This window comes from uncultured Microbacterium sp., from assembly GCF_963528945.1.
Classification (GTDB): Bacteria; Actinomycetota; Actinomycetes; order Actinomycetales; family Microbacteriaceae; genus Microbacterium.
The window spans coordinates 1-115,343 of the sequence record NZ_CAURWX010000001.1 but is presented as its reverse complement, the minus strand read 5'-3'; the positions used below and the strand labels follow the sequence as shown (position 1 = coordinate 115,343).

96 protein-coding genes, 3 tRNA genes and 2 pseudogenes (1 of these 101 running past the window's edge) are annotated in these 115,343 nt (G+C 68.0%); 31 read left to right on the top strand and 70 right to left on the bottom strand.

What is annotated here, in order from left to right; all coding sequences use genetic code 11:
* On the top strand, positions 1-1,054 hold the 3' portion of the coding sequence (locus RWS82_RS00505) for a PepSY-associated TM helix domain-containing protein (RefSeq protein ID WP_314645738.1). The gene continues 341 nt to the left of window position 1, outside the view; 1,054 of the gene's 1,395 nt are visible here — the last part of the coding sequence; its start codon lies beyond the left edge, outside the window; its stop codon occupies positions 1,052-1,054.
* Between the two features lie 69 nt (positions 1,055-1,123).
* On the opposite strand, the gene RWS82_RS00500 is transcribed toward RWS82_RS00505, so the two are convergent.
* The 3 genes from RWS82_RS00500 to RWS82_RS00490 all read right to left on the bottom strand — a co-directional run bounded on the left by RWS82_RS00500 (position 1,124) and on the right by RWS82_RS00490 (position 3,962).
* Positions 1,124-1,459: a DUF4333 domain-containing protein gene (locus RWS82_RS00500; protein WP_314645735.1), complete on the bottom strand. Its 336-nt coding sequence runs from the start codon at positions 1,457-1,459 to the stop codon at positions 1,124-1,126.
* A 102-nt stretch (positions 1,460-1,561) separates the two neighbouring features.
* On the bottom strand, positions 1,562-2,845 hold the full coding sequence (locus RWS82_RS00495; RefSeq protein ID WP_314645732.1) for a hemolysin family protein: 1,284 nt from the start codon (positions 2,843-2,845) through the stop codon (positions 1,562-1,564).
* Positions 2,846-2,951: 106 nt separating this feature from the next.
* A complete protein-coding gene (locus RWS82_RS00490; RefSeq protein WP_314645729.1) occupies positions 2,952-3,962 on the bottom strand; it encodes a TerC family protein in 1,011 nt (336 codons plus the stop codon).
* A gap of 202 nt (positions 3,963-4,164) precedes the next feature.
* Here RWS82_RS00490 and RWS82_RS00485 point away from each other — a divergent pair, with 202 nt between their 5' ends.
* Entirely contained in the window at positions 4,165-4,854 is a 690-nt protein-coding gene (locus tag RWS82_RS00485) for a nucleotidyltransferase domain-containing protein (RefSeq protein WP_314645727.1), read from the top strand.
* Positions 4,855-4,876: 22 nt separating this feature from the next.
* Here RWS82_RS00485 and RWS82_RS00480 read toward each other — a convergent pair whose 3' ends face one another.
* The 6 genes from RWS82_RS00480 to RWS82_RS00455 form a co-directional block, all read right to left on the bottom strand.
* Positions 4,877-6,541 (bottom strand): RecQ family ATP-dependent DNA helicase, encoded by a 1,665-nt coding sequence (locus RWS82_RS00480; protein WP_314645725.1) that lies wholly within the window; start codon positions 6,539-6,541, stop codon positions 4,877-4,879.
* Positions 6,538-6,660 carry a hypothetical protein gene (locus tag RWS82_RS00475; protein WP_314645722.1) on the bottom strand — a complete coding sequence of 41 codons (123 nt, stop codon included), beginning with the start codon at positions 6,658-6,660 and terminating at the stop codon, positions 6,538-6,540. The genes RWS82_RS00480 and RWS82_RS00475 overlap by 4 nt, the downstream gene beginning before the upstream one ends.
* The gene (locus RWS82_RS00470) at positions 6,657-8,234 is read right to left on the bottom strand and encodes a SulP family inorganic anion transporter (RefSeq protein WP_314645718.1); all 1,578 of its coding nucleotides are present in this window, start codon (positions 8,232-8,234) and stop codon (positions 6,657-6,659) included. The genes RWS82_RS00475 and RWS82_RS00470 overlap by 4 nt, the downstream gene beginning before the upstream one ends.
* Positions 8,235-8,415: 181 nt before the next feature.
* Complete coding sequence (locus tag RWS82_RS00465) at positions 8,416-9,285, bottom strand: hypothetical protein (RefSeq protein WP_314645716.1); 870 nt, start codon at positions 9,283-9,285, stop codon at positions 8,416-8,418.
* 105 nt (positions 9,286-9,390) lie between these two features.
* The gene (locus RWS82_RS00460) at positions 9,391-9,993 is read right to left on the bottom strand and encodes a class I SAM-dependent methyltransferase (protein WP_314645713.1); all 603 of its coding nucleotides are present in this window, start codon (positions 9,991-9,993) and stop codon (positions 9,391-9,393) included.
* Positions 9,993-10,625, bottom strand: a complete 633-nt coding sequence (locus RWS82_RS00455) for a VanZ family protein (RefSeq protein WP_314645711.1) — start codon at positions 10,623-10,625, stop codon at positions 9,993-9,995. The genes RWS82_RS00460 and RWS82_RS00455 overlap by 1 nt, the downstream gene beginning before the upstream one ends.
* Positions 10,626-10,853: 228 nt before the next feature.
* Between RWS82_RS00455 and RWS82_RS00450 the strand changes: the two genes are divergently transcribed.
* The 5 genes from RWS82_RS00450 (at position 10,854) to RWS82_RS00430 (ending at position 15,381) form a co-directional block, all read left to right on the top strand.
* The gene (locus RWS82_RS00450; protein ID WP_400190045.1) at positions 10,854-12,338 is read left to right on the top strand and encodes an MFS transporter; all 1,485 of its coding nucleotides are present in this window, start codon (positions 10,854-10,856) and stop codon (positions 12,336-12,338) included.
* A gap of 7 nt (positions 12,339-12,345) precedes the next feature.
* Entirely contained in the window at positions 12,346-13,404 is a 1,059-nt protein-coding gene (locus tag RWS82_RS00445) for a magnesium and cobalt transport protein CorA (protein WP_314645710.1), read from the top strand.
* A 66-nt stretch (positions 13,405-13,470) separates the two neighbouring features.
* The gene (locus RWS82_RS00440) at positions 13,471-13,881 is read left to right on the top strand and encodes a VOC family protein (RefSeq protein WP_314645709.1); all 411 of its coding nucleotides are present in this window, start codon (positions 13,471-13,473) and stop codon (positions 13,879-13,881) included.
* Entirely contained in the window at positions 13,878-14,165 is a 288-nt protein-coding gene (locus tag RWS82_RS00435) for a helix-turn-helix domain-containing protein (RefSeq protein WP_314645707.1), read from the top strand. Before RWS82_RS00440 ends, RWS82_RS00435 begins: the two co-directional genes overlap by 4 nt.
* 43 nt (positions 14,166-14,208) lie before the next feature.
* Positions 14,209-15,381 carry a DUF4232 domain-containing protein gene (locus RWS82_RS00430; RefSeq protein ID WP_314645704.1) on the top strand — a complete coding sequence of 391 codons (1,173 nt, stop codon included), beginning with the start codon at positions 14,209-14,211 and terminating at the stop codon, positions 15,379-15,381.
* Positions 15,382-15,486: 105 nt separating this feature from the next.
* On the opposite strand, the gene RWS82_RS00425 is transcribed toward RWS82_RS00430, so the two are convergent.
* Together RWS82_RS00425 and RWS82_RS00420 are read right to left on the bottom strand one after the other, a co-directional pair.
* Positions 15,487-15,840 (bottom strand): hypothetical protein, encoded by a 354-nt coding sequence (locus RWS82_RS00425; protein ID WP_314645700.1) that lies wholly within the window; start codon positions 15,838-15,840, stop codon positions 15,487-15,489.
* Between the two features lie 212 nt (positions 15,841-16,052).
* On the bottom strand, positions 16,053-16,970 hold the full coding sequence (locus RWS82_RS00420) for an alpha/beta fold hydrolase (protein ID WP_314648133.1): 918 nt from the start codon (positions 16,968-16,970) through the stop codon (positions 16,053-16,055).
* Between the two features lie 126 nt (positions 16,971-17,096).
* Between RWS82_RS00420 and RWS82_RS00415 the strand changes: the two genes are divergently transcribed.
* Positions 17,097-17,531: a hypothetical protein gene (locus RWS82_RS00415; RefSeq protein WP_314645698.1), complete on the top strand. Its 435-nt coding sequence runs from the start codon at positions 17,097-17,099 to the stop codon at positions 17,529-17,531.
* Between the two features lie 19 nt (positions 17,532-17,550).
* Here the strand turns inward: RWS82_RS00415 and RWS82_RS00410 are convergent, their stop codons facing one another.
* Together RWS82_RS00410 and RWS82_RS00405 are read right to left on the bottom strand one after the other, a co-directional pair.
* Complete coding sequence (locus tag RWS82_RS00410) at positions 17,551-18,306, bottom strand: ABC transporter permease (RefSeq protein WP_314645697.1); 756 nt, start codon at positions 18,304-18,306, stop codon at positions 17,551-17,553.
* Between the two features lies 1 nt (position 18,307).
* A complete protein-coding gene (locus tag RWS82_RS00405; RefSeq protein ID WP_314645695.1) occupies positions 18,308-19,231 on the bottom strand; it encodes an ATP-binding cassette domain-containing protein in 924 nt (307 codons plus the stop codon).
* 78 nt (positions 19,232-19,309) lie between these two features.
* Here RWS82_RS00405 and RWS82_RS00400 point away from each other — a divergent pair, with 78 nt between their 5' ends.
* Positions 19,310-19,969: a TetR/AcrR family transcriptional regulator gene (locus tag RWS82_RS00400; RefSeq protein WP_314645691.1), complete on the top strand. Its 660-nt coding sequence runs from the start codon at positions 19,310-19,312 to the stop codon at positions 19,967-19,969.
* On the top strand, positions 19,966-20,505 hold the full coding sequence (locus RWS82_RS00395; protein ID WP_314645688.1) for a hypothetical protein: 540 nt from the start codon (positions 19,966-19,968) through the stop codon (positions 20,503-20,505). Before RWS82_RS00400 ends, RWS82_RS00395 begins: the two co-directional genes overlap by 4 nt.
* A 219-nt stretch (positions 20,506-20,724) precedes the next feature.
* Here RWS82_RS00395 and RWS82_RS00390 read toward each other — a convergent pair whose 3' ends face one another.
* From RWS82_RS00390 to RWS82_RS00380, 3 genes are read right to left on the bottom strand one after another with little or no spacing between them, the layout of a single operon-like run.
* Positions 20,725-23,139: an AAA family ATPase gene (locus tag RWS82_RS00390; RefSeq protein ID WP_314645684.1), complete on the bottom strand. Its 2,415-nt coding sequence runs from the start codon at positions 23,137-23,139 to the stop codon at positions 20,725-20,727.
* Positions 23,132-23,704 carry a hypothetical protein gene (locus RWS82_RS00385; RefSeq protein ID WP_314645682.1) on the bottom strand — a complete coding sequence of 191 codons (573 nt, stop codon included), beginning with the start codon at positions 23,702-23,704 and terminating at the stop codon, positions 23,132-23,134. Before RWS82_RS00385 ends, RWS82_RS00390 begins: the two co-directional genes overlap by 8 nt.
* Positions 23,704-25,464: an SIR2 family protein gene (locus RWS82_RS00380; protein WP_314645681.1), complete on the bottom strand. Its 1,761-nt coding sequence runs from the start codon at positions 25,462-25,464 to the stop codon at positions 23,704-23,706. The genes RWS82_RS00385 and RWS82_RS00380 overlap by 1 nt, the downstream gene beginning before the upstream one ends.
* Positions 25,465-25,923: 459 nt before the next feature.
* On the opposite strand from RWS82_RS00380, the gene RWS82_RS00375 reads away from it, so the two are divergent.
* On the top strand, positions 25,924-26,745 hold the full coding sequence (locus tag RWS82_RS00375; protein ID WP_314645680.1) for a TIGR02391 family protein: 822 nt from the start codon (positions 25,924-25,926) through the stop codon (positions 26,743-26,745).
* Positions 26,746-26,829: 84 nt separating this feature from the next.
* Here the strand turns inward: RWS82_RS00375 and RWS82_RS00370 are convergent, their stop codons facing one another.
* Positions 26,830-28,014: a hypothetical protein gene (locus tag RWS82_RS00370; protein ID WP_314645679.1), complete on the bottom strand. Its 1,185-nt coding sequence runs from the start codon at positions 28,012-28,014 to the stop codon at positions 26,830-26,832.
* Between the two features lie 188 nt (positions 28,015-28,202).
* Entirely contained in the window at positions 28,203-28,838 is a 636-nt protein-coding gene (locus RWS82_RS00365) for a hypothetical protein (RefSeq protein WP_314645678.1), read from the bottom strand.
* A gap of 863 nt (positions 28,839-29,701) precedes the next feature.
* On the opposite strand from RWS82_RS00365, the gene RWS82_RS00360 reads away from it, so the two are divergent.
* On the top strand, positions 29,702-30,178 hold the full coding sequence (locus RWS82_RS00360; RefSeq protein ID WP_314645677.1) for a hypothetical protein: 477 nt from the start codon (positions 29,702-29,704) through the stop codon (positions 30,176-30,178).
* A gap of 69 nt (positions 30,179-30,247) precedes the next feature.
* Here the strand turns inward: RWS82_RS00360 and RWS82_RS00355 are convergent, their stop codons facing one another.
* Both RWS82_RS00355 and RWS82_RS00350 read right to left on the bottom strand, forming a co-directional pair.
* Positions 30,248-33,655: a Swt1 family HEPN domain-containing protein gene (locus RWS82_RS00355; RefSeq protein WP_314645676.1), complete on the bottom strand. Its 3,408-nt coding sequence runs from the start codon at positions 33,653-33,655 to the stop codon at positions 30,248-30,250.
* A 34-nt stretch (positions 33,656-33,689) separates the two neighbouring features.
* The gene (locus RWS82_RS00350) at positions 33,690-36,509 is read right to left on the bottom strand and encodes a DUF1156 domain-containing protein (protein WP_314645674.1); all 2,820 of its coding nucleotides are present in this window, start codon (positions 36,507-36,509) and stop codon (positions 33,690-33,692) included.
* A gap of 160 nt (positions 36,510-36,669) precedes the next feature.
* On the opposite strand from RWS82_RS00350, the gene RWS82_RS00345 reads away from it, so the two are divergent.
* Positions 36,670-37,041: a hypothetical protein gene (locus RWS82_RS00345; RefSeq protein WP_314645673.1), complete on the top strand. Its 372-nt coding sequence runs from the start codon at positions 36,670-36,672 to the stop codon at positions 37,039-37,041.
* Between the two features lie 116 nt (positions 37,042-37,157).
* On the opposite strand, the gene RWS82_RS00340 is transcribed toward RWS82_RS00345, so the two are convergent.
* On the bottom strand, positions 37,158-40,589 hold the full coding sequence (locus RWS82_RS00340; RefSeq protein WP_314645671.1) for a helicase-related protein: 3,432 nt from the start codon (positions 40,587-40,589) through the stop codon (positions 37,158-37,160).
* A 48-nt stretch (positions 40,590-40,637) separates the two neighbouring features.
* A complete protein-coding gene (locus RWS82_RS00335; RefSeq protein WP_314645670.1) occupies positions 40,638-43,301 on the bottom strand; it encodes a DEAD/DEAH box helicase in 2,664 nt (887 codons plus the stop codon).
* Between the two features lie 226 nt (positions 43,302-43,527).
* Here RWS82_RS00335 and RWS82_RS00330 point away from each other — a divergent pair, with 226 nt between their 5' ends.
* Positions 43,528-43,839 (top strand): hypothetical protein, encoded by a 312-nt coding sequence (locus RWS82_RS00330; RefSeq protein ID WP_314645666.1) that lies wholly within the window; start codon positions 43,528-43,530, stop codon positions 43,837-43,839.
* A 508-nt stretch (positions 43,840-44,347) separates the two neighbouring features.
* On the opposite strand, the gene RWS82_RS00325 is transcribed toward RWS82_RS00330, so the two are convergent.
* The 4 genes from RWS82_RS00325 to RWS82_RS00310 are packed head-to-tail and all read right to left on the bottom strand — an operon-like array spanning position 44,348 to position 49,045.
* Entirely contained in the window at positions 44,348-45,274 is a 927-nt protein-coding gene (locus tag RWS82_RS00325) for a TniQ family protein (protein ID WP_314645664.1), read from the bottom strand.
* 11 nt (positions 45,275-45,285) lie between these two features.
* Positions 45,286-46,275, bottom strand: coding sequence for an ATP-binding protein (locus RWS82_RS00320; RefSeq protein WP_314645663.1), 990 nt, complete (start codon positions 46,273-46,275; stop codon positions 45,286-45,288).
* Entirely contained in the window at positions 46,275-48,254 is a 1,980-nt protein-coding gene (locus tag RWS82_RS00315; protein ID WP_314645661.1) for a DDE-type integrase/transposase/recombinase, read from the bottom strand. Before RWS82_RS00315 ends, RWS82_RS00320 begins: the two co-directional genes overlap by 1 nt.
* Positions 48,255-48,304: 50 nt before the next feature.
* The gene (locus tag RWS82_RS00310) at positions 48,305-49,045 is read right to left on the bottom strand and encodes a TnsA-like heteromeric transposase endonuclease subunit (protein WP_314645658.1); all 741 of its coding nucleotides are present in this window, start codon (positions 49,043-49,045) and stop codon (positions 48,305-48,307) included.
* A 398-nt stretch (positions 49,046-49,443) separates the two neighbouring features.
* On the opposite strand from RWS82_RS00310, the gene RWS82_RS00305 reads away from it, so the two are divergent.
* From RWS82_RS00305 to hrpB, 3 genes are all read left to right on the top strand, one after another.
* A complete protein-coding gene (locus RWS82_RS00305) occupies positions 49,444-49,872 on the top strand; it encodes a MarR family transcriptional regulator (protein ID WP_314645656.1) in 429 nt (142 codons plus the stop codon).
* A 115-nt stretch (positions 49,873-49,987) separates the two neighbouring features.
* Complete coding sequence (locus RWS82_RS00300) at positions 49,988-51,619, top strand: SPFH domain-containing protein (protein ID WP_314645655.1); 1,632 nt, start codon at positions 49,988-49,990, stop codon at positions 51,617-51,619.
* Between the two features lie 215 nt (positions 51,620-51,834).
* Positions 51,835-54,387, top strand: a complete 2,553-nt coding sequence (gene hrpB, locus RWS82_RS00295) for an ATP-dependent helicase HrpB (RefSeq protein WP_314645654.1) — start codon at positions 51,835-51,837, stop codon at positions 54,385-54,387.
* Between the two features lie 34 nt (positions 54,388-54,421).
* On the opposite strand, the gene RWS82_RS00290 is transcribed toward hrpB, so the two are convergent.
* From RWS82_RS00290 to RWS82_RS00280, 3 genes are all read right to left on the bottom strand, one after another.
* On the bottom strand, positions 54,422-55,156 hold the full coding sequence (locus tag RWS82_RS00290) for an ABC transporter permease (protein ID WP_314645653.1): 735 nt from the start codon (positions 55,154-55,156) through the stop codon (positions 54,422-54,424).
* Positions 55,153-55,956, bottom strand: coding sequence for an ABC transporter ATP-binding protein (locus RWS82_RS00285; protein ID WP_314645650.1), 804 nt, complete (start codon positions 55,954-55,956; stop codon positions 55,153-55,155). The genes RWS82_RS00290 and RWS82_RS00285 overlap by 4 nt, the downstream gene beginning before the upstream one ends.
* A gap of 81 nt (positions 55,957-56,037) precedes the next feature.
* Positions 56,038-57,534 (bottom strand): L-serine ammonia-lyase, iron-sulfur-dependent, subunit alpha, encoded by a 1,497-nt coding sequence (locus RWS82_RS00280; protein WP_314645647.1) that lies wholly within the window; start codon positions 57,532-57,534, stop codon positions 56,038-56,040.
* Positions 57,535-57,684: 150 nt separating this feature from the next.
* On the opposite strand from RWS82_RS00280, the gene RWS82_RS00275 reads away from it, so the two are divergent.
* A complete protein-coding gene (locus RWS82_RS00275; protein WP_314645644.1) occupies positions 57,685-58,023 on the top strand; it encodes a hypothetical protein in 339 nt (112 codons plus the stop codon).
* 158 nt (positions 58,024-58,181) lie between these two features.
* Here RWS82_RS00275 and RWS82_RS00270 read toward each other — a convergent pair.
* Positions 58,182-59,911 (bottom strand): annotated as a pseudogene (locus RWS82_RS00270) (L-aspartate oxidase).
* Between the two features lie 77 nt (positions 59,912-59,988).
* On the opposite strand from RWS82_RS00270, the gene RWS82_RS00265 reads away from it, so the two are divergent.
* Positions 59,989-60,924 (top strand): LysR family transcriptional regulator, encoded by a 936-nt coding sequence (locus RWS82_RS00265; protein ID WP_314645641.1) that lies wholly within the window; start codon positions 59,989-59,991, stop codon positions 60,922-60,924.
* Positions 60,925-60,954: 30 nt separating this feature from the next.
* Here RWS82_RS00265 and RWS82_RS00260 read toward each other — a convergent pair whose 3' ends face one another.
* The 17 genes and pseudogenes from RWS82_RS00260 to RWS82_RS00180 all read right to left on the bottom strand — a co-directional run bounded on the left by RWS82_RS00260 (position 60,955) and on the right by RWS82_RS00180 (position 77,205).
* Complete coding sequence (locus tag RWS82_RS00260; protein WP_314645638.1) at positions 60,955-61,404, bottom strand: hypothetical protein; 450 nt, start codon at positions 61,402-61,404, stop codon at positions 60,955-60,957.
* 26 nt (positions 61,405-61,430) lie between these two features.
* The gene (locus RWS82_RS00255; RefSeq protein ID WP_314645636.1) at positions 61,431-61,922 is read right to left on the bottom strand and encodes a hypothetical protein; all 492 of its coding nucleotides are present in this window, start codon (positions 61,920-61,922) and stop codon (positions 61,431-61,433) included.
* Complete coding sequence (locus RWS82_RS00250) at positions 61,912-62,913, bottom strand: hypothetical protein (RefSeq protein ID WP_314645633.1); 1,002 nt, start codon at positions 62,911-62,913, stop codon at positions 61,912-61,914. The genes RWS82_RS00255 and RWS82_RS00250 overlap by 11 nt, the downstream gene beginning before the upstream one ends.
* A gap of 62 nt (positions 62,914-62,975) precedes the next feature.
* Complete coding sequence (locus tag RWS82_RS00245; protein ID WP_314645632.1) at positions 62,976-63,206, bottom strand: hypothetical protein; 231 nt, start codon at positions 63,204-63,206, stop codon at positions 62,976-62,978.
* Positions 63,207-63,258: 52 nt separating this feature from the next.
* Positions 63,259-63,516, bottom strand: coding sequence for a hypothetical protein (locus RWS82_RS00240; protein ID WP_314645631.1), 258 nt, complete (start codon positions 63,514-63,516; stop codon positions 63,259-63,261).
* Positions 63,516-63,761, bottom strand: coding sequence for a hypothetical protein (locus tag RWS82_RS00235; protein WP_314645630.1), 246 nt, complete (start codon positions 63,759-63,761; stop codon positions 63,516-63,518). The genes RWS82_RS00240 and RWS82_RS00235 overlap by 1 nt, the downstream gene beginning before the upstream one ends.
* Before the next feature lie 596 nt (positions 63,762-64,357).
* Entirely contained in the window at positions 64,358-64,873 is a 516-nt protein-coding gene (locus RWS82_RS00230; RefSeq protein WP_314645628.1) for a hypothetical protein, read from the bottom strand.
* A 240-nt stretch (positions 64,874-65,113) separates the two neighbouring features.
* Positions 65,114-65,578 carry a hypothetical protein gene (locus RWS82_RS00225; RefSeq protein WP_314645625.1) on the bottom strand — a complete coding sequence of 155 codons (465 nt, stop codon included), beginning with the start codon at positions 65,576-65,578 and terminating at the stop codon, positions 65,114-65,116.
* A 43-nt stretch (positions 65,579-65,621) separates the two neighbouring features.
* Positions 65,622-66,098: pseudogene (locus RWS82_RS00220) on the bottom strand (DUF2247 family protein); the annotation flags it as partial.
* 227 nt (positions 66,099-66,325) lie between these two features.
* Positions 66,326-66,520 (bottom strand): hypothetical protein, encoded by a 195-nt coding sequence (locus RWS82_RS00215; protein WP_314645623.1) that lies wholly within the window; start codon positions 66,518-66,520, stop codon positions 66,326-66,328.
* A gap of 214 nt (positions 66,521-66,734) precedes the next feature.
* Positions 66,735-67,061 carry a hypothetical protein gene (locus tag RWS82_RS00210; RefSeq protein ID WP_314645622.1) on the bottom strand — a complete coding sequence of 109 codons (327 nt, stop codon included), beginning with the start codon at positions 67,059-67,061 and terminating at the stop codon, positions 66,735-66,737.
* Between the two features lie 357 nt (positions 67,062-67,418).
* Positions 67,419-67,979 (bottom strand): barstar family protein, encoded by a 561-nt coding sequence (locus RWS82_RS00205; RefSeq protein WP_314645621.1) that lies wholly within the window; start codon positions 67,977-67,979, stop codon positions 67,419-67,421.
* A gap of 8 nt (positions 67,980-67,987) precedes the next feature.
* Positions 67,988-68,602, bottom strand: coding sequence for a hypothetical protein (locus RWS82_RS00200; protein WP_314645618.1), 615 nt, complete (start codon positions 68,600-68,602; stop codon positions 67,988-67,990).
* 3 nt (positions 68,603-68,605) lie between these two features.
* Entirely contained in the window at positions 68,606-75,079 is a 6,474-nt protein-coding gene (locus RWS82_RS00195) for an RHS repeat-associated core domain-containing protein (protein WP_314645615.1), read from the bottom strand.
* Positions 75,079-75,942, bottom strand: a complete 864-nt coding sequence (locus RWS82_RS00190) for a hypothetical protein (RefSeq protein WP_314645612.1) — start codon at positions 75,940-75,942, stop codon at positions 75,079-75,081. Before RWS82_RS00190 ends, RWS82_RS00195 begins: the two co-directional genes overlap by 1 nt.
* 536 nt (positions 75,943-76,478) lie before the next feature.
* Positions 76,479-76,554: transfer RNA gene (locus RWS82_RS00185), tRNA-Arg, on the bottom strand.
* 66 nt (positions 76,555-76,620) lie between these two features.
* On the bottom strand, positions 76,621-77,205 hold the full coding sequence (locus RWS82_RS00180; RefSeq protein WP_314645609.1) for an asparagine synthase: 585 nt from the start codon (positions 77,203-77,205) through the stop codon (positions 76,621-76,623).
* 109 nt (positions 77,206-77,314) lie between these two features.
* Between RWS82_RS00180 and RWS82_RS00175 the strand changes: the two genes are divergently transcribed.
* Positions 77,315-78,172 (top strand): SDR family oxidoreductase, encoded by an 858-nt coding sequence (locus RWS82_RS00175; RefSeq protein WP_314645607.1) that lies wholly within the window; start codon positions 77,315-77,317, stop codon positions 78,170-78,172.
* Between the two features lie 15 nt (positions 78,173-78,187).
* Here the strand turns inward: RWS82_RS00175 and RWS82_RS00170 are convergent, their stop codons facing one another.
* From RWS82_RS00170 to RWS82_RS00105, 14 genes are all read right to left on the bottom strand, one after another.
* Positions 78,188-79,051: a hypothetical protein gene (locus tag RWS82_RS00170; RefSeq protein ID WP_314645604.1), complete on the bottom strand. Its 864-nt coding sequence runs from the start codon at positions 79,049-79,051 to the stop codon at positions 78,188-78,190.
* Positions 79,051-79,281, bottom strand: coding sequence for a hypothetical protein (locus RWS82_RS00165; RefSeq protein WP_314645601.1), 231 nt, complete (start codon positions 79,279-79,281; stop codon positions 79,051-79,053). The genes RWS82_RS00170 and RWS82_RS00165 overlap by 1 nt, the downstream gene beginning before the upstream one ends.
* Before the next feature lie 171 nt (positions 79,282-79,452).
* A complete protein-coding gene (locus RWS82_RS00160; RefSeq protein ID WP_314645598.1) occupies positions 79,453-80,109 on the bottom strand; it encodes a GntR family transcriptional regulator in 657 nt (218 codons plus the stop codon).
* A 111-nt stretch (positions 80,110-80,220) separates the two neighbouring features.
* Positions 80,221-80,862: an NAD(P)-binding domain-containing protein gene (locus RWS82_RS00155; protein WP_314645596.1), complete on the bottom strand. Its 642-nt coding sequence runs from the start codon at positions 80,860-80,862 to the stop codon at positions 80,221-80,223.
* Positions 80,863-80,908: 46 nt separating this feature from the next.
* Positions 80,909-81,352 (bottom strand): Fe-S cluster assembly sulfur transfer protein SufU, encoded by a 444-nt coding sequence (gene sufU, locus RWS82_RS00150; RefSeq protein WP_314645594.1) that lies wholly within the window; start codon positions 81,350-81,352, stop codon positions 80,909-80,911.
* Positions 81,349-82,656, bottom strand: a complete 1,308-nt coding sequence (locus tag RWS82_RS00145) for a cysteine desulfurase (protein WP_314645592.1) — start codon at positions 82,654-82,656, stop codon at positions 81,349-81,351. Before RWS82_RS00145 ends, sufU begins: the two co-directional genes overlap by 4 nt.
* Before the next feature lie 15 nt (positions 82,657-82,671).
* Positions 82,672-84,453 carry a malto-oligosyltrehalose trehalohydrolase gene (treZ, locus tag RWS82_RS00140; protein WP_314645591.1) on the bottom strand — a complete coding sequence of 594 codons (1,782 nt, stop codon included), beginning with the start codon at positions 84,451-84,453 and terminating at the stop codon, positions 82,672-82,674.
* Positions 84,450-86,798, bottom strand: a complete 2,349-nt coding sequence (gene treY, locus RWS82_RS00135) for a malto-oligosyltrehalose synthase (protein ID WP_314645589.1) — start codon at positions 86,796-86,798, stop codon at positions 84,450-84,452. The genes treZ and treY overlap by 4 nt, the downstream gene beginning before the upstream one ends.
* A complete protein-coding gene (glgX, locus tag RWS82_RS00130) occupies positions 86,795-89,083 on the bottom strand; it encodes a glycogen debranching protein GlgX (protein ID WP_314645586.1) in 2,289 nt (762 codons plus the stop codon). Before glgX ends, treY begins: the two co-directional genes overlap by 4 nt.
* Positions 89,080-89,424, bottom strand: a complete 345-nt coding sequence (locus tag RWS82_RS00125) for a hypothetical protein (protein ID WP_314645583.1) — start codon at positions 89,422-89,424, stop codon at positions 89,080-89,082. Before RWS82_RS00125 ends, glgX begins: the two co-directional genes overlap by 4 nt.
* 115 nt (positions 89,425-89,539) lie before the next feature.
* Entirely contained in the window at positions 89,540-90,160 is a 621-nt protein-coding gene (locus RWS82_RS00120; RefSeq protein WP_314645579.1) for a GyrI-like domain-containing protein, read from the bottom strand.
* A gap of 60 nt (positions 90,161-90,220) precedes the next feature.
* Complete coding sequence (locus RWS82_RS00115) at positions 90,221-91,294, bottom strand: DUF6892 domain-containing protein (protein ID WP_314645577.1); 1,074 nt, start codon at positions 91,292-91,294, stop codon at positions 90,221-90,223.
* A 121-nt stretch (positions 91,295-91,415) separates the two neighbouring features.
* Positions 91,416-91,504, bottom strand: a tRNA-Ser gene (locus RWS82_RS00110).
* A gap of 59 nt (positions 91,505-91,563) precedes the next feature.
* Positions 91,564-92,583, bottom strand: coding sequence for a LacI family DNA-binding transcriptional regulator (locus tag RWS82_RS00105; RefSeq protein WP_314648132.1), 1,020 nt, complete (start codon positions 92,581-92,583; stop codon positions 91,564-91,566).
* 151 nt (positions 92,584-92,734) lie between these two features.
* On the opposite strand from RWS82_RS00105, the gene RWS82_RS00100 reads away from it, so the two are divergent.
* Genes RWS82_RS00100 through RWS82_RS00065 form a run of 8 tightly spaced genes read left to right on the top strand, consistent with a single transcriptional unit; the run spans position 92,735 to position 102,488 of the window.
* Entirely contained in the window at positions 92,735-94,252 is a 1,518-nt protein-coding gene (locus tag RWS82_RS00100; RefSeq protein ID WP_314645576.1) for a sugar ABC transporter ATP-binding protein, read from the top strand.
* The gene (locus tag RWS82_RS00095) at positions 94,249-95,268 is read left to right on the top strand and encodes an ABC transporter permease (RefSeq protein WP_314645575.1); all 1,020 of its coding nucleotides are present in this window, start codon (positions 94,249-94,251) and stop codon (positions 95,266-95,268) included. The genes RWS82_RS00100 and RWS82_RS00095 overlap by 4 nt, the downstream gene beginning before the upstream one ends.
* Positions 95,265-96,320 (top strand): ABC transporter permease, encoded by a 1,056-nt coding sequence (locus tag RWS82_RS00090; protein WP_314645573.1) that lies wholly within the window; start codon positions 95,265-95,267, stop codon positions 96,318-96,320. Before RWS82_RS00095 ends, RWS82_RS00090 begins: the two co-directional genes overlap by 4 nt.
* Before the next feature lie 49 nt (positions 96,321-96,369).
* On the top strand, positions 96,370-97,407 hold the full coding sequence (gene rhaS, locus RWS82_RS00085; RefSeq protein ID WP_314645572.1) for a rhamnose ABC transporter substrate-binding protein: 1,038 nt from the start codon (positions 96,370-96,372) through the stop codon (positions 97,405-97,407).
* Between the two features lie 54 nt (positions 97,408-97,461).
* On the top strand, positions 97,462-97,839 hold the full coding sequence (locus RWS82_RS00080) for an L-rhamnose mutarotase (RefSeq protein WP_314645571.1): 378 nt from the start codon (positions 97,462-97,464) through the stop codon (positions 97,837-97,839).
* Complete coding sequence (gene rhaI / locus RWS82_RS00075; RefSeq protein WP_314645569.1) at positions 97,836-99,002, top strand: L-rhamnose isomerase; 1,167 nt, start codon at positions 97,836-97,838, stop codon at positions 99,000-99,002. The genes RWS82_RS00080 and rhaI overlap by 4 nt, the downstream gene beginning before the upstream one ends.
* Positions 99,003-99,042: 40 nt before the next feature.
* Positions 99,043-101,079 (top strand): bifunctional aldolase/short-chain dehydrogenase, encoded by a 2,037-nt coding sequence (locus RWS82_RS00070; protein ID WP_314645566.1) that lies wholly within the window; start codon positions 99,043-99,045, stop codon positions 101,077-101,079.
* Positions 101,076-102,488: a rhamnulokinase family protein gene (locus RWS82_RS00065; RefSeq protein WP_314645563.1), complete on the top strand. Its 1,413-nt coding sequence runs from the start codon at positions 101,076-101,078 to the stop codon at positions 102,486-102,488. Before RWS82_RS00070 ends, RWS82_RS00065 begins: the two co-directional genes overlap by 4 nt.
* Before the next feature lie 78 nt (positions 102,489-102,566).
* Here RWS82_RS00065 and RWS82_RS00060 read toward each other — a convergent pair whose 3' ends face one another.
* The 4 genes from RWS82_RS00060 to serS all read right to left on the bottom strand — a co-directional run bounded on the left by RWS82_RS00060 (position 102,567) and on the right by serS (position 106,139).
* Entirely contained in the window at positions 102,567-103,850 is a 1,284-nt protein-coding gene (locus RWS82_RS00060; RefSeq protein ID WP_314645560.1) for an LCP family protein, read from the bottom strand.
* Between the two features lie 48 nt (positions 103,851-103,898).
* Positions 103,899-103,983 (bottom strand) — tRNA-Ser (locus RWS82_RS00055).
* 42 nt (positions 103,984-104,025) lie between these two features.
* Positions 104,026-104,847, bottom strand: coding sequence for an HAD family hydrolase (locus tag RWS82_RS00050; RefSeq protein WP_314645558.1), 822 nt, complete (start codon positions 104,845-104,847; stop codon positions 104,026-104,028).
* Positions 104,844-106,139 (bottom strand): serine--tRNA ligase, encoded by a 1,296-nt coding sequence (gene serS, locus RWS82_RS00045; protein ID WP_314645555.1) that lies wholly within the window; start codon positions 106,137-106,139, stop codon positions 104,844-104,846. Before serS ends, RWS82_RS00050 begins: the two co-directional genes overlap by 4 nt.
* Positions 106,140-106,249: 110 nt before the next feature.
* Here serS and RWS82_RS00040 point away from each other — a divergent pair, with 110 nt between their 5' ends.
* Complete coding sequence (locus RWS82_RS00040; protein ID WP_314645552.1) at positions 106,250-107,248, top strand: diacylglycerol kinase family protein; 999 nt, start codon at positions 106,250-106,252, stop codon at positions 107,246-107,248.
* 21 nt (positions 107,249-107,269) lie between these two features.
* On the opposite strand, the gene RWS82_RS00035 is transcribed toward RWS82_RS00040, so the two are convergent.
* The 3 genes from RWS82_RS00035 to RWS82_RS00025 all read right to left on the bottom strand — a co-directional run bounded on the left by RWS82_RS00035 (position 107,270) and on the right by RWS82_RS00025 (position 109,788).
* A complete protein-coding gene (locus RWS82_RS00035; protein ID WP_314645549.1) occupies positions 107,270-108,001 on the bottom strand; it encodes a hypothetical protein in 732 nt (243 codons plus the stop codon).
* 58 nt (positions 108,002-108,059) lie between these two features.
* Positions 108,060-109,520 carry a cardiolipin synthase gene (cls, locus tag RWS82_RS00030; protein WP_314645546.1) on the bottom strand — a complete coding sequence of 487 codons (1,461 nt, stop codon included), beginning with the start codon at positions 109,518-109,520 and terminating at the stop codon, positions 108,060-108,062.
* Between the two features lie 94 nt (positions 109,521-109,614).
* A complete protein-coding gene (locus RWS82_RS00025; protein WP_314645543.1) occupies positions 109,615-109,788 on the bottom strand; it encodes a hypothetical protein in 174 nt (57 codons plus the stop codon).
* Between the two features lie 114 nt (positions 109,789-109,902).
* Between RWS82_RS00025 and RWS82_RS00020 the strand changes: the two genes are divergently transcribed.
* Positions 109,903-111,027: a DUF4192 domain-containing protein gene (locus RWS82_RS00020; RefSeq protein WP_314645541.1), complete on the top strand. Its 1,125-nt coding sequence runs from the start codon at positions 109,903-109,905 to the stop codon at positions 111,025-111,027.
* Here the strand turns inward: RWS82_RS00020 and lysS are convergent.
* Positions 111,020-112,573, bottom strand: a complete 1,554-nt coding sequence (gene lysS / locus RWS82_RS00015; protein WP_314645539.1) for a lysine--tRNA ligase — start codon at positions 112,571-112,573, stop codon at positions 111,020-111,022. The two genes, RWS82_RS00020 and lysS, sit on opposite strands and share 8 nt — an antisense overlap.
* Positions 112,574-112,652: 79 nt before the next feature.
* Between lysS and RWS82_RS00010 the strand changes: the two genes are divergently transcribed.
* Complete coding sequence (locus RWS82_RS00010; protein WP_314645537.1) at positions 112,653-114,461, top strand: DUF2207 family protein; 1,809 nt, start codon at positions 112,653-112,655, stop codon at positions 114,459-114,461.
* A 34-nt stretch (positions 114,462-114,495) separates the two neighbouring features.
* Here the strand turns inward: RWS82_RS00010 and RWS82_RS00005 are convergent, their stop codons facing one another.
* On the bottom strand, positions 114,496-115,314 hold the full coding sequence (locus RWS82_RS00005; protein WP_400190063.1) for a DUF2520 domain-containing protein: 819 nt from the start codon (positions 115,312-115,314) through the stop codon (positions 114,496-114,498).
* Positions 115,315-115,343: the final 29 nt, after the last annotated feature.

The window sequence follows — 115,343 nt, the reverse complement described above, 5'->3', positions numbered from 1 at the left end:
GGGCTCGGGCGAGATCCGCGGAGACCTCACGGTGTACGGCACGAGCGGCGCCCTGCCTCTGCGCACCTGGATCGACCAGCTGCACCGCACGCTGCACCTCGGCGAGGTCGGCCGCGTCTACAGCGAGCTCGCCGCGTCGTGGCTCGGCATCGTGGTGCTCGCAGGCGTGGCACTGTGGGTCGTTCGCGTGCGGCAGGCACGAGCGAAGCGCGATCTGCTGCTCCCGAACCGCCGGCACCGCGGGTACCGGGGCCTCTTCGGATGGCACGCGTCGGTCGGCGTGTGGGTGGCGATCGGGGCGCTGTTCCTCGCGGCGACCGGCATCACCTGGTCTCAGTACGCCGGGACGAACGTCCCGCAGCTGCGCGCGGCGCTGGGCGGGGCGACGCCCGTGCTCGACACGTCGCTCGATACCAGCGGGGGTGGGAGCGGCGGGCAGGTCGATGAGCACGCGGGGCATCACGGCCCGGCATCCGCGCCGACCGGAGCAGCCAACCCCGCGACGTTCGATGCGGTGCTCGCGATCGCCCAACGCACGAACGTGAACACCGGACGGGTGGAGATCACGCCGCCCGCGCAACGCGGGGCGGCGTGGACGGTGGGCGAGATCCAGACGAGCTTCCCGACCGAGGTCGATCAGGTCGCCATCGACGGCACCGCACTGCAGGTGGTCGACCGGGTCGACTTCGCCGACTTCCCCCTCGCGGCGAAGCTCGCGCGGTGGGGCGTCGACCTGCACATGGGGTCGATGTTCGGCCTCGTGAACCAGCTCGTGCTGTTCCTGCTGGCGATCGCGATCGGCGCGATGGTCGTGCTCGGCTACGCGATGTGGGCGAAGCGTCGACCTCCGCGGTCTGCTCGTCGGTTCGGCGGGGCCCCGCCGCCGCGCGGAGCTCTGCGCGGCGCGCCGTGGTGGGGCGTGCTCGCCGTCGTCGTCATCGGCGCGGGCATCGCTCTGCTGCTGCCGCTCGTGGGGTGGACGCTCGTCGCGTTCGTCGTCGTCGACACGGTCGCGGGACTCCTCTCCCGGACGCGAGCAGATTCGACGGCGTAGCGGCCGCCGGGCACCCGTGGGCGCGACCCGCGGGTGCCGCCGCCGACGCTCCCGGAGACCGGCCGCGGGTTAAGAGGTCGCGTCGTTCGGGGTGTCGGCGACCTGCACCGACACGGTCACGTTCGTGCCGTCGACCTTCGAGAGCGTCACATCGGTGTCGAACTCCGAGCCGGTCGACGGATCGGTGAGCAGGCAGTCGACGACCGAGCCCTGCTCCAGGGGGATGCTGTCGTCGCCGCAGTCGATCTCGGGTCGCTGCCCGACCTCGGCCTCGAGGGCATCTTCGGCGAGACTCGCGATCTCGTTCGGAGAGGCGGTGGCCGAGGCCGAGAACGAGCAGCCGGTCAGACCCGCGGCGAGCAGCCCGGCGGCGGCGGTGAGCAGGGCGAGGCGAGAAGTGCGCATGGTGGTGTCCCCCGAGGTCGATGTCCGCTCAGCGTAGCGAGCCGCCCCTCCCGGCGGCGACCGTCGGTCGTCGCGGAGAGGGGCGGCTCAGCGCACAGCAGATCAGCCGATCGGCACCTCGTCGTCGGCGCGCGGCGTCACCCGCACGCGGGCGATGCGGCGTCGATCGAGCTCGGCGACCTGGAGCGTCGCGCCCGGCACGTCGATCGTGTCGCCGACCACGGCGAGGCGCCCCAGCTGCTCGGTCACGAACCCGGCGATGGTGTCACTCGATCCGCGGGGCAGCTCGAGGCCGGTGGCCTCCTCGAAGTCCTGCAGGTTCAGACGTCCGTCGAGAGCCCCGCCCGGAGCATCCGTCTCCGCCGCGTCGTACTCGTCGAAGATCTCACCGACGACCTCTTCGACCAGGTCCTCCAGCGTGACGAGCCCGTCGGTTCCGCCGTACTCGTCGACGACGACGGCGATGTGGTGACCGTCGGCGCGCATGCGCGTGAGGGTCGGCAGCACGCGCGCGGTGGAGGGGATGTACGGGATCTCCCGGATGAGCGCCTGCACGGGACGCTCGGGGTCGGCCCCCGCCGCCTCGAACAGGTCGCGCACGTGCACGAAACCGGTGATGTCGTCGATCGACTTGTCCGACACCGGGTACCGCGAGAAGGGCAGATCGCGCACCTGCGCCACCGCCTCGGCGACCGTCGCCGTCTCGTCGAGCGCCACGACCTCGGGTCGCGGGCGCATCACCTCGCTGATCTGTCGTCCGCGCAGCGAGAGCACATCGTCGAGAATGCGCCGCTCGTCGTCGGGGAGGCCCTGGTGCGACGCGACGATGTCGCGCACCTCCTCGTCGCTGAGCTCCTCCCCCGTCTTGTCCGGGTCGCCGCCGAGCACGCGCACGAGCGCGTTGGTCGACACCGAGAGCAGCCAGATGACGGGGCGCATGACGACCGCGAAGCCGCTAAGCGCCGGGGCGACGGCGTACGCGAACTGCGCGTTCCGCTGGATCGCGAGGCGCTTGGGCACGAGCTCGCCGAGCACGAGCGACAGGTACGCGATGACGAGCGTCAGCGCGACGGTCGCGATGGTGAGCGAGATCGCCGGATCCACGCCCCACGACTCGAAGAGCGGGGCGACCGACGGAGCGATCGAGGTCGCGCCGTACGCGGCCGAGGCGAACCCGGCCACGGTCACGCCGATCTGCACCGCAGAGAGGAAGGTGTTGGGGTTGCGGGCGAGCGCGGCGACCTTGGCACCGCGCCTGCCGCGCAGACCGAGGGCGTTGATCTGGCTCTCGCGGAGGGTGACCAGGGCCATCTCCGTCGCGGCGAAGACGCCGCCGATGAGCACGAACGCGATGACGAGGGCGATGTTCCAGAGCAGGCCGTCCATCAGCGGGTCACCTGCTCGGTGCGGGGGTGGGCGCCCGGCGTGGCCCGGGCGCTCGTACTGTCAGAGTCCGAAGAGTCAGAACAGTGGGCGTTCAAGGAGTGCTCCCTTACTTGGTGGTGGTGTCGGTGGAGTCGGTGACGGAGGGGACGGATGCCGGGTCGCGGCGCGTCTTGACGAGGCTGGCGATCGTGGCGACCGCGATGGTCGCAGCGATGAAGAGCAGCGAGAACCAGATCGGGATCTCGGGGGCCCACAGCACCGGCTCCCCGCCGTTGATGAACGGCAGCTCGTTGACGTGCAGGGCGTGGAAGACGAGCTTGACGCCGATGAACGCGAGGATGACCGCGAGGCCCTGCGCCAGGTAGACGAGGCGCTCGAGCAGACCGCCGATGAGGAAGTAGAGCTGACGCAGACCCATCAGCGCGAACGCGTTCGCCGTGAAGACGATGTAGGCCTCATCGGTGAGGCCGTAGATCGCGGGGATCGAGTCGACGGCGAAGACGAGGTCGATGAAGCCGATCGCGATGATCGTGAGCAGCATCGGGGTGACGAAGCGCTTGCCGTTCTTGACGACCGTGAGCTTGTCTTCGTTGTACTCGTCGCTGACCGGCAGGTGACGGCGCACGAAGCGCATGAAGCGGCCGTTGGCGGGGTCGCTCTCGTGGTCGCTGAACGCCTGGCGCCAAGCGAGCACGAGCAGCAGCGCACCGAAGAGGTAGAAGATCCAGGAGAAGTTCTCGATGAGGGTGGCGCCGACGGCGATGAAGATGCCGCGCAGGATCAGCGCGATGACGATGCCGATCATCAGCACCTTCTGCTGGTACTTCTTCGGCACCGCGAACCCGGTCATCACGATGAGGAAGACGAACAGGTTGTCGATCGACAGCGCCTTCTCGGTGAGGTAGCCGGCGAAGTACTCACCGCCGTACGTCCACCCGGAGACGAGACCGATGCCCACGCCGAAGATGAGGGCGAGGCTGATGTAGAAGATCGACCAGCGGGCGGATTCGCCGATGGTCGGTTCGTGCGGGGTGCGCACGTGCGCGAAGAACTCGTACACGAAGAACGCGATCGTGACGGCGATCGTGATGATCCAGATGAGGGGGGTGACGTCCAACGGAGGCTCCAGACTCGGCGTATGCGGCAGCAGAGCCAAAGTCTTCTCCATTCCCGATCGGGAACCGGTGGGCCGGGATGCGACTGCATCCGTAATGACGAAACCACCGTGGCGGAGTACTCCCCTTGGTAAGTCCAGTGTAATGCATGCGACCGGATGCTTTTCTGAACAACGCCCCCGAGCGTCGGTAGGCTCGCGTTCCATGGACTTCGTGCCGCTCGTGGAGCGCTTCGTGACCCACCGTTTCCCGGGAGCCGAGGTCGTGATCGTGGCCGGCAGCACGGCGCGCGGAACGCGCACTCCGACCAGCGACATCGATCTGCTGCTCCTCGGCGACGAGCTGTTCGAGGCCGGGCGCGACAGTCTCGCGGCGACCTACCGGTTCGAGGGCGAGGTGTTCGAGGTCTTCGCGTACACGCATCAGGGCTTCGCGACGTGGGCGGAGCGAGGCCTGGCGCAGTATCGACCCGTCATCGTGCAGATGCTCCTCGACGGTCTGACCGTGCGCGGCGGGGCTGAGCGCGAGCGGTACCGCACCCTGTGGGAACCCGTGTATCGCCGTGGCCCCGAGCTCGATGACGCGGAGCGGCGGTTGCGGCGCTATGTTCTCACCGATGTGCTCGACGACTTCATCGACGCATCAGATCCGCTGGAGAAGCACGTCCTGGCATCCCTGCTCTTCGAACGCACGGCGGAGCTGATCCTTCTGACGAACGGACGATGGGTCGGCGCAGGCAAGTATCTTCCACGGAGGCTCCGAGAGTTCGACGCCGAGCGGGCGGATGCCCTCACCGCTCCCCTGCTCGCCCACGATCACACGGCGCTCGCCGCCCGGGTCGCGCACGAGCTCGAGCGCGCCGGTGGCCGCCTGCAGGAGGGCTTCGAGCGCTGACATCCGGACTCGTGCCCGCGGGCTAGTCCCCGGCGACCTGCAGGACCCCGCGGTCTACGGCCTCGCGTGCGACGACCTTGTAACCCTGGTCTTCGAAGAACACGGTGACGCGGTCGGACTCGGTACTCACGACCGTGCCCGCACCCCATGCCTCGTGGTCCACCGCGGCATCGGCGACCAGGCCGTCCTCCGGCGCGTCGGCGACGGCATCGCCCTCGCTCACCCGCGCGCCGGCGTCGGTGGATCCAGCGTCGCAACGGTCGCACGCGCCGCACGACTCCGGCGACTCGACGCCGAAGTAGTCGAGCAACGCGACGCGACGGCACCGCGTCGCCTCGGCGTACCCGCGCATCACGACGATGCGACTCTCGCGGATGCGCTGCTGGGCGTCTTCATGATCGCGCACGGCCTGGGCGACCTCCTTCGGGCGCCTCCCGTCGACCGCCGAGAAGCCACGCGAGGTCGCCTCCGCCGCACCGACGTCGACGAGGGCCCCGAGAATGCGCGTGGCTCGGCGCGACGAGAGGCTCGACGCCTCGGCGAGCGCCGTCGCGCGCATCGGGGCCGTCGACTTTGCGAGCGCCTTCCACACCGCCGTGATCTCGGCGGGCTTGGCGTGCCCGGCGGCGAAGAACGACCGCAGGGCGAAGTCCTCCGGGCGGTAGTGCAGCACTGCCCGCGCCGGCTCGCCGTCGCGCGCCGCGCGTCCGATCTCCTGCGCGTACGCGTCGAGCGACTCCGTGACGTCGGCGTGCACCACGAGCCGCACGTCGGGCTTGTCGATCCCCATGCCGAACGCCGACGTCGCGACGACCACGTCGAGCTCGCCGTCGAGCCATGCGTGATGCACGGCGTCGCGGGCTTTCGCGTTCATCCCGCCGTGATACGCCGCCGACCGCCGACCGCGTTCGGCGAGAGCCTCGGCGTAGGCATCCGTCTCCTTGCGCGTCGCGACGTACAGCAGCGCCGGGCCGGACTCGTCTGCCACCTCGTCGAGCACCGCCGAGCGCTTCTCGCCGTCGCTCTCGTGGCGACGCACGGCGAGGTGGATCTCTGGTCGGTCCATGCCGCGGATCTCGAGGTGTGGGTCGCGCATGCCGAGCTTCTCGATGATGTCGGTGCGCACGGGCGACGACGCGGTCGCGGTCAGCGCGAGGATCGGCGGATGCCCCAACCCTTCCGCGACTTCACCGAGTCGGGCGTAGTCGGGCCGGAAGTCGTGCCCCCAGGCCGAGACGCAGTGGGCCTCGTCGACCACGAGCAGCCGCACGTCGGCCCGCGTCAGGCGCTCGACCATCTCGGGTCGGGCCAGCTGCTCGGGTGCGAGGAACGCGTAGACGGGTTCGCCGCTCTCGATCGCGTCCCACGCGGCGCGCTCGTCTTTCGCGGAGGTCCGCGAGTTGAGGGCGACCGCGGCCGGCGCATCCGGTGCCTCGTCGATCGACAGCACCTGGTCGCGCTGCAGGGCGAGCAGGGGCGAGATCACGACGGTCACCCCGCCCAGCTCGAGACCGGCGATCTGATACACCGCCGACTTGCCCGCACCGGTCGGGAAGACCACCAGGGTGTCGCGCCCGCCCACGACGGCGCTGATGGCCTCGGCCTGCCCGGGCAGGAGCGAGTCCCAGCCGAAGGCGTCGCGGGCGGCACGCCGGGCATCGGCGAGGGAGGGGGCGGTGGTGCTCACGGGTGGGGAGTCCTTCCGGATCGGCGGAAGTCTCCACCGAACACCACGACGCCGCCGAGCACGACGGTCTTGACGCGCCGGATGCTGCGACGATACGGGTCGTCGCGGCATCCGCTCATCCGCCGAGCGTGCCGGTGAGGCGTCCGTGCAGAGCGGCGGCCACGCCGTCGAGCCCGTGCAGTTCGACGGTCGTGCCGAGGCGCTCGTACTTGGTGACCACGGCGTCGAGCGCGGCGACGGTCGACGCATCCCAGACGTGCGACCGGCTGAGGTCGATGACCACGTGCCCGGGGTCGGCGGAGTACGAGAACTGGGTCGTGAGGTCGTTGCTCGAGGCGAAGAACAACTCGCCCTCGACGACGTACCGGACGACCCCCGGCGAGGCGTCCCCGCCGTCGCCCGCCCCGTCGCCCGCATCGTCGGCTGCAGTGTCGGCTGCGGTGTCGGCCGCGGGCTCGATGCGGGTGACGGTGACCACGTGGGCCACCCGTCGCGCGAACATCACCATGGCGGCGAGCACTCCCAGCACGACGCCGATCGCGAGGTTGTGCGTCCAGACGGTCGCGACGACCGTGATCAGCATGACCGCGGTCTCGCTCTTCGGCATGCGTCGCAGCGTGGCGGGGCGGATGCTGTGCCAGTCGAACGTGCCGACGCACACCAGCACCATCACGGCCACAAGCGCCGCCATGGGGATCACGGCCACGACATCGCCGAGGGCGAGCACGAGCACGAGGAGGAACACCCCGGCGAGGAAGGTCGAGATGCGGGTGCGGGCGCCCGACGCCTTGACGTTGATCATGGTCTGGCCGATCATCGCGCAGCCGCCCATGCCGCCGAACGCGCCGGAGAGCACGTTCGCGACACCCTGCCCCCATGCTTCGCGCGTCTTGGGAGAGTGCGTGTCGGTGATGTCGTCGACGAGCTTCGCGGTCATCAGCGATTCGAGCAGACCGACCGCGGCCATGGCGAGGGCGTAGGGGCCGATGATGCCGAGCGTCTCGAGCGTGAGCGGCACCTGCGGGAGGAACAGCTCGGGCAGGCTCTGCGGCAGCTCGCCCTGATCGCCGACGTTCGGCACGTTCCACCCGAAGACGAGCACGGCGGCGGTCAGCAGCACGATCGTGACGAGAGGCGCCGGCACGACCTTGGTGAGGCGCGGCATGAGCAGCATGATCGCGAGCCCGGCGGCCACCAGCGGGTAGACGAGCCACGGCACGTCGATGAGCTGCGGCATCTGCGCGATGAAGATCAGGATGGCGAGCGCGTTGACGAAGCCGACCATCACCGATCGCGGGATGAAGCGCATGAGCCGGGCGACGCCGAGCACCGCCAGCACGATCTGCAGCACTCCGGCGAGCATCACCGTGGCGATGAAGTAGTCCATGCCGTACTCGCGGGCGACGGGAGCGATCACGAGCGCCACCGCTCCCGTCGCGGCGGAGATCATCGCGGGGCGACCACCGAGGAAGGCGATGGTGACCGCCATGACGAACGACGAGAAGAGCCCGACGCGCGGATCGACACCCGCGATGATCGAGAACGCGATGGCCTCGGGGATGAGGGCCAGGGCGACGACGAGTCCGGCGAGCACCTCGCGGGTGAGCAGCCGAGGATTGCGGAGCGCCTGAGCGACGGTGGGTTCGATGCGCGAGCGCGATGCACGTGCGCAGGCCGGGGTGACCGCGGTCATCTCGCCTCCTGGGCGGCGGGCGCCTCGCTCGCGGGCGCATGCGGGCGCCAGCGAACGCCGAGGCGAAGAAAAAGGGGAAGAGGTGCCGATCGGCATCCATTCCCCACCCTAACGGCGCGCCACCGTGCCGCCGTCCCCTCCCGGCCCGGCCGCACCGAGGTGCGACCGGGCGGGGAATCCGTCAGCGACCGAGGCCCACCCGGTCGACCTTGCGGTGGTAGCGCATGCCGGCGAGACCGCCGAGGATCGCGCCGAGCAGTGTCACGACCGCCGCTCCGAGCGCGGTCAGGATGCCGGTGACCGTCGCGGTCTCGGCAGTGACCGGGATGCGCGGGAAACTGTCGAGGTTGCCGAGGATGTCCCACTGCGCGCCGGCGATCGCCGTGACGATGGCGACGACGATCGCGACGATGATCGCCCACAGCCACACCGCGATGCCCTGCTTCGCACCACTGAATCGCGCCATGCGGCCGGCGACGTATCCGCCGGCGTAGTAGGAGATGAAGAGCACGAGGGCGATGACGATGATCGCGACGATCCCTCCGGCGCCCATCGCGGCGTCGGCCGCCTCGTCGGGCGTCGTACCCGTGTTCGCGCCGACCGCAGCGCCGATCGCCGTGACCAGGGCCGTGAGCAGCACGGTCAGCCCCATCGCGGTCAGCCAGCCGAAGAACGCCGAACCGAACTTGAAGCCGCCGAACTCCGCCTTCTCGCGAGCGTGCACGTCGTCGCGCAGGCTCGTGGCGTCGTGCCGGCCGCGCGGGTTCGTGTCGTCATGACGGTCGCCGTCGTGCACCGTGTCATGGTCGACATGCGTGGTCTCGTGCCGCGCGGTGGGGACATCGTCACGGCGGTCGTCGTGCCCGCGCTCGTCGTGCAGACGGTCCTCGCGGGCCTGCGCCTCGCGGGCCCGCGCCGCGGCGAGGTCCTGTTCGGTGCTGCGCCGTGCGGCCGCGGGGTCGCTGGTCATGGGCGGGAGGTCGGCGTCACGCGCCGGAGCATCCACGTCTCGGGAAGGTCGGGGCTCGGGGGTGCGGTTGATGTCGCTCATGCCGTGACCATAGGCACCCCGCCGATCGCTCGCGCACACGGTTGCGCATCGCGGATGAGGCGCGTACCGTGCTGGGAACCACGGCCTCCCGCGTTCGACCGAGGGTCAGCAGCCGTCGCCGCGCCGCTCGGCGATGATCGCACCGACCGGCCGGGCACCGGGCTCCTCCCGCACGTGCACCTCGATCACGTCGAAGCCCGCCGCGTCGAGCAGTGCGCGCAGCGGCGCCACGGGCCACCGGTACGCCCGGGTGACGGCGTGCTCGAACGGCTCGACGGCGGGTCCGGAGAAGAATCCGAGGGCCAGAAGACCGCCGGGCCGGAGCACGCGGCGGAACTCCGCGAGGGGCGCGCCGATCGTCTCGGGTGCGTGGTGGATCGTCGAGAACCACGAGAGCACGCCGCCGTACGACGCATCCGGTTCGTCGAGGTCGTCGATGCTCCCCTGGTCGAAACGCACGCCCGGGAAGCGGCGCCGCGCGTGATCGACGAAGGCCGGCACGAGGTCGATCCCGCGCACCTCCACACCGAGCGACGCCAGGTGAGCGGTCCAGTGTCCGGGGCCGCATCCGGCGTCGAGCACGGGGTCCGACACCTGCCGCGCCCACCACTCGACGAGGTCGCGATCGGACGGATGCACCGCCGCCATCGAGCCGAGCACCTCGGCGTACTCGACGGCTCGTGCCGTATAGGCGGCGGTCGTGGTCATCAGACGAGCGTATCCACGGGGGCGCCGATCTCGGACCGGTCGCCCGCGTCGGTGCGTCCTTCGCGGGTGCCGGCCCAGCGGAAGCGGTCGATGAGACGGGCGAGCGCCGGAACCCGGTTCGCTGCGACGAAGAGCCCGTAGCCGATCGCCCCGCCCGCGACGTTGGACAGGAAGTCGTTCACGTCGGAGATGTGCCCGCCCGCGAAGAAGAGGTCGGCGACGAACTGCGCCAGCTCGATCGCCAGGCTCGCAGCGGCCGCGGTGAGCACGACCCGCGCCCACGTGGGCCGCGCGAGCAGCAGCGGGATGAGCATCCCGAGCGGCAGGAACACTGCGATGTTCATCAGGGCGTCGTCGATCTCGTAGTCGGCGAACGGCACGAGGGCCACGGCCGGCTGCCATGGCTCGCCGCTGTCGGGGGCGTTCAGGAAGATCGGGAACACGGTGTTCGCGACGACGCCCGCCGCATAGATCGACAGCGCGAGCGCGACGGCCGCGCGGGGCAGCGAGAAGCGCCCGCGGATGTGCAGGCGGCCAAGCAGCAGCAGGAACAGCAGCAGCCCGAGCGGCGCGACGATCGGCAGCACGGGCAGGGCGCCGAAGGGGTTGTCCATGCGGAGTTCTCCAGACATCGTGCCGCCCGAGGGCGGCGGCGGAGCATCCGCCTCATCCGTCCAGTGTTCCGCCGACGCGCCGCCCGCCGCGTCCGTCGGGAGGATGACATCGGATGCCGTCGCCCTCGTGAAGGGGGAACTCTAGAACCGCCGCGAGTTGCGGGTCAACCAGATGCGATCCATTCACACGGAGGAGTAAGACAGATGAGGCTGCGGGCGGTGTGAGGCCCGCGAGAAGGAGGACCCGTGTCTGCATCCGATTCCCGCGTGAAGGAGGTCCGGTCGCTCGTCCCCGCGCGGATGGACCGGCTGCCGTGGTCGCGCTTCCACTGGATGATCGTCGTCGGCCTCGGATTCTCGTGGATCCTCGACGGTCTCGAAGTGCAGATCGTCGCCGCCAACGGGTACGCATCGACCCTCGGCATGGGTCCGGCCGAGGTCGGCCTCGCCGGCACCTGCTACCTGCTCGGTCAGGTCTTCGGCGCACTGGTGTTCGGCCGCCTCACCGACCGCCTCGGACGCAAGAACCTCTTCCTCATCTCCCTCGCGATCTACCTCGTGGGATCGGCGGTCGCGGGCTTCGCGTTCGCCCCCTGGTTCTTCTACATCTGGCGGTTCGTGGCCGGCGCGGGCATCGGCGGCGAGTACGCGGCCATCAACTCGGCGATCGATGAGATCATCCCCGCGCGGTACCGCGGACGCGTCGACATCGCCATCAACGGCACCTACTGGGGCGGAGCGGCGCTCGGCGCCGTGGCCAACCTCTTCTTCCTCAACACCGACATCCTCCCGGAGGACATCGGCTGGCGACTCAGCTTCTTCGTCGGACCGGTGCTCGGTGTGCTCATCATCTGGCTGCGTCGCCACATCCCCGAGAGCCCGCGCTGGCAGATGACGCACGGCCGCGAGGAGCAGGCCGAGCGCAACGTCGACGAGATCGAGGAGCGCATCCGCAAGGAGGGCAAGACGATCCCCGACGTCGACGAGACGAAGGCGATCACCGTGAAGGAGTACGGTCGCGTGCCGTTCCTCACCATCGCCAAGGTGCTCTTCCGCACCTACCCGCGACGCACGCTCGTCGGCATCACGATGATGGTGACCCAGTCGTTCCTCTACAACGCGATCTTCTTCACCTACGCGCTGGTGCTCGAGAACTTCTACGACACCCCGCCGGCGTCGGCCTCGCAGTACTTCATCATCTTCGCCGTCGGAAACCTGGCCGGAGCGCTGCTTCTGGGTCACTTCTTCGACACGTGGGGGCGCCGGCGGATGCTGTTCGCCACCTACACCCTCGCCGGATCCATCCTGCTCGTGAGCGCGTTCCTCTTCAACGCGGGCGTGCTCAACGCCGCCACGCACACGGCGTTCTGGTGCGCGTCGTTCTTCTTCGCCTCGGCCGGAGCATCCGCCGCGTACCTGACCGTGAGCGAGATCTTCCCGCTCGAACTGCGCAGCCAGGTCATCTCGTACGTGTTCTCGATCGGTCAGCTCGTCGGCGCCATCGCCCCGGTGCTCTACGGGTCGCTGATCGGCGCGAGCGCCGAGACGGGCGACCGCGGTCCGCTGTTCTGGGGCTACGTGCTCGGGTCGGCGATCATGATCTTCGGTGGTGTGATCTGCGGCATCTTCGGGGTGAGCGCGGCGGGGAAGTCGCTGGAGGACATCGCCGATCCCCTGTCGCTCGTCGAGCAGGCGAAGGAGGGCGTCACGCCCGACGCGAAGAAGGGATGATGGGCGCATGACGGTCATCGACAACGCCATCTACGTGGCGGGGCACCGCACGGGCGACCCGCAGACGCTCGACGAGACGTTCGAGCTGCTCCACGAGCGGCAGGGCATGGCCTGGATCGGCCTCTACCGCCCGGAGCCGGACGAGATCCATGCGGTCGCTCGGGAGTTCGGCCTGCATCCGCTCGCCGTGGAGGACGCCCTGAAGGGGCATCAACGAGCGAAGCTGGAACGCTTCGGCGACACGCTCTTCGTGGTGCTGCGACCGGCGCGGTACATCGACAGCAGCGAGACGGTCGAGTTCGGCGAGGTGCACCTGTTCATCGGGCCGCAGTTCGTCGTGACCGTGCGGCACGCCGAGAACCCCGACGTCGCCCGCGTCCGTGCGCGCCTCGAAGCGAATCCGACGCTGCTCGGACGAGGGCCGGTCGCCGTGCTGTACGCGGTGCTCGACGAGGTCGTCGACGGGTACGCGCCCGTGGTGGCGGGGCTCGAGAACGACATCGACGAGATCGAGGATCAGCTGTTCGCCGGCGACCCCGCGGTGGCGCGGCGCATCTACGAGTTGCTCGGCGAGGTGATCTCGTTTCAGCGCGCCACGCGTCCGCTGCGCGACATGCTGGAGAGCCTGCAGGAGGGGGCGGGCGAGCACGGCGTCGATGTGGAGCTGCGGCACTCGGTGCGCGACGTGCTCGACCACGTCATCCGGGTGAGCGAGCGCGCCGACGGGTTCCGCGCTCTGCTCGAGAATGCGCTGACGGTGCATGCCACTCTCGTGACGCAGCGTCAGAACGACGAGATGCGTCAGCTCTCCGAGGCGAGCCTCGCGCAGAACGAGGAGACGAGGAAGCTCTCCGAGACGGGGCTGGCCCAGAACGAGCAGGTCAAGAAGATCTCGTCGTGGGCCGCGATCCTGTTCGCGCCCACGCTGATCGGCACGATCTACGGCATGAACTTCCGGCACATGCCCGAGCTCGACTGGCCGCTCGGTTACCCGCTGGCGCTGCTCGGCATGCTCGTCGGCGGCGTCGTGCTCTACACGATCTTCAAGGCGAAGAAGTGGCTGTAGCGCGTCTCGTCTGCGCGGCCGCAGGGGGGCCTTGACGTCGCACTTGTATTTTGCAAGTATCGGCTCATGGCCCTCTTCCTCACCTGCCCCGTCGAGAGCGTCGAGCGCTCGACCGCCTTCTACACCGCCCTCGGCTGGACGCTCAACACCGAGATGTCGGACCACAACGTGTCGTGCTTCGCGATCGCACCCGAGCAGTACGTCATGCTCGGCAGCCGCGAGATGTATGCGAGCGTCGGCGGCACCGAAGATCTGATCGGCGGGCCGGACACCCCGTCGAAGATCACCGTGTCGTTCGACCTCGGCAGCCGCGAGGCGGTGGACGACCTCGTCGCGCGAGCCGAGAGCGCCGGCGGCCGTGTCGGCGATACCGACGACTACCCGTTCATGTATCAGCGGCAGTTCGACGATCCGGACGGTTACCACTACTCCCCCTTCTGGATGAAGCCCGAGGCAGACGACGCCAACGACGCGTGAGCGACCTGGCGCGCGCGCTCGAGGTCGTCGGCGCCCGCTGGGCCCTGCTCATCGTCGAGCAGTTGCTCGACGGCCCGCAGCGGTACGGCGACCTGCAACGCGCCCTGGGGGCGCCCACGAACATGCTCGCCACGCGTCTGCGGGAGCTGGAGGAGGCGGGCGTGCTGACGCGGCTCCCCCTGCACCACAACACGCGCGCCTATGCGCTGACCGACCGCGGCCTCGCGCTGCGCACGGCGATCGAATCGCTCGGCCGCTGGGGCGCGGGCGCGCCGGACGGATAGGGTCGAACCGTCCCCGATCGGGGGCATGATCCGGGGGGATGCGATGAAGCGTGGTCTGATCGGCGGAGCGGTGCTCGCCTTCCTGTGGTTCCTGTGCGTATGGATCCCGTACGGGCTGTCGCTGGCGGGCGGGAGCCTGGCGACGCTCGCGCAGCTGATTCCGTCACCCATGGGTCGGGGGGTGCTCGGGAGCCCGCTCGGATGGGCCGTCGTCGTGCAGGTGCTGACGGTGGCCGCGCTGGTCGCCGGATTCGCCGCTCTGGCCGCCGTCCTCGGGCGGCGCGGCGGAGCGTTCGCGGCGGGATGGCTGGCGGGCGTGCTGACGACGTTCGCCATCGGCGCGTCCATCGATGTCGGCAGCTTCGTGACATGGGTGGGCTCGTTCGGCATCCGCGGTGCCGCCGGCACCATGGGTGCGGCCGCGATGACGACGTGGTGGGGCGTGCTCGTGGGGTGGGTTCCCGCTCTCGTGAGCGCACGGTCGGTCGCGCGCCGCCGGACGGATGCTGCGCTCCCGAGTCGGGGAGCGGATGCTCCGCCGCCGGACGACCCCCTCGAAAGGGAGGTTCACCCATCGCCGCCGCGCGCACGCACGTTGGTCGCGGCTGTCGCGGCTCTCGCGCTGATCGCCCTGCCGTTCGCCATGGAGGCCGGGCACGCCGCCACGCAGCAGCAGCTGCGCGAGGATCAGGCGGCGGAAACGCCGGCGGACCCCGATGGCGCGGCCGCTCCCGACCCCTCGGCCGAGGGCGAGCCCGTGCCCACCGCCGCGGCGTCCGACGGCGCCGTTCCCGACGACGCCTGCACCGCGGCGAACACGACGATCCTGGCGCCCGCGCCCGACGGGGCCACCGGCCACCGCGGTCAAGCGCTGTCGCTCGTGAACGTGTCGGACGAACCGTGCGTCGTCGAGGGGTACCCCGACGTCGCGTACGGCGACCAGAACGACCACCGCCTCGACGTGACCGTCGAGCACGGCGGCTCCTTCATGGCTGCAGACCCCGGCCCCGCCCCGCTCACGCTGCAGCCCGGCGATGCGGCCTCGGCCGTCATCGGCTGGGACGCGAACTCGGTGCACGGCCAGCTCGCCGCCCGCTCGGTGTGGATCGCTGTGCGGCCCGGCGAGGAGCGGCTGTCCTGGGCCATGCCCCTCGACATCATCGGCGGCGCGACCGTGTCGGTCACCGCCTGGCACGTTCCGACTCCGGCAGGCTGACCCGCACCCACGCCGGCAGGAGCGGGATGAATCGACTCGCGGCGACCCGCCGGGACGCTCACGGCGTGGAGCACATCCGAAATCTGCCGCGCCACTCTGTGGCGCTCAAGAATCCGCCTGAATGTGTTCGGGAAGCCATCGGACACCGTCGTTGCTTGCAGTAATCCGGCTATCCGGGTCCGTTTCCAACTCTTCCATCAAGGGCACGAGGATGTTCCATAGCGTCCAATCCTCCGGGGTCGGTAGCGGTCGATCGACCCCGCCTTCGAGCGGCTGGGGTAAGGCCGCTCGATAGCCGTATTTTGCGCCATCAGTACGAGTGACCTCGACAATGAGGAAGCCGTCCACGATCTCAGTGCCGGTCAGGACAAATCCTTCCGGCACGAGGGGGGTCTCCTTTTCGGCCCATACCTGCTGCACCGCATCGACGAAGTCGTGCGTGTGGAGTTCTCTGCTCACTATCGCCTCCCTTGACGCCCAACGTGGACCCCCCATTGTGAACGGACCGGTGGACCTGGGCAACATGCTGTCGCACCGATGAGTTCGGCCGGGCCATGGCGCCTCCGCGCCGCACCGGTCCTGGGCCATGCCCCTCGACATCATCGGCGGCGCGACCGTGTCGGTCACCGCCTGGCACGTGCCGGTTCCGGCGGGGTGACGAGGAAGAAGGTTCACCCCCGCATATCCATCGACATCCGGCGCACCGCCTCGCGGAGTTCCCGGACCATCGTCGGGCCCCCGTGCCCCTCGTCCAGGATTGGGATGAGCCGACTCGCAGACCATGCACGGTGCAGATCGAACGGCACGGACATGCTGGAGCTGAGGTCCCTGCGACCATGGACGAGGACGCCAGGGATCGCGGCCAGCCGATCGATGCCCTGCAGGATGCCTGCAGCGCCCAGAAAGGCGTCGTGGCTCCAGTAATGGAGGATGAGCGTGGCGAGCTCGATTCGCGTGCGCGGGTCGTCCCACCGGCGATCGGGCGAGAAGTTCGGGTCGAGTGATCCGTGCGTGTTCTCCCAGCGCCCCCAGGCCTGCGCCGCGCGGTCGCGAACCGCCTCATCGTCGCTCGTGATGGCGCGGTAGAGGGCGTCGACCACGCGCTCCGCAGGGCGGGGCTCGGCCACCCTCTCGAGCTGCTCCCACTCCTCGGGGAAGACGCGGCGGAGATCGCGTGTGATCCACTCGACCTCCGCGTGGCTGGTCGTCGTGACGGCGCCCAGCGCGAGCCCGCTCACCCTCCCGGGATGAGCCTCCGCGTATGCCAGCGCGAGGGTCGCTCCCCAGGAGAGCCCGACGACCAACCACCGCTCGACCCCCGCCTGCTCCCGCAGGGCTTCGATGTCTTCGATCTGCGTCTGGGTGGTATTGCTTTGCAAGGATGAGAGGTCGTCGGCGACCGACGGGGTGCTCCGGCCGCATCCGCGTTGATCGAATGCCACGACTCTGTTGATCGACGGATCGAAGAGGGTGTGATGGAAATCGGAGATTCCGGATCCCGGCCCGCCATGGAGGAAGAGAGCCGGGACGGCACCGTTTCCGAACTGCTCCCACGAGAGACGGACTCCTCCTGGGCGATCGAGAAGCATCCGTTCGGCCGGTGTGGTCACTCTTCGAACGTAGCGGGGGTCGCCCGAGCGGGAAATCCCTTCCCGACGAGGTCGCGGTCGCCCGCGTCGCCGTTCCGCGCGGTGAGCGGGTTAGGGTCGAGAATCATGCACGGTGGCTACCTCGACGTCGAAGACCAGCTCCTCTCGCATCCGAACATCACGCGTCGGGCGCTGGGCGCGTGGGGAGCGACGCTGTCGATCTGGGGGGATTCCACCCTGACGTGGAAGATGCGCGACACGGGCTCGTCGCTCAACCGCATCTGGAACCGCCACTGGAACACGCCACCCGAACACCACGGATGGCTGTTCGAGCAGTTAAGAGCCGGGAACCTCGACGCGCTCTACCAACTCGGCCCCGGCACTGGCGTCAATCTCGGCGAGCTGTACGTGGCCCTCTACCACTGCCCGGATGACGGCGTCGGCTACCTCGTCATGACGACGCGCACCGGCAAGCGACTCGGACGCGACACCGGCTGGCGGCCGATCGAGCTGCGCGGCGAGCGCCTCGACTACGCGGTCTCGCGCTTCTCGTTCTTCTGACGCGCGTCACCGGAGAGTCTCAGGCGTCGCGGGTCTTCAAAACCAGGTGGGCAGCCAGCGTCGTCCAGAGGGTGAAGACCGCCATGACCGCGAGTCCGGCGACCGGCGGAAGCGGGCCGCCGGGGCCGGTCGTGTAGGAGGCCTGGCCCGCTGTGGTCGGCCAGTAGGTTCCCGCGAACTCCCCGACGATGCCCGGAAGACCAGGGGCGAGGGCGGGGACGAGCAGCGCGACGGTGACGATGATGCCGAGGGCACCCGAGGCGCTGCGGGTGATCAGGCCGAACGCGAGTCCGAGAACGGCGCAGAGCACGAGGTACCCGACGGCGCAGAGCATCGCACGCACCGTGTCGGGGTCGGTGAGGGGGGCCGTGGGCAGACCGGCGGCAGCGAGGGCCGCCTGGCTCGCGGCGAAACTGCCGGTCACCGCCACGACCGCGGTGGCGAGCGCCGCGAGAACGACGACCGCCAGCTTCGAGGCGAGGAGCGCGGCACGTCGAGGGGTGATGGTGAGGCTGGTGATGATCTGACCGGTCGCGTACTCGCTGGTGATGCTCTGCGCGCCGAGCGTGGCGATCAGGATCTGGCCGACGAGGATGCCCTTGAAGCTGTTGCCGACGGGGTCGAAGTCGGCGGGGAGGTCCGCCTGCCAGTCGCTCATGAGGCCGCTGATCCCCAGCAGGCTCACGAGCACCGTCACCACGACCGTGGCGGCGGCGATGACCCACGTGCTGCGGACGCTGCGGACTTTCATCCATTCTGCGGCGAGGAGGTTCATGTCAGGCGGCCTTCCGGTCGGGGGCGGTCATGGCGAGGAAGGCGTCTTCGAGTGAGTCGCGCACGAGAGTGAGTTCGGACAGTTCGATCGAGGAAGCGGCGGCGACGCCACCGATGCGATCGGTCGTGGTGTCGCCGATGGTCAGGGCATCCGGAGAGATGTCGGAGAGGTGCGCGTCGATCCCCGCACCGGCCAGCGCCTCTCGCAGCGCAGGCAGGTCGGGTGTGCGAACGCGCACGTACTCGCTCGTCTGCTCGGCGATGAAGTCGCCCACGGGCTGGTCGGCCAACAGCCGTCCCCGATGGATGACGAGGAGGTGGTCGGCCGTGAGCTCCATCTCCCCCATGAGGTGACTGGAGAAGAGCACCGTGCGACCCTCGGCCGCCAACCCCCGCATGAGGGTGCGGGCCCATCGGATGCCTTCGGGGTCGAGGCCGTTGAGGGGTTCGTCGAAGATGACGATGCCGGGGTCGCCGATCAGAGCCGTCGCGATGCCCAGGCGCTGCTTCATCCCGAGCGAGAAGTCGCCGGCGGGACGATTCGCGTGCTCCGCGAGCCCCACCATCTCCAACGTCTCGGCGACTCGCCGTAGGGGCACGTCGCCGGCGCGCGCGACGGCGGAGAGGTGAGCAGCCGCGGTACGCCGAGGATGCACCGCCCGCGCGTCGAGCATCGCTCCGATGACGCGCATGGGCTGAGGCAGTTCCGACAGGCGGTGCCCTCCGACGGTCGCGGCACCGCTCGTGGGCTTGTCGAGCCCGAGGAACATGCGCAATGTCGTCGACTTGCCGGCGCCGTTCGGTCCCAGGAAACCGGTCACGACCCCCGGCCGTACGGCGAAGGAGAGGCCGTCGACGGCGGTGACGGTTCCATAGCGCTTGACGAGCGCGTGGGCCTGGAGGGTGGCGGTTTCGAAGGCGGGCATATTCGTACACTACACCGTATCGTGTAGTTCTACACTCGTCGGTGTAGAGTGAGGGCATCGGCCGATGAAGGGACCCCCATGACCGCCGCTCCGCAGAAGACCCTCCGGCCCGGGCAGGCGCACAAGCGCGCGGCGATCCTCTCGGCGGCCCGCGACCTCTTCGTGCACGTGGGCGTGGAGCGGACGAGCATGGATGCCGTCGCGGCGAAGGCTGCGGTATCGAAGCGCACCGTCTACGACTACTACGGCGACAAACGGCGACTGCTGCTCGCCGTCATCGAAGAGGCGGGCGAGGCGGCGCTCGACACGCTTCGCCGACTCCTCGATGAGCACCTACCCGAGGACATCGACTCCGGGGCATCCGACGATCTCGAACGCGCGGTCACCGCCTTCGCGTCCGCACTCGGGAGCTCCCTCCTGGCGTCGGCGGACTACGCCGCAGCGGTCACGCTCATCTCGGAGAACGAGCCGCTCCTTCCCGAGCTCGAGGACCATCCGCTCGACGCGGCCCACACGCAGGCCGTCGCGGTTCGCCTCGCGGCGTTCGCGGACGCCGGCCTTCTCGACGTCGATGACCCGCAACGGGCCGCGGATCATTTCACGGCGCTCACGACACTGCGAGTACTCAACGAGCCGCTCCGCCGACGGTCGGATCCCGACCGCGTTCGCGACATCATGACCGATGGCGCACGCGTCTTCCTCCGCGCCTACGCTCCCCTTGCGGAGCGACGGTCATGACCACCGCTCCGCCGAACGGCGGCGACGGCAGCGACGGCAGCGATGGCGAACTGCGTGCGCACCGCGCGTCCGCCCTCAAGGAACGCATCTATGTGACCTTCACGGTCCTCGCCGTCCTCATCGCCCTGCGCACTCACGACGACCACCCGAGCGCCACGGCCGCGATCGGCACGCTCGTGGTCGCGGTGGTGGCAACGGTCGTCGCCGTGTACATCGCCGATCTCCTCAGCCACATGATCATCCACAGTCGCCTACCCGAGATGGCCGAGCACCGCCGGATCATCCTGAGCACGCTGGGCGCGAGCACGGTCGCCCTGCCGCCCCTCGCCTGTCTTGCTCCCGCGGCGCTCGGACTCTACGAGGTCGGGATCGGTCTGTCAGCCGGCACCGCCATCAGCGTCGCGACGGTCGCAGCCGTCGGCTTCCTCGCCGTGCGGAAGCTCGCCCTTCCCCGGCGGCAGCGATTCGTCATCCTCGCAGCGGAACTCGTGCTCGTCGTCCTCGTGGTCGCCCTCGAACTGCTGTCGCACCGATGACGGCCGATGCCGCGCCGGATGTCCGATCTCGCGAAAGTTGACAGTTCGTGAGACAGCAGAGTCGCATGATTGCGTGGTTCTCATGGTTGCCGTTGGCAGGCCCTTGTCTCACGAAACCTGTCAGTAACGCGGTGGTGCGGCTTGAACAGGGCGCGGCAACATCCTCACTGGTCAGCCCGGATTTCGCTCCGACCTCATCTTCAACCCACGCGGGCCTTCCTAGTTCGCGATCGCGACATCCGGCACCCAGCGGTGGCGGGTAATGCCCTCATCCTCCTCATCGGCGCGCGCGCCCAATTCGATGGTGATGAGTTCATCGCCATCGAAGGCAGGACTGAGCTCAAGCGCCAGGTAATCGAATAGCTCACGTTCATGGACCGCGATGATGATCTGTCTCCCGTTCTGTTTCGCAAGGAGACGAATGAGCGCCGCGAACTGCGCGACGTGAACCTCATCCATCGCCTGGACAGGATCGTCGAAGACCAGGCAAGGGACGACGGGGTCGACAGCGAGATGCAGAGCAAGAAACAGCGACAACGCCGCAGTGTTCAGGTTTCCAGCCGACAACATCATCTGAGGTGGCCCACCAGCTTCACCGTTACGGTGCGTGGTCTGCAGATTGATGTCGAACGTCTTCTTCGTTGCGCTCGGAACGCCGAAGCTCGGGATGAACCCTTCATTGGGAGCGAGTCTGGTGAACACCGCCTTCCAAACGTCGTTGAGAGACTCAGTGAATACGCGGTGGACGATATTGGCTCGCGCCTTGGTAGCAGCCTCGAGAACATCCTTGGCAATCGTCTGGCGACGCTTCACTTCGCCAACGCGCTCGTCCCATTGCGTCTTCTTTTCAGCGACGACCGCCAGATTGTCGACGGCGGCAGACTCGCTCTTGAGCGCATCCTCAAGGCGACCGGCAGCAGTGCTTGCCTTCTGGTTCCTGTTGGCTTCGTCGGCAAGCCTGGCGACGTTAGCTGCCGAGATCTCTAGAAGACTAAGGACGACAGACGACAGCGATTCAGCTGTCGGTTCTACCGTATGCCCGAGTTGACCCGCGATCCGGATGAGCGCCTCGCTTGCGTAAGCCTCATCTGAGAGAGCCGATTCCTGCTCTTCTAGCGAATGCTGTAGATCGCGAACGGCGCGGGCGAGACCTGCGCCCGACGAAATCTCGGCCTCGATTCCAGCCGCTTCACCCCCGAGACGAACAAGAGTGGCGTAGCGCTCTTCTACCTCCAGCCGCCGAGCATCGGGCAGCCGCCTGGTCGTCAACTGAGCGTGCTCTGTTTCAAGCCGAGACACTTGCGCCGCGAGCTCGTCCCGTTCGCTTCGCAAGGCAACAAGTTGCTCCCCATGGCTGGCGATCTCCGCCAGTTTTGCGTCTATATGAGCAAGAAGGCTGTCCGCACCGGTCTCGACGAAGTCGCGATCGCAGACGGGACAGGTATTACTCGCGCCCACTACGTTTCGGACCGCGGCCAGGCCCTCAACCAGAGCGCTCGAATGGTCGCGCGCTTCACTGAGCCGCTTCTGCACGGTCTCAAGCTCTACGCGGCGGGCGCGAAGCTGCTCCTCGATCGACTCCAGCCGGCCCAGCACCTCGGAGGCGGTGTCGAGTTCTTTGCGCACCAGCGCCGTTGCTCTCTCAACGGCAGCGCTCGAACCGGTCCTCAGTTCGACGCCAGCTGCCCGAGCTCCTTCTTCCCACTTCTGGACTCGCTCGCCGGCACCGGCATTCCAGTCGTCCTTGGCACGGACTGCTGCGCGCAGCGCCTCCCTAGCTTCCTCAAGTCGTCGCGAAGAAGGCCGCTCGACCTGCGCCGAGATGCGTCCTCTCAGTGTGAGAAGTTCTTGATGAAGATCATCTGCAACTGCTGCCTCGGTCGCGTTGCGATCATCTGCCATCACAGCGCCAACGTGCTCGACCAGGTCGATCTCAGACGCGTTCGCCAACGGTTCGTGGTCGCCGACCCCGATGGCCTCGAGAGTGGCAAGCCGCGCGGACGCAACTTCCTTCCGGATACCCACCAATCGTGTGGTCTGTTCGCGGAGCTCTGCAGCAGCCGCCTTGGCTTCTCGATCAGCTTCGTCTGCGCCCATGGCGAGTTTCTTGAGCAACCTAAAATCACCAGCATCGCTCAGCCCATTGCGAAGGGCGTCCAGCTGCTCAAGCCCGAGAAGCTCGTTTACGAACTTCTCGAGCGCGGTCTGCTCGTTGCCCTCCCGGGCCTGATACAGCTCGAGGAGACGCCCTAGCGACGATTGATCGAGATAGCACCGCTCGCTATAGAACGCTGCGGCTGCGCCATCTAGCGCAGGGTCCCCCTCCAGTCGATCGCCGTTCACGGTCAGCGGCGCGCGAAGGGCGGTCCCGGCAATATACTCGGCGACATCGACGCGGACAGTCGCGTAGTTGTGACCGAGGTGTGGGAGATGCGCCCGGTAGCGATCCGATTGTCGCGCCATGCTCCGAATTTCGCCGGTCAATGCCAGTTCCAACGCGGAAAGGACGCTTGTCTTTCCTGCACCATTCGACCCGTGGATAAGAACGATAGGCGCGTCGAAGGGCAGTTCACGAGTGCCTTCAATCCGTCGAAAGTCCGAGACCATTAGGCGGCGGATAGGAACCTCAGTCATCGCCGTTCCAACCTTCCTCTTGCCAGCCGGCCCCCTCATTCGCATATCTACGCAGAACTTCCCGAACCGCGTCTGCCCCGCCAGACGCGGCTCGAACCAGCGCGATCCGATCTGAGGTCGCTTTCAGCGGGCCAAGCACAGCCATCACCTCGTTGATCGGGTCGCTTCCATGCAAGAGTTCGGTTGGGGTCAGGTTTAGAGGCAGCAGAACTGCGAGCGCGTCGGTGATCTCCTGCGTGCTCGGCGTCGGCGTGACGATAGGAAGAACCCGCGCGTACCGCTCGAGCTCGGACCGATTCGTAGCGGCGATATTTCCTAGGAGGACGAGACTCACCGGCCGGCGGGACTCTGCTAAATCAAGCGAACGCGCTAGTCCTGCAACGAGGCGCTGGAGCCTTCGGCCAGGAACATCATCAGTCGCCACCAGCACGAGGTCATGCGATGTCTTCGTGCCGCGCGCGGCGGCCTCGAAGTCGAACTCGGTCCCTACGACGGTGAGGGGCTTCGGGAGCCGCTCGAATCCTGCCCTCTCCAATACGGAGACGACATCCTGAACGCTGCTCATCAGAACCCACCCGCTAATTTGAATGCTTCATACAGTTCGTCGAGAGAGGCCGTGTCCGCCACATTAGACGCCACGCTGAACCGACCAGCGCTCGCTTTGCCAACACGACCAAAACGAGACCTCGGCGACCGGGCTTGAGACGGAGGGACCTCATCCGCCACAACAATCAGGACGTCACCACCGCTGTCATCGAACGAGTCCTCAAGTTCTAACTGCGTCAAGACGATGGCATCCTTCACAAAGAACAAGCGGGCGTTTCGCTGAGCAGTGACCAAGCGCACGACGCCGTCGGCCGCCTCCGCGCCACGCCCGGGGGCTGCAGCCCATTCGCCAGACGAAAGGCCGCGACCAATCAGCGCTAGCGCCACCCCGAGTCGCCCGAATTCTATCGCCGGGTAGTCCGCGTTCTGAACCGCCTGTGTCGCGGGGCGGTCCGAAAGCGGGTCGTATCGAAGGCGTTCGCCGGACGGGAATCGTCCCGAGCGAAACACCGTCATGGCGAAGCTGACGACGTCAAGCACGCGGGCGATAAAGCCGCGTTGAAGGTCCAGCACGTCTGAGTACGCAAGCTCTGTAGATCCGTCAGGGTCCGCCTGTAACGCTACGGAGTCGCGGAGCTTGCGAAGGTGTTCTTGCAATTCGAGTACCGCCGGATCCCCCAGCATCTCCCCTAGCCCATGGTGCATCAGGAAGTTGAGTTTCTCGGTCAATGAGGAAAGCACCAGGGCCAGCAGGACAGGCTTGCCATAGGCACCCAAGAGTGCGGAGGCTTTGATATCGCTCGAGTTACCCTGGTGGGTCGTGCCATATGTAGTTCGCAGGGCACTCTGGTGATACGTCTCTACGCGTTCTTCGCTGAGCACAATGGCGGGTGGCGACGTCGGCCACGATCGCGGCAAGTCCTGAGCCGCGGCAGCGAATATCGTCTGCAGATTTCCGTCCTGCGCGGACAGCCCAATCATCAGCGTTGACTGGATTGCGAAGAGGGACTCCAGCTGCTTCTTCATCAGCCGATTCTGCGGCTGCTCGGTCCACGCGGAAATCTGAGAATGCCGGGCTACGAGTGAGTCACGGTACTCGCCCTCGTTGTCGCGTGCACGCACTGCGCAGCCATGAACCTTGATCAGATCTATCCGCCGACCGGCGATGCGGAAATCGTCCGGCTTGACAGCAACTCGAACGAGCGATTCGGACATCGGGTTTAGTTCGCTAAGCGCCTGCTCCAACAGACCATCCCAGTTCGCCGTGACCGCTGCGCTCACGAGCCCCTCAAGCATGAGGAGCGCGATGCAGTAATGCTCGACATCGGGCTCGAGGTCGGGCGACCCGTAGGTGTTCGACACGTCAATCCCGGTCCACACTAGGTAGTCCTCTGGGTTGTCGTCGCCCACGGGCACATCAAGTACTCGCGAGTAGTTGGGCACGAGCGCGGGAATGATCCGATCCTTCAGCAACCGCTCCTCGAACGGCACCGAGTAGTCGACCGTCCGCAGTTCTTCATTGCTCAGCCCAGCGAGTCGAAGTACATCCTCGAGAGCGTTACGGAACTCCCCCTCGGCCGCTTCCCTGACAGTGCTCGCTCGCAGATGCTCAAGGACCCGGGTGAGGAGATCTCCCAGGTTCGGAACCCGCTCCCGCGATATACCCGAACCCAGCCAAAGCGCATATTGCCCTTCGTTGAAGGCGTTCTCAAACGTGGAAAACGATGTGCCGAACCTCTCAAGGACTGCGCGAACGGTCCTCGCAGAACCACTTGTCATCGGATCCCCTCCAGCGCGACATCACTGCTAGTTCTGCACACTATCGCGCCGCGGACCATAGACGTACAGGCGTGACAGGTTGCCGCGCGAGCCGACGTTGCCAATGAAAGCTGAATCCGCAGCCACTTCGCCTGCCGGCTCTTGCTTGTCGGCGCCGTCCCAGACCTCGAACTCCCCCGTCGCCGGTCCCGTCCCGCTCGCCGACACCGTTCGAACCGTTCTGTCCGTTTCCACTCGACCTCCCACCCGCGCTCAGTCCAGCAGGGCCGACGGTGCCATTCATGCGCCAGCGCATCCGCATGACACTTCAACGGCCGTCCCACGAGGTCTCGTTCGGCTCACTCTCTCCCAGGTCCCATCGGCGGCGCTGCGCAAAGTCCCATCGAAGCGCGACACTATAAGTTGAGCCGCGGCGTCCGTACCGCGTGTTCCTGAGTCAAACGCAGAGAGGGGCCGGTCGTGGTAGACGCCGATAGTCGGGGTGGGGACGACCTCAGAATCTTGCTCGCCGGGATCGACGTATCGGTGTCCGCGCTGCAGAGAATGCAGCCTGCAGAAGTGGGCATGCTACTCGTGTCCGGCTTCAGCACGAGTGACCAGCGCGAGTTCTCGATCCCCAACATTCGCGCTCATGCCGACGCAAGCGCGTATGAGTTGGAACGAAGCGCCGGTCGGCGACGCCGCCCAAAGGAGTACGACGAGTTAGATCTACCACAGGTACTCGCTGACGCATGTGCCTGGCTCATCGCGCGAGGACTCATCGGCCCCGCGTCGGAGAACAGCGGAAGCGGCGGCGAGTTCCGCCTTACAACCGAAGGGCTCGCCGCCGCTCGCGAAGGAAGTGGGGCGCACGTTGAAGCAGCAATGCGTTTGCATGCTGACCTCCATCCCGCCCTTTCGGAGGCCCGCCTTAATTTCGAACGAGGCAGCTATCAGACCGCGGTGTTCGAAGCCACTCGCCAGGTGGAAGTACGCGTGCGAGACCTATCGGGGCTTGGTGCAGACACCTACGGCGTCCAGCTCATGCACACGGCTTTTAACCCCGACAACGGCCCGCTGACCACCGGCGAGGTCGCAGCCGAGAAGAAGGCGATCGCGTCACTCTTCGCCGGAACGATCGGAGCGTTTAAGAACGCGTCCGGTCACCGCGTTGTGCACTTTGAAGACCCCAGTGAGGCGGCCGACATCATTCACCTTGCCGACCTCCTCCTCCGCATCGTGGAGCGGGCGGCTGGCGAAACGAAGAAAGATAACGGCCCGACCGAGCGCCGATCTGATTGAACTCGAAGCCCGGACTGCAGCCCCACGCATCGTGCCTATCATCGAACTCAGAACGCTGATCCCCTGTCCTTGGCGCGAGGACAATCAGACGTGATCGAGGCTCTGCACAAGAGTGGCGAGCTTGGTGTGCAACTGCATCGCAACATTAAGCCTGCGCACCGACTGTCTCAGTAGTCCGATAGTCCGTCGTTCACCAACCACGTGATCGGCGTAGCCCGCGGCAGTACACAGGTACATGAGATCGGTGAGGTCGTTCTCCTCCCAGCGTGCGCCAGCGAGCATCTTGTCGACCATCACCGAGCGAAAGAGAGTGATCGCGGGGGCGCCGAGGCTCATCTGGTCCCAAGCACCTGCGAACCACTCCGTCGCTTGAGTAGAAGTCGCGCCGATCTGTGCCGCAGCGGTGGCTATCTCCTTGGTCACGTCTGCGGCGGCGAACAGCCGTGCTGCCTTGCGGCGATCACTCTTGCTGCGTTGTCGTTCTCCGTCCAGCCAAGAGGAGAACCGCTGCACACGTGCCAACCATCCGGCGAGGGAGCCGCGCGGCGTCGGCTCACGGTCCAGAAGGCACCCTACGTAGACGGTGTTCGACAGGGTCGACAGGTAGCCGAACTTCCACGCCTCGGGGAGATCGTCGGGCAAGGATACCCGCTCGTCATCTGCTCGGATACTCGGGTCCAGCGCGGCGTACGGCTCGAGCGTGATCACGGGGGCCGGTGGCGCGATGTCGATTCCCGCGAGTGCAGCGAGGCGTTGTCGGAATTCGCCCGCTCGCACTTCCAGCGCATCTCGCATCTGCCAGCCACGACTCCCAGCGAGTATCGTCCGTGACAATTCCGCACGCCCGACATCATTTGACCAGGCGCCGGTTTCCGACAGATGAGCGGACGACAACGGCAGGATGACCTCGCCCGCTTCGGCCATCCTGAGCAGTCGCACTGCCGCGAGACGCTCGGAGTCCGAAACACGCTGAGGTGCGAAGAGCGACTTACTCAGAGTGCTCCAGTGGTTCTGGTCCAGGTACACGACTGGGCGACCACGAGTCGGCGAAGGGTCCCTCGCAGTTCCGAGCTCACACTCGAAGCCGTGGCCATCGCGAAACTTGAAGATCAGACGACGATGCCAGGGGCGATACTCGACCACCGAGAACAGCTCAAGCATGACTGCGAGATCGGTGGGATCCGCCTCGGCAACGACACGACCGTCCGAGAACTTGACAGCGATTAGCCCGTCGTCTCGCCACTGGATCGCGTGAATGCGGATGGACACGAGATCATTTTCCCGCATGGCGGGGTCGCGCTTCGCGGCTTCAGATCCAGCCCGGCCAGGAGTCATCGATGAGCGCTCGCGTCCAAGGAGATGTCGTCCGTCGTGCCCGATCTGGTCATCTAGCCGCCATCAAGCCATGCGGCAGAACACCGAGGATCGAAGACAGCGTCGCGAGCACTAGGCTGTCGTCATCGCCACCGCGCACCTTCGAGTATCTGCTCAATGGGACGCGGGTCGGCACCCCGTAGTAGCCACTGAATGGGCGTCTGCAGCTCACTGCGATAGATCAGGCTGTCTTTCGGCGTAGTCATGAATCCCTCGACACTCGCGGGGTGCCAGTCTTCGAGGAGCCACGTCACGACACGCGCGAGATGCGGCAGAAGCCCGTCATCGGTTCGGTCTGTGAACTGCCATCTCGGGTAAATGGTCACACCGGATGCGTCGAACGCGTAGAGTGCGCCCGCCCGTTGGCGCGCTCGGAACTCGTCGAGTTCCAGCCCTAATCGCGCCGCGGCCGCTCGCTCACCATACGAGCGCGCGATGGTTCCGAGACGTGTGCGGTTCTCATCCTCACGCAGTTCGCCGCGCGCCACCCGTTGCTCGGTCTGAACGAACTGCTCCGCCGTGAAAGCGCCGGACTCCACGAGATACGCACGCTGTTCCATCGACAGGCCGGGGCTCGGCGGACGCATGCACCGTGACAGGTGGGTGGCCTCGCGCTGGAGCGTTTCCAAGATCTCCGGGTCGCACTCGCTCACGTCGATCGATTCGAGCAGCTCTTCGACAGCGGCATCCAGAGTCAATGGTCGCATCAGATCCGACATCCGGTCCTCCTGTCTGAGACGCGAGCCGATACTGTGATCGTACGCCGCGAAGCGGTTAGCTACACCCGGTGACGGGATTCTGGCGGGTCAGCAGGTCTCACCGAGGAGAACGTCCTCGACCACCGCCCGATCACACCTCAACGTCCGGCGAATCGGGCACGATAAGACCCCGTACCCCGAGCATCGGCGCGAGGCTCGGCTCGCTTCAACGTCTGTCCCGTTGCCGACGATATGGACAGTTATCCGGACTACTCAACAAGCTCAAGCCGTGGCTCGACACCACGGTGCGCGCAGACAAGACGCCGGCGCCTCGCCTCGACACCTACTGGCTGTAGTTCCGCCAGGAGAAGGCTCGTACGGCCGGCGAGCACACGGGTTCCGAGTTCGGAGGCAGCCGTGAGCCATCGACCAATCGCGCATGTATCGAGGCACTGGCGTTCCGCCCGAATGCACCGAGCGGGCTCTACCTGATCCCTGAACCCGCAGCGAACGCGAACTCATCCGCCATCCGAAGCCGCACCGTGTGAACGCGTCTGCTGTGGTCGTCGTGCATCAGCTTCCCCTCGCGAGGAGCTTCAGCGACGAACGAGGATCCGTATCTCGAGGCCCGCCTCGAGGCATCGCCGGGAGTCTGACCGGTTGCAACGGGCACGACGACATCGCCATGCCCTTACGTGACCGGCCAGAGCTTCAGCGGCAAACATTTCGCTGGGGCCATTGAACTCTGACAGAGGCAGTTGGAGTCGTTGGCTGACCGCAGTGGGCCGCCGTGGCACCTGCCTTCGGCGGCCATGTCCTGCCCGATGCTCAGTACCGCCGCACACGCAGGCCCCCGGAGCCATAACCTGCGCCCATACTGGTGAATGATGTCTGGTCACCTGGTCGCGATCCTTCACAGTCTCCCGGTCGGCACCGGCGCGCGCACGCTAAGTCGCATCGAGATCGCTCGCGAGGCTCTCGGCTGCACCTCCGCAAGCGTCGCAAATCTCTACGCCGCGCCGCTGCCGAACAGCAATCTCCTCAATCTCTCCGGGATGGAGGCAGCGTGGCAAGCGGGTCGCGACGAGATCGCTCGCGAACTGTATCGTGCTGACACGACGGATGTACTCCTCGGGTACGGCGTCCAACTGCCCACAGGCGATCAGAGAGTCGTGTTTCAAGCCCAGCTCCGCTGGCTGACCGAACAACTCGGTGAGCGTCAACATCGTGTCTGGACGTTCGGGGGGCGGCCGACCCACCCCTCACGCTGGCACCGCGTTGCTCGGCGCGAAGCCGCAGAGAGCACCGTGGCCGATAGCGCCACGGCGCTTCTCACGCGGTCGACGATCGGCGCGGCGTAGCGGACCGGGAGTCCGCATGCGGCCAGGTCTTGCTCGCGCCCAGGCTGTGACTGCTCAAACCCGCCAGCCCTACTCCTTCTCGAACTCGTTCGTCGTGAACTTCAGTGTCGTGCCGTTCTCCCGGATGGTGCGGATCTGCTGCTCCGAGAAGCCCTGAGGCAACACCGCGTCGATCGAGATGGACAGCTCAACCTTTGCGCCGTAGGCCACCAGGTTTGCGATCACCTCGTTCGCGATCTTCGAGAAGTCGGCGGCGTAGCGCTCGGCGCTGATCTTCGAGCTCGCGACATACCTCGTGGTCAACCGGATCGGCGCGGGTGCTGGCTGCACCGGGGGAACCGTGGGCACAACTTCCGGGCCAGGATCAGGCACCGGCACGACTACCGCCGTAGGCGCTGTCGCCGCGCGCTGCGTCTCCGCCGCGAGTGGCTTCACGATCAACGAGGAGTCGGTAATCGGTCCACGCCCCGGCTCGCCAGGCAACCATAGTCCGCCATACTTCTGGGCCTCGGCGTCGTAGCTCTCGGCGATCGCAAAGCCCTCGCTCTGCCACAGCAGCGGCTGGTTGTCGATGGCCTCGACGAGAACCTGGCGGTCCCGCAGCCTCGGCATGTAGGGGTACTGCGCGTACAGGCCCCACAGCGCGCCAACGCTGACGTACCCGGCCTCCCACGCGGCAGGCACGAGGTGATCCAATGCATGACGGATAGAGCGCGCAGCATGCTGGGTGCTGTAGACGCCCTCGCCGCCGAGCTTCTTCGCCGCCCGCTCGCTCAGCGACGATGTCGAACCATCGGTTTTCAGCTCATCGATCTCGAACGGCTGAGAAGGGTCGCTCGCGACGGGATGCAGCAACCATTGGTAGGTCAGCTGCAACCGATCATCCAAGGTGCGGCCGTATTGTTCGCGCTTCTCTTTTGCCTGGGCTAATTGCTGAGGCGTCAGGTTGAGGTCGTTCGCCTTGGTCACGATCTCGAGCCACGCCAGGTACGAACGGGTCGCCTGCTCTAGCTCAGCCAGACGGTCCTCGTCGGGGGCGAGATAGACAACCATGTTGCGATTCGCCCTGTGGGCTGTGCCGCGGCGCTCGGTTGCCTGCTTGGCGAACTCGTAGGCCGCCGACTTCGACTTGCGCTTGTGCGCGAAGCGAGGGTGCAAGATCGCTAGGCGGGCCTGGTCCAGGTCGGGGATGTCAGCCGAATCACTGGGCCCCACGTGCACGCCGGCGAAATCACTGCGCACCCGCTCCTCGGAGCGCAAGCGACGGACGATCTCGGCATAGACGTCTTCAATGTGCAGGCTTTCGGCGCTGTCCTTCGCCCGTCGCGTGATGTTGGCCTCAGTGTCGTACCAGTGCTTACCCGAGCTCGAGTAGTAGTAAGTGGTCCGGTCCGCGAGCTGCGTCAGCGCCGAGTGGAAGTTGCCGACCGTATCGCCCGGCACGGCGGTGCCGATGAACACGCGCTGGGTGTCGATACCCTTGTGAGCCGTGCCGATGGTCGGCGCGGCTCCGAAGAAGACAGTGCGCGCGAGGCGCTTGGTCACAGAGCGTTGCCCGTAGACAGGCTTCTCGTTGTCGATCCGCGCGGGCTCGGAGTTCACGCCGTCGACGTCGGCATCGATCACGGCCTTCCACGAGTCCTGCAGGTACTGAGTCAGCTCCGCGTTGACGGCCGCGACCGAGAGGGGCACGGAGCTAGGCATGATGAGCGGCCCCTGGTCTTCGCCGGCCCACAGCGCGTGGATCACCGAGTTCATAAGTCGCAGCACGCCGCGAGTGCGCTGGAAGCGTTCGAGGGACGACCAATCTTCGTACAGCCGATCGAAGAGTTCCGGATGCAGCGGGTATGTCTGCGCGATCCGCTTGGCGTACCGCGGGTCGCGCGCCTCCTTCGGAAACTCACCAGCGTTGGCTGAGTAAAAGTCGCTGAAGGCTTTCGCCGTGGCGGAGATCTGCGCGAGCGCCTGCGCGTCTTCCGACTCAAAGAGACGCTGCTTGACGATACGGTAGGCCTCGTCGCTCGAAGCGGGCCGCCACTGGTCGGCGACGCGCCGCACGACGTTCTGCAAGCGCTTGAGCGCTTCCATGCCGTTCGAGCCGCCGACCTCTTCGGCGGCGCCCGGGACATCCTTGCTGTCGTCAGCATCGTGGGAAGCCGGGATGGAGATAGCGAGCAGCACTCCAGGAGTCGACTTCGCCGCTTCCGTGAGGGACTGGGCAAACGTGAACTGCGTGTCGAAGGTGCCGCCTGCGAGGTCTTCGCGACCGTACAATTGGCGGGCGTAGGCGACCCACTCATCCACGAGGATCACTGCGGGAGCGTAGGTCTGAAGCACCGTGTGGAGCGCGGCGCCTGGGTTGGTGTGCTTCTCGTCGTGCTCCTTCACGATGCTGTAAGCCTCAGCACCGCCAAGCTGCCAGGCAAGCTCCCCCCAGAGCGTGTTCACGCGCGTGCCGTCGGGCTTCGTCTCGCCTTCGGGTGCGATATGGTTGCCGACCAGCGCGACACGAGACGCCTTGATGCCGTCACCGGGGTAGGAATTCTCGGTCAGGAGCTCTTGCGTCTCTTGAGGGAAGCTCCCAAGGGGCAGCCCTCCTGCAAGATGCCAGAGGGCGAGCATCGAGTGGGACTTGCCGCCACCAAAGTTCGTCTGGAGATTGATGACCGGCGACGCGTTCGAGTCACCGGAGAGGCGACGGACGGCACGCCCGATAAGGTCGCGAAGTCCTTCGGTTAGGTAGGTGCGAGCGAAGAACTGTGCCGGGTTCGCGTATTCGGCACTGGTGCTCGCGGGATCCCGAGCCACCTTGTACAGGTCGGCAGCGAACTCGCTTGACTGGAAATTCCCGGTCGCGACCTCGTCACGAGGCTTCAGCACCTGGCGCCACGGGGCGGTGCCAGCAGCGCCGGGCACCACGTTGGAGTTCTTCAGCGCCCGCTGGTCCTGTTTGCCGGTTGCGATGCGGCGGAGGTCAAGCCGTATGGCGTCGACCTTCTCTGCGGCGTACGTCTGGCCGATCGCCGCGAGCAACAAGCGCGCGTCGTCGAGCGCGCGAAGTGCCGTGTCGTCGTCGAAGCTCTTGTTGTGCGCCCAGTCATTGCGCGTCTCGCGCAGGAGGCTGACGTATGCCTGGGCCGGGCGCGACATCACGCCGTCGAAGGGGTACCAGCCCGGCTTCACTCGATTGGTGATGCGCTCCGTGAGCATGCGCAGCTGTACCTGGGGATCCTCACGGCTGTACTCCTTGCCCGTGATGCCCTTGGCCTCGTCGGCGAGCTGCACGACCTTGGCCCAGTCGTGCTCGCCGATTTCGGGTGCGAGCGTACGGGTAATAAAGTCATCCAACGCCTCGGCCAGGATCTCGAACATCCGGCCGATGCGATCACGATTCGATGCCATGAATTTGCCTCCGGCGATCACACTACGGGGTTCGACCGACATCGCCAGCCGTGTCTCCTGCGCGATGACATACAACAGCTCGCCCTTCGACTCGCGACTAGCGCACCGCTCAGAGCGAGTCGAAATCGAGCTCCTGACGAGTCTCCAACGGTGCCGTCTCGCGACCACGGTCAATCAGATCGCCCCACGAGGTCGCGATGCTGTTGAAGGAGATGGCGTCTTTCGTCCAGCCGTTCTTCTCGGCCACCTGGAATAGCAGGTAGGCCAGCTCCTTCACGAGGTCGAGGTCTATCGCACCGTCAGGTCGGCGGCTCGCGTCGTGCAGGAACGCGCCCGCAGCCGGGATACCCTTTGACTCCTGGATGCGGATCGTGTGTTGAAGCGCCTCCCATGCCGACGTGTGCTGGTCAGCGATCACGTCGTAGCCGTCCGACAGGTCGGTCGGCTGGTACAGCTTCACTTTGCCCGCGCGGGCACTCAGGATGCCGCCGCGCTCCATCGCCGAGACCGCCGTTGCGCGCGCTCGTGCCAGGTTCTCGGCATCGCCGAACGCACCCGCCTCGTAGCCATTGCTGCGATACCAGGCGATGGCGAAACGGGTGGTCGGATCGAAGTCGCCCTCCTGCTCAGTCAGCAACTCATCTAACACCTCGTTGATTCGCGCGAGCGCCGAACGCACCGACATCTCCGAGCCGTCAGACTCGATGACCTTCGAGTATCGGGAGAACACTGCCATTCCAGGGCCGATGGCCGACTGCGGTAGGTCGACAGGCGCGATCCCGCCCTGCTGCAACTCTCGCAGGGCCGGGCCAAGTTCGCGCTTCATCGCCGCGATGAAACCACGCCGGTCGGCCACAGTCGCGTTTTGGGGGCGAGGGCGGAGAGCAAGCACTACGGAGGAAGCAAGCGAGTTCATCCCCGACGCCATCATCCGGTTGCCGAGTTCAGACCGCACTGGCCACGTTGCGGTGACCGCCCACCCCGCTCGGACCATGCTCCCGAGAATCGTCTCCCAACCCGTTGACGCTTCACCAAGCTCGTCGCGCTCCGCCTGCTTGAACGCGTAGTACACCGTGATCGGGTAGTCCTGCGCAGCAGAACCGCGTGCGCGCTCGAAGACCTGCTCGAAGCCGCTCTCGAAGAAGTCCCGCGCCGGCTGAGCACCACCGTGACGATAGGTGTTGGCAACGAGCTCTTCCGCTTTGGGAACGAGCATCGTGCCCAGGAGAGTTGGGTGGATGCTCTGAAGCGAACGCCGAAGCCAGACGTAGAAGAAGTCCGAGAGATCCGAGTATCCGATGTTGTCGTAGTACGGAGGGTCGGTAGATACAACAACGTTCGCATACGACCTTGACGAAGCATCAGCCTGTTCCGCGAACCCCTCTCGAACGGCAGGCAGTCGCTCAAGGGCCTTGGCGAGATTCCCGAGGCTAACTTCAAACGATCCAGCAGCTCTGCCGAACGGCGGGGCCTCCCCAAAGTCCCAAACCATTGCAATTGCCTGGCGGCCGAACAAATTGCGAATCTGCTCTTTCGTGTTCTCCCAACGGGTGAGCGCATTGGCAATGTCCGTAAGTCGGCTAACGCCCATCCCTAGGTAAGTCGCCACTGCGTCGGCATAGGCAACGGCTCCTGAGCCCCCAAGTTCGAGCCCCTCGTCGCCATCCAATCCCGCGCGCCTCGCATCAGCAAGCGCGCGTTCACGGGCTTCGAGCACGAGGTCGCTAAGCGTCGTTAGAGCCGTCAACTGTCTATTCGTGAACAGCTTTCGGAACTCATCTAGTCCGTAAATCGGCGCCTTGATGTCCCGCGGATAGTGGCCGAGCGTTCCGGCGGGCACATCGACCGGTGCTGGCACGTTCGCCGCTGTCTCCTGCTCATCGCTCGGAGGAAAGAACCGGCGAACTCGCGCGACCTCGGCAACTGTCGCAACCAGCCGCGTACCGAGTCCGCGAGATTGCCCTTCATTGCGGATGTGAGCCAAGGGAAAGGATGATCCGCACGCCACGCAGACGCCGCCAGTACGCCCGACGGTCCCATCGCTAAGGTTCATGGTGGCTCGTGCTGGGTCGTGCGCAAGCTCAAACTCGACGCGACCGTCGACTACCCGAGGGATCGCGAAGGTCTCCTTACCCTTGCGCTTGCTCAGCCACCACGAGCTGAGCAACGGCGTCTCGATGCCACAAGCGGGGTTCGGGCAGGTCACAGTACGCGCCCAAATCCATGCGATGACCGGCGCTTCACCGCCGCCAGGCAGTGTCACCTTCGGGTAAAGATGCCCGATACGCTTCTCCGCTTCGTCGCGCATCCATTCGCCATATCTGCGCACGTCCTCTGCGAGTCCCGTGGCAGTCGGCCAGTCCGTGCGCGTGCCCGCTGCGCCGGGAAATACCGGCTCGCGGCCGGCGAACTTCGGCGGGATCTCGATGAGTGCCTTGTTGATGAGAACCGCGACGGGATTGAGGTCGCTCGCGTGGGCCTCCAATCCGAGTCGCTGCGCCTCCAGTGGGATCGTGCCGCCGCCAGCGAAGGGATCGAGGATCGCGGGCGGGTTGCCGTTCGTGGACCTCACGATCTCGGCGCGCACGGCGTCGAACAGGGCTTCGTCACCCAGGTTGTCCCAATTGACCATGCGCGTGATGAGGTCGAACAGGCGCTCACGCTCTTGCTTGATGCGGTGGCCGGCCCAGCCCTCGGGGTCTTCGTAGCCCTTCTCTCGGGCCTCGGCGAGGAACTCGTCTTCACGCGCCGACGGGTCATCGACGAGCTGCGCGAACAGCACCGCCCGCGCCGTGGCCAGCGGTCGCCGAGCCCACCACAGGTGCAAGGTGCTTGGATGGCCGTGACGTATCGACTTCTCGCGCGCCGACTGCTTATTAATTTCGTCGAGCGGGATCGAGACCTCGATCAGCTTGCGCTTGACTGCCACTGGGTTCCTCTCGGGTGCGCTCTCGCGCCTGGTAACTGCGACTTCGAGCCTACCTGCGAGCTCGGCCACGAGCAGAGGCGTCGGCGTTCGCCAAGAGAGCCAACGAGAATAGGCGTAGCGCAGGAGCACCAGCGCGATCCTCGAAGAGGACGAACGCCGCATGACGGTAGTCCAGTTCCGCCACATATGTTTGAAGCTTGCAGAGGTCTACCCGCAGACTCTCTTCGCTCAGCGCAGACGCAAGCTTGGCCTCAACAACCAGGCTGTTGTTCCGATTCGCACCGCGCTCGTGCACGATGATGTCAGGGAACACTCCGCTACGGCGGAACTCCTGCTCCATGTCAAAGCTCTGACAACTGCGTCGGAGCCTCTTGACACGATCCTCGGCACCTGGGGTGCCGACCCTGTTGTACTCGCAGTCGACACTACGCAGGTAGTCGGCAGGCAGGAGCTCCTGCTCCAGATAAAGCGCCAGTCGATGGCAGAGAGCTCGTTCGCTCGCTTGGTGTTCGAGCAACACTCCGTCCTGTGAAACGAAGGTCCTGCCTGCACGCAAGAGCGCGCCAACCTCCTCGGAGTCGGAGCCTGAGTCTTCGGTGACCTCAACGAAGCCCTGAGCGCGGAGAAAGCCCGTCGCGCCCCCATACATCAGAACGGCTTCCCGCCGCGCGCCCACCAGTCATCCCACGACAGGTTCTGCGAGACGACATCGAAGTCGGTGAGCCAGCCGGGCTCGACCCCACTGAAAGCGTCACCGATGTAACGCACCTCGTCGTGGGATCGACCGTCGGGACTCACGCGCACGAGAGCAAGCCGGTGGTCTGGCGCACTGTTGAGCGCCGTGAGTACCTCGGTGCGGGTGATCGTGAAGGTGTCGGCGCCAGCGATACGTGCTTTCACTTCGATACGGATGCTCGGCTCTCCCCCGCGCTGCGACAAGACATCGAACCCCGGGTTGTTGTGCGCCTGCTCTTCGGGAACTCGACCGAGCTCACGTTCCGCCGCGAGGACGGCATCCACTCCCCGCCGCTCGACCGCACTCCGTGCCGCGAGGTCGATCGTTGCCGCGGCGGGCCCGGCCGGCTCGCTAGGCACCACGAGAGCGATCGCCGTCACACGCGGCGGTACAGCCTTCATTTCGAGCTGCTTGTCGATCAATGAGAGCCGGTGCGTGCGCCGAGTCGCGAGCTCCTCCGCACGGCGACGCAGCGTCTCGGAAGAATGGCGCACACGCTTGCCTGCCGCAGCGTCAGCATCGGCCTTCATTGCCTCGAGGTCCAGGCGGTTCACCTCGCGCTTCAAGCGCGCATCGACACGATCCCTCACCCGGGTGTACTCGATCGCGCGCAGCGTCGTGACGTCCTTGGCGTACGCCGGCAGCTGGTCAGAAATGACCCACGACACCGCGTCCTTCTCGCGCTGCGCGAGCCAGGGAAGATTCGCGCCGGCGCTGGCGCTGTCATCGGCGGGGGCGGGGGCGAAGTCAAGGTAAGGAGCCGTACCGGCCTCGCTAGTGCGGCCCGTCGGGTCGACGAAGGCGTATCCGAAGCGCTTGTTCACGGTCTCGCCCGTGCCGTCCCTGACCTCGTTCAACACCCCGACGAGGAGCGTCGGCTCGGTCACGACGTCAGACGTGAGCACGGTGCCCCGGTCGAGCGCCGAGCCGTACCGCTCAATCGCGAGCTTCATCACCGCGTCATGCAACGGATGTCCGGGGGCGATCAGCTCCGCGCGCGGTGTCCCCGCAACCTCAAGCTTCGCGACGTCAAACGCGACACGTTCGTACTTGCGTGAGATGGGCGCGCGCCCAGCTGCCTCCCGCACGACTGCGGGAACGTGGGTGATCTCGAAGCGACCGAGTTCTCTGCGTTCCAGCCGCCCACCGACTCGCGAAAACGCCTCGCGGAAAGCATCTCGAATGAAGTGGGGTTGCAGGCGCCGCGCTTTGGCGTCCTCCATCTGCCGGCGCAGCGACTCGAGGTCGCTCGCTGCCAGTGTCTCGGTAGCCAACGCCTCCTCATCGAGCAGTTCTTGGAGGCCGTCGCTCACGCTCTTGTCGATGACCTCCCACATCCGCGCGCGCACGTCAGCCTGCTCGCCGTAGCGGATCGCCTCGCGCATTACGCGGGATAGGTTCAGCTCGCCGAGCGACGTGCCGAGCACGTTGAAGATCTCACCGCCGTACGCAGCGCGCTGCTCTTCGATCTTGTCGAGCAGGCGGCGGTAAACTTCGCCCTCTCGGGTGTCTTCGGCGACGAGGTTCCACAGCCGGCAGACCTCCGTCTGGCCGATGCGGTGGATGCGGCCGAAGCGCTGCTCGATGCGATTGGGGTTCCACGGCAGGTCATAGTTGACCATGAGGTGGGCCGCTTGAAGATTGAGGCCTTCGCCGGCAGCGTCGGTCGCGAGCAGGATCTGCACCTCAGGATTCGAGGTGAACTCGGCAGTGATGCGCCGGCGTTCGTAGCGAGGAACGGCCCCGTGGATGGATACGACCGCGTCAGCATTGCCGATGAGCTGGGCGATGCGGCGTTCCAGATAGTTGAGCGTGTCGCGGTGCTCAGTGAAGACGATCAGCTTGCGCGGCGATCCGTCGCGCTGTTCGAGCAGCTCGCTCGTGATGACGCCTTCGAGTTCGCGCCACTTCACATCCTGCCCGCTGGTGTGGACCAAGCGAGCGATCTCGATTAGCTCTCGCAAGTCGGCGATTTCGGCCTCGAGCTCTGCGGCGGTGAGCGCGGCGGTGGCCGCGTCGACAAGCGTTTCCTCGGCGGTCTCGAGCTCTGCGGCATCCAGCTCGTCGATATCGGGATCGTCGCCCAGGAGCGCTGACGGAGCGTCGATGGCGAGAACGCTTGTGACCCCATTGAGCAGGTCCGCGCGGACGCGACTAAGGCGATCAGCGCGGCGACGCAGAGACTGGTGGATGGCCTCAGGGCTCGAGGCCAGACGTCGCTGCAGCACCGTGAGCGCGAAGCCAACCGTGTTCTTGCGCTTGCCGTCGAGGCGGTCGGCGCGATTCATGCCGGTGCGGACGTACTCGGTGACCTCTTCGTAGAGATGCTGTTCCTGCGGCGACAGTCGGTAGGCGACAGTCTCGGCGATCCGCTCGGGGAAGAGCGGGCGGCCGTCGAACGTCACCAGCTTCTCCTTCACCATCCGGCGCATAAGGCCGTCAGTCGTGCCCGACTGCGCGCGCTTTTCGCCGGGGCCGGCGAACCGGTCACGGTCGAGCAGCGACATGAAGGTCTGGAAGTCCTCCTCCTTGCCGTTGTGAGGAGTCGCGGTCATGAGCAGGAAGTGACGGGCCCGTTCGCTAAGGAGCTCACCGAGCTGGAATCGTTTGGACGCTTTCAGCTCGCCAGTGAACCAGGTGGCACTCATCCGGTGTGCCTCGTCCACGATGACGAGGTCGAACTCCGATTGGTTCAGCTGATCGAGGAGCACCTCATTGCGAGCAAGCTGATCCATGCGAGCGATGAGCAACGGCTTCTGCTCGAAGACGGTCTTGCCCGGCACAGTGTCTTCTGCGCCCGGGGCAAGGATGTCGAACTCAAGGCCGAACTTCATCGAAAGTTCGTCCTGCCACTGTTCGACGAGACCGCCCGGCGCGACGACCAGGCACGACCGGACGTCGTCACGGAGGATGAGCTCCTTAATGTATAGCCCGGCCATGATCGTCTTACCCGCCCCAGGGTCATCCGCCAGCAGGAATCGGAGCGGCGTGCGAGGCAGGAGCTCGCCGTATACCGCGCGGATCTGGTGCGGCAATGGCTGCACATCGCTCGTCGCGACAGCGACCATCGGATCATGCAACGCCGCCATCATGATGCGCTGCGCCTCCGCTGCTAGGCGGAAGTCGCGCGGGTCGGCGTCGAACGGTCTGCCCGATTCCTGGTGACGTGCGATCCTCGCCTCGTCGTCACGGAATAGCACGCGCTGATCGAGCCCGCCGCTGTCGTCGCGGTAGGTTACCTCGACGGCGTTCGCGCCGTGCAACTGCGTAAACAGCACCGTGACAGCAGTACCAGGGACGATGCCGGTCAGCCGCATGCTCGGCGTGATCTCTTCGAGACGCATGTGTTCCTTCCGTATGGGGACGACTGACTGTACTCACAACCACCGAGGTCAGGACGACTGATCCTGCACCGCAGGCACAGGCGTTTCTTGCAGACCGGGGAACAGGCGTCGGCGTTCAGCATCGACGACGTCACGTACCAGCTCAGCCTCCGACACGTCCAATGCCTCCGGTGCCGCGTCAGCGGTCTCGCTGAGAGCCGCGAACTCTTCGAAGAGAGCAGTCTTCGTCGCCAGGATGTCCCAGATCCGGCGATCGACCCCGTCTTCCGACAGCAGCCGGTGCACCTGCACCGACTGCAGTTGCCCCATGCGACGGGCGCGCGCGATCGCCTGCCATTCGCTCGTCGGCTTCAGCTGCGGCTCACAGATCACCACGACCGACGCCGCCTGGATGTTCAAGCCGACGCCGCCTGCGGCGATCTGGGCGACAAGCACGGCGCCGTCACGCGCGGCAGAGAACTCGTCGACGATCTGCTGGCGCTTGGCGGCCGGGACCCGGCCCGTGATCGGGCCGAAGACACGCCCAGGAAGTGCTGCCTTGGCTTCGTCGAGTACACGCAGGAAATTCGAGAAGACAATCACCTTGCGGCCGTTCTCCTCTGCCTCGGCCACGATCTCGGCAAGGTGCTGGAGCTTCTCCGACTCCCTGCGGTCGAGCGCGGCCGCCTGGCGCATGGCCTGGAAATTCCCGTCGTACACAGCCTCTCGATATGCGCGTTCGTCGGCGCTCGACATAGGCAGCCACTCTTCGATCTGGACCAGCTCGGGGAGCTCGGTGAGCACGTCCTCTTGACTGCGACGCAGGTACGCGGGCGCGACTTGCTGGCGGAACAGGCGAGGCCGCAAGCCGGAGACATCGACGACCAGATCGGGACGGACATACTCGACGAGCGTCTTGAATTCGCCAATCCGATTCTCAAGAGGCGTGCCGGTCAGCAGGATGGCGCGAGGAGTCGCCGTGATCAACTCCGCACTCCGGCGGGCACGCTGAGCCGCAAAGTTCTTGATGTAGTGCGCCTCGTCGAACACCACGCAGGCGATGTCAGCGTTGCCCTCGAGCTCGGGGAGAAGCCAGCCGAGTGACTCGTATGTCGTAACAGCCACGCCGCCGCCGGTTCGCCACGATCGCAGGGCCGCTACGCGTCCCGGCCCATGAAGGCGGTGGGCGCGCAGCGAGGATTTGGACTGCACCTCTCGCATCCAGTTGGTGACGACCGCGGCCGGGCAGACGACGAGCCCGTGGTGCGAGCCTTTCGCGCGCAGGTGTGCGAGCACCGCGATCGCCTCTACCGTCTTGCCGAGGCCCATCTCGTCGCCGATGATCACTTTCCGCTGAACGAGGGCGAAGCGAGCCGCGAAGCTCTGGTATCCACGCAGCGACGCCGTCAGGTGAGTGCCATCGAGCTCGAGCTTGCGAATTGCGGCAATGATCTCCTCGGGGAGTCCGCCGGTAACAGCGTCCTCATCCTCAACAAGGAAACCGAGTTCCTGGAGCATCACGAAGTAGTCGGCCGGACGTGCCAGGAAGTCCTGCCATGCGTCGTGCGGCGCGCTCGCAGCGCCGCCTACTGAGAGCGACCGAGCGCGAGTGATCACCGAGTTCGCCGCGGGCAGAAGCTCAGAGGCGGCCGCGTCGGCCCCACCGATCACGAGGTGCGACGGCTGAGCAGTCAACGCCTCTGCGAGTCCGCGCAGCGCATCGGCCGATTCAAGGTCGTGCCGGGCGTTCTTCAGCGTGCGCGCTGCGTCCCAGGCCGACAACGCTTTCACGAGGGCGTACGTCTCCGGCCGCGGTGACTTCACATCGATCCGCGCAGGCATCTCGTCGTAGGCCGCCTGCCAGAGCGTCTGAGCGGCGCCGCGGATCCTCTGAGCCGTCACGTCACCGATGCCAGGGAGCTGTGTGATCCGAGCGGCTTGGCGGAGCACGTCACCGACCGTACGCATGCCTGCGGCCTCGAGCGGCGAGGTCCGGATGCGGTCGCGGGTGGCGTCTCTGAGGCGATCGATCGGCATCTCGGCGATGACGCGCTCTGTCTCCGCGTGACGCAGCGCAGTTCCGGCATCCATCGCGGACTGCCGAAACTGTCCTTCGGCGACCAGAGCGTGACGGATCGTCTCCAACGCCCAAGGCAACTCGCGAAGGCTCTCGGCAGGGACAAGCATCGGGTCGGAAATACCCAGCAGGGAGTCGAGACCAATCGTCGGCTCAACTGCGCGCGCCGCGTCGAATGGCAGAGCGGGCGCGGTGCGATCGTCGACGCGGCGTAACAGAGCCGCGATGCGCGGGTCGAGGCTCCAGTCGCGGATCTGCGTGAGGTAGCCCGCAGCCTTCTCCGCCGCCTGCTTCGAATCTCGACTGCTGAACATCCGGCGCAAACCGAACAGGGCCCGCACATCGCGGAGGGCGGTGGTCACTGGCTGAGCGAGCGTGTTCAGCGCGTCTTGCTCGGCACTCGACACGTCGGGAAGTCGCAATGAGTGTGCGAGAGCGGTGAAGGCGTCGATTGTGGCGGCGCTCATCGGAAGCGTGCGCCAAAGCAAGCGCGAGGCGGAGCGAACGTCGACGGCGCTCTGGCGAATGGTCCGCTTCGCTGTGCCGGCAGCGTCCAGGACAGCGGCACGATGCACGAGCACCTGCGTTGCAGCATCAGCAGCGACCGAAACGTCGTCGACGATCTGCCTGAGCCGTTGCGCTTCTTCTCTGTTCACCTATTCACCCGTGACGTCAGCTGGTGTGATGCATGCTATCGCCTGGGTCGGACATTGACGCGCGACGAGCGAGTGGCTCACCCACGCGCACGGCTCATCTGCGGCATTGTGCCCCGTGCAACGGAAATCGGTCGCCCCCCCATTGGCCGGCCCAGGCTTCTGAGCCTCAGAACGTATCCCGACGCTCGGTGCTCGAACGTCCCCGTGGGAACGGAAGAATGGAGCGGTGAACGATGGGCTGTTTGACTTCGGCGACTCCGCCGCCCCTGCAGAGGCGCGACCGGCGCTCATGACGCCGCGACAGCGACAGACAATCCGCGAGCTGTTCGCAAAGCTCGGTATCGCCAGCGCTCGCGACCAGTTCGACATTGTGGCTGAGGTGACGGGAGTCCGAATCACCTCAGTGGCGGAGCTTGAACTTGGCGCGGCCAACGTACTCATTCGCCAGCTCGAGAGCCGCGCTGCCGCGGCCGGTCGTGTCAGCACGGGGAACTCCTGGGCTGACCGAGACGAGGACACGTGGATCGATCGCCTGTAGAAGGGCCGCATCGCGCTGCGTACCGGACTCACCAGAGAGCGGAACATCCACACTGCGTCCTGGGCCCCGGGCGCGGGTAACAGGGATGTTCCCAAAATGTTCCCAAGCCGCACCGCGAGGGAATGATGTAGGCCCCCGATCCCATTCGTGCAAGAGACCGGGGGCGTCTGCTCGCCCGACGAGCACCCACCCATGACGGGCTGGGAAGCTCGCGCCGACATCTTGGCGGCGAATCACATTCTCTGATGGTCTGACGTGCGTCGCCCGGTCTCTGAGATGGTCACTGGAGCCAGCCGCCTCATGACCAACGTCCGCGCATCGGGCTGGAAGCGCCGAGCAGTCGGCCGAGACGCGTTGGGCGGGTTGCGAGAACCCCGAGCGGAGCGGTCTGCGACCGCGCTCGTCTCGGCAACTCCACCGCCTCGGCGCGCGAGCAGCTTGGACTCGGGATGCGATGTCGAGCCCCGTTCGGAGCTCGGATCTTTTCACCTGACGTTGCGGAGACGCTTTACCGGAGAGACGCTCTGTACTCGGGAGGGACGAATCGAACGGGGCGCCCCGCATGGCTCGTCCCTCGAAAGTTCGGCCAACGATCTATGCGGGTATTCATGTGGCGCAGCAAGCCCGCTCGAATCGTCTTCATCCTCTTCAATAGCGCTTCCGGCACATCGGTGTCATCGTCGGCCCGGTCACGAGGGACCTGGGCGATTGTCGAGCGGAGGTCTCCATTCGTCCGAGCCTCAGCTCCCAATCGCAACAAGAGAGCAGCGACGATACGGTTGGCGAGCTTCGCGTCGTCCAGTATCTCGAACATTCGTGGCGAGGCAAGAGCGAGGATGAGTTCGATCAAGCCGGGCAGGGACGCCCATTGGTCGTCAAGATCCATCGTCTCAGCCGAGCCACGCGCCGGGTGCCACCAACCGTTCATCAGGTCACGAGCGATGGCTGCGATGGTCGTGCGGTAACCGATCGAGCTCGCGTGCAGGTTTCCGTTCAATCGGCGCTGAGCGCCAACCAAGCCGTCGATGTCACTCACGTCAAGGTCGAGGCCGTTGGCGTGCCAGCGTCCGTGACGTAGACAGACAGGGCCCGACAGGCGCTCGACGAATACTAGTTCGCCCTGCGTGCACCGTCGGCACAGGGTCATGAGCCCGGGCGCTGCTCCGTTGCAGTACGGGCAGGAACGCACCCACAGCGTCGGATCGTGCCGACACGTTGACGCATATCGATGTCCGTTGTCGACGAATGCACGTGGGGGCAACCCCGCGAGCTCGCACACCGCTTCCAGGGCTTTATTGGGGGCAATGCCCGGCCCCAATAAAGAATCTTCCTGCCTCATGGCGCGCCACACGTCATGTTCGGACACCCGATTTGCTGCGCACAGGCGAGAGAAGAAGCTCACCGGGCTCTCATCCGGATAGAGGCGAACGCTCACCGGAAGCGATCTCATCCTCGTTGGCGGCTTCGCGCAGCCGCCTGGCGCCGCTCGACCTCTTTGTCGAACCGGCGCAGGTCGAGGGTTTCTGAACCGTCATCGATCGCATGAAGCGCCGCCAACTGAAGCAAGTCCTTCAACGGCCCGATCTCTCCATGTGTGAGCCAGTAGAGCGACTTCGCGCCCGACAGGATGCTCCCCGCCGACTGATCCAACAGACATAGCGAGTCCTCCATCGCGAGAAGCAGATTGCCCCAGTCGGTTCGTCCTTGCTTCGTGGTGATGCTGAAGGGGCTGGCATCGTAGAGCTCGAAGCGCTTGCGTATCTGCCCTTCTCGAGTTCCCTCCAGCATCCCGGTGCCCTCGACTGCGATTCCCGCGTAAACGAATGTGCTGCCGCAGCGTTCGGACAACTGCTTCAGCATGTCGGAGGCCTCGATGTTGCTGCGAAATTTCAGGTCGAGGTGGTGAATGTCATCCACGAGAACGAGTTCAGTCCCGCAGCGTCGCATGGCGTTCGCAACCATCTCGACGAGTTCGTTGTACAGGATGCCTCGCCGAGTCGGGAGTCCGAAGAATCGGACGAACTCGAGTAGCAGCGCTCGTGCGCCGGCTTGCGCGGGGACAGCCACGTAAACGACCGGAACCGTGCTCTCATTCTTCTCACTTGCCATCAACCGCCGTCGGAGCTCATGCTCTTTACCGATCTGCAGCAGCGTCGTCGTTTTGCCCTGGCCCGGTTCTCCGGAGAGGATCAGGCCGAGCTTGCCGACCAGACGATACCCGTTGAGGTAGACGCGGTCGCGAACGGCAGCCTGAAACTCGGCGAACTGTGGCGTCTTGACGAACGCTCCGGCCTGAGAATACCTCGCTCTGGCCTGGTTATAGAGGGCTCTCTCCGCCGGGCCCATGGCCCTAACCTCAGCCTTGGATGTCAGTACCGGCTTCTCATACACCGCGTCGACGTAGTGGCGCCAGCCTTCTTTCGTCGCGATATCCATCAATCGCCCAACCCGTCATCGAAACCATCTGTGGGCTGGGTTATCAGCACGAAACCTCCGCTGTGCGGCCAGGACGCTTCAACCTCAGTCTCAGCCGCGAAGTCGGCCGATCCCGGTAGCTCCGGGTCGCCTTCGACAGGGGCTGCGGGACTCGTCAGCCGTTCGGCGCTCATGGGGTCGGCCGCCACCGCTTTGGTTCGTGCGCGTCGACGCTGCTCCTTCGAGACCTTTGCCCGCGCCGCGTTCCCATTCGCGGCGAAGGTCTTCATCCCCTCGACAAGCTCTTCACGATCGGCTGCCTCCGGTGTCACTCCTTGCCGGTACTGCTCGAGCGCAGTCCTCCAGACGTCGCCCAGCATGGGCGTGCTGTGCACATGGTTCGCCCAGAAGAGCGGGATGAGCTCTCCGTTGTCGTCCAACCAGACGACATGCAGGTTGTAGGGGTCGACGCGAAGCCGCCACTTGCCATCGTTTCGCCGGTCGTTCGATTTTCGCCTTCGGTACGGCGACAGCAGGGACGAGTCGTACACGCGATGGTCGATCGTGACTCCGTACTGGTTGATCCGACGGTGAATCGTCGGCAGCATTCGTATGAAGTCGCGTTCGGTCAGGGGCACGTGCAACTCAGGAGCGAGAGACCGAAAGGCTCGGAACATTTGATTCGGAGAAAGCACGACCCGTGGTTCGGTGGGATGGCGCAACCCGTCGTGTGGACGGTTCTGCCAATCGACCGCGATCCAGTCCTCGAGCAGCTCCTGCATCTGAGCGATCGTGAGCAAGCTATTCGAGTCGATCGTGGCATCTTTTCCACGATGCTCCACACTGCGTCCCACGTAGCCTTTCAGGTACTGGAGGAACAGGGTGTTGATCGACTTGAACGTTCGCTCGACGTGAGCTTTATCTGTTGGAGTGTGAGGCGACGCGGTCACGTACGAGATGTCCAGATGGTCGCAGGCGGCCCTGAAGTCTCGCGACAGGAAGTTGCGCCCGCGGTCCGTCGTGATCGAGTCTGGAAAGATGAAGGGTTGAGCCATCCGAGCGCGCTCATACCGTTCTTGATCGAGCAGGACATCGTCCGCCCAAAGAGTGGAGATCAGTCGACGGGTTTCTCGAGCTCCTTCCGGGCGGCGGGAGTAAGGGACAAGCGCTCGCGCTAGTGCGATGACGATGTCCACGCCCTTGGTTCCCGCCGGGCGTAAAATCGCCGACAGGATTGACCGAGTCGCCACGTCCACCATGATCGTGAGTTCAGGGCGAGCGACGGTTGACTCGTCAATCCGCACCATGACGTCGAGCACTGTGGAGTCGATCTGGACTTGCTCTCCGGGCCTCGTCGCCGTGACCGAAGTGAATACGTCGTCCGGTCGAAGTGAGAGTGACTCTCGAGTCTTCGCCGAGCCGAAAGAACTCCTGCCGCGATCGAGCGTGCCGAGCAGGCGGTAGAACGAGGAGCGGCTTGGCAAGGAGATGCCCTCTCCGAAGTCTCTGCGAGCCCGACGAGAGACCTCTTCGATCACCGCGCTCGCGCTCGTAGTAGACGCACGTTTCCTCCCCGTGAGAACCTCTTCGATCAGCGCGATGACACGTGGGTCGACTCGCATGTTCTGAGCGGCGCGCAAACCGGCTGTGCGCTTATCGGCCAACCCAGACAGGCCGTTTCGACGGTATGAAGAGATTCGCCGCTCCAGAGTGCGTACCGAGATCGTGCGTCCCATGGCGTCGCCGACCCTTCTCGCTTCGTGATCGAGAGCCTCGCCGCGCGGCACACCGCTTGCCTGCGCGCTGTCGAGTCGCTCGATGGCTTCTTTCCAGATGCGCACTTCGCGCGCCACAGACTCGCCCAACTCATCGACAGCAACTCGATCAAACACTGGCGCGATGACGCGCTCCATGTCCGCGGTAGCTACGTCGAAGGCGACGTCAATCTCCTCCCCATCCTGCGTTTCAAGCGTCACGAACTCGGACCGCACGATGATCACGAGACACTCTTCGCCCCGCCAACGCACGCGGTCTCCCGCATTCATCCGCATCACGAAACTCCGGGCGCGACGACTGTGCGCATGTTCAGCGGTTCCTCAAAATCGGCAGTCAGCTTGTTCGTCCAGAGCATCGCGTAGCACCGGGCGTAGCCGAGGTCTCCTCCACCCAATGCGACCACGGCATCTCGCAGCTCCATGGGAGAGGACGGCGGCGTGTACTGACCGAGCTCAGCGTCCCATCGCGGATCGCGGTACCTGCGGAGGAACCGCAGGTTCGCATCCCGCACCGGATGATTGCCCCGGAACACGGCATATCCCCACCCAAACTCAGCGCAGATCTGTGCCGTGCGGTCGAACTTGAGGATGGTGTCGGAGTCTTCCAGATGCTTCGCGAGCTTGACGTCCACAACGACGGAGAGCCCGTGGCGCAGCCGCACAAAGTAGTCAGGCACGTGGCTCAAACCGCGCTCGTCCGCCCACCTGATCCACATCGGCTGGCTGGACACCGCTTCGACGTCACCGTTCCTATCGAGTTCCATGAGGCAAGAACGTTCGGTCAGCGACTCGAAGGGCACCGACGATCCCGTACTCGCCATCCACAGCGAACCGTCGTAGTGGCGCTTCCCCTTCCACGCCGGAAATTGCCTTATCGGATCGCACACCGCGAAGTCGACTCCGCCTGCGTCCGCGATCGCTCGCCGGTGACGCTGACCCAGCATCTGATACTCAACCGAGGCGGCGGGAAGCGTCGTCTCCCCGGTCTGCGTCGACCATCCCCATCCGAAGTCCATACGTCCCAATCGCGCTATAGCGGTGAACAAGTAGGGCCTGCGTCCATCTCTTGCCACGAAACGTACGCGGGACGTGATTCAGCCCCGCGCCAGCCACGCCGTCTTCGACAACATTCGTGAGACACCGCCAGGAAGTCCGAGACAGCCGACAGATCTCGTGAGACTCCGCCAACAAGTGCGAGAAGGGACACCAGACCTGCCGGGATCGAACCAAGATTTCGTGACCGAACCGTTGCATTCGTTACCTCGCCGTTATACAGTGATCGCACGGTGAATGTTTGCTGTGGCACTCACCGGATGTGATTGCAGGACACTCTTGGTGCAAGGGACAAGGGCCGGTCGGACGCCTCTCCGACCGGCCCTTACTGCTGCCCGAGACCGGCCGGTATCCTGTGAGGATGACCGATCGCAAGCTCGCCCTCGCCGCCTGGGAGAGTCTGTTCCGTGCACAGCACGAGGTCTTCCACGACATGCTCGCCGACTTCGAGGGCACCGACCTCACGCAGGCCGAGTACGACGTGATGCTCACGGTCACGCGCTCGCCCGAGATGACCACGCGGTTGCGTGACATCACCGCGAACATGCTCATCAGCCAGCCCAGCGTCTCGCGCCTCGTCGATCGCATGGTCACGCGCGGCCTGGTCTCGAAGTGCGCCGACCCGGAAGACGGACGCGGCGCCCTGATCAGCGCGACCGAGTCGGGGGCACGGGCGTTCCGCTCGATCGCCCTGGTGCACGGACGGTCGATCGCCCAGCGCATGTCGGCTCTCGACGACGACGAGCTGCGCACCCTCCGCACCCTGACGGACAAGCTCCGCCGCTCCTGACGCGGGCACATCTGCCCCGGGCATCCGTTCCTGTGTTCTGGCAGGGTGGATGCTGAGAGCCCGGCACGACGCCGGGCCCGGACCGCCCCCGAGGGGGGAACAGGGAGGTCTATCCATGGAGATCGCCGGAGCCATCGGCATCCTCGTCATCGTCGGTATCGCGCTCGTCGCCGCCGTCGTCGTCCTGCTGATCCTGCTGCTGTTCGCACGCAGCTGGATCAAGGTCGCGCGCGCCGACGAGGCGCTCGTCATCTCGGGACGCAAGCAAAAGGTGCAACGCACCGTCGCGTCGGTCAATCCCGACGGCACCACCACCACGCGCCCCGAGGTCGAGGAGTCGCCCGTCACGGTCATCGTGAACGGCAAGTCGCTCGTCAACCCGATCACGCAGCGGCACGAGATCATCTCGCTGCGCTCGCGTCAGGTGTCGCTCAACGCCGAGGCGCAGTCGCTCGACAACGTCACTCTCAACGTCGACGGCGTCGCGATCGTGAAGATCGGATCCGACCCGGTGTACGTGCGCCGCGCCGCCGAGCGCTTCGCCTCACAGGACAAGGCGATCGAGCAGTTCACCACCGAGCAGCTCGAAGGTGCGCTCCGCGGCATCGTCGCCACGCTCTCGGTCGTCGAGCTCATGCGGGAGCGAAAGAAGTTCTCCGACCAGATCGCCGCCGACGTCTCGCAGGAGCTCGCCGAGCAGGGCCTCATCCTCGACTCGTTCCAGATCAAGGGCATCACCGACAAGGTCGGCTACATCCAGTCGCTGGGTGCGCCCGAGATCCAGGCGAAGCGTCAGGCCGCCGAGATCTCGCAGACGAATGCCGACCGCGCGATCAACCAGAAGTTCATCGCCAACCAGGAAGCGAACCTGATCGAGCAGACGGCGCTCGACACCAACACCGCGAACGCCAACGCCGGCATCGGTCGAGCGCGCGCCGAGGCCGAACAGGCCGAGAACCTCGCTCGCGAGCAGGCGCAGCAGGCGGTGCTGCAGCAGCAGGCCGAGAACCGCCAGGCCCAGCTCGACGCCGACGTCAAGCGCGTCGCCGACGCTCAGCGCTACGAGGCCGAGACGCGCGCGCAGGCCGAGCTGTACACGCGTGAGCGGGCTGCCGAGGCTGCCGCGATCGAGCAGGTCAAGCAGGCCGAGGCCCGCACCCGCATCGCCGAGCAGCAGGCCCAGGCCGACAAGGCCCGCGCCGACGGTGAGGCGGCGGCCGCGGTCGCCACCGCCACCGGTGAGGCCGACGCCCTGCGCTCGAAGGCCGAGGCCGAGGCCGAAGCGCGTCGTCTGCGCGCGAGCGCCGAAGCCGACGCGATCCGCGCCGAGGGTGAGGCGCGTGCCGCCGCCGTCGAGGCCGAGGCGAAGGCCATCGCCTCGAACCAGGAGGCGTTCCTCTCGCAGCGCGTGCTCGAGGTGCTCCCGTCGATCATGGGCGAGTTCGCCAAGGGCTACGCCGCGATCGGCAACGTGTCGATCGTCGGCGGCTCCGGCGAGGACGGCGCCTCCCAGGTCGTGGGCGCCGACAGCGCCAAGGCCCTGCGCTCGGTGTTCGACAGCGTGCACTCCGCCACCGGGCTCGACCTGGCCGGCATCATTCAGGGCCAGGCCGTGGGCCGCGGGATCGGGGCCGGCATGGCCGAGGCATCCGCCCCCGCACCCGACCCGGCGTCATCGTCGGCGTCGGCGCCCCGGACCAGCACCCCGGCGACTCCGCCCCCGCCGCCCCCTGCGGCGGCCGAATAACACAGCACAACGCGGATGCCGCGGCCGATCCGGTCGCGGCATCCGTCGTCTGCGCGGGCGCTTCTGCTCCATACGCGGTCCACAACTCAGGACGAGACCGGCCCGCAGCCGATTTTCGCGCTTGCGCCGGCCGGTTCCGACCGGCGGTCCTGAGTTATGGTCACCCCCTCCCCGCCTCGGCGCGGCGGAACCCCGCGCCGGGGCAGACTGGAGGCATGACGTCCGCCGCCTTCGACCTCGCCGCGATCGGCGCGGGGCTGTCGTTCGCCGCGGCGATCGAGGCGCTTCGGGCGGCGCTCGACACGAGCACCTCGGTCGTCGTGAGCGCTCCCCCTGGCACAGGCAAGACCACTCTCGTTCCGCCGCTGCTCGCCTCGCGGTCGTCGGGTCGTGTGATCGTGACCCAGCCGCGCCGCGTGGCCGCGCGGGCCGCCGCGCGCCGTCTGGCGCAGCTCGACGGCTCGCCGCTCGGCACCCGCGTCGGTTTCACCGTCCGCGGCGAGCGCGCGGTCGGGCCGCAGACGCGGGTCGAGTTCGTCACGGCGGGCGTGCTGCTGCGGCGTCTGCTCGACGACCCCGGCCTCACGGGCGTGGATGCCGTGATCATCGACGAGGTGCACGAGCGCGCGATCGAGACCGACCTGCTGATCGGCCTGCTCTCGGAGGTGCGGGAGCTGCGCGAAGACCTCGTGCTTCTCGCCATGTCGGCGACTCTGGACGCCGCACGCATCGCGGCCGTGATCGGGTCGGATGGGGCACCCGCTCCCGTCGTCACGCACGACGTTCCCGCTTTCCCGCTCACTGAGCGGTGGGCGCCGAGCCCTGCGCCGCGCCTCGACGACCGCGGAGTCACCCGCGTTTTCCTCGACCATGTCGCGCGCACCACGGCATCGGCTGCGATCGATCTGCGCCACGACGACTCCGCGGCCGACGTGCTGGTCTTCGCGCCGGGTGCGCGCGAGGTGTCGGAGGTCGCCCGCCGCCTGCGCGACACGACCGACGGGTTCGACGTGCGTGAGCTGCACGGCCGTCTGCCGGCCGCCGAACAGGATGCGGTGATCCGCGGCCGCCGCCCCGACGAGCCCACGCGCATCATCGTCGCGACCTCGCTCGCAGAGTCCTCGCTCACCGTGCCTGGCGTGCGTCTCGTGGTGGACACCTGCCTCGCGCGCATGCCTCAGCGCGACACCGCACGCGGGATGACGGGTCTCGTGACCGCCGCCGCCTCCCGCTCGTCGAGCGTGCAGCGCGCCGGGCGCGCCACCCGACAGGGCCCGGGCATCGTGGTGCGCTGCGTCGACGAGCGCACCTACGCCACGGCTCCCGCGCGACCGACCCCCGAGATCGCCTCGACCGACCTCGCCGATGCGGCCCTGCTGCTCGCCTGCTGGGGCGCACCGGGCGGTTCGGGCCTGCGACTGATCGACCCGCTGCCTGCGGAGAATCTGGCGGATGCCCTCCGAGTGCTGCGCGACCTGGGGGCGATCGATGACGAGGGCCGTGCGACGTCAGCCGGTCGAGACCTCGCCCGCATCCCGACCGATCCCCGACTGGCACGTGCCCTGCGTGACGGCAGCCCGGTGGTGGGTTCCCGCCTCGCCGCCGAGGTCGTCGCGCTGCTCGGCGGCGAGGTGCGTACGGCCGATTCCGACGTTGCGCGGGCGCTCGTCGCGCTGCGGAGCGGCGGATCGCCGGAGGCCCGGCGGTGGCGCAGCGAGGCGGATCGCCTGGAGCGCATGACCACGCCCGCGCCGGGCGTGCGCTCCGACCTCGACGGCGTCGGCCTCGTGATCGCGCTCGCGTTCCCCGAGCGGATCGCCCGACGCGTCGACCGCACGGCGGAGGGCGCGACGGTTCTGTTGGCCTCCGGAACTCGCGCCGGGGTGAGCGGTCCCCTCGCGGCCGTCGAGTGGCTGGCGATCGCCGATGTCACGCGAGCCGGCGGGCGGGCGGCGGCGGGCTCCGGTGCGGTCGTCCGGTCGGCGGCGGTGCTCACCGAGAAGCAGATGGAGTTCGCGGCCAGCCACCTGCTCACCGACCGCGTCGAGGCGGAGTTCGTCGGAGGTCGCGTGCAGGCGCGTCGCGAGCGCCGAGTGGGCGCAATCCTCCGTTCCTCGGCGCCGGTGCGCGCGTCGGCGGCGGAGGGCCGAGATGCGGTGCGGCGCGCCCTGCATCGTGAGGGGCTGGGCATGTTCACCTGGTCGGCGTCGGCCGTCGATTTGCGGAACCGTCTGGCGCTGCTGCACCGCGAGGGGGGCAACCCGTGGCCGGACGTGTCTGACGGAGCACTCGTCGCCGCGCTCGACTCCTGGCTGTCGCCGGAGCTCGATGCTCTCGCCGGCGGCACCCCCGCGGCCCGGGTCGACCTGACCTCCGCGCTCCGACGACTGCTGCCCTGGCCCGAGGCGAGTCGCTTCGACGAGCTCGTGCCCGAGCGGCTCGAGGTACCCAGCGGCTCGCGCATCCGCATCGCCTACCCGGCGCCCGATGAGCCGGATGCCCGCCCCGTCGTCGCCGTGAAGCTGCAGGAGTGCTTCGGCTGGGCCGAGACGCCGCGGCTGGTCGACGGCCGCGTTCCCGTGCTCTTCCATCTCCTCTCCCCCGCCGGCCGTCCTCTTGCGGTCACGGCCGACCTCGCCTCGTTCTGGTCGGGCCCGTATGCGCAGGTGCGCGCCGAGATGCGCGGCCGGTACCCCAAGCATCCGTGGCCCGAGGACCCGTGGGCCGCCGCGCCGACGCGGCACACCAAGAACCGCGCTGCCCGCTGAGACCGCTGCACATCGGCGCGCGGTCGGCTGCGCCTCAACGCGTGCGCCGCCGCAGTGTCAGCGACGCGAGCACCAGCGCCCCGACGGTGAACGCCCCCACGACGCACAACGGGCCGAACACGTCCCACCCGTCGTCGCCTGAGGTGACGGCGTCGATCGCGTCGATCGCGTGGCTCAGCGGCAGCCAGTCCGATATCGCGAAGAGCACGTCGGGCATCCGGTCACGGGGCATGAAGAGTCCGCCGAGGATGATCTGCGGGAACACCAGCACGGGCATGAACTGCACCGCCTGGAATTCGGTCTGAGCGAAGGCGCTCGCAAGCAGTCCGAGCGCGGTGCCGAGCAGGGCGTCGACGATGGCCACGAGTCCGAGCTGCCACAGCGGCCCGTCGACGGTGAGACCGCACACCCCGACGGCGAAGGACACGGTGATCACCGCCTGCAGCAGCGCCACGGTTCCGAACGCGAGCGCGTAGCCGAGGATGAAGTCGGGCTTGCCGAGCGGAGTCGTCAGGAGACGTTCGAGCGTGCCGGACCGTCTCTCGCGCAGCGTGGTGATCGAGGTCACGAGGAACATGACGATGAAGGGGAACAGCGCGAGAATCGGCCCGCCGAACCGGTCGAACACCCCATCCTGATCGCTGAACAGCCACGCGAAGAGTCCCACGAGAAAACTCGGGGCGACGAGCATGAGCGCGATCGAGCGCGGGTCGTGGCGCAGCTGCGCGAGCACGCGGACCGCGGTGGAGAGCATCCGGGTGCCGTTCATCCACTGACGCCCTCTGTCCGGGGCCGGCGCGACCGACGCGTCGTGATGCCGGTCGGGGCTGATGCCTCGCCGCGGTCGTGTGCGATCAGCGTGAGGAAGGCGGCCTCCGCGTCGGCGGCGCCGGTCGTCTGGAGGAGTCCCTGCGGGGTCGTATCGGCGATGATCTGGCCGTCGCGCATCAGCAGCAGGCGGTCGCAGCGCGTCGCTTCGTCCAGGACGTGGCTCGAGACGATCAGGGTCGCACCGCGGTCGGCAAGGCGGCGGAATAGCACCCACAGCTCGGCGCGCAGTACGGGGTCGAGGCCTACGGTCGGCTCGTCGAGCACGATGACTTCGGGCGCCCCGATCAGCGCGATGGCGAGCGACACGCGATTCCTCTGCCCACCGCTGAGCGACTCGACGACCTGGTCCGCCTGAGTGCCCAGCCCCACCTCGGAGAGCACCCGATCGACATCGCCTCTCGGCGCGCGCAACAAGCGCGCGAAGTACACGAGGTTCTGCCGAACGGTCAGGTCGGCGTACACCGACGCACCCTGGGTGCCGTAGGCGACGCGGCGGCGCAGCGAGGGCGATCCGCCGCGTTCGCCGAGCACCGTGATGCGTCCGGATTCGATGCGCTGCACACCCACGATGGCGCGCATCAGCGTGGTCTTCCCGCATCCCGACGGCCCGAGCAGCCCGGTGATCTGGCCGCGCGGCACGCTCAGTCCGATCCCGTCGAAGACGCGCACGCGGCCGCGGCGCACTCGAAGGTGCGAGATCTCGACGGCGGCGCCCTCGCTCACCGATCCGGCATCCATGAAGCGATTATGCTCCCGCGTCGCCCTACGTAGCAGCACCTCGTTCCGCCTGCGTCGAGGTGACCGTCGTGGGGCGGGCCCTCAGCACTCGATGACGTTGACCGCGAGGCCGCCCTCGCTGGTCTCCTTGTACTTCGTCGACATGTCGAGCCCGGTCTGTCGCATGGTCTCGACGACGGCGTCGAGCGAGACGTAGTGGCTGCCGTCGCCGCGCAGCGCGAGGCGAGCCGCCGTGACGGCGGTCGAGGCGGCGATGGCGTTGCGCTCGATGCAGGGGATCTGCACGAGACCCCCGATGGGGTCGCACGTGAGTCCGAGGTGGTGCTCCATGGCGATCTCGGCGGCGTTCTCGATCTGCCGGTTCGTGCCGCCCATGACCGCGGTGAGTCCGCCGGCGGCCATCGCGCACGCCGACCCGACTTCGGCCTGGCACCCGCCTTCGGCCCCCGAGATCGACGCATTCGCCTTGAACAGCGATCCCAGCGCGGTCGCGGTGAGCAGGAACCGACGGATGCCGCGGCGGCGGTTCGCTTCGGCGGTCTGCTCCTCGTCCAGTCCGTCGACGGCCGGGAGTGCCCGCGCATCCGCCTCGAAACCGAGCAGGGCGCTGCCGACCAGTTCACCGTAGGGCGTCACCGCGTTGCCCGCACCGAGGCCGGAGTCGGCGAGGAACCGCCACCAGTACATCGCCACGGCGGGCAGGATGCCGGCGGCGCCGTTCGTCGGCGCGGTGACGACGCGCCCGCCCGCCGCGTTCTCCTCGTTGACGGCGAGTGCGAAGGCGCCGAGCCATTCGCCCGGCAGCTCACGATGCCCGTCGGCTTCCGAGGCCTCGAGCTGTCCGCGGATCACACTCGCGCGTCGCTTCACCTGGAGGATTCCGGGCAGCACACCGTCGGCGTGCAGACCGGCGTCGACGCATCCGGCCATCGCGTTCCAGATGGCGTCGAGGCCGGAGGCGACCTCCTGCTCATCGCGGATCGCGGTCTCGTTGAGCCGTGCGACCTCGGCGATCGACAGGCCGTGCTCGTCGCAGAGCGCGAGCAGTGACGCGGCATCGGCGTAGGAGTAGGGGAAGCCGGCGGATACGACGGCCGCTTCCTCGCCGTCACGACGGATGAACCCTCCGCCGACGGAGTAGTAGGTCTCCTCGGCGATGACCGCTCCGGCCGCGTCTGCGGCGGTGAGGGTCATGGCGTTCGGATGCCCGGGCAGACGGGTGCGCGGGGCGAACACGATGTCGTCCTTGGCGAAAGTCACGTCGTGGATGCCCGCGAGCCGTAGGGGCGCGCCCTCGGGGTACGCACTCCATGCCGCGCGCACCTCGGCCGGGTCGCAGGTCTCGGGCGAGAGCCCGCGGAGGCCCGCGACGACGGCATCCGGCGTGCCGTGGCCGATACCGGTTGCGCCAAGCGAGCCGTAGAGCGTGCAGCCGACTCGCGCCGCGCGCCGGAGGGTGCCCGAGGATTCGAGCCGCCGGGCGAAGTCGAGCGCCGCCCGCATCGGCCCGACCGTGTGGGAGCTCGAAGGCCCCACTCCGATGGAGAAGAGGTCGAAGGCCGAGACGTACGCTGTCACCCTACCAGGCTACGCCGTCGGCAGCGGTTCGGTTCACGGCCGTTAACCCGCGGGGTGCGGATGCCTCCGCGAGCGCGACCCGTCAACCCCCTGCCCGCGACCCGGCATCCGCCGCATGCTGGGGGAAAGCACACGCGAAAGGGGATCATCATGACCGACAGCACTCCCGCCCAGGACCCCGCCGACGAGCTCTCGCCCGAGGCGCAGACCCCCACCCCGACGCCCGCGTCGACCGAGACGCACATGCCCGAGCAGGGGGGCCCGCAGGACAGCACGCCCGAGCCCGACCAGGCGGTGGGCGAGGCGACGACGCCGCCCGAGGCCGACAGCCCCGAGCAGGCCGACGACGACGAGGTGCCGAGCACCGACGAGCTTCAGGAGCCGAGCACCGAGAAGGCGCCCGGCGAAGAGCCCAAGGCTCCCGAGAAGGACGACTCCGATCCCGATCATCAGGCAGTCGGGATCGGAGTCATCGACACCGAGGAGTGAGGCCGCTCCCCTCACGTGGGGCGTGCCCCTCGTGCGAGGGCAGCCCCCTCGCGTGAGGGCAGCTCCTTCGCGTGAGGGGTCAGAAAGTGCCGTGTCTCACCCGCACGATACGGCGAGTCTTGACCCCTCACGGTCGAGGGAGCGCGCACGCACAACCGCTACTCGACGAGCTTGCCCGCGGTGTCGACCTCGCGCATCAGCGCGGCGATCTCGTCGGGAACGGCGGGGATCTCCTCGCGCGTCACTCCGGCGGTCGGCGACCAGACGAGGTTCACCTGCAGCGTCGGATCGGTGTCGGGGAAGTCGCTGCGGTTGTGGCATCCGCGGGTCTCCCGACGCTCCAACGCGGCCTCCATGGTCGCCCGGGCCGCGAGCGCCGAGGCCTTGAGGTCGAACGCGTGCGCGAGGTCCTGGAACCCCGCGATGTCGGGGTGGATGCCCACATCCTCCATCCGCCCCTCGATGAGGTCGAGCTCGGCGAGGCCCTGACGCAACCCTTCCTCCGACCGCACCACGCCCGCGTGCTCGGTCATGGTGTTGCGGATCGCACGCTGCAGGGCGCGCACGTTCTCGCGCCCGTCGGCGGCGAGCAGGTCGTCGATCTCGGCGCGCGCGGCGTTCACCGCATCCGCCGATCGGCGCTGCGCGTCGAGCGATGCCGCGTGGTGGATGGCCGCCTGCCCGACGATGCGTCCGTAGACGAGCAGCTCGATGAGGGAGTTGCCGCCCAGCCGGTTCGCGCCATGCAGCCCGCTCGATGCCTCGCCGATCGCGTAGAGCCCATCGACGTCGGTCTGGTGGTCGTCCGGCCGCACCCAGACGCCGCCCATCGAGTAGTGCGCGGTCGGCGCGATCTCGATCGGATCGGTCGTGATGTCGCGCATCTGCAGCTCCATCATCGTCTGGTAGACGCGCGGCAGGCGGGTCATGATCGTCTCGCGCGGCAGGTGCGAGACGTCGAGCCAGACGCCGCCGTTCTCGGTGCCGCGCCCCTCTTTGATCTCGGTGTAGGCGGCGAGCGCGACGCGGTCGCGGGTCGACAACTCCATGCGCTCCGGGTCGTAGGTCGACATGAACCGCTCGCCGAGGGCGTTGCGCAGAACGCCGCCCTCCCCGCGCGCCGCCTCGGAGATGAGGGTGCCTGCGGCGTTCTCGGGTTCGAGGATGCCGGACGGGTGGAACTGCACGAGCTCGGGGTCGCGCAGCCGTGCGCCGGCTTCGACCGCGAGGCGGAAGGAGTCGCCGGTGTTCTCGTCGCGCCGTGAGGAGGTGCGGCGCCAGATGCGGTTGTGTCCGCCGGCGGCGAGGATGACGGCATCCGCGTGGATGAGGTAGCGGGTGCCGTCGGCCTGGTCGAAGCCGTAGGCGCCGAAGATCACGTTGTCACGTACGAGGAGGCGGGTGATGTAGACGTTGTCGAGGATGGGCACGTCGAGCTGCTCGGCCCGCCGCACGAGCGTGCGCTGGATCTCGAGGCCGGTGTAGTCGCCCGAGAAGGCGGTGCGGCGGAAGGTGTGGGCGCCGAAGAACCGCTGCGAGATGCGTCCGTCGTCTTCCCGGGCGAAGTCCATGCCCCATCGTTCGAGATCGCGGATGCCCCGCTCGGCGCCGCGCGTGACGATCTCGACCGTGTGCGGGTTGGCGAGCAGGTAGCTCTCCTTGATGGTGTCTGCGGCGTGCTGCTGCCAGGAGTCGTCGGCGTCCATCGTGCCGAGGGCCGCGTTGATGCCGCCCGCGGCGAGCGAGGTATGCGCATCCTGCCGGGGCGTTTGCCGACCGCGAGCACGTCGACGCCATGCTCGGCGACCTCGATCGCGGCGCGCAGGCCCGACCCGCCGGTGCCGATGACGAGGACGGTGGTGGAGATCTGGCGCTCGCGAGTGCTCATGCCTTCGACGCTAGGCAGCCCCGCTTCACATATCCAATGCATAGTTCCTCTGTGAACCATGCGGGTAGGCTATGGACATGAACCTGGAGCAGCTCCGCGGGTTCGTCGAGGTGGCGCGCCTCGGCCATTTCACCCGGGCATCCGAGCACCTGCATCTCGCGCAGCCCTCGCTGAGCCGGCAGATCTCGACGCTCGAGCGCGAACTCGGAGCAGAACTCTTCCACCGCGCACGCGGTCACATCGCCCTGACCACCGCCGGCGAGACGCTGCTCCCCCGCGCTCAGCGCATGCTCGCCGAGGCCGAGGCGATCCGCGACGAGATGGGCGAGCTGGCGGGTTTGCGCCGTGGACGCGTGCGCCTCGGCGCCCCGCCCACGCTCTGCATGAGCCTCGTGGCCGAGGCGCTGGCCGCGTTCCACGTCTCCCACCCCGGCATCGAGCTGCAGCTCGCCGAGGCCGGGTCTCGCGCGCTCGTCGAGCAGGTCGCCGTCGGCGCGGTCGACATGGCTCTCATCACCGAGTCGGCCGGTCCACCTCCCGCGGGCGTCAGCCTCACACGCATGCCGCTGCTGACCGAGGAGCTCGTCGTCGTGTCATCCGCCGCGCAGCCGCCGCTCTCGCAGGGGGCATCGATCGGCCTCGCCGACCTCGCCCTGCTCCCGCTCATCACCTTCGACGAGACCTACGAACTGCGGGCGACGACGGATGCCGCCTTCCGCAGCGAGGGCCTTGAACCCACACCCGTGCTCGCCGGAGCCGAGATGGACGCCGTGTTGCGCTTCGTCGAACGAGGCCTCGGCGTGGCCGTGGTGCCCGCGATGGTGCTGCTCGACCAGCCCGGACTGCGCTCGATGCGCCTGTCGCACCCGATGATGACCCGCACCGTCAGCCTCGCCCACCGGTCGGACGTGACACCCGCCGTCGCCGTGTCGGCGATGCGCCGCGTGATCGTCGCCACCGCGGTCGAGGTGGCGAGGCGCGATCCGGCGATCACGAGCCTCGTGGAGGGGTAGCGGGAGCGCTCGGCCTGACATTCCGCCTTCTCAGAGGTGATGCCATGTGTCGGTTCCAGACTGTATCGACGGCGGCACATCCACTCTGCCGACGCGGCGGACGATGAGCCACAGAAGCGACGCCGGCACGCCGAATGGGGGAAGGAGCAACGCGGCCCCGGATACGGCCGTCACCCACGTACCACTTCCTGTCCCCTCAAGTGCATACGACTGCCAGCAGGCGATCGGCCATGCGGCGGCCGATGCCATGGAGAACGCGAAGGCATGCCACGCCACGCCGGATGCCCGGAACAGGGCGTGGGCGACGATGGAAAGCACGACGACCGCCGCCGTGGCGACAGGCACACCGCTGAGCACACGCGCCAGGGAGTCGAGCGATGGATGCTGGTAACTCTCCTCGACCGACCGGAGCATCCCTGGCAACCCGAGCGCGGCCGAAGCGGCGAGAGCCACGAGCACAACGGCGAGGTACGCCAGCACCACCCCTGCTGAACCCACGTGCGCTCTCACTGTGTGCGTCCTCGCGTACGCGCGCCGCGACTGCCTTGAAGCGATTCTTGGTCAGCGGTAGCCGCCGGTCTGACCAGAGCACTTCTCGCGACGAGGTAGTAGCCGGCGGAGCTCATCAGCAGCCCGAGCGCGAGCAACGACAGCGAGATGAACCAGAGGAAGACAGGCAGAACGACGAAGGGGATGCCGAAGACGACCGCGACCGCAAGCGGACCGGCTGCTGCATCGATGACGAACAGCGGATGCCCCGCTTCATGCTCGTGCCAGATGACGCGCCAGCTTATGAAGCCCGCGATCGCGGCGAGGGCACAGTGCGCGCCGACGTGTAGAGCGATCCAGAGCGGAGAAGCTGCGAGTACCTGCAGAGAGAGCGGCCAGCTGACGACCGTGAATACCGCGACCGTTTCCGCGAGCACGGTGATGGCGCCGACGATGACGAACCCCGCCAGCATCCCCTTTCGATCTGGGAGCCGGGTCTCATCGCCCACGCGCGTCACCGATCGAGATGCGTGAATGCGATCTCATCGCAGCGAAGATCTCCGGTGTGACAAGCCGGGACGGGAGGAGAACGGGGACGCCGTCCTTCATGAACGTGACGGAGCCCGAGTTCTTGGCCAGGTGAGCTATTTGATTCCAGGACCAGCGAACTCTCACCCCCGCCTGCCGGAGCAACAAACAATCTTCTGTGATCGCAATGACGTGTCTCGATCCCACAGGCCAGGCGCGCGAGAGACCAATCCGTATCTGAACGGGAATGGCAGCGGTCATCGCCCACAGCCCGAGGCCGGAAGCGAGGAGCGCGCAGACGTCCGGGGTGGGGCCTTCAGCGAGGGCCGTGCTCGCTATGACCACCAATGCAGCTCCCGCGCAGAACCCGAGGATGAGGAGCAGCGCCAGACGCTTGAGTTGGCTTCTCACTCCTTTCCATTGGTCGCGCGCCGTGATGACGATGACATTGGACATACCTTCTTCCGGCAATCCGCTCGCCGTGCTCTCGCTCATCGACGCACTTGCCTCCGCAGTCGGGCGATGCGCCACTTCCACGAGACGTCGCATCTCCTCGAACTCAGCCGTTGAGACCGCCCGCGCGGGAACGATGATCCATGTGCTCACCACCCGAAAGCTGACCGCGCCACGAGCACGTTGTAGGCGGCCGAGGTGGTCCCACTCGTAGACGGTCTCCTCTGATCCCCGTTTGACCAGGAGTCCGTCTGAGAGCGCGGCGACTGTTATCCGGGCGCCGATCGAGCAAGCAACGCGCGAGCGTCGCACGGTACCGACGAGCATGAGGGCGAAGAGGAGCAAGCTCACTGCGATGACCAGCAGCACCCAATGCCCCACCCCTGGAGCCAGACCGAGCTGCCCCTGCGCTAGTAAACCCACCTCAACACCGACGAACAGACTGACGAGCGCTTGGCGCATCCACGACTTGGTTATCGCCGCGCGCACGATCGCCCGCTGATCAGAACGGGTGATCACCGTGCCCTCTTCCGAAATGGCTTCCGCGTGTACGCACCCTTCAGACGACTTGGGTGGTCGCTTCATGGTTCGACCTGCGCATTCTGCGCGCGCCACCACCGTTGAAGCGCCCGCCAGACGCCGGCGAGTCCGTTACCGAGGAGTGCGATACCGAGTCCCCCGGCGAGCACGGCTTCGAACGGCTGATCGCCCTTCCGCATCGTCGGCACACCATCGCGAACGTCCAACCAGACGGACAGCGCGATCAGTGCCGCACCCGCTACCGCCATGAGCAGGAAGAGCCACCCCTTCACAGGACCACCTCCGATGTGATGAGGCACCGAAAGCGATGGACGACGGTGCCGCTCACTGTGTCACGCTCGTCCATCCGGCAACCGCCGCTATGACAGCGACGATCAGAGACCCCACGCCGATGAACACCACCAGCCACATCCGCGGGAGTCGGGCCTGAGTCTCGGCTTCGGACAGTTGGTCTTCACGGAAGACCTCCTCGTACCGCATTCGAACGAATTGTAGGATGCGGTGACGCATGGCGAGGATGGTCACACCGCTCACCCCGGCGAACACGAAGAGCAGGCCGACAGCAATGGTGAAGGCGTTCATCACGGCTCCCGCCCGAAAATACCGGCGCCGATGGTAACGACCCCCATCATCGTCAGCACCACCCCGAGAAATCGCATCATGGACGGGCTCGACCCCTTGGCCGTCACGCGCCCGACCCGCCCGCCCAGCGCGCGCTGCGCATCATTAAAGAAGTGGAACACCTTCTCGCGATGACGCACCAGCAGAGGACCGCAGACCAGCTCCAGCAACCCGATCGCGATCGCGATGTAGTTCTCGATTGTCATTGTGCTCCTCGGACGACGTCGGACGAGGATGATCTCCCCTGAAGAATGACGACCCAGCGCTCGAGTTCTGACGCTGGCGCGCTGATAGGCGTTTGCCACGTGCGGCTTCACACCCTCGCTTGGGGACGACCCAGCCTGTACGCGAAGCGGTTCAGCGACTGCGGCCTGACCAACAGCCCCGGCCACTGATCCGGGTGCACCCACGACCCGGCCGCGGTGACGTGGTCCCGCGCGTAGTAGCGATCCCGAGGAGACCCCGATGGCACCATCGAACGAATACGACCCCGAGTTTAGAGAAGGAGATCGGACCAGCTGATCTCGTTTTCCTGTTCTTCCCTCATGCGAGAAAGCCGAACGAATCGAGGCCGAGGGCTTGCCCGAAACGCAAATCTGAGTGGCCCGTTAGCCAACATCACTATGAAGTTCGCGTCGTACCACGCGAATGCCTGCTTCAGAGAAGCCCGCTGGGCCCAGCAATGCACCGTTACCCACGTCAAAAGAGCGAGAGGCAAGAGAACCCACCTAGCCAAGCCCCGCGAGGCTAGCACGAGCAACCAACCCAGACCCTCCACAATCTTCATCGCAAACCCGACCCATCACGCGCCCGCCGCGTCAACGGTCTCCGACGCGCCGCACGGTTGCTCGCGTGTCTCACCGGAGGGCGTGGCCCACTCCCCCTCAACGAGACCGCCGTCCGGAATGTATACGGATCCCGCGAGCGTCGGGTCGCTGTTGTCGTTCACCCTGATCCGCAAGTAGCGGACCTCGCTCGTCGGGGACGGGGTTCGCAGCACGTGGCTGTGGAATCCGTCATTTTCGTCACTCACCACCAAGACTCGACCTGCACTGATCGATCCTGGCCCGTCTGCCTCCCAGACCAGCCTCGAGGCGGTGCGGTCTGAATTCCGAAGCGCCTCGAACACGCGGATCGACTCGATGGTCACGGACTCGCAGACGGCGAGAAGCAGCCGACCGTCATCGACGCCGACCGCGTATGGTCCCCGGATCTCCCAGTTCAGGTTGCACGACGAGGTCGTCGCGGCTGCCAAAAGTGCGACTGCCGCCAGGAGCATCCGTCGGGCGGCCCGCGCCCTCCCCTGCGAACCCGTCATACGCACCCTCGACCTCGGCCTGAACATCCCACGGAGACTCGTCCGGTGCGGCGTAGCTGGTCTTCGTGACGTCCACTTCCCGTCCATACCGACGTTGCATCCCCTTCCTAGTGAGGATGACGTTGAAGTGCCCGTTTTATGACGCCGACAGCAACCATCCACCGGATTACCGCCGGAGGGCGGTCGGAATGCCATTCACCATCTGAGGCGGCCGGTCACGGGCACGGCCGTTATGCACCTTCAGGCACTCGCGATTCCGCGGACGACGAAGCGGGGGCCTTCGGGAAAGTACTGAACGACTTTCACTTCGGTCTGCCCCTCCGGCGCTATCTCCACCCGCCGATTCAACGCGTTCCCCGCCGTAACCACGAGGGAGCAGAGCGCATCGACCGCCGCTTGGTCGACGAGTTCACGAAGATCGAAGTCGAACGTGATCTCACCGACATCGAAGAAGAAGTTCACGGTGACCCTGTTTGTCAGTCGAACGGCGAACGACTCATGGAGGTACCTCTCGTTCGCCAGATCCGCGACCTCCACGGTCCGTCCATTCGAGGTCCACGCCGCGCGCCAACCCGCCTCCTCGATCACCTTCAACACGCGAGGCCAGTCGGATGGACTCGATTGCACGATCGTTCCGTCCGGAAGCACCCCAGGCTGCGCGCCGAAAGCTCCCACAAAGATCGCTCGATCAAGCGACACGTCCATCTGCCCCACCCTCATCGGATCTGCCAGGCGCACCGCTACCCGTTTACTCCGCATCCTGCTGCGCACGACGCTGTCCATCTCGGCTACCCGGGTCACTACTCGACTCGGTGAGCGCCTTGGCCTCACTCACGAGGTACTGCTCCCAACTGTCCATCATCGCTTTCAGCCCGGAGGGTGCCCCTTCAGCGACAGGCATGTACCGCACAAAAGGCTCAACGGAGGTTGGATGCCCGAAGTCCGCGTAGATCCGTTCGACGAACTCGAAGGGGTCCCTGAGCTGTCCCCGCAATTCGTAGGTTGCGAGTAACTCGAGATAGAGCCACTTCCGAACCGATGACGGTGGTTCGAGCGTCACTTCTTCCGGTTCCACCGCGCCCAGGATTTCTCGTATCTCCGCGACCACACTGCCGTCGAGCTCAGCAAGCTGCCGCAGGACAGGATCCAGAAGAGCTTCTTGGCCGTGCTGCCTCGCAATCGCAATCACAGTCGTTGGCGTGATGATCCCGAGAGACAAGCCGAGACCGAGGTCTTCAGCCGAGAGGTGAAGACTGCTGTGGTTGAGAAATTGAGTATCTAATTCGAGTCACATGGAACCTCCTGGTTTGGGACGCCAGTGCTTCGTCCACCCCTGATGAAAGTCCGATGCATAATCACTGCGCGACTACCTGATCGACCCGGGCGCTACGACTGCATCCCCATGCTCTCGCTCGTGCGTCCTGCACATCCGGGCGTCATCCATTGGTCGCGTCACCTCAGTACCGCCAACATCTCCACCAGCTCTAGATCTGAGAGGACTCCATCTACGACGTCGCCCATTTCATCCAGCCGCGCAAGCACCTCGACGATCTGGTCTTGGCGCTCAGCCTCGAAGGCAATATCGACCACCTCGGCGGCTACACGGTCGTCGTCGGGAGCAGACCCCATCTCAAGAACGCCGCCCACAACTGCACCGCGCTCTCCTTGAGACGTCTGGCTCTGAGACCCTCGACAACGTCAGCGAGTGTTGCGCTTGTAAGGGTGAGAGCGTCGCCGCCGCTCCGGGCTGCCAACGACAGCTCACGGAGCGAATAGCGCTTCAAGGCTTGAAGACGTTCCACGTCGCCAGCCACCACTGTTGCCAGATCGGTCTCAACGTGCGACATCACCTGGGGTTCCTTCAGAGCGCCGGGCATGGATCTCGCGCGACCGTTCCGTCCCAGCGGAGCCAGTCTTGCTCGTTGAGATCCTCAACGTCATAAATCGATACCCCATCCGGCTCGCCGAAAACGTTGATGGACATGCTCGACCATTCCGACACATCAACACGGGCGGCCCCGACCTCGGTCATCCCGGGCGGGGGCTGAAAAAGGCCAATGGTCTCCCCCACGCGCCAACTATGCCTCCCCTCAACAGTCCACACCTTCTTCCTCTCCCGGCCGGGTATATCTCCCACGCTGACGGAGATTTGCGTGGCGGTGATCGGCTCACATGCGACGATGTGCATGTCCTCACCGACCCGCTGAACCGCGAGTGCGAGGTTCCGAGCTTGATCGCACGCGCCGAGGGGCAGAAGAGCCGCAGCCAATAGCCCGAGAAGGACAACCCGTGCGCCTCGACGGCTCCCCGTGACCCTCGGAGCGATCCTGGCAATCCAAGTCCGCGAGCTCCTACCACGGCTCGCAGGGACGTTTTCACCCACCCGAATCATGGCGCTTCCCCTCGGTACCTTCAGCGTGGAGCATTCCGGCGTCGCACACCCGCGCCTACTGAAGATGACGTAAGAGCATCCGTTTTATGACGCCAGCGACCCCGATCGCTCCCACGCCGCCGCACAACGACGCGGGCGAGGAATGACCTCGGTTCAGAGCCGGAGAGCCACCCCGGCCCCTTCTGCCACTCGTCGAACCCGCTCGACGGCTTCCGAGTGCGTGTCAGTGACGTTCAAAAGGACGTGAAACGGCACGGCCATCCGCTCGTATGCCTTAGGTGACGTCACCGCCTGAGACCAGAACCTCCCGGCCGCCTGCAGGGACACAAGTAGCCCCTCAAGCCCCACATCGTCCCCGACCAGCAACTCCTCCGCGCGTTCGATCACCAGAACGTACGCATCCGCCGTCCACCAGTCATCCAGACTTTCGAGACAATCCTCTAGGGCGTACCAGTTCTCCCCAAACCCGTCGAAGAACTGCAGCGCGGCCGAGAACTCATCCATCAACCCCTGCGTGTCGCGCATCTTCCACCCGCGCAACCTTCGTACGAATACGTTCAACCCAGCCATCGAATAAAACAGCGGAGGCAGAGCACTGGTCCGGGATTGCTCCCCGGTACCGACGTAGATCCAAGGCGCCTCTGTTCGCCAAAGGAAGTCCAGCTGTGTAACGGTCATCTGATCTGTACCCATGTGATGAAGTGGTGCGCTCATTCCTCGGATCATGCGTCACCGGCGCGGCCCGTGCCTAGCGCGCTCTGCGCAGCCGCAAGCCCCAGGGGAACGAGCTTCGCGGTGTCGGCGCTGACAACGGAGAACGACACAACGTCAGCACCATCGCGGCCTCGAATCTTCAGCACGGCACCCACACGACCAGCTTCGAGCGAGTATCGCTCGTGCGGAATCATCACCACCAACCGATTCGCATCCCGCCCAGTCCTCAGCTCGATCCCTTCGTTGACGTTCACGGCTATCAGGCGGCTCGCGGCCATAACAGCGGTGTCCGAGCGAGAAACGCGCTGAGCAAAAGTTTCGGTCCCTTTGGGAGGGTTGGCGCGATCGAGAGCGTCCAGCCGCCGCAAAGACGAAGCGAGCACTACCCCGCCGTGAACCCTGCTGGATTGCGTCGCGCGAGCGAGCATGCTTCGAAGTATCCGCGGTTCTCCGTAGCGGAAAGAGATCGCTCCTACGAGAGGCGCCGCGAGGAAGATGACGACCGTGGCGATCGGCATCAACATCGTCGCTCGCGGAAGAACAGCACTTGCCAGCGCTGCCGCGACCATGCTGATCGCAACGAACACGAGCGCTCTGGACAAGATCAAGTGTTTTCGAAACATAGCTCACCCCGCATTCGTCTCCGCCACTATGACCCATGCCCAGCCGGTAATCGCTGAGAAGATGTCCCCGGCGATCGGAGGACCGCCGACTCCGATCATCGTGCCCTGCCCAAGGGTAAGTGCTCCTGCGCCACACGTCGGCTCGCCCAGGGAGCAGTCAATCATCAAACCGCCCCAAGACGCCGCCGTTCCCACGACCGAAAGCACTCGTGCAGCACCTGCGCCGATAGCCACCCCCGGGCCGGTAACAGTGCTCAATATGCCGAGGCCAGCCCCGATGGTGCTCACGATCGCTCCGGTCCAAGTGAGTACCCGCGAAGCGCCTCGCAAAAGCCCTCGCAAGAATCCTTGAAATTCCTCCGGTGTGACGTCGTACCGGTCGTAGGCCTCTTGGCTGACGCATTGATCGACGTACTGCCCCTCAACCCAGACAGAACCCGGCGGACAATCGCCGGACCTCGCCGGCGCATGGTGCCGAAGCGAAGTGAAGCGCCCCGACCGCGACGTAGGGGTACTCACTCCCGAACCGGGCCGGCCTCCTCCGCGAGACAGCGTCGTCTTCGACCGGACGCTGCTGGCGGTCGGCTTGGCGATACCCCGAGGCACGTGGGCTCCGCTGATCGGTCGGGCGGGGTTCGTCGCCCGGAGGCCGGCCATCAGCTGCGCCTTCTTCAGTGCCGGCCCGAGGCGCGCCTTCGCGATGCCGGCCTTGAGTCCGCCTCCGATGGGCAGGTACCCAAGGTAGTCGCTCAACCCCACCGGGTCGTTCTCGACGTACGCGAAACGGTTCAGCGACTGCGGCCTGACCAGCAGCCCTCGCCACTGATCCGGCTGCACCCACGACCCCGTCGCGGTGTCGTAGTCCCGCGCGTAGTAGTGATCCAACCCGAGGGTCGCGTCGCCCGGTTGACCGTCGTTGCCGACCAGCGAACCCCACCCCGACGACTCGAAGTCCGCGCCACCGAAGTCGGCGTAGTCGACCAGATCGGTGATCCGGCCCGCAGCATCCGCCGTCGCCGTCGCATTCCGCGCATCACCCAGCACCCACTCGTCCGCGTACGCGCCCGCCTGGAACACCACCTCGCCGGTCGGATCCCGCAGCAGCTCCGTCGACCCGTGCAACCCGCTCTCGGTCGCCACCGGAGACAGCCCGTCCCACACCGTCGACGTCTCATCCGACCCGAACCCGGTCTCATCCGTCGCCGACACCCGACGGTCCAACCCGTCATACGCGTACGACGTCGACCGACCGTCGGTCTGCGTCGTCAGCAGGCGCCCAGCGGGGTCGTGACCGAACGACGTCGGCACACCATTCACCGTCTGCGACGACCGGTTCCCCGCGCCGTCGTAGGCATATGACGCGGTTCCCGCGCCGGCACCGGTCGTCGTGGTCGACATCAGTTGCCCGGCCGGGTTGTACTGCGCGACCGTCTCCGACGCGCCCGCCTCACCGCCAGCGACTGCCCACGAGGTGCGATTGCCAGCCGCGTCGTAACCGTACGTGCTCGTCTCACCGTCGGATGCCGCAGACTGCGTCACCCGCCCGAGACCGTCGTACGAATACGCGTGCGACAGCGTCGCTACCTCCTGCACAGGGGCGGCGGACTCTACCGCGTCGACCGGAGCCGACGGCACCGCGGGCGCATCCGGCGCAGCGACCGGCGCCGGCATCTCGGGCCCGGTGATCGTGCGCACCGAGTCCGTCACCTTCCCCGCGGCGTCGTACTCGTAGGAGTACTCGAGCGACGCCCCGGCGGGAACGGGCGACTCTACCTCGGGCAGCGTGCGCCGCTCTAGGTAGTCCCACGTCTTCACGCAGGGCTTCTGTTGGCCCGCGGCGGGAGCCTGACGCTCCGCCAAATACGTGCCGACCGCACGGCACTGCGCCGCCTCGGTCTGCAGCGGAACGGCCGGCTCGTCCGCAGACTCAGCCGCTGCAGGAGCGGCGGGGGTCTCGTGCCGCACCGACGTCACCTGCCCGAGCGCGTCGTAGGCGAACGAGCTCGTCACCTGATTCGGGCGCGTGATACCGACGAGCCGACTCTCGGCATCCCACGCATACTCGACCACGCCGTCGGGCGTGGACTGGGTCGCCACGTCACCCGCGGCGTCGAACGTGTACGCCGTCTCGCTGCCGTCGGGGTAGGTCAACGACTGCCGCAGACCGGCCTTCGTGTAGGTGGAGGTGAGCGTGTTGCCGCGGGTGTCGGTCTGCTCGAGCAGGCGCCCCACCTCGTCGTACACCCACCCGGTCGTGCCCGTCGGATCGTCCATCACGATGGGCCGCTGCTCGCCGTCGTACTCGAACGACACCGTGCCGTCGGCGCGCGCGAGCGACGCGATGTCGCCGCGTTCGTCGTACGTGTACGCCGCCACGAGGCCCGCGGGGTTCGTCACGCGTGACACCCGCCCGGCCGCGTCGTACGCCGTGTTCGTGACGATGCCGGTGGGCCCGGTTTCCGCCGTCGGACGGCCCGCCGCGTCGTACGAGAACGACGTCTCCGCACCCACCGGGTTCGTGATGCGCTCCAGCAGACCGCTCGCCGTGTAGGCATATGCCGTCTTCACGTTCGCATCGGCCGTCGCCGCTGAGCCCGCATCGACGCCCTCGGTCACCTCCACGAGCTGCCCCGCGTCGTCGTAGGCGAACGCGGTCGTCTCGCCCGCCGGGTCGGTGACACCCGTCTGCCGGCCGGCCTTGTCGTAGGCGTAGGTGGTGACCCCGCCGAGCGGGTCGGTCTGCGAGACGGTGCGCGAGGCCCTGTCGTACGCGAACGCCGTGACGGCGCCCAGGGCGTCGGTCTGCGACACCAGCCGCCCCGCGGCGTCGTACGCGAACGTCGTGCGTGCCCCTCCGGGTGCGACGATCGCCGTCTGCTGCCCGTCGCGGTCGTACTCGATCGCGGTGGTTCGGCCATCGGCATCGAGGATGCTCGTCACGCGTCCTGCACCGTCGTAGGTGAACTCGGTGACCGCCCCGGTCGCGTCGGTCTCGCGGAGCACCTGGCCCGCGGCATCCACCTCGTACAGCGTCGGATTGCCGTTACGGTCGACCATCCCGACGAGGTTGCCGTCGACGTCGTACAGGTACTCGGTCTCGAAGCCTGCGGGATCGGTGACGAGCGTCACCCGGTCCATCGCGTCGTAGTCGTACGTCGTGACACCACCCGCGGCATCCGTCTGCGACACCACGCGGCCCGCGTCGTCATAGGCGATCGTCGCCGCCGCGCCCGTCGGATCGGTCGTGGTCGTCGGGCGTCCGAGGTCGTCGAGTGTCGAGACCGTCTCGCCACCGAGCGGATCGACGGATGCTGTCTGCACCCCGGTCTCGTCGTACCGGCGCTCCCACTCGCCGCCGTTCGGATCGACGACGCCGACGGTGCGATACGCCTCGTCGAGGACGAACGCCGTCGTGCCGCCCTCGGGGTCGGAGGTCGCCACGAGGTTGTCCTCGCCGTCGTACGCGAAGGTCGACGTACCACCCTCGGGATCGGTGACGGTGACGAGCCGCGCCAGCGAATCCCACTGATAGCCGGTGACCGCACCCATCGGGTCGGTCGCCGAGACGAGCTGCCCGCTGCCGTCGTAGGCGTAGGTCGTCACGCCGCCCTCACCATCGGTCGTCGACGCCAGGCGGTCGCCGGCATCCCAGGCGAACGACGAGACACCGCCCGCCGGATCGGTGACCGTCGCCAGCCGGTTGCTGGCGTCGTAGGCATAGGTCGTGACCCGACCGACGGGATCGGTCGACGAGACGAGGTTGCCGCGCGCGTCGTAGGCGTAGGTCGTCGCCGCTCCCGAGGGCAGGATGCTGCGCACGAGGTCGCCCGCCGCGTCGTACTCGAACCGCACGGTCGTGCCGTCGGCCTGCCGCACCTCGGTGACGAGGCCGCGCTCGTCGTAGACGCTCGTCTCGGATCGCTCGCCGTCGAGGTCGGTCACCGTCTCGACGTCGCCGTCGTCGGTGTACGTGTAGGTGGTGACGGCGCCGGCCGGATCGACCTCCTCGAGGAGGTTGCCGTCGTCGTCGTACGTGTACGACCAGGTGCGCCCGGCCTCGTCGGTGTGCGAGACGACGTCGCCGCGCTCGTCGAACTCCCACGTGGCCGTCTCGCCCGCGGTGTCGGTGATGCCGGTGATGCGGAACTGATCGTCGTAGGCGAAGACCGCGGTGCCGCCCTGGTTGTCGGTGTACGTCGTCTCGCCCTCGGCATACGCGAAGGTGCGCACGTTCTGCTCGGCATCGAGCTGCCGTACGACGCGGCCGGCCTCGTCGTACTCGTTCACCAGGTACGTCACGCCGTTGCCGTCGACCGCGGTGAGCATGCGGTGCGCGGCGTCGTAGGTGAACGACTGCACCGAGCCGTCGGCGTCGGTGATCGACATCAGGTCGCCCGCGTCGTTGTAGGCCAGTGACCACGTGCGCCCGTCGGGCAGGGTGAAGGCCGTGATGCGACCGACGCCGTCGCTCGTCACCTGCACGGTCTGCCCCGCGGCATCCGTGATCGAGGTCAGCGGCGTGAACTGGTGCACGTTCCGGTCGGCGGGCCCGTAGGTCAGGGTCGTCGCGTTGCCCTGCCGGTCGACATGACGCACAAGTTCACCGATGCCCCAGGCATCCGCGGCATCGAACACCCACGTCTCGCCCTCGTCGCTGTCGAGCTGCAACTGCCCGGAGCCGGCTTCGGTGAGCGTGAGCCCGAGGCCCTCCTCCCCCGTGTACCCGCCTGCACCATCGCTCTCGAAGACGAAGGATGCGCCGTCGCCGCGCACGACCATGACCGAATCGTCGTCGAACCGCTGCGCGCGGGCCCCGAGCCCGAATGTCCAGCCCGCCCCGACCCGGGAGAGACGACCGTCCTGCGCGTTGTAGACGAGGTCGACCGCGATCGACTGCTCGCCGCGGCCAGTCAGCTCGAACAGCGGGAACGACTCGACCAGGTTGCCGGTCGAGAACGACACCGGGTCGGCGCCATACGTCTGGTAGTTCTGGTAGCCGAGGTGCCGCCACCGCGCGATCTCGGCCTGCGACGGCGGCGCCGGCCACCCGCCCAGCACGGGGTCGGTGCAGTCGAAACCGACGCCTTCGAGGTAGCCGCCGAGGCTGCGGAACGCACCGTCGACGATGTGCCCGAAGCCCTGATCGATCACCGGACGGTCGTAGTTGTGGTCGAGGAACAGCGTTTCGATGTGCGCGTACGCACCGGGGACTCCCGCGAACTCGGCGAACGGGAAGTTCGCGTTCGACGGCTCGACCGCCGCGGGGCGACCGGTGTAGGTCGGCATGTGGGTGACGAACGAGTCGCGCAGGGCATTGTCGGCCCCGGAGCCGCGCGAGTACGCCATCGTGCCGCCCTCGGACTCGTTTCCCCAGGCGCGCCCCTCCCACGTCGCGAAGCCGAAGCCCACGGTGGCGACGGGGTTCGCTGCGGCGGCGCGGCCTGCACGCGTCTCTCGTGTGACGAACGGCACACCGGGCGGTCGGGTGATGACCACCTGTGCGTTGCACTGCAGCGCGAGGTAGCCGGCCAGGCCCTGCACGAGCTGCCAGTTGTAGGGATACTCCGTGGCCGGGGCGGGCGTCTGCACGACGCCCTCGTCGTTGTCGGGGTCGAGCACCACGACGGGCCGGGCGGGGTCGGGCGCCGGAGTGCCGATCACCACGAACTGCGACAGGTGGTCGGACTCGCCCTTCACCGTCTGCGTCTCGGGATCGAAGTACGACGGCAGCTCGGTCCACGGATCACTCGGGGTCGACCGGGTGAAGATCCGCAGGGTCGACGGCTCGACACGCTCCTCGTCGATGCGCTTCTGATCGACGTCGAACTCGAGCGCGATGCCCGGGATCACGTCCTTCACGGTCGCGCCGTTCGCGGGATCGTCGTCGGGCACGTCGATCAGCTCGGCGGGGAAGCTGGTCACCTTCTCGCCGGCGTCGTCGCGGGCGACGATCTCGATCGGATCGCTCACGACGATGCCCGAGGTGTCGACGACGGCCTTGCGGCGCGCTTCGATCTCGGACGGCGCCTCGGTGAGGGTGAGATCGACGGGGCCGGCGAGGTCGTGGCCCGAGAAGGTCGCCTGCACGCCGAGCTCATCCGAGGCGATGTCGGTCGGCTCATCGGGGGCCAGGTCGGATGCCGCGGCAGGGACGCTCCTCGCGGTGCGGCCGACGGTCGACGGCTGCGCGCCGGACACCTGATTCGCGGTCGTCTGATGCGACGCCGCCCGGGCGATTGCGCCGGACGTCGTCGTGGCGGCGCCGGACCCGGATGCCGCAACATCGCCGTCTCCCGCGTCGTCGCTCTCGTCGAGCTCGCCGTCGGAGGTGAGACCGGCAGCAGCGTAGACGCGCTGCAGCACCTCCTGCCGCGCGGCCTCCATGAGTTCGGCGGCCGTCATCGGGGCCGGAGCGACGGCGCCGAGACCCAGCACGAGCGACGCGATCGTCGAGATCGCGAGGGTGCGGCCGCGCATCAGCGGCCCCGCTCGGAGGCGGGGTCGTCGCCGTCGGGGTCGTCGACCGCGCGTTCGCCCGGGTTCTCGTGGTCGTCGTCGGGCACGGGGTCGGAGGTGGCGGCATCCGCGTCGTCGCGCAGGTCTTCTGCGAGGTCGTCGATGGCTTCGTCGTCACTGTCGTCCGCCGCCGGGCGGGCGGCGCGGCGGCGTTGCCACACCCACAGTGCGAGACCGCCGCCGATCAGCACGACGGCGAGGATGACGATCCAGAGCGCGAGAGTGCCCCCGGTGAGGGCGAGGTCGTCGATGCGCACCACGCACGCCGCGAGCTCCGCGGCATCCGAGACGCCGTTGCCGTCGTAGTCCTCCGAGCCGTCGGCGCAGGCGCGGGTGCCGCAGATCACGAACTCGACCCAGTCGCCGATGCGGTCGTTGTCGGCGTCTTCGAGCGAGTTCGAGCAGGTGTTCGTGTCGCACACCAGGCGTTCGGCGAAGTCGGGGATGCCGTCCTTGTCCGCATCCTTCGTGGGCGACGCACAGGTGGTCGTGTCGCACGAGAGCACCTCGGTCCAGTCGGGGATGCCGTCGTCGTCGCGGTCCTCGGTGCCCAGGGCGCAGGTCGCCGTGCCGCAGACCTCGCGCTCGACGACGTCGGGGATCGCGTCGTCGTCGGCGTCCTTCGTGTCCGCGGCGGCGAAGACAGGCCCGCCGGTGGTGGCGTCGACGGCTCTCTCCGCTGCGACCCCGTCGGCGGCACTCCACGCCGGGGCCGCGGCCGCCGCGGACGCGATCGCGGCCTCCGCACCGGTCGCTGCGATCGCGACACCGGGCGTCATCACCATCGCCGACAGTGCGATCACCGCGACAGTCGCGCGCGCCACGGCACGCCGAATATTGCCTCCGGACACGTGCATCCCCCTCGGATGTTCCCCGGCAGCGCAAAGGCGCCGCTTCGGGAATTCACAGTGGACTAATGCACCACCAAAGAGCAAGCACTATTTCGCGACGCGCCGACATTTCGAGGTATATCACCGTCTGGCGTAATGATCAGCCTTTTCGCGCGTCTCTGCGCCAACGCCGCGCATTCCTCACCCTGGGCACAATAAGCATTTCGAAATACCGATGTGCATATTCTTCTGCACCCAATTCCACCCCGCGCCGCCGCGGCTCCCACACCGCCCCGCACCCACGGCCTCGCACAACTTCGGAGTTGCACCGCGACACGCCGCCGTTGCGCCCTCGAGGGCGGAGTGTCGGCGCACGACTCCGAAGTTGTGGGGGTACTCGGGGCGCAGGGAGCAGCAGGGACGCGGGTGGGGATGGCGAGGATGCCGGATGGGGATGCCGGATGGGGATGGCGGATGGCGGATGCTGGAGACGACGAAACCCCCGCCGCTTTCGCGACGGGGGTTTCAACTGGTGCGCCCCGAGGGACTCGAACCCCCAACCTTCTGATCCGTAGTCAGATGCTCTATCCATTGAGCTAGGGGCGCTCCTGACCCGCTCAGCGGGCCGTAGAACAGCCTACAACAGTCTCGCCGTGAAAGCGAAACGAGGCCTCAGCCCGCCTCCGCGGAGGCGTCGGCGAGTTTCTTCTGCCGCTTCGCCTTGGCCCGCTGCGCCGACGACAGGGCTTGCAGGTCGACGAGCCGAAGGGCCTGCATGCGCGCGTCGCGCATGCGCTCGTAGTCGGGATCCTGCTCGGGCCGCATCCCTTCGACACGCAGGCGCCGGTCGAGGTTGTGCCGCACGTCCGACCACGCCGCGGCCCGCGCCTCTTCGACGATGACCCGCAGCTGCTCGGGGTCTTCCATCATCTCGCGCAGTCGCGACGCGACGCCGCTCGACTGCTTCGCCCGGCGGCGCAGGTTGCGCACGTCGCGGTCGCGGTAGTCGTGCGTCCCGTGCGGGTCGGAGTGGCGCCCCCGTGCGCGCTTGCGCAGCGCGGTGACGGTCTCGGCGGCGGCCTCGGACTCCTCGGCCATCGCGCGCAACGCCTCGCGTGCGTCGTCGAGGTACTTCGCGGTGTCGAACACGCCGCCCTCGGCGATCGTGCCCACGAGGATGTGGTTCTTCACCGCGAGACGCGCCGCAGCGGTCGCGATCGCAACACCTTCGGCGATGGCATCCGCTGTCCGTCCCACGCGAACCTCCTCATGTACGAGGGTACCCGTATCGCTCCCCCGGCACCTCGGTGAGAATGAGGAGAGCACGACAGGGCGCGGCGCGGGAGCCGGCCCGGGAAGAGGATGCATGCGCCCGCTCTCACTCGCCTCCGCCACGACCGCGATCACCGGCGCAGCGCACGGAATGGGCGCCGAGGTCGCACGGCTCCTCGCGTCGCGCGGAGCACCGCTCGCGCTGCTCGACCATGACGCCGCCGCCCTCTCGGCCCTCGCCGAGGAGCTGCGACCGGTCGCGCCGGCCGTGTCCGCGCACATCGTCGACCTGCGCGACGATGCGGCGGTGCTCGCCGCGGCATCCGACGTGCGCATCGCGCACCCCCGCCTCCATGCGCTCATCACCTGTGCGGGGTCGTCGATGCTCGGCGACATCGACCAGCTCACTCTCGAGGAGATGCGCTGGCTCATGGATGTGAACCTCTGGGGCACGGTCTCGATCACGAAGGCCCTGCTCCCCGCACTCCGTCTCGCGCCCGCGGCGCACATCACGCATCTCGCGAGCGTCTACGCCCTCGCTGCTCCCGCCGGCCGCATCCCCTATGCGATGAGCAAGTACGCGGTGCGCGGCTTCTCGGAGGCGCTGCGCCACGAGCTCGAGGGTTCGAGCGTGACGGTCGGGGCGGTGTACCCGGCGGGGGTGCGCACGGGCATCATCCTGCACGGACGCTACGCCGCCGCCATACCTCCGGCCGTCGCCGACCGCGCGGCGGCCGCCCAGGCCGCGATGTACCACACCGACCCGGCAGACGCGGCGGCGCTCATCGTGCGCGCCACCGAACGACGACGAGCCCGCACGATGATCGGGCGGGAGGCGCACCTCATCGACACCCTCACCCGCCTCGCACCGGTGCACTATTGGCGGGCGATGCGGCGACCGCTGCGCGCGGCGATCGACACGACGACGCCCGTCTCCCCCGAGGGCGAGTAGCCCCGCGGGCTGCGATCACTGCACGGCCCCGACCCAGATCGCGGATGCCCACGCCTGCTGTTCCGGGCCGCATCCCTGCGATCCGGGGTAGCCGCGCACGAGCGCCATGCAGTTCGCCAGGAACTCGGGATCGCTGCCGAAGAGCGACGCGTACGCCGGGGCATCGTTGAGCGCTCCCCACACGCGGAACTGATGGATGTGGGCGAGCTCGTGCGCCATCGCCCACTGCAGCCGCGGCATGCTCCACGACGCGATGTCGGCACGGTACTTGATGTACCCCCCGCTGTTCGCGCAGGCCGGCGCCTCTCCCCCCGCGCACGACGACGACTCGTACAACCCGACGCCAGAGCCGCCCACCTGATCGAGGGCCTGCCGCACCCGCTCGAAGCGTTGCGCACCGCCGCTCTCGACTCCCGGCTGCCCGGCGCTGTCGATCCGCTGCGCCGAGTCCCGCTGCGCGACCTGCGCGTCGACGCTCACCGTGAGCGCCTGCACGGACGCGGTCGCGTTGGTGACCACGGTCGGGTCGACGCGCTCGACGCGCACCGACTCCTGGGCAGAGACGACGGATGCCCGCGGCGCCGTCGTGTCGATGATTCCCTCGGCCCGCTGGAGGGAGGCATCGAAGGCCGCGACCGCGTCGATGAACGCCGGCCGCACCTCGAGCACGGCTGCACGGTCGGCAGCATCCTGCTCGGCGCGCTCGACGGATCCCTCGAGGTGGAGCGTGCGTCCGTCGGCCGCGTCGGCCTCGTGACTGAGCGCGACGAGTTCCGCCTGCGCATCGGCGCGCTCCGCGTCGAGGGTGTAGGCCCGGTCGAGCACACCGGCGACGAGCAGCATGGCTGCGGCGATGCCCACGGCGAGCGCGCGGCGCATCACGGGAGGAAGCCCGTCGTGTCGCCGAGGGCGGCGTCGTCGTCGGCGATCTGCGTGCGCAGGGTGGTCAATCGTTCGGCGAGGCGAACATTCTCGTCCCTCGCGTCGTCGAGGCGCGCGTCGACCTGGTCGATCTGCTGGTGCAGGTGGGTGATCTCCGCGACGCGCTGCTGGTCGGCGAGCACGACGACCGCCGCTCCGCCTACGAGCAGGAGTCCTCCGACCGCCACGGCCACGCCTCGCATACCGCTCCCCAGAACGCCGACACCCCCGGCGCTCAATATAGCGATGTGCCGGCCGGATGTCGCGGGGTCTTCGACGCGCGCGACGTCTCAGCTCAGCGGGCCCTGTCGTCCCCGCGCCCCCGCGCGGGTCTCCGCCTGGCACCGGCCCGCGCCGTCTCAGCCCAGCGCCCCTGCGCGAAGTCGTCGCTCCGCGGCACGGCGGCCGCTCGCCAGGTGCTCCGGCACGAGCATCCGCAGCGCCTCGACGTCGCGCGCGGCCATCGCCTCGTAGATCACCCGGTGCTCCTCGGCCATCGCGACCAGGTCGTCGTGCTGGCCGAACAGCCATTGCAGACGGGTGAGGAACACGCCGATCAGTTCGTCGAGCATGTCGTTGCCGGCCAGCTGCGATGCGACGTGGTGGAACTCGCCCGCGGCGATGCGGGCAGCCTCGGTCTCACCCCGCTGGGCGGCCGCGACCTCACGATCGAGAACCGCGCGCATGCGCGCGAGACCCTCGGCGTCGTGCCGCTGGGCGGCGAACACGAAGATCAGCGTCTCGATCGCTTCGCGCACCTCGGCGAACTCCTGGATGTCCTGCTCGGTGAACTCTCGCACGACGGCCCAGCTGCGCGGCCGGGCCACGACGACGCCCTCGCTCACGAGGGTTCGGATGGCCTCGCGCACCGGGAGGCGAGAGACGTGCAGTTCCGCGGCGATGTCGCGCTCGATGAGCCGCGACCCCGGCGGGCGTCTGCCCAGCACGATGTCCTCGCGCAGTATGCGCGTCACCCGCACCGACTCGAGTTCGCCGGTAGCCCCCGCCCCCGTCATCTGGGCATTGTCGCACTCGACACGAAGTTTCTACAAGCTTTGGTATCCCACCGTGATCTGCCGGACGCGCGACGCCCCGCCCGAGCGTCGGCTCGGGCGGGGCGGAAGGGGTCACGGCAGGCGGTTCGCCTTCGCGAGGTTCGCTTCGAGTTCCTCGGCATTCTGCCGAACAACGTACGCCGGCCGGTCGCGCTCGACCCGCCACGATTCGCTGAGCGGCCCGACGTTCACCGCGTCGAAGCCGAACTCGTCGTACAGCTTCGTGGCGAACGCCACAGCCTCGGCGTCGTCCCCCGCGGTCGCGATCGCCCGGCGGTTCGGCGTCCCCGCCGGCGTGCCGTCGGTGGTGATGTCGGCGGCCGGGATGTGGTTGAAGGCCTTCGCGATGCGCGACGTCGGCAGCTGCTGCTGCAGAAGCTCCGACGTGGTCGTCTCGCCCTTGTCGAGCGCGTCGATGTGACCGTCGCGCTCGAAGTAGTAGTTGTTGGTGTCGAGGACGATCTTGCCCGCCAGCGCCTCGGTGGGGAGCTGGTCGATCGCCTTCAGCGGCACCGTCACGACGACGGCATCGCCGGCGACGGCCGCCTCGACCGCCGTTCCCGCCGTGGCACGCGGGCCGAGCTCGTCGACGAGCCCGGCGAGCGTCTCCGGCCCTCGCGAGTTCGCGATCACGACGTCGTATCCGGCGGCGACGGCCGCGCGGGCGACCTGAGAGCCGATGTTTCCTGCACCGATGATTCCGAGAGTGGTCATGAGAGGGCCAACGCGCTCCCGCTTCTCGTATTCCCGGTGGTCGGTGTCAGGCCGACTTGTGCAGCGCGTCCTCCGCGGCGACCCAGGCCAGCATCGCGCACTTCACCCGCGCCACGTACTTCGACACTCCCCCGAGGGCGGCGGCGTCGCCCAGCAGCTCCTCGTCGGGCTGGATCTTCCCCCGCGAGCGCATCGCCTCACGGAAGACCGAGATGCGCCCCTCGAGGTCGTCGACCGTCAGGCCCTCGGCGAGCTCGGCGAGGAGCGACGCCGACGCCTGCGAGATCGCGCACCCGTGCCCCTCCCACGCGATCGCCTCGATCGTGCCGTCCTCGGCGCGATGCACTTGCAGGGTCACCTCGTCGCCGCAGGTGGGGTTCACCTGATGGGACTGCGCGGGGATCGGTGCGCGCAGGCCGAAGCCGTGCGGCGTGCGCGAGTGGTCGAGGATGAGTTCCTGGTAGAGGTTCTGCAGGTCGCCGGACGTCATGCGCGTGCTCCGAAGAAGTCGATGGTCGCGGCGACGCCGTCGATCACGGCATCCACCTCCGACTCGGTGGTGTACAGGTAGGTGCTGGCCCGCGTCGACGAGGTGACGCCAAGCCGGCGGTGCAGCGGCTGGGCGCAGTGGTGCCCGACCCGCACCGCGATACCGCGGTCGTCGAGGAACTGGCCCACGTCGTGCGAGTGGATGCCCGCGACGTCGAAGCTCGCCAGCCCCACGCGGGGCAGGGCGATGTCGGCCCCGAGCACCCGCACGCCGTCGATGCCACGGAGCCCCGCGAGGAGGCGGGCCCCGAGCATCTCCTCGTGGGCAGCGATGCGCGGCATCCCCACGGCCTGCAGGTAGTCGACCGCCGCCGCAAGGGCGATGGCCTGCGAGACGCGCTGCGTACCCGCCTCGAAGCGCTGCGGCGGGGGCAGGTACTCGGCCTCGGTCGTCGTGACCGTGGTGATCATCGACCCGCCGGTGAGGAAGGGCGGCATGATCTCGAGCAGCTCGCGACGGCCGTAGAGGGCGCCGATACCGCTCGGCCCGAGCATCTTGTGGCCGGAGAGCACCGCGAAGTCGACGTCGAGCGCCCGCACGTCGAGCGGCAGGTGCGGCGCCGACTGGCAGGCGTCGAGGAGCACGAGCGCGCCGACCTCGCGCGCCCGGGCGATGATCCGCTCGATGGGATTGATGACGCCGAGCACGTTCGAGACATGCGTCACCGCGACGATGCGCGCCCGCTCGGTGATGTGTTCGGCGAGCGCGTCGAGCCGCAGCGCACCGTCGTCGTCGAGCGGGACGACCCGCAGCGTGGCGCCCGTGCGTGCGGCGAGCTCCTGCCACGGGATGAGGTTCGCGTGATGCTCCATCTCGGTCGTGACGATCTCGTCGCCCGCGCGCAGTCGCAACGGCTCGGCGGCGGCTCCTCCGCGCCCCAGCGAGGCGTTCGAGAGCGAATAGGCCACGAGGTTGATCGCCTCGGTCGCGTTCGACGTCCAGACGACCTCATCGTCGTCGGCGCCGATGAAACCCGCGACCGACGCGCGCGCATCTTCGAACAGCTCGGTCGCCTCGGCAGCGAGGGTGTGCGCGCCGCGGTGCACCGCCGAGTTGAACCGCGTCGCGAACTCCCGTTCGGCATCGAGCACCGCCAGCGGTCGCTGCGACGTCGCGCCCGAGTCGAGGTAGGCCAGCGGATGCCCGTTGACCTCGGTCTGCAGGATCGGGAAGTCGGCCCGCAGGCGGTGCACCTCGTCGTCGCTCAGCGGAAGGGCCGGGGCGGAGACGGGCGTGGTGCTCATCCTTCTAGCTTCTCATCACGAGCGGGGCAGAGGCTCCGTCCCGGTGTCGACGATGGCGGCCGACTCCGCCGGTAGAGCGATCGTGCCGCTCTCCGACGTGCAGTCCGTCGTGGCCAACAGCACGCGGGCCTCGGGGCCGACCTCGAAGCGAGCCTCGGCGTCCGAGAGGTTGACGAGCACCGACACCCCGCTGCGCTCGATGCGGAGCACGCGGCGATCGGGCGCGCCCGCGGTGTCGGCCGCGTTCACCTCGACAGTCACCCGGTTGCGCGTCATCTCGGGCTCGGTGAGTTCGGGGCGCGCGCTCCGCAAGGCGATCAGGTCTCGGTACAGCGCGTGCAGACGCGCGTGCGTCGGCCGGTCGAGTTCGGCCCAGTCGAGATGCGAGCGTTCGAACGTCGCCGGATCCTGCGGGTCGGGCACCTGGTCGGGATCCCATCCCATGCGCTCGAACTCGGCGATGCGCCCCTCGGCGGTCGCCTTCCCGAGCTCGGGCTCGGGGTGCGACGTGAAGAACTGCCAGGGGGTGGATGCTCCCCACTCCTCCCCCATGAAGAGCATGGGGGTACCAGGGGCGGTGAGGGTGAGCACGGCGGCGACCGCGAGCCGGTCGGGCGACAGCGACTGCGAGAGGCGGTCGCCGGCGGCCCGGTTGCCGATCTGGTCGTGGTCCTGCGCGAACGTCACCAGCCGCCAGGCCGGAACGGTGTCGGGGATCGGCGCACCGTGCGGGCGACCGCGGAACGAGGAGAACGTACCGTCGTGGAAGAAGCCCCCACGGGTGACCTTGGCGAGAGCATCCGCTGCCGCGAAGTCCTCGTAGTACCCCGCCGTCTCCCCGGTCAACGCGACGTGGGCGGCGTGATGCCAGTCGTCGGACCACTGCGCGGTGAGCCCGTACCCGCCTGCCTCGCGCGGGAGGATGAGCGTCGGATCGTTCATGTCGGACTCGGCGATGAGGGTCAGCGGGCGGTTCTGCTGCGCCGAGAGGGCATCGACGCGCTCGGCGATCTCCTGCAGGATGTGCAGCGGCTGCTCGTCGCGCAGCGCGTGCACCGCGTCGAGTCGCAGGCCGTCGACGTGGAAGTCGCGCAGCCACATCAGGGCGTTGTCGACGATGTAGTCGCGCACCGCGCGCTCGTCGAGGTTGACCGAGTCGCCCCAAGTGTTGCGGTCGCCGTCGCGCAGGTACTCCCCGAACTCGGGCAGGTAGTTGCCGCTCGGTCCCAGGTGGTTGTAGACCACGTCCTGGATCACCGCGAGGCCGCGCGCATGCGCCGCGTCGACCAGCCGCTGGTAGCCCGCCGGCCCGCCGTACTGCTCGTGCACGGCGTACCACAGCACCCCGTCGTAGCCCCAGTTCCACGTGCCGTTGAAGTCGTTGACGGGAAGCAGCTCGACGTGCGTCACACCCAGCTCGACGAGATGGTCGAGACGGTCGATCAGCGCATCGAACGTGCCCTCGGGGGTGAAGGTGCCCACGTGCAGTTCGTAGATCACGCCGCCCGCGAGCTGCCGCCCCGTCCATGCGTCGTCGGTCCACGCGTGAGCCGTGGCGTCGAACGCGGCCGAAGGGGCGTGCACGCCGTCGGGCTGGCGCCGCGATCGCGGATCGGGGCGCACCTCCTCGCCGTCCCCCAGCACGAAGCCGTAGCGCTCGCCATCGGCGAGCTCGACGTCGGCCCGCCACCAGCCGTCGGCCGCGGCGGTCATCTCGGCGTCTCCAGCGGGGGCGCCGGCATCCGTCATCGTCCGCAGCCGCATGCGCTGTGCGCGCGGTGCCCATACCTCGATCATCGTGCCTCCACGAGCAGTGCCACAGGATAGGTGTCGAGCAGGTCGGCCAGCCGCACCGGACCCGGCTCGATCCGACGCCCGGTCAGCACATCGGTGGCCGGCACATCGGGGCGCATGAGCAGGGTGTCACCCCATCCCCCGCGGCGCTCCAGCGCTACGGGCAGGCGTGTGGCGACGGCGGTCACGCCTCCACGGTCGACGGCGACGGCATGCATCGACGCCTCACCCTCCACCGCGGCCGGGCGGTACACGCCGAACAGCTCGGGGTTGTCGCGCCGCAGTCGGAGCGCACGCGAGGTGACGAGCATCTTGGCGAGCCCCGAGTCGTCGATCGCGGGCAGCCGACCGCGCGTCACGTCGTCGTCGAGCTGGCGCAGCAGCGCCGCGTTCTCGGCGAAGTCGACGGGACGGCGGTTGTCGGGGTCGACGAGCGAGAGGTCCCACCGCTCGCTGCCCTGGTACACGTCGGGCACGCCGGGGCCGGTCAGCTGCAGCAGCTTGGCGGCGAGCGAGTTGGAGCGACCGAAGCCGATGATCTCGTCGACGAAGGCCTCGATCGTTGCGCGGGCAGCGCCGTTCGCCGCCTCGGCGATGGCGGAGAGCCCCTTCTCGAACTCCTCGTCCGGGTGCTGCCAGCCGGTGCCGTCGGCCGCCTCGCGCGCCGCCTTCTCGGCGTAGGCGAGCAGGCGATCCGACGGGATCGGCCAAGCCCCCACGGCGGCCTGCCAGAGCATGGCGTCGAGCGGACCGTGACCGGTCGTCGCGATCGCGCGCAGCTCGTCGAGCACCTCCGCCCAGCGCTCCGGCATCTCGGCGAGCACCGACAGCCGGGCGCGCACGTCTTCCGACCGCTTCGTGTCGTGCGTCGACAACGTGGTCATCGAGTGCGGCCAGGCGGCCAGCCGGCTCTGCTGCGCGGCGTGGAACTCGGCGACCGTCAGCGCCGGGATCGACGGGTCTCCACCGACCTCCGTGAGCGTGCCCAGGCGGGTGTGCCGGTAGAAGGCGGTGTCTTCGACGCCCTTGGCCATCACCGCTCCGCTGAGCTGCTGGAAGCGCTCGGCGATCTCATTCGACGGGTCGGCGAGCAGTTCGCCGAGCTCGGCGATCGACGGCGCGAGGTCGGGACGCTGACGGGCGGCCTCGGCGAGGGCGAGGTCGAGGTGCTCGCGGCCCGCCGGCAGGTAGGACCGGTAGACGGGGAACGCGGCGACGATCTCGGCCAGCGCATATCGGGCATCGACCACGCCGAACGGCAGCGCGTGGACGAGACGCCGCACCTCGGACTGCAGGATGGTCTCGGCGATCATGCGCTTCGTCTCGCGCGTCAGCTCGTGCCAATCGACGGCCTCGGGCTGACCGGTCTCGGCACGCAGTCGGGCATCGAGCGCATCGAGCGCGGCGACCCCCTCGGCGTCGATCAGCACGCGATCGATCTCGCCGAGCGCGTCGTACCCCGTGGTGCCGTCGGTGCGCCACCAGTCGGGCAGCGCCTCCCCCGGCTCGAGGATCTTCTCGACCAGGGTGTACGCCCCGCCGGTGGCGTCGGCGAGCTGCTCGAGGTACGCACCGGGCTCGGACAGCCCGTCGGGGTGGTCGACGCGCAGCCCGTCGGCGAGACCGTCGGTGATCCAACGGAGGATCTCCCGGTGCGACTCGGCGAACACGTCGGGAAGCTCGACTCGGAGGCCGGCGAGCTCGGAGACCGCGAAGAACCGGCGGTAGTTCAGATCGGTGTTCTGATCCTCCCAGAACCGCAACTCGTAGTTCTGGGCCGCCAGGAGGGCCGGCAGATCGTCGGCGAGACGACCCGACCCCGGAGCGAGCGGCAGCACGTGCTCGAAGTACGAGAGGGTCCCGTCGGGGGCATCCGGCTGAGCGGCCGTGTCGACCACAAGGTCGCCCGAGGCGATCACCTCGTCGGGCTGCGCCCCGAGGATCGCGAGACGCACCCGGTCATCGCCGCGGCGCCAGTCGATGTCGAACGCCAGCGCATAGCGCGACGAGCGACCGAGACGCAGCACGTCCCACCACCACGGGTTCTCGCGAGGCACGGCGACGCCGACATGGTTCGGAACGATGTCGATGAGGATGCCCAGATCCTTCGCCCGCGCGGCGGCGGCGAAGCGGTCCAGCCCTTCTGCCCCTCCGCGGCTCGGGTCGATGCGCGAGTGGTCGACCACGTCGTAGCCGTGGTCCGACCCGGGGGTCGCGGCCAGGATCGGCGACAGGTACGCCCACGACGCCCCGAGGGCCGACAGGTAGTCGGTGACCTCGGCGGCGGCATCCAGCGGGAAGCGCGAGGTGATCTGCAGGCGGTAGGTCGACAGCGGCCTGCGGGTCATGCGTTCTCCTCGTGCGTCGTGGCGGAGGCATCCGCCGTGTCGTTCTCGTCCGCCTGCTGCTCGGCCTGGTTCGCCTGCTCGGCCTGGCTGGCCTGGCTCGCCTGCTCGGCCTGCTCCGCCTGCTCGGACTGCACGCGCAGCGATGCCTCGACCGAGTAGTCGGGCTCGGGCTCGGCCTCAGCGCTCTCCCGCAGCACGAGCATCGAGCGGGCGTCGAGCGGCAGTGTCGCCTTCGGCGCGACCGGCTCGTCGTGGCGAAGTTCGCCCGTGGTGTCGACGACGATCTCCCACCCGGCGCCGAGACGACGATCGGGCAGCACGAGCTCCACCGGAGCATCCCCGCTGTTGAAGTACACGAGGAAGTTGACGTCGGTGACCGCCCGGCCCCGCACGTCCTTCTCGCGGATGCCATACCCGTTGAGGAACATGCCGACCGACAGACCGAACCCGGAATCCCAGTCCTCCGGCTTCATGCGACGACCGTCGGGGCGCAGCCACACGACGTCGGGCGCGCGCCCGCCGTCTTCGTCGCGCACCGGGCGACCGTCGAAGAACCGGCTGCGACGGAACGTCGGATGCTCGTGGCGCAGTCGCGCCACCGTCGCCGTAAACTCCACGAGAGGCAGGTCGGCCGACTCCCAATCGACCCAGGTGATCTCGTTGTCCTGCGCGTACCCGTTGTTGTTGCCGCCCTGCGTGCGCCCCAACTCGTCGCCGTGGGCGATCATCGGCACGCCCTGCGAGAGCAGCAGCGTCGCGAGGAAGTTGCGCTGCTGACGTGCGCGGCGCCGGTTGACCTCGGCGTCGTCGGTCGGGCCCTCGGCGCCGTTGTTGTCGGAGCGGTTGTGGGATTCGCCGTCGTTGTTGTCTTCGCCGTTCGCGTCGTTGTGCTTCTCGTTGTACGAGACGAGGTCACGGAGGGTGAAGCCGTCGTGCGCCGTGACGAAGTTGATCGAGGCCACGGGGCGTCGACCGGAGTGCTCGTACAGGTCGGCCGAGCCCGTCAGGCGCGACGCGAACTCTCCGAGCGCCTGCGGCTCGCCGCGCCAGAAGTCGCGCACGGTGTCGCGGTACTTGCCGTTCCACTCGGTCCACTGCGGCGGGAAGTTGCCGACCTGGTACCCGCCGGGTCCGACGTCCCACGGCTCGGCGATGAGCTTCACCTGCGACACGATCGGGTCCTGCTGCACGAGCTCGAAGAAGGCCGCCAGGCGGTCGACGTCGTAGAACTCGCGGGCCAGGGTCGAGGCGAGGTCGAAGCGGAACCCGTCGACATGCATCTCGGTCACCCAGTAGCGCAGCGAGTCCATGATCAGCTGCAGCGCGTGCGGGCTGCCGGCGTTGAGGCTGTTACCGGTGCCCGTGTAGTCGGTGTAGTAGCGCTTGTCTTCCTCCAGGCGGTAGTACGCCTGGTTGTCGATGCCGCGCATCGAGAGCATCGGGCCCATGTGGTTGCCCTCGGCGGTGTGGTTGTAGACCACGTCGAGGATGACCTCGATGCCCGCCTCGTGCAGGGCGCGCACCATGGCCTTGAACTCCTGCACCTGCTGGCCCTGGTCGCCGTTCGCGGCGTAGTCGTTGTGCGGGGCGAAGAACGCGAGGGTGTTGTAACCCCAGTAGTTCGACAGGCCCTTGTCCTGCAGCACCGAGTCGTTGACGAACTGGTGCACCGGCATCAGCTCGATCGCGGTGACGCCGATGCGCTGCAGGTGCTCGATGATCGCGGGGTGCGCGATGCCGGCGTAGGTGCCGCGCATCTCTTCGGGCACCTCGGGGTGCTGCACGGTGAGGCCTTTGACGTGCGCCTCGTAGATGACGGTCTGCGCGTACGGCGTCTTGAGCGGACGGTCGCCGCCCCACTCGAAGAACGGGTTGATCACGACGCCCTTGGCCATCGCGGCCGCCGAGTCGTCGTCGTTGCGGGAGTCGGGGTCGCCGAAGTCGTAGCCGAACAGCGGCTGCCCCCAGTCGATGTCGCCGGACACGGCCTTGGCGTAGGGGTCGAGCAGCAGCTTGTTCGGGTTGAACCGCTGCCCCTCGGTGGGGTCGTAGTCGCCGTGCACGCGGTAGCCGTAGAGCTGCCCCGGCTGCACCGTGGGCAGGTATCCGTGCCACACGAAGGCGTCGACTTCGGTCAGCTCGACGCGTTCCTCGTTGCCGTCGGCGTCGAACAGGCACAGCTCGACGCGCTCGGCGCACTCGCTGAAGAGGGCGAAGTTGGTGCCCTGTCCGTCGTAGGTGGCACCCAGGGGGTACGGGGTTCCGGGCCAGATCTCGCGGGTCATGCGGAGAGCTTAGAGTGCCGAGCCGACTCGACACGGCCGATGACCGTGTCGATGGCCTGGTGGAAGTCGTGCACCTGCGCGATCTCCTCGGCCTGCGGGTACGGGTGCCCGAAGTAGCAGACGAACAGCGGCGGCACCGATTCGACGTAGCCCACGGGGCCGTCGTGCAGCACGACGTAGCGGTCGAGGTCGACGCGCTCGTAGGTCGGCTCGGCCGGCGCAGCGGCGGATTCGGCCGGGAGGTTCGCGGCGGTCTCGACGGTCGAGGCGGGTGCGTCGGCGACGGTGGTCTTGCCGTTCCCGCATTCGGAGCCCTCAGGTGTACGGATCTGTGCAGTCATGATGGGCTCCTCTGATTCGGTTGGTCCCCTCAACCTACGAAGGGACACCGACATCGAAGAACGCCATTGCCAGATCGGTATACCAGCGGCTAAGCTCGCTGGTCCTTTCGGACGCTCAACCGACCCGTATCACCGGCTGCCGCAGGATCGTCCGTAGCTTCGCGGGTTCGACGCGGCGGCGATCGCTGAGATAGATCTCGTGGTGGAGGCCGGTCATCGCGAGCCCGTTCTCCGGCACGAAGCGGTGGTGCAGGTCGTCGAGCACCGGGCCTTCATCGTCGAACGGACCCACGTGCAGCGTCTGCACGACGAGCCCCTCGTCGAGGGTCTCGAGACGCACCTCCTCCAGCCGCCTCGACGGCTGCTTCTTGCGCAGCGCTGCCGCTCGCGCAGCCTCGACCATCTCCGTCGTGACGTGATCGGGAACCATGATCATGAGGGTCCACACCCACTGCGTCTTGTCCCGCCGCGTGGTGAAGGATGCGCGGTCAGGTGCATCCCAGAGCCCTTCGAGCGGCATGACCACCGTGTCGATGCCGAACTGCTCGCGGCTCGCGAACTTCACTCCGTAGGCGATCGGGTACAGCGCCGTGACGGCATCCGCGAACTGCGGCGACGTGTTGGGATCACCCGCGCCGTCGACCATCAGATACTGCATCGGCGGCACCTCGACCAGGCGCAGCTCCCCCTGCTTCGCCCGGTACGCGTCGATCGTCTTCTTCGGATCGATCGCCATCGGTCTGCTCCTTTCCCCTTCGGCGCGAGACGGATGCCTGCGCGCAACGTGCGCCCCGCGTCAGTCGACGACCGTGACCCCGGCCTCGGCGAGCTGGCGGCGCGCCTCGTCGCCGAGGAATCCGCCCATGTCTTCGACGGTGGTCAGCCGGGGGAACTGCGCGAGCTCCTGCGGCGAGATCGTCGGGATCACGAACGCCTCGTCTTCTCCGTCCCACTGCGGGGCGAGCTGCAGGTAGATGTCGTTGCCGCCGTCGAGGTACAGCTCCTCGACCTGTTCGGCGAGGGATGCCGGCACGGGCAGCGTCGCGAACCATTCGGCGACCTCGGGGATGACGGTTCCGTCGTTGTCGAGCGGTGCCGTGACGCCCGGCGTGTCGACGGCGAAGGCGTGCACGTCGAACGCGGGGCCGAGGAGTTCGCGGTCGTACATGAGGTGCTGCACCACCGCGTAGGCGAAGGCGGGGGTGTCGAAGTGCAGCACCGGGCCCTGCGCCGGGGTGTGCCCCCAGGACCGGGTGGGCTGCGGCGCCGGGGTCTCGGCAGCGGCTCGATGCATGATCGACGCCTCGCGGAACGGTGTCTGCTGTAATCGGAGGTCGGCCGCGATCGCGCCGCTGTCGATGGCGGCGAGCCGGTCGCGCACCTCCATGCCGCGCGAGAACGCCGCGGCCTCGGAGGTGAGCATGAGGGTGCAGTCCCACTCGCCGAGCTCGACGTCGATGAAGAGGTAGGCCTTGCGAAGGTCGCTCTCGGGGACGGCCGCGAGCGGGGCGCCGCCGTCGATCGTGAAGCCGTCTGCGGCGATGCCGTGAGGGCGCTTCTCGGCGATGTCGAATGTGATGCGGTTTGCCCACGCGGCGTCGTCGGCGATCATGACGCCCAGCTCGGTCGCGGAGCGCAGGTCGGCCGACCACGCCCACACTCCGGCGTCATCCCAGATCACGAGGGACTTCGGCGCCTTCGCGCCCGCTTCCACCCGAGCATCCGGCGCGACGATACGTGGCTGGCCCAGCGCACGCGACAGCTCGTCGATCGCGAGCGAGGTCAGCCGTGAGCCGTCGATCTCGAGACCCCGCTTCGACACGTCGATCCGGTGCCGCCCCGCGACCGCGTCGCTGTTCTGCCCATCCATGCGCATGCCCCCCGTCGAGGCGGCCGACTCGCGCGACCACCGCTGTCGAGTCGACCGTAGCGGAGGCGACCGACACGGAGACGGAGAAACCCCGGGGGCGATGCCTCCCGGGGTTCTGGTGCGGAGACGAGGGGATTTGAACCCCTGGTCCCCGTAAGGGGACTCCACCTTAGCAGGGTGGTGCACTAGGCCGGACTATGCGACGTCTCCAGGCATCCGAACCCGAAAGGACGGATGCACGTCACCATCGTAACGGATTCGACGGGCTGTCACGAACCGGGGCCGCCGTCGCCGACGGTCGAGGTGCGTGCGACGAGCTCGGGGCGGAACAGCACGTGTTCGCGGGATGGCGCCTCGCGCCCCTGGCTGCGCAACAGCAGGTCGACGGCGGTGGAGCCGATGAGCGCGGCGGGCTGGCGCACCGAGCTGAGCGGGATGACGGCCGCGGCGGCGAAGTCGATGTCGTCGTAACCGATGAGGGCGATGTCGTCGGGCACGCGCGCGTCTCCGGTCATCACCAGGCTCTGCAGGATGCCGAGGGCGAGCAGATCGTTCGACGCGAACACCGCGTCGGGTCGCTCGGCGCGCGGGCGGTCGAGGATGAGCCGTCCCGCCCGGCGCCCCTCCTCGACGGTCAGCGCCGCGGTGGCCACGAACTCCAGGCCGACGCCCGCCGCCGCGGCCGCCGCCTGTGCGCCGCTGAGACGATCCGACACCTGGCGCAGCGCGACGGGGCCGCCGACGAAGGCGATGCGGCGTCGGCCGAGACTCAGCAGATGCTCCATCGCGATGCGACCGCCCTCGACGTCGTCGACGGCGACGGAGGCGAAGCGCTCATCATGCGACTCGCGGTCGACGAGCACCGCGTGCGTGCCTCGATCGTGCATGCGGGCGAGCCGCGGAAGGGACTCCGCCACGGGCGTCACGAGCACACCCGTGACGCGCTGCTCTTCGAACAGGTCGAGGTGCATCGCCTCGCGCTCCTGCTTCTCGTCGCTGTTGGCCACGAGCACGGAGAGGCCGTGCTCGTCTGCGCGCTCCTCGGCCCCGCGGATGATCTCGGCGAAGAACGGGTTGCGGATGTCGAGCACGACGAGGCCGATCGTACGGCTGCGGCCGGCGCGCAGCTGACGCGCGGCGTCGTTGCGCACGAAACCCAGCCTGTCGATGGATGCCTGCACCCGGGCGACGGTGTCGGCGGCGACTTTCTCGGGGCGGTTGAGCACGTTCGACACGGTCCCGACCGAGACTCCCGCATCTTCGGCGACCTCGCGCACACTCACCGCCACGGCGGCCTCCATCTCGTCTCGTCCGCGAAATGAAACGAATCAGTAACGGACGCGGTAACAGACTCTCATGCCGTCTTGACAGGCGTCAACACAGCCTTTACTGTCGGAGCCACAGGGTTTGAAACGATTCATTCCCTCAATGGAGAGAGAAATGATGTCCTCACCCTCGACCGCGCCTGTGCTGCAGCTCGCAGACGTGCAGAAGGCCTTCGGCTCGGTGATCGCCCTCCGCTCGGGAACGATCTCGGTCGATCCCGGATCGATCCACGCCCTCGTCGGCGAGAACGGCGCCGGCAAGTCCACGCTCGTCAAGATCGTCGCCGGCCTCTACCAGCGCGACGGCGGCACCTTCCGTCTGCGCGGAGAAGACGTCGACTTCACCTCGACCGCCCAGTCGAAGGCATCCGGCGTCGCGGTGATCTACCAGGAGCCCACGCTCTTCCCCGACCTCTCGGTCACCGAGAACATCTTCATGGGCCGACAGCCGACCGGTCGGCTGGGCCGCATCGACCGCAAGGCGATGCGGCACGAGGTCGAGCGGCTGTTCACGCGGCTCGGAGTCACGATCGACCCCGACCGCCCCGCCGAGGGTCTGTCGATCGCCGACCAGCAGGTCATCGAGATCGCGAAGGCGGTGTCGCTCGACGCCTCGCTGCTCATCATGGACGAACCGACCGCCGCGCTCTCCGGGGTCGAGGTCGAGCGGTTGTTCGCGATCGCGCGCAGCCTGCGCGACGAGGGCCGCGGGCTCATCTTCATCTCGCACCGCTTCGATGAGGTGTTCGCCCTCTGCGACACCGTCACCGTGATGCGCGACGGCGCCTACATCGCCACCAGCGCGATCGCCGACACGACGGTCGACGAGATCGTGCACCAGATGGTCGGCCGCGAGGTCACCGAGCTCTTCCCCAAGCAGGAGACGACGATCGGCGAGCCGTTGCTCCAGGTCGCAGGACTCACCAGCCCCGGCATCTTCCACGACATCTCGTTCACGGTGCGCTCGGGCGAGATCGTGGGGCTCGCCGGCCTCGTCGGCGCAGGTCGCAGCGAGGTGGCGCGCGCGATCTTCGGCGTCGACGGATACCGCGAGGGCAGCGTGACGATGAAGGGCCGCCGCATCCGGGCCCGTCGCCCGGTCGACGCCATGCGCGCCGGACTCGCCCTCGTGCCCGAGGACCGGCGCAAGCAGGGACTCGTCGTCGAGGCGGGGGTCGGCGGGAACATCACCCTCGCCATCCGTCGCCGTCTGGCGAAGTTCGGCTTGCTGACCACGGCGGTCGAGAATCGCGCCGCCCGCGAATGGGCCACCCGCCTCGAGGTCAAGTCGCACGCGCTCGACACCGTCGCCGCCACACTCTCCGGCGGCAATCAGCAGAAGGTCGTGCTGGCGAAGTGGCTGGCCACCCACCCCGAGGTGCTCATCATCGACGAACCCACCCGCGGCATCGACGTCGGCACCAAGTCGGAGGTGCACCGCCTGCTCTCCCAGCTCGCCGGAGAGGGGATGGGCATCCTCATGATCTCGTCGGAGCTGCCCGAGGTGCTCGGCATGGCCGACCGCGTGCTGGTCATGCGCGAGGGGCGCATCACCGCCGAGATCTCCCGCTCGGAGGCCACCTCCGAGAACGTCATGTTCGCCGCGACGCACGCATCGGAGCTCACCCCGTGACCACCGCCATCCCCGTCTCCGCTCTCACCAAGCGAATCTCCGGACTCGGCCGCGCGCGCGAGTTCGGCATCCTGCTCGCTCTCGTGCTCGTCGTCACCGCCGCGACGCTGAACAACCCGAAGTTCCTGTTCAGCGCCGACGGCTGGCGCGACCTGCTGCTCACGCCGTCGATCCTCGTGCTCGTCGCCGTCGGGCAGGCGATCGTGCTGGTGACCCGCAACGTCGACCTCTCCGTCGGCTCGGTCATGGGCCTCACCGCTTATCTCACCGGTCGCCTGTTCATCGACGTGCCCGGCATCCCGATCCCGTTGGTCGTGCTCGCCGCGGTGGTCTTCGGCGGCCTGCTCGGGCTCGTCAACGGCGCCCTCGTCGCCTACGCCAAGGTGCCGGCGATGGTCATCACCCTCGGCACGCTCTACGCCTACCGCGGCATCAACGTGCTGTGGACCGGCAGCGATCGGGTGAACGCATCCGACATGCCCCGCGAATTCCTCGCCCTCGGCACCGGGCAGATCCTCGGCATCCCGATCCTCGCGATCGTCGCCGTTGTCGTCCTGGCGGTGGCTGCCTGGTACATGAAGAACACCCGCGGGGGTCGCGAGTACTACGCGATCGGGTCCGACCCCGCTGCCGCCGAGCTCTACGGCCTGCAGGTCACCCGTCGGGTGCTCACCGCCTTCGTGCTCTCCGGCGCGCTCGCCGGCCTCGCCGGAGTCTTCTACGCCGCCCGCTACGGCACCATCAATTCGCAGGCGGGCGCCGGGTGGGAGCTCGACGCCGTCGGCGCGGCCGTCATCGGCGGCGTCGCCATCACCGGCGGCATCGGTTCGGTGTGGGGCGCGGCCATCGGCGCCGTACTGCTGCTCACGATCAACCGGGCACTGCCCATCCTCGGCATCCCCGACTTCTGGCAGCGCGCCGTCGTCGGTCTGCTGATCATCGGCGCCATCGTGCTCGACCGCGTCCTCGCGGTACGGCAGAGACGGCGGCTCATCGAGGCGAGGGACGAATCATGACCACCGCGACAACGACCACGTCGACGACGCGGGTGATCCGCGACTACGACCGCCCGCTCTGGCGGCGGCTGCTGCTCACCCGCGAGGCGGCCATCGTCGCGCTCCTCCTGCTCGTCGCGATCGTCTCGGCCTCCACGGTGCGGGGCTTCGGTCAGCCGATCACCCTCACCTACCTACTGCTCGACATCGCGCCGATCCTGCTCATCGCGCTGCCGATGACCCTGATCATGATCACCGGCGAGATCGACCTCTCCGTCGGCAGCATGGTGGGCCTGTCGAGCGTCGTCACCGGAGCACTCGTGCAGGGCGGCTTGCCCTTCGAGGTCGCGGCTCTCGCCGCCCTCGTGGTCGGAGTCGTCGGCGGAGCGTTCAACGGCTTCCTGGTGACCGTCGTCGGGCTGCCTTCCCTCGCCGTCACCATCGGCACCCTCGCCCTCTTCCGCGGACTCGCCGTCGGCTTCCTCGGCACGACGGCCGTGACCGACTTCCCCGAGGTCTGGACCGATCTCGCGAAGGCGAAGATCACGGGCACCTCGATCCCGGCGATCATGATCCCGTTCCTCGTGCTGCTCGCAGCGTTCGTGGTGCTGCTGCACTTCACGCCGTTCGGCCGGGGCGTGTACGCCGTCGGCCTGTCGAAGGACGCCGCGCACTTCTCCGGCGTGAACGTCGAGCGCACCAAGTTCGTGCTGTTCGTGCTCTCGGGCGCGGTCGCCGCGTTCGCCGGCATCTTCTACACGCTGCGCTACGGCAGCGCCCGGGGCGACAACGCCACCGGCCTGGAGCTGCAGGTCATCGCCGCGGTCGTGCTGGGCGGCGTGTCGGTCTTCGGCGGCCGCGGCCAGATCTACGGCGTCATCGCCGCCGCCCTCCTCATCGGATCGCTCGCCAGCGCCCTGCGCCTCGTGAACGTCACCTCCGATGTCATCAACATCATCACCGGGGCACTGCTCGTGATCTCGGTGGTCGGTGCAAGCGTCCTGGCCTGGGTGCAGAAGAAGCGCCGCCGGCCGGGCAGACCCCCTGTCGGCGTCGCCACCACAGCGTCATGACACCGATGGACGCCGCGCCCGCGGCAACTCCCGACGAAAGGAACGAACAATGATGTTTGCACGCACGCGCGTGGCCGCGGTCGCCGCGCTCGCGGTCGCCGCAGCGGTCGCCCTCACCGGCTGCACCACCGGCTCCGGTGACGGCGACGGCGGCGGATCGGGTGGCGACAGCTCCAACCTGTCGATCACCTTCCTGCCGAAGAACCTCGGCAACCCGTACTTCGACACGTCGAGCGAGGGCGGCAAGAAGGCCGTCGCCGAGTTCGGCGGCGAGTTCTCCGAGGTCGGACCGGCCGAGGCCACCCCCGACGCGCAGGTCAGCTACATCAACACCGCCACCCAGCAGGGCGTGGGCGCTCTCGTCGTCTCGGCGAACGACCCCAAGGCGATCTGCGACGCTCTCAACGAGGCGCGAGACGCCGGGGTCAAGGTCGTCACGTTCGACTCCGACACCGACACCGAGTGCCGCGACCTGTTCATCAACCAGGCCGACTCCGAGGGCATCGCGAAGGTGCAGATCGACGAGATCGCCGAGCAGATCGGCGGCGCCGGCGAGATCGCCGTGCTGTCGGCCTCGGCGAACGCGACGAACCAGAACGCCTGGATCGAGCTGATGGAGGAGTACGTCGCCAGCGACTACCCCAACATCACCATCGTCGAGACCGTGTACGGCGACGACGACGACCAGACCTCGTTCGACAAGACGGCGGCGCTCCTGCAGACCCACCCCGACCTCAAGGGCATCGTCTCGCCCACGACCGTGGGCATCGCGGCCGCCGCCCGCTACCTCTCGACCTCGGACTTCAAGGGCCAGGTCGCGCTGACCGGACTCGGCACCCCGAACCAGATGCGCGAGTACGTCGAGGACGGCACCGTCACCTCCTTCGCCCTGTGGAACCCGGCCGACCTGGGCTACCTCGCCGCCTTCGCGGCGCAGGCGCTCATCGCCGGCGACATCACGGGCGAGGAAGGCGACACGTTCGAGGCCGGAGACCTGGGCGAGTACACCGTCGGAGCCGATGGCGTCGTGCTCCTCGGCGACCCGTTCGTCTTCAACGCCGACAACATCGGCGACTTCGACTTCTGAGTCACCCGTCCGGCCGGCATCCGCGGATGCCGGCCGGATACCGGAAGGACACCCATGACCCGCGTCGCGTTCCAGCTCCGCATCCGCCCCGATCTGGTCGAGGAGTACGTCGCGCGTCACACACCCGTGCGGGCCGAGATGCTCGCCGAGATCGCGGCCGCCGGCCGTCGCGACTACTCCCTGTTCCTGGGCGAGGGTGGCGTGCTGTTCGGCTACTACGAGACCGATGACGACGCCGCCGCTCAGGCCTACCTCGCCGCCTCCCCGATCGCCGCTCGATGGGAAGCCGAGATGGCTCCCTACTTCGACGGACTCGACGGCCGCCCCGACCAGGCAGCCGCCCCGCTGACCGAGGTCTTCCACCTCGAAGACCAGCTCGCCGCCGCCGGCGGGCACCACGCATCACCCTTCGACGAAAGCAGTGCATCGTGAGCATCCTCACCCCCGACATCCTCGCCGCGCTCGAGAAGCAGGCCATCGAGCTCCCGAGCTGGGCGTTCGGGAACTCCGGCACGCGCTTCAAGGTCTTCGGCACTCCCGGCACGCCCCGCGACCCGTGGGAGAAGATCGCGGATGCCGCGCAGGTGCAGAAGTACACCGCGCTCGCCCCCTCGGTCGCGCTGCACATCCCGTGGGACGTGGTCGACTCGTTCGCCGACCTGCGCACCTACGCCGAGGATCTCGGCGTGACGCTGGGCACGATCAACTCCAACACGTTCCAGGACGACGACTACAAGTTCGGCGCCCTGACCCACGAAGACGCCGCGGTGCGCCGCAAGGCCATCGACCACCATCTCGCCTGCATCGACGTGATGGACGCGACGGGCAGCCGCGACCTGAAGATCTGGCTCGCCGAGGGCTCGAACTACCCCGGTCAGGCCGACCTCCGCGGTCGCCAGGACCGACTGCAGGAATCGTTGCAGCAGATCTACGCACGCCTGGGCGACGACCAGCGCCTCGTGCTCGAGTACAAGTTCTTCGAGCCGGCTTTCTACCACACGGATGTTCCGGACTGGGGCACCTCGTACGCGCAGGTGAGCGCACTCGGCGACAAGGCGATGGTGTGCCTCGACACGGGGCACCACGCCCCCGGCACGAACATCGAGTTCATCGTCATGCAGCTGCTGCGACTCGGCAAGCTCGGCTCGTTCGACTTCAACTCCCGCTTCTACGCCGACGACGACCTCATCGTGGGCGCCGCCGACCCGTTCCAGCTGTTCCGCATCCTCTTCGAGGTGGTGCGCGGCGGCGGCCTCGGCAACCCCGACGTGGCCTTCATGCTCGACCAGTGCCACAACGTCGAGGAGAAGATCCCCGGGCAGATCCGGTCGGTGCTGAACGTGCAGGAGATGACCGCCCGCGCGCTGCTCGTTGACCGCGACGCCCTGTCCGCCGCCCAGAAATCCGGAGACGTGCTCGCCGCCAACGCCGTCTTCATGGATGCGTTCTACACCGACGTGCGCCCGGCCCTCGCCGAGTGGCGCGAGAGTCGCGGCATGGCCGCCGACCCCATGGCCGCCTACGCCGCCTCCGGCTACGCCCCGAAGATCGCCGCCGATCGCGTCGGCGGCGTGCAGGCCGGCTGGGGCGCCTGAGCGCCGACCCGATTTCTCCTTCACGATCGAAAGACACGACATGACGAATCCGACCGCCGCCGCTCTTCTCGCGCGCAGCAACCGCCTCGGCTCCGACCCGAAGAACACCAACTACGCGGGCGGAAACACATCGGCGAAGGGCTCCGAGGTCGACCCCGTCACCGGGCAGCCCGTCGACCTGCTGTGGGTGAAGGGCTCGGGCGGCGACCTGGGCACGCTCACCGAGCAGGGGCTGGCCGTGCTGCGCCTCGACCGGATGCGCCAGCTCGTCGACGTGTACCCCGGCGTCGACCGCGAAGACGAGATGGTCGCGGCCTTCGACTACTGCCTGCACGGCAAGGGCGGCGCGGCTCCCTCGATCGACACGGCCATGCACGGCCTCGTCGACGCGGCGCACGTCGACCACCTGCACCCGGACTCGGGCATCGCGATCGCAACCGCCGCCGACGGCGAAGCCCTCACGGCGGCGATCTACGGCGACAAGGTCGCCTGGGTGCCCTGGCGGCGCCCCGGCTTCCAGCTCGGCCTCGACATCGCCGCCATCAAGGAGGCGAACCCGCAGGCCATCGGCTGCATCCTCGGTGGCCACGGCATCACGGCGTGGGGCGACACCTCCGACGAGGCCGAGACGAACTCGCAGTGGATCATCGACACGGCGGCCGCGTACATCGCCGAACACGGTTCCGAGCGGCCGTTCGGCGCCGAGCGCGCCGGGTTCACCCCGCTGCCCGACGCGGAACGGCGCGACCGCGCGGCGGCTCTCGCGCCGACCATCCGCGGCATCGCCTCGACCGACAAGCCCATGGTCGGGCACTTCACCGATGCCGAGGTGGTGCTCGACTTCCTCGCCTCCGAGAAGGCTCCGGCGCTGGCGGCGCTCGGCACGAGCTGCCCCGACCATTTCCTGCGCACCAAAGTGAAGCCGCTGATCCTCGACCTGCCGGCGACGGCATCCGTCGACGATCAGATCGCCCGCCTGCACGAGCTGCACGCCGCCTACCGCGCCGACTACCAGGCGTACTACGACGCGTACGCGACGGCCGACTCCCCCGCGATCCGCGGCGCCGATCCGCTCATCGTGCTGGTGCCCGGAGTGGGGATGTTCTCCTACGGCGCGAACAAGCAGACCGCTCGCGTCGCCGGCGAGTTCTACGTCAACGCCATCAACGTGATGCGGGGGGCCGAGGCGCTGTCGACGTACTCCCCCATCTCCGACGCCGAGAAGTTCCGCATCGAGTACTGGGCGCTGGAGGAGGCGAAGCTGCAGCGGATGCCGAAGCCGAAGTCCCACCAGGGGCGCGTCGCATTCGTCACCGGCGCCGCGAGCGGCATCGGCAAGGCCATCGCCACGCGCCTCGCCGCCGAGGGCGCCTGCGTCGTGATCGCCGACCTCGACCTCGAGAAGGCGCAGGCCGCGGCCGCCGAGCTCGGCAACACCGACGTCGCGATCGGCGTCGCCGCGAACGTCGCCGACGCCGATGCCGTGCAGGCCGCGCTGAACGAGGCCGTGCTCGCGTTCGGCGGCGTCGACCTCGTCGTCAACAACGCCGGACTGTCGCTGTCGAAGCCCCTGCTGGAGACCACCGAGAAGGACTGGGACCTGCAGCACGACGTCATGGCGAAGGGATCGTTCCTCGTGTCGAAGGCGGCCGCCCGCGCCCTCATCGACCAGAAGCTCGGCGGCGACATCATCTACATCTCGTCGAAGAACTCCGTCTTCGCCGGCCCGAACAACATCGCCTACTCGGCCACGAAGGCCGACCAGGCGCACCAGGTGCGGCTGCTCGCCGTCGAGCTCGGCGAGCACGGCATCCGCGTCAACGGCATCAACCCCGACGGCGTCGTGCGCGGCTCCGGCATCTTCGCCTCGGGCTGGGGCGCGAACCGCGCGGCGACGTACGGCGTCGCGGAGGAGGACCTGGGCCAGTTCTACGCGAACCGCACCATCCTCAAGCGCGAGGTCGTGCCCGAGAACGTCGCCGACGCCGTGTACGTGCTCACCGGGCCCGAGCTGAGCCGCACCACCGGTCTGCACATCCCCGTCGACTCCGGCGTCGCCGCCGCGTTCCTGCGATGAGCACCCGCGCCGTCGCGGCGGTCGACCTCGGTGCCACCAGCGGCCGGGTGATGATCGGCCGCGTCGGCGACGGGACGCTCGACCTCGAACTCGTCTCCCGCTTCCCGAACGGTCCCGTCGAGCGCGAGGACGGTCTCCATTGGGACTTCTCCGCGCTGTACGAGCACGTTCTCGACGGCCTCGCCGAGGCCGTGCGTCGGGAGCCGGGGATCGAGAGCATCGGCATCGACTCGTGGGCCGTCGACTACGGCCTCCTCGTCGGCGACGAGCTGCTCGCCGAGCCGTTCCATTACCGCGACGGCCGCACCGCCCGCGGCGTCGCCGAGGTGCACGGCATCGCGCCCTTCGCCGAGCTGTATCGCCGCAACGGACTGCAGTTCCTGCCGTTCAACACGCTCTACCAGTACCGGGTCGACGAGCGGCTGGCGGAGGCCGATACGGCCCTGCTCATCCCCGACCTCATCGCGTACCTGCTCACCGGTGAACGGGTCGCCGAACGCACGAACGCGTCGACCACCGGTCTGCTCGACCTGCACTCGGGCGACTGGGACGTCTCGCTCGCCGAGCGCCTGGGCATCCAGCCGTCGCTCCTGCCGCGCCTCGTCGACCCTGGGACGACGATCGGACGCCTCCGACCCGCGATCGCGGCCCGGATCGGCAGCGATGCCCCGGTGATCGCCGTGGGGTCGCACGACACCGCGTCCGCCGTGGTCGCGGTGCCGATGACCTCGGCCGCTCCCGCGTACATTTCCTGCGGCACCTGGGGCCTCGTCGGCGTCGAGACCACGGTTCCGGTCGTCACCGACGCCGCCCGTGAGGCGAACTTCACCCACGAGCGCGGGGTCGACGGGCACTTCCGGTTCCTTCACAACGTCGCCGGTCTCTGGTTGCTCAGCGAGACGCTCCGCGCCTGGGAGGAGGAGGACGGCGCCCCGGTCGACCTGGCGGCGCTCCTGGCCGCGGCCGCCGATGTCGACGAGGCCGTGCCGGTCTTCGACGCCAACGACCCGTCCCTCGCGGCGCCCGGGGGGATGCCGGCGCGTATCGCGGCGCTCCTGACCGCGGCCGGCGCGGAGCCACCGCGAGACCGCCCGGAGTTCGCGCGCGTCATCATCGAATCGATCGCCGAGGCGTTCGCGGATGCGGTGGGCACCGCATCCGCCCTGACGCGTCGCGACATCGACACCGTGCACCTGGTCGGCGGCGGGTCGCTCAACACCGTGCTCTGCCAGGCGACCGCCGATCGCACGGGCCTTCCCGTGCTCGCCGGTCCCGTCGAGGCGACGGCACTCGGCAACGTGCTCGTGCAGGCCCGCGCGCTCGGCGCTGCACCCGCGACCCTCGACGGGCTCCGGGCCCTCGTCGCGTCGACGCACGCGCCGCAGCGCTACGCTCCCCGCTCGCGCTGAGAGCGAGGCACACGTCGAGACCCCCGGGGAATTCCTCCGGGGGTCTCGTCCGTCTCACAGTGCCGAGGCGCCGGTGCTCTACCGGACGTTGCCGTTCGAGCAGGTCTGCTGCGCGGCCGAGTTGCCCTTGATCGAGTTCGGCAGGGCCACCACGTTGTCGGGTGTGGCCTCAGGTGCCGGGGTGCCCTCGGCCGCGGGGGCGTCCGCCGCAGGCGGGGTGTCGGTCGTCGGGGTGTCGGCCGGCGCCGCCTCCTCGACGACGACGCCGTCGTTGCTGTTGTTCTCGTGCGTGATCTGCAGCTGCGCGTTCGCCTCGATGGCGTCGAAGAGCTCGCCCGCAGCGGTGTAGTTCGGCACCACCTTGTTCGGGTTGGCCGAGTCGGCACCGGAGGGGTACTGCACGAACACGATGTCCTCGAACGGCACCTCCTTGACGGCGAGGGCGATCTGCACGATCGTCATCGGGTCGTTGAGCGTGGTGCTCGTCTCGAGGTTGCTCAAGCCGACGGTCGCCAGGCGCAGCATCGTGCCGGGGTTGCCGAGCGTCTCGCTGCTGATGAGCTTGCGGGCCAGGCTCGACATGTACTGCTGCTGGTTGCCGATGCGGCCCAGGTCGCTGCCGTCGCCGACGCCGTGGCGCGTGCGCAGGAACTGCAGCGCCTCCAGGCCCTGCACGGTGTGCGTACCGGCGGCGAGGTCGAGGCCGGTGTAGCGGTCCTTGATCGGGTTCGCGAGGCACACGTCCACGCCGCCGATCGCGTTGGTGATCTCGATCACACCACCGAAGGTGACGGATGCCGCGAACTGCACCTCTTGGTCAGTGAGCTCGGAGATCGTCTTCACCACGCAGTTGAGACCGGCATCGCCGTACGCGACGTTGAGGGGCTGCTTGCTCATCGACGAGTGCACATCGCCGTTCTCGTCGGTGCACTGCGGGATCGGCACCATGAGGTCGCGGGGGAAGCTGACGACGGTCACGCGACGAGGGGCGTCGGAGACGTGGATCAGCAGGTTGACGTCGTTGAGATTGCCCTCGGCGTCGCTGCCGCTGCAGCGCTCGCCGAACAGCTCGGCGTAATTCTCCTCGCAGGTGTCGACGCCCGCGAGCACGAAGTTGAACCCGCCCTTGTACTCGCTGATGTCCGGCGGCACGGCCGAGGCGTCCTGCCCCTCGAGCTCCACCGCGTTGGCGAGCTGCGTGCTGCGCAGGTCGTAGGCGACGTACGCCGCGACACCGACGCCGCTCACCAGCAGCACGGCGAGGCCGATCGCGATGAACTTCAGCAGCTGGCTGAGGGGGCCGGGGGTACGGAGCTGTCCATGTCGGGCGATCGTGGCGCGACGACGGGTGTTCTCGGTCACTCGGGGCCTTTCGTGCGACGTCGGCGCCGGGGCGCGCCGTTCACAAAGCGGAGGGTGTGGGATTCGAACCCACGAGACATCTCTGCCCACTGGTTTTCAAGACCAGCTCCATCGGCCGCTCGGACAACCCTCCCGACAGAAGAATCCGCCGACAAGCCGTGAGTCTAGCCGAACTCTATTCTGCGGCGCTGACCTGGGCGGGCGCTGGAAGGGTGTCGAGCGCGCGTGCCAACCCGCCGTCCTCCACCGCATCGGTGATCTCGGTCGCCGCGTCCTTCACCTCGGCGGGAGCCTGACCCATGCCGACCGCGCGTCCGCCGAGCGAGCGGGCCCACCCGAACATGCCGATGTCGTTACGTCCGTCTCCCGCCACGAACACCCGCTCCCCCGCCATGCCCAGCTCGCCGCGCACGCGCTCCAGCGCGGTGCCCTTGTCGACGCCCTGCGGGGCGATGTCGAGCCACGCCGTCCAGCCGATCGCATACGACACCTCGTTGAGACCGGCATCCGCGACGAGACGGTGGAAGTCCTCCTCGTCGTGATCCGGCGAGACGACCACGATGCGCGAGACGGGGGCATCCGACAGCTCCTCGAACGTCACCCGCCGCCCGCCGTCGAGGGTCCAGTCGTCGAGCTGCTCGGTGAACAGGCGCTGTCCCGACGCGAGCTCGACCATGTACCGCGCCTCGGGCAGCCGGTCGCGCAGCAGGGCGAGGGCCGGCGTGGGGTCGAACGTCTCGACGTTCCACCGTTCCCACTCGTCGCCCACCCGCCGCATGGTGACGGCGCCGTTCGAGCACACGACGTACTCGGCGTCGATGCCGAGCTCCTCGACGTAGCGTCGCGTGGCCATCCAGCTGCGACCCGTCGCGATCGTCACGACGTGACCCGCCTCGCGAAGTCGGGAGATCGCCTCCGGCACCCCGGGGCTCATGGTCTCGTCCTGCAGGATGATGGTGCCGTCGACGTCGAGCCCGATCAGCCAGCGCTCGGTCATGCCTGGCCCTTCGTCTTCTCCGGCACGATGACCTCGAGCCCGCCGAGGTAGGGGCGGAGCACCTCGGGCACCCGCACCGAGCCGTCGGCCTGCTGGTGCGTCTCGAGCAGCGCCACGATCCACCGGGTGGTGGCCAGCGTGCCGTTCAGCGTGGCGACGTGCTGCGTCTTCGCGGTCCCCTCCTCTGCGGCGGGACGGTGGCGCACGTCGAGACGACGAGCCTGGTACGTGGTGCAGTTCGAGGTCGAAGTGAGTTCGCGGAACGCGCCCTGCGTCGGCACCCACGCCTCGATGTCGTACTTGCGTGCCGCGCTCGACCCGAGGTCGCCCGCCGCCACATCGATGACCCGGTACGCGAGGCCGAGCGAGGTGAGCATCTGCTCCTGCAGGGCGACGAGGCGCAGGTGCTCGGCCTCGGCGTCTTCCGGGGTGGTGTAGACGAACATCTCGAGCTTGTTGAACTGGTGCACGCGGATGATCCCGCGAGTGTCCTTGCCGTGCGACCCGGCCTCGCGGCGATAGCAGGTCGACCACCCGGCATACCGCAGGGCCCCGTCCGACAGGTCGACGATCTCGTCCTTGTGGTATCCGGCGAGCGCGACCTCGCTCGTGCCGACGAGGTAGAGGTCGTCTTCCTTGTCGAGGTGGTACACCTCGTCGGCGTGCTCGCCGAGGAAGCCCGTGCCCTGCATGATCTCGGGGCGCACGAGCGTCGGCGTGATGAGCGGCGTGAAACCGTTCTGCAGAGCGGTGTCGAGCGCGAGGTTCATGAGCGCGATCTCGAGGCGAGCGCCGATGCCGCGGAGGAAGTAGAACCGGGCCCCCGACACCTTCGCGCCGCGCTCCATGTCGATGGCTCCGAGGATCTCGCCGAGCTCGAGGTGGTCGCGCGGCTCGAAGTCGAACGCCGGCACCTCCCCCACGCGGCGCAGTTCGACGAAGTCGGCCTCGCCGCCGGCGGGCACCCCGTCGATGACGACGTTCTCGATCCGCGTGAGCGCTGCGGCAGCGACCTCGGATGCCTCATTGGCGGCCTGCTGGGCCTGCTTCACCCGGTCGGCCAGCTCCTTGGCCTGCGCGACGAGCGCGGCCTTCTCCTCTTTCGGCGCCTTCGCCACGACCTTGCCGAACGCGTTCTGCTCGGCGCGCAGCTCTTCGAAGGCGGTGAGGGCCGCGCGACGCGATCGGTCGGCTTCCAGCGCCGTGTCGACGGTGGTCTGGTCGTTGCCGCGCGCGGCCTGCGAGCGACGGACGATCTCGGGGTGGTCGCGGAGGAGGGCGAGGTCGATCATCCCCCGATTCTACGGGGGTCGCACACGCCCCGATCCGCCCCGGGGTCCTTCCCGAGACCGGGCCCGCCGGCGATGACGGCCGCGCCTCCGGCCGGGAATAGAGTATGGCCATGACGAAGCCCCCGTCCGCCCGACGACAGGCGGCCCTCGTCTACAACCCCATCAAGGTCGACGGCGCGCGGCTGCGGGCCGCGGTGCGCGAGCTCTCGCGTGACGAGGGCTGGGAGCATCCGGCGTTCTACCCGACGACGATCCAGGATGCCGGACAGACGGCCACCGCCCAGGCCCTCGCACGCGGGGTCGACGTGGTTCTGGTGGCGGGAGGAGACGGCACCGTGCGCGCCGTGTCGGAGGCGATCGCGGGCACGGGCGTCCCCCTGGCGATCGTGCCGAGCGGGACGGGGAACCTGCTGGCGCGCAACCTCGCCCTCCCCCTGGCCTCGCCGGACGAGATGATCCGCGCGGCCCTGACCGGGGAGCGGCACGCGATCGACATCGGATGGGCACGCATCACCCGCGAGAGCGGCGAGGAGGCCGAGCATGCCTTCGTCGTGCTCGCGGGCGTCGGGTTGGACGCCGACATGATCGCCAACACCCGTCCCGACCTCAAGCGCTCGGTCGGCTGGATCGCGTACGTCGACGGCGCCGCGCGATCGCTGGCCAACGCTTCGCCGTTCCGATCGGTCTACCAGGTCGACGACGGCCGCCTGCACTCGAACCGGGTGCACAGCATCCTGTTCGCGAACTGCGGGATGCTGCCCGCCGGCATCTCGCTCATCCCCGAGGCCTCGATCGCCGACGGCATTCTCGACGTCGCGGTGATCCGGCCGTCGGGGGCGTTCGGATGGTTCAACGTCTGGCGTCGCATCTGGTGGGAGAACTCCGTGCTGCGCCGCTTCCCCGCGGGTCACCGCATCCTCGAACGGCGGGGGCGGGATGCCTCGGTGCACTACTTCCAGGGCCGGATCGCCGAAGCGGCGGCCACGAAGCCCACGCCGGTCGAGCTCGACGGCGACGAGTTCGGCCTGGCCGTGCGCATGACCTGCCGGGTCGACGCCGCGGCGCTGCTGCTCGCTCTGCCCGCGAACCATCCGATCGACGCGCTCTGACTGCGCGCCGGCCGGCGCAGGTCACACGCCGGGGATCGTCACCACTCCGTCGACCCCGCCGCCCACGAGGGTGAGGGTGAACGGAGCATCGTCGTCGACCGAACCCTCCGCGAACGACAGGAGGGTCGCGCGGGGCGCCATGTCCATGGTGCACACCTGACCCTCGACCGTCGCGAACTCGACGGTGCCGGCGTTCCCCGAGCCCTCGATGGTCGAGGCGATCGGCGGGCAGCCCGACGACCCCCAGGTGAGGAGCACGAGCGAGCCGTCATCGACCCATCCGGCCGACGGCTCGTACGACGTGGGTTCGCCGGGGACACCCGCGACCTGCCGCCCACCGATCTCTACGTCGTCGGTGGCGTCGGCGTACGTGACCGAGAGCGTGATGTCGCTCGTCGGGTCGACGCCGGCCGGCAGCGCACCCAGGCTCGCCCGCTGCGCCATGTCCGCGGTGCAGACCTGATCGCCGTCGGCGTCCTCGAGCGTCACCGAGACCTCCTGGCCCTGGGCCGTGACCTCGGTCACGTTCGGGACGCAGCTCGACGACCCCCAAGTCACGACGGCGAACATGCGTCCGTCGTCGAGGAGGGCCCCGGACATGTCGTCGGCGTCGTCGTCCGGCGCCTGCGCCTCACCCGACGGGTTCGAGGTGTTCTGCGGCGAGGCCGCCCCCGGGCCGACCGTGCAACCGGCGATGAGGACGACCGCGGCGAGCGCGGAGAGGGCAGCGGCGAGGCGAGGGGCGGAGGTCATGCCCTCAGGGTAACCGTGGCACTCCGTCCCGAGGAACGGGGGTTGACAGCATCGCCCGCTACTGCAGAGCGGAGGTGAGGCGCGCGAGGTTGTCGAGCACCGTCGACCGCAGCGGCTGCTGCTCCCACTCCTCGAGGGTGAGTTCGCGGCTGAGGGAACGGTACGTGTCTTCCACCTCGCGCATCTCGGTGACGAACTCCTGCCCGCGCACCAGCATCGACACCTCCATGTTGAGACCGAAGGAACGCATGTCCATGTTGCTCGACCCGATCACCGCGACCTCGTCGTCGACGGTGAGGCTCTTCGTGTGCAGGATGTACGGCTTGCGGTACATCCAGATGCGCACGCCCGCGCGCAGCAGCGCCTCGTAGTAGCTGCGCTGGGCGTGGTAGACCATGGCCTGGTCGCCCTCCTCCGACACGAACAGCTCGACGGCCACCCCGCGGTCGACCGCCGCGGTGACGGCGAGCAGCAGGGCCTCGTCGGGGACGAAGTACGGGCTGACGATCATGATGCGATCCTTGGCCGCGTACAGCAGCCCGAGGAACAGGCGCAGGTTGTTCTCGACCTCGAAGCCGGGGCCGGAGGGGACGACCTGGCAGTCGAGGTCGCCGGATCCGACCTCGGCGTGCGTGATGTCGATCTCTTCGAGCACCATGCCGGTCTCGCTGTACCAGTCGCTGAGGAAGATCGCGTTGACGCTGAGCACGACCGGGCCGTCGAGCCGCACCATCAGGTCGACCCAGTGCAGACCCCGCTTGATGTTCTTCTTGAGGTTGTAACTCGAGTCGGTGACGTTCTGCGACCCGAGGAACGCCACGGTGCCGTCGATGACGAGGAGCTTGCGGTGATTGCGCAGGTCGGGCCGCTGCATGCGTCCACGCTGCGGCTGAACCGGAAGCATGAGATGCCACTCCGCACCCATCTCGGTGAGGCGCCGGATCGTCTTCCGGTAGCGCGGCTTCCACCGGTTGGCCCAGTGGTCGAGCAGCACGCGCACCGAGACGCCGCGGGCCGCGACCTCCTCGAGGGCGCGGAAGAAGTTGTCGGTGGAGGCGTCGGACTGGAGGATGTAGAACTCCACGTGCACGTAGTCCTCGGCCTCGCGGATGGCGTCGGCCATGGCATCGAGCGACGCCTGGTAGTCGGAGATCAGGTGCGCGCCGTTGTCGCCCGAGAGGGGCAGCGCCCCGAGGCGCTGATTCATCTCGACCAGCGGGCCGAACCAGTCGGGTGCGTGCGGACGCAGGGTGCCGAAGTGCAGGTGCTCGCTCGTGGCGGCGATGTACTCGTTGATCTGGTCCTGCTTGCGTCGGCGCGCACGGGGCAGCCGCGGATTGCCGATGACGAGGAAGAGGAAGACGCCCACGAACGGCATGAAGAAGATTGCCAGCAGCCACGCCATGGCGGCGGTGGGACGACGGTTGCGGGGGATGACGATGATCGCCGTGATGCGGATGGCGAGGTCGAGGACGATCAGGAAGCCGGCGATCAGCCAGCCCACGCCCTCCACCGTCATGCTGCTCTCCTTCTAGCGCGCCGTGAGCGGCAGCGCCGCGCGTCACCGTCGCCGGTGCCGTTCGCTACACAGTAGTGGATGGGTCGGACGCCGCTCAGGGGCGGGGAGGAAGCCCGCGCGCGGCCCGTTCCTCGGCCTCGATCTGCGCGTGCACCTTGCGCTCGGTGCGGTCGAAGCGAAGGATGCCGCGGAGCACCATGAAGAAGATGGCGCTGACCCCCAGGGTCGGCAGGATCGACCATGCCGCAGCCACCCAGAAGTTGTCCATTCCTCCATCGTACCCGCCGCCACTCTCCCTGCGCCGGGAACACCCGAACGGAATACCGCCCACAGCCCACCGCACCGCCGGCGCAGCCATCGCGCCTGCCGCCACACTCCCCTCATGACCACGCTTCTCCGCGCCTCCGGCTCCGCCGAGTTCCTCAGCATCGTCCCTTCTCTCGCGGGCTTCACCCCGCGACGGAGCATCGTGCTCCTCCCCTTCCACGGCAGCCGCACGTGCGGCGCCATGCGTCTCGACCTCCCCCGGCCCGGCCTCGCGCCCGAGGCGTACGCCGACGCGCTGATCGGGCTCGTCGCGCGCGTGAGCGGGACGGATGCCGTCGCCGCCGTCGTCTACACCGACGAGGCCGCGCTCGACACGCGCGACGGCCTCGTGCTGCCGTTCGCAGTCGCGGTCGACGAGTTGCTCGGATGCGCCGAAGACGCCGGGCTGCGCATCGTCGACGCCCTGTGTGTGACACCGGACGGGTGGGCGAGCTACCTCGTCGACGATCCCGAGCTGCATCCGCTCGACGGCGTGCCGGCTGCTCCCGAGGTCCCGGGGGTCGGCGACGTGAGCGGCGATCAGGACAGCGGATCGGAACTGCCGACGGCCGACCTGGCCGACAAGGAGCGTGTCGGCCGCGCACTGCTGCGGCTGACAGCGGCACTCGATCCGGAGGCGCCCGATGACACCGAGGCGTCCAACGACCCGCAGACCCTCGCCGCCGTGGCGATGCTCGACGACATGCACGCCTTCTTCGAGCTGCTCATCGACGCCCGCGGGAAGCTCCCCCCGTTCGCCTGCGCGGCGCTGCTGTGGTGCCTGCAGCGCCCCGCGTACCGCGATGTGGCCCTGCTGCAGTGGGCGTCCGACCACCCGACCGGAGCGGAGGCGCTCGACGCCCAGCTGGCGTTCGCCGGCCGCGGGAAGTCGATCCCCGCCTCCATCGGCGAGGTGTTCCTCGGGCAGGGCCCGGCGCCCGACGCCGATCGGCTCCGACTCGCGCTCGAGGTCGTGCGCACGGCCGCGGCACAGGCGCCGCGAGCCGCTCGCGTCGCTCCCCTGACCGCGGCCGGGTGGCTCTCCTGGGCGCTCGGACGCTCGACGCACGCCGCGTCGTACCTCGAGGCCGCGCGCGAGATCGATCCCGAATACGGTCTGGCCGCCCTGCTGACCACCATGATCGACGCGGCGGTGCTGCCGGAGTGGACGTTCCGCCGTGCGGCCGCCGATGCTACTTGACGAGCGGGAAGAGGATCGTCTCGCGGATGCCCAGGCCGGTGATCGCCATCAGCAGACGGTCGATCCCCATGCCCATGCCACCGGACGGCGGCATACCGTGCTCCAGCGCACGCAGGAACTCCTCGTCGATGGGCATGGCCTCGACGTCGCCCCGTGCCGCGAGCTTCGCCTGCTCGACGAAGCGCTCCCGCTGGATCACCGGGTCGACGAGCTCGGAGTACCCGGTCGCGAGCTCGAACCCGCGGATATACAGGTCCCACTTCTCGACGACGCCGTCGATCGAGCGGTGCTCGCGCACGAGGGGCGAGGTGTCGACCGGGAAGTCCATGACGAAGGTCGGCCGCACGAGGTCGCCCTTGACGAAGTGCTCCCAGAGCTCTTCGACGAGCTTCCCGTGGGTGGCGTGCGGCGGGAGGTCGACGCCGCTCTGCTCGGCGAAGGCGATGAGATCGTCGACCGAGTCATGCGGCGTCACGGTGCGGCCGGAGGCCTGCGAGAGCGACTCGTACATCGAGATGCGGTCCCACTCGCCGCCGAGGTCGTACTCGGTGCCGTCGGCCCACGTGACCGTGGTCGAGCCGGCGACCGCGACGGCGGCGTTCTGCACGAGCTCCTGCGTCAGGGCCGCCATCTGCTCGTAGTCGCCGTACGCCTGGTAGGCCTCGAGCATCGCGAACTCGGGGCTGTGGGTCGAGTCGGCCCCCTCGTTGCGGAAGTTGCGGTTGATCTCGTAGACCCGCTCGATGCCGCCGACGACGGCGCGCTTGAGGTAGAGCTCGGGAGCGATGCGCAGGTAGAGCTCGGTGTCGAAGGCGTTCGAGTGCGTGACGAAGGGACGAGCGGATGCCCCGCCGTGCTGCACCTGCAGCATGGGGGTCTCGACCTCGAGGTAGTCGTGGCCGGTGAACGTGGCCCGCAGGCTCGCGTTGACCGCCGCGCGTGCGCGCACCGTCGTGCGGGCCTGCTCGCGCACGATGAGGTCGAGGTAGCGGCTGCGCACGCGGCTCTCCTCGCTGAGCTCGGCGTACGCGTTCGGCAGCGGCAGCACCGCCTTCGCCGCGATGGCCCAGCCGTCGGCCATGATCGACAGCTCGCCGCGACGGCTCGAGATCACCTCGCCGTGCACGAAGACGTGGTCGCCCAGGTCGACGTACTCCTTCCACTCGGCGAGCGACTCCTCGCCGACGTTCGCGAGCGAGATCATCGCCTGGATGCGCGAACCGTCGCCCGCCTGCAGCGTGGCGAAGCAGAGCTTCCCGGTGTTGCGGCTGAACACCACGCGTCCGGCGACGCCGACCACGACACCGGTCTCGGCACCGGCCTCGAGGGCCTGCTCGCCGCCCTCCCCGTAGGTCGCGCGGAGCGCGGGGATGGTGTGGGTCACGGGCACGCCGACGGGGAACGCCCCGCCACCGGCATCCGCCCGCTTCGCGATCAGGCGCTCGCGCTTCGCGAGACGCACCGCCTTCTGCTCGTGGATCTCGTCGTCACCGACCGCGGCGGGGTCGATGGGGGTCTGCTCGGGCGCGGCGGGCGCGTGCGTCATTCGATGCTCCTCAGGAAAGTCCTCCCAGTTTACCGAGGCCGTGCAGCGCTCCGCGGCGCGCGATGGGTAGCCTCGGGGGATGGCAGCTCCACGGTTCCTCCGCGCCCTGACCACCGCCCTCGCTGCGCTCGGCCTCGTCCTCCTCCCCGCGGCCGCCGCCTCGGCGAGCTCCACCGACGTCGACGACTTCTCCTACGCGTCGTGGGACGCCCACTACCGGGTGGGCCTCGACGACGAGGGGCGAGCGACCATGACGGTCACCGAGGAGCTGGTCGCTCGCTTCCCCGATACCGACCAGAACCGCGGGATCGTGCGCGGACTGGCGACCTCGTACGAAGGTGCCGGCCTCGACACACGCATCCTGTCGGTCACCGACGGCGACGGCGAACCCGTGCCCTACGAGACGGAGACCGACGACGGCGTGCTCTACGTGCTGACCGGCGACGACAGCTACGTGCGCGGACTCACCACCTACGTCATCGAATACGAGATGCGCGACGTCGTGCTCGCCGCGGAGAGCGGTGTCGACGAGTTCTACTGGGACCTCCTCCCCCTCGACAGCACGCAGGCGATCGAACGGTTCGATGCGACGATCACGGTCGACGATGCCCTCGCCCCCGGGCTGACGGGAGCGACCCGCTGCTACCAGGGCTTCTCGGGCGACGACGCGACGTGCACCATCGAGGGCCCGATCGACAGCGCCGACGGAGTCGAGTTCCGCGTCGGCTCCGGCGAGCGGGCGGCCGGCGACGGCATGACGGTGGCGATCGGCTTCGATGCGGCAACCGTGGTCCAGCCCCCCGCCCGCTTGCCGAACCCTCTGACCGATGTCGGTCCGATGCTCGCCACCGCCGGCACCGTCGCGCTGTCGATCGCGAGCTGGGTCGCCGTCACGGTGTTCAAGAAGCGACGCCGCACAGCATCCGGCATCGTTGTCGCCCAGTACGACGTGCCCGACGATCTGCCGCCTCTCCTGGCCGGCGCGCTTCTCCCCCGCGCCACAGCCGTGATCCCGGCGGAGATCGTGCACCTCGCCGTGCAGGGCCTGCTGCGCATCGAGGAAGGTCCGACCCCCGAACGGCCGCGACTGCGGCGTCTCTCCGGACGACCGGCACCCGATGCACTCGACGGCGAGGCCATGGATGCGCTGTTCCTCGGCACCGGCGACACCGGGGTGGTCGACATCCCCGACGCGAGCGAGACCTTCGCCGCACGCATGGGCGTGCTCGGGAAGCTCGGCGAGAAGCAGGCCGCCGCGCGCGGCTTCACCGAACGCCGACGGTCGCCCGCCGCCGTGGTGCTCGGGTGGATCGCGATCGCCCTGGCAGCCGCCTCGCTCGCCACCGCGATCTGGGGCGTCGCAAGCGGACGCCTGAGCGCGATCCCGGCGTTGCTCGTCGCCGCCTTCGGAGCCTTCCTCGTCCTCACGGCGTGCCTCTACGCCTTCGCCCGCCACACCGTGCTGACCCCGGAGGGGGCCCGTCGCCACGAGTACCTGCAGGGCGTCGAGGAGTTCATCCGGGTGGCGGAGGAGGATCGACTGCGGATGCTGCAGTCGTACTCGGGCGCCGAGCGCCGCCCGGACGGGTCGGCCAACGTGGTGCACGTCTACGAGCTGCTGCTGCCCTACGCGATCCTGTTCGGACGAGAGGACGAGTGGGCGCGAGTGCTCGAGAACGCCTATGCCTTCGAGCAGCGCGGCCCGGGGTGGATCGGAGACGGCCACACCCCCGGATTCCGGCCGAGCCTCGCCGCGTTCGCGCTCTCGACCTCCTCCGCCTCGACGTACACCGCACCCTCGACGGGCACTTCGTCGGGCTTTGGCGGTTCGTCCGGCGGCGGGTTCTCGGGAGGCGGCGGGGGCGGCGGCTTCTCCGGCGGCCGCTGACCGGCGGCCGCCGACCGCGGGCCGGCGACCGGCGTCAAAGGAGGGGCGGCGGATCGGAGGCGTCGCGCAGGGCGCGCTCCACGGTCGACTGCACCAGAGCCGACAGGTACCCGCCCGGGTTCTCGATGCCGATCTCACGCAACCGTGCCGTCGACTGTCCGATGATCGACCGGGAGAACTCGGTCGCCGTCTGGATGGCGTCGGCGTAGGCCGCGCGGTCGGCCTCGGCGACGACGACCGGCTCGCAGCCCATCTCGACGGCGAGCGCCTGCGCGATGGGCAGCACCGCGGCGGGCGCCGTCACCGCCGCGAACCCGGCCTGCAGCTGGCGCAGGTCGATCGAGGTGCCCGAGAAGGTGATGGCCGGGTGCACCGCGAGCGGGATCGCGCCCTTCTCGGCCGCGGGACGGAGCACCTCGATGCCGAACGCGGGATCGGTGTGCAGCACGAGCTGTCCGATCTGCCACCCACCGACCTCGGCGATCCCCGCGACCAGCGGTGCGAGTTGATCGTGTGGCACGGCGAGCACGACGAGCTCCGCCCGACGCACGACCTCGAGGGGCTCGAGCACCGGGACGTCGGGAAGCACCGCCGACGCACGCTCGTCGTCGGATCCGCTCGTGATCCCGACGATGGCGTGCCCGGCGCCGCCGAGTGCCGCGCCGATCACCGGCCCGACGCGTCCTGCGCCGATGATGCCGACGCCGAGGCGCCCGTCGCGCACCATCGGGTCAGTCCTCGGTCGCCGGGCGGGCGGCGGGAGGAGGCGGCGGAGGCGCGCCCTCGGAAGCCGCCCGGCGCTCCGCGCGGGTCGCCGGGATCGGCGGTTCCGGCGCGGGCGCGGGGCCTGCAGGGGGCGGGGGCATGTGCGGCGCGCCGGCC

Excerpts from the sequence above, each read along its gene's own strand:
- RWS82_RS00500 (WP_314645735.1), bottom strand. The coding sequence starts at position 1,459 with ATGCGCACTTCTCGCCTCGCCCTGCTCACCGCCGCCGCCGGGCTGCTC.
- RWS82_RS00495 (WP_314645732.1), bottom strand. The coding sequence starts at position 2,845 with ATGGACGGCCTGCTCTGGAACATCGCCCTCGTCATCGCGTTCGTGCTC.
- RWS82_RS00485 (WP_314645727.1), top strand. The coding sequence starts at position 4,165 with ATGGACTTCGTGCCGCTCGTGGAGCGCTTCGTGACCCACCGTTTCCCG.
- RWS82_RS00475 (WP_314645722.1), bottom strand. The coding sequence starts at position 6,660 with ATGAGCGGATGCCGCGACGACCCGTATCGTCGCAGCATCCGGCGCGTC.
- RWS82_RS00470 (WP_314645718.1), bottom strand. The coding sequence starts at position 8,234 with ATGACCGCGGTCACCCCGGCCTGCGCACGTGCATCGCGCTCGCGCATC.
- RWS82_RS00465 (WP_314645716.1), bottom strand. The coding sequence starts at position 9,285 with ATGAGCGACATCAACCGCACCCCCGAGCCCCGACCTTCCCGAGACGTG.
- RWS82_RS00460 (WP_314645713.1), bottom strand. The coding sequence starts at position 9,993 with ATGACCACGACCGCCGCCTATACGGCACGAGCCGTCGAGTACGCCGAG.
- RWS82_RS00455 (WP_314645711.1), bottom strand. The coding sequence starts at position 10,625 with ATGTCTGGAGAACTCCGCATGGACAACCCCTTCGGCGCCCTGCCCGTG.
- RWS82_RS00445 (WP_314645710.1), top strand. The coding sequence starts at position 12,346 with ATGACGGTCATCGACAACGCCATCTACGTGGCGGGGCACCGCACGGGC.
- RWS82_RS00440 (WP_314645709.1), top strand. The coding sequence starts at position 13,471 with ATGGCCCTCTTCCTCACCTGCCCCGTCGAGAGCGTCGAGCGCTCGACC.
- RWS82_RS00430 (WP_314645704.1), top strand. The coding sequence starts at position 14,209 with ATGAAGCGTGGTCTGATCGGCGGAGCGGTGCTCGCCTTCCTGTGGTTC.
- RWS82_RS00420 (WP_314648133.1), bottom strand. The coding sequence starts at position 16,970 with ATGCTTCTCGATCGCCCAGGAGGAGTCCGTCTCTCGTGGGAGCAGTTC.
- RWS82_RS00415 (WP_314645698.1), top strand. The coding sequence starts at position 17,097 with ATGCACGGTGGCTACCTCGACGTCGAAGACCAGCTCCTCTCGCATCCG.
- RWS82_RS00410 (WP_314645697.1), bottom strand. The coding sequence starts at position 18,306 with ATGAACCTCCTCGCCGCAGAATGGATGAAAGTCCGCAGCGTCCGCAGC.
- RWS82_RS00405 (WP_314645695.1), bottom strand. The coding sequence starts at position 19,231 with ATGCCCGCCTTCGAAACCGCCACCCTCCAGGCCCACGCGCTCGTCAAG.
- RWS82_RS00400 (WP_314645691.1), top strand. The coding sequence starts at position 19,310 with ATGACCGCCGCTCCGCAGAAGACCCTCCGGCCCGGGCAGGCGCACAAG.
- RWS82_RS00395 (WP_314645688.1), top strand. The coding sequence starts at position 19,966 with ATGACCACCGCTCCGCCGAACGGCGGCGACGGCAGCGACGGCAGCGAT.
- RWS82_RS00390 (WP_314645684.1), bottom strand. The coding sequence starts at position 23,139 with ATGACTGAGGTTCCTATCCGCCGCCTAATGGTCTCGGACTTTCGACGG.
- RWS82_RS00385 (WP_314645682.1), bottom strand. The coding sequence starts at position 23,704 with ATGAGCAGCGTTCAGGATGTCGTCTCCGTATTGGAGAGGGCAGGATTC.
- RWS82_RS00380 (WP_314645681.1), bottom strand. The coding sequence starts at position 25,464 with ATGACAAGTGGTTCTGCGAGGACCGTTCGCGCAGTCCTTGAGAGGTTC.
- RWS82_RS00365 (WP_314645678.1), bottom strand. The coding sequence starts at position 28,838 with ATGTCGGATCTGATGCGACCATTGACTCTGGATGCCGCTGTCGAAGAG.
- RWS82_RS00360 (WP_314645677.1), top strand. The coding sequence starts at position 29,702 with ATGATGTCTGGTCACCTGGTCGCGATCCTTCACAGTCTCCCGGTCGGC.
- RWS82_RS00345 (WP_314645673.1), top strand. The coding sequence starts at position 36,670 with ATGACGGTAGTCCAGTTCCGCCACATATGTTTGAAGCTTGCAGAGGTC.
- RWS82_RS00340 (WP_314645671.1), bottom strand. The coding sequence starts at position 40,589 with ATGCGTCTCGAAGAGATCACGCCGAGCATGCGGCTGACCGGCATCGTC.
- RWS82_RS00320 (WP_314645663.1), bottom strand. The coding sequence starts at position 46,275 with ATGGATATCGCGACGAAAGAAGGCTGGCGCCACTACGTCGACGCGGTG.
- RWS82_RS00310 (WP_314645658.1), bottom strand. The coding sequence starts at position 49,045 with ATGGACTTCGGATGGGGATGGTCGACGCAGACCGGGGAGACGACGCTT.
- RWS82_RS00305 (WP_314645656.1), top strand. The coding sequence starts at position 49,444 with ATGACCGATCGCAAGCTCGCCCTCGCCGCCTGGGAGAGTCTGTTCCGT.
- RWS82_RS00300 (WP_314645655.1), top strand. The coding sequence starts at position 49,988 with ATGGAGATCGCCGGAGCCATCGGCATCCTCGTCATCGTCGGTATCGCG.
- hrpB (WP_314645654.1), top strand. The coding sequence starts at position 51,835 with ATGACGTCCGCCGCCTTCGACCTCGCCGCGATCGGCGCGGGGCTGTCG.
- RWS82_RS00290 (WP_314645653.1), bottom strand. The coding sequence starts at position 55,156 with ATGAACGGCACCCGGATGCTCTCCACCGCGGTCCGCGTGCTCGCGCAG.
- RWS82_RS00285 (WP_314645650.1), bottom strand. The coding sequence starts at position 55,956 with ATGGATGCCGGATCGGTGAGCGAGGGCGCCGCCGTCGAGATCTCGCAC.
- RWS82_RS00275 (WP_314645644.1), top strand. The coding sequence starts at position 57,685 with ATGACCGACAGCACTCCCGCCCAGGACCCCGCCGACGAGCTCTCGCCC.
- RWS82_RS00265 (WP_314645641.1), top strand. The coding sequence starts at position 59,989 with ATGAACCTGGAGCAGCTCCGCGGGTTCGTCGAGGTGGCGCGCCTCGGC.
- RWS82_RS00240 (WP_314645631.1), bottom strand. The coding sequence starts at position 63,516 with ATGAACGCCTTCACCATTGCTGTCGGCCTGCTCTTCGTGTTCGCCGGG.
- RWS82_RS00235 (WP_314645630.1), bottom strand. The coding sequence starts at position 63,761 with ATGACAATCGAGAACTACATCGCGATCGCGATCGGGTTGCTGGAGCTG.
- RWS82_RS00230 (WP_314645628.1), bottom strand. The coding sequence starts at position 64,873 with ATGACGGGTTCGCAGGGGAGGGCGCGGGCCGCCCGACGGATGCTCCTG.
- RWS82_RS00225 (WP_314645625.1), bottom strand. The coding sequence starts at position 65,578 with ATGGACGTGTCGCTTGATCGAGCGATCTTTGTGGGAGCTTTCGGCGCG.
- RWS82_RS00210 (WP_314645622.1), bottom strand. The coding sequence starts at position 67,061 with ATGCACATCGTCGCATGTGAGCCGATCACCGCCACGCAAATCTCCGTC.
- RWS82_RS00205 (WP_314645621.1), bottom strand. The coding sequence starts at position 67,979 with ATGAGCGCACCACTTCATCACATGGGTACAGATCAGATGACCGTTACA.
- RWS82_RS00200 (WP_314645618.1), bottom strand. The coding sequence starts at position 68,602 with ATGTTTCGAAAACACTTGATCTTGTCCAGAGCGCTCGTGTTCGTTGCG.
- RWS82_RS00195 (WP_314645615.1), bottom strand. The coding sequence starts at position 75,079 with ATGCGCGGCCGCACCCTCGCGATCTCGACGATCGCGTCGCTCGTGCTG.
- RWS82_RS00175 (WP_314645607.1), top strand. The coding sequence starts at position 77,315 with ATGCGCCCGCTCTCACTCGCCTCCGCCACGACCGCGATCACCGGCGCA.
- RWS82_RS00170 (WP_314645604.1), bottom strand. The coding sequence starts at position 79,051 with ATGCGCCGCGCGCTCGCCGTGGGCATCGCCGCAGCCATGCTGCTCGTC.
- RWS82_RS00160 (WP_314645598.1), bottom strand. The coding sequence starts at position 80,109 with ATGACGGGGGCGGGGGCTACCGGCGAACTCGAGTCGGTGCGGGTGACG.
- RWS82_RS00155 (WP_314645596.1), bottom strand. The coding sequence starts at position 80,862 with ATGACCACTCTCGGAATCATCGGTGCAGGAAACATCGGCTCTCAGGTC.
- sufU (WP_314645594.1), bottom strand. The coding sequence starts at position 81,352 with ATGACGTCCGGCGACCTGCAGAACCTCTACCAGGAACTCATCCTCGAC.
- RWS82_RS00145 (WP_314645592.1), bottom strand. The coding sequence starts at position 82,656 with ATGAGCACCACGCCCGTCTCCGCCCCGGCCCTTCCGCTGAGCGACGAC.
- treZ (WP_314645591.1), bottom strand. The coding sequence starts at position 84,453 with ATGATCGAGGTATGGGCACCGCGCGCACAGCGCATGCGGCTGCGGACG.
- treY (WP_314645589.1), bottom strand. The coding sequence starts at position 86,798 with ATGACCCGCAGGCCGCTGTCGACCTACCGCCTGCAGATCACCTCGCGC.
- glgX (WP_314645586.1), bottom strand. The coding sequence starts at position 89,083 with ATGACCCGCGAGATCTGGCCCGGAACCCCGTACCCCCTGGGTGCCACC.
- RWS82_RS00125 (WP_314645583.1), bottom strand. The coding sequence starts at position 89,424 with ATGACTGCACAGATCCGTACACCTGAGGGCTCCGAATGCGGGAACGGC.
- RWS82_RS00120 (WP_314645579.1), bottom strand. The coding sequence starts at position 90,160 with ATGGCGATCGATCCGAAGAAGACGATCGACGCGTACCGGGCGAAGCAG.
- RWS82_RS00115 (WP_314645577.1), bottom strand. The coding sequence starts at position 91,294 with ATGGATGGGCAGAACAGCGACGCGGTCGCGGGGCGGCACCGGATCGAC.
- RWS82_RS00100 (WP_314645576.1), top strand. The coding sequence starts at position 92,735 with ATGATGTCCTCACCCTCGACCGCGCCTGTGCTGCAGCTCGCAGACGTG.
- RWS82_RS00090 (WP_314645573.1), top strand. The coding sequence starts at position 95,265 with ATGACCACCGCGACAACGACCACGTCGACGACGCGGGTGATCCGCGAC.
- rhaS (WP_314645572.1), top strand. The coding sequence starts at position 96,370 with ATGATGTTTGCACGCACGCGCGTGGCCGCGGTCGCCGCGCTCGCGGTC.
- RWS82_RS00080 (WP_314645571.1), top strand. The coding sequence starts at position 97,462 with ATGACCCGCGTCGCGTTCCAGCTCCGCATCCGCCCCGATCTGGTCGAG.
- RWS82_RS00070 (WP_314645566.1), top strand. The coding sequence starts at position 99,043 with ATGACGAATCCGACCGCCGCCGCTCTTCTCGCGCGCAGCAACCGCCTC.
- RWS82_RS00065 (WP_314645563.1), top strand. The coding sequence starts at position 101,076 with ATGAGCACCCGCGCCGTCGCGGCGGTCGACCTCGGTGCCACCAGCGGC.
- RWS82_RS00050 (WP_314645558.1), bottom strand. The coding sequence starts at position 104,847 with ATGACCGAGCGCTGGCTGATCGGGCTCGACGTCGACGGCACCATCATC.
- serS (WP_314645555.1), bottom strand. The coding sequence starts at position 106,139 with ATGATCGACCTCGCCCTCCTCCGCGACCACCCCGAGATCGTCCGTCGC.
- RWS82_RS00040 (WP_314645552.1), top strand. The coding sequence starts at position 106,250 with ATGACGAAGCCCCCGTCCGCCCGACGACAGGCGGCCCTCGTCTACAAC.
- RWS82_RS00035 (WP_314645549.1), bottom strand. The coding sequence starts at position 108,001 with ATGACCTCCGCCCCTCGCCTCGCCGCTGCCCTCTCCGCGCTCGCCGCG.
- cls (WP_314645546.1), bottom strand. The coding sequence starts at position 109,520 with ATGACGGTGGAGGGCGTGGGCTGGCTGATCGCCGGCTTCCTGATCGTC.
- RWS82_RS00025 (WP_314645543.1), bottom strand. The coding sequence starts at position 109,788 with ATGGACAACTTCTGGGTGGCTGCGGCATGGTCGATCCTGCCGACCCTG.
- RWS82_RS00020 (WP_314645541.1), top strand. The coding sequence starts at position 109,903 with ATGACCACGCTTCTCCGCGCCTCCGGCTCCGCCGAGTTCCTCAGCATC.
- lysS (WP_314645539.1), bottom strand. The coding sequence starts at position 112,573 with ATGACGCACGCGCCCGCCGCGCCCGAGCAGACCCCCATCGACCCCGCC.
- RWS82_RS00010 (WP_314645537.1), top strand. The coding sequence starts at position 112,653 with ATGGCAGCTCCACGGTTCCTCCGCGCCCTGACCACCGCCCTCGCTGCG.